This is a genomic window from Gelidibacter salicanalis (assembly GCF_016469035.1).
In the GTDB taxonomy this organism is placed as follows: domain Bacteria; phylum Bacteroidota; class Bacteroidia; order Flavobacteriales; family Flavobacteriaceae; genus Gelidibacter; species Gelidibacter salicanalis_A.
Map to the genome: position 1 here is coordinate 57,672 of NZ_JAEHJZ010000018.1, position 115,343 is coordinate 173,014.

Annotated in this window: 94 protein-coding genes and 2 pseudogenes (1 of these 96 only partly in view); 63 read left to right on the forward strand and 33 right to left on the reverse strand. The window is 36.1% G+C overall.

What is annotated here, in order from left to right:
• Positions 1-2 precede the first annotated feature (2 nt).
• From JEM65_RS08220 to JEM65_RS08245, 6 genes are all read left to right on the forward strand, one after another.
• A complete protein-coding gene (locus JEM65_RS08220; protein ID WP_199598466.1) occupies positions 3-218 on the forward strand; it encodes a YdeI/OmpD-associated family protein in 216 nt (71 codons plus the stop codon).
• A 299-nt stretch (positions 219-517) separates the two neighbouring features.
• Positions 518-1,012, forward strand: coding sequence for a DinB family protein (locus JEM65_RS08225; protein ID WP_199598467.1), 495 nt, complete (start codon positions 518-520; stop codon positions 1,010-1,012).
• A gap of 693 nt (positions 1,013-1,705) precedes the next feature.
• Positions 1,706-2,989: an alpha/beta hydrolase-fold protein gene (locus tag JEM65_RS08230; RefSeq protein ID WP_199598468.1), complete on the forward strand. Its 1,284-nt coding sequence runs from the start codon at positions 1,706-1,708 to the stop codon at positions 2,987-2,989.
• A gap of 131 nt (positions 2,990-3,120) precedes the next feature.
• Complete coding sequence (locus JEM65_RS08235) at positions 3,121-4,152, forward strand: hypothetical protein (protein ID WP_199598469.1); 1,032 nt, start codon at positions 3,121-3,123, stop codon at positions 4,150-4,152.
• Positions 4,133-4,975, forward strand: a complete 843-nt coding sequence (locus tag JEM65_RS08240; protein ID WP_199598470.1) for a MutS-related protein — start codon at positions 4,133-4,135, stop codon at positions 4,973-4,975. The genes JEM65_RS08235 and JEM65_RS08240 overlap by 20 nt, the downstream gene beginning before the upstream one ends.
• 549 nt (positions 4,976-5,524) lie before the next feature.
• Positions 5,525-5,938 (forward strand): hypothetical protein, encoded by a 414-nt coding sequence (locus JEM65_RS08245; protein WP_199598471.1) that lies wholly within the window; start codon positions 5,525-5,527, stop codon positions 5,936-5,938.
• Positions 5,939-6,061: 123 nt separating this feature from the next.
• Here the strand turns inward: JEM65_RS08245 and JEM65_RS08250 are convergent, their stop codons facing one another.
• The 6 genes from JEM65_RS08250 to JEM65_RS08275 all read right to left on the reverse strand — a co-directional run bounded on the left by JEM65_RS08250 (position 6,062) and on the right by JEM65_RS08275 (position 14,515).
• Positions 6,062-6,817: a DUF72 domain-containing protein gene (locus JEM65_RS08250; RefSeq protein WP_199598472.1), complete on the reverse strand. Its 756-nt coding sequence runs from the start codon at positions 6,815-6,817 to the stop codon at positions 6,062-6,064.
• Between the two features lie 77 nt (positions 6,818-6,894).
• Positions 6,895-9,444, reverse strand: coding sequence for an excinuclease ABC subunit UvrA (uvrA, locus tag JEM65_RS08255; protein ID WP_199598473.1), 2,550 nt, complete (start codon positions 9,442-9,444; stop codon positions 6,895-6,897).
• 428 nt (positions 9,445-9,872) lie between these two features.
• Positions 9,873-10,145, reverse strand: a complete 273-nt coding sequence (locus JEM65_RS08260; RefSeq protein ID WP_199598474.1) for a hypothetical protein — start codon at positions 10,143-10,145, stop codon at positions 9,873-9,875.
• A 740-nt stretch (positions 10,146-10,885) separates the two neighbouring features.
• Positions 10,886-11,923 carry a glycoside hydrolase family 43 protein gene (locus JEM65_RS08265; protein WP_199598475.1) on the reverse strand — a complete coding sequence of 346 codons (1,038 nt, stop codon included), beginning with the start codon at positions 11,921-11,923 and terminating at the stop codon, positions 10,886-10,888.
• A 12-nt stretch (positions 11,924-11,935) separates the two neighbouring features.
• Positions 11,936-13,372: an MFS transporter gene (locus tag JEM65_RS08270; protein WP_199598476.1), complete on the reverse strand. Its 1,437-nt coding sequence runs from the start codon at positions 13,370-13,372 to the stop codon at positions 11,936-11,938.
• Positions 13,373-13,375: 3 nt separating this feature from the next.
• Positions 13,376-14,515, reverse strand: a complete 1,140-nt coding sequence (locus JEM65_RS08275; RefSeq protein WP_199598477.1) for an endo-1,4-beta-xylanase — start codon at positions 14,513-14,515, stop codon at positions 13,376-13,378.
• A 497-nt stretch (positions 14,516-15,012) separates the two neighbouring features.
• On the opposite strand from JEM65_RS08275, the gene JEM65_RS08280 reads away from it, so the two are divergent.
• On the forward strand, positions 15,013-15,954 hold the full coding sequence (locus JEM65_RS08280) for an SMP-30/gluconolactonase/LRE family protein (protein ID WP_233530581.1): 942 nt from the start codon (positions 15,013-15,015) through the stop codon (positions 15,952-15,954).
• A 490-nt stretch (positions 15,955-16,444) separates the two neighbouring features.
• On the opposite strand, the gene JEM65_RS08285 is transcribed toward JEM65_RS08280, so the two are convergent.
• Positions 16,445-18,574 (reverse strand): thioredoxin domain-containing protein, encoded by a 2,130-nt coding sequence (locus tag JEM65_RS08285; protein WP_233530582.1) that lies wholly within the window; start codon positions 18,572-18,574, stop codon positions 16,445-16,447.
• Positions 18,575-18,963: 389 nt separating this feature from the next.
• Between JEM65_RS08285 and JEM65_RS08290 the strand changes: the two genes are divergently transcribed.
• From JEM65_RS08290 to JEM65_RS08370, 17 genes are all read left to right on the forward strand, one after another.
• Positions 18,964-20,448, forward strand: coding sequence for a xylulokinase (locus JEM65_RS08290; protein ID WP_199598478.1), 1,485 nt, complete (start codon positions 18,964-18,966; stop codon positions 20,446-20,448).
• A 5-nt stretch (positions 20,449-20,453) separates the two neighbouring features.
• Positions 20,454-21,770: a xylose isomerase gene (gene xylA / locus JEM65_RS08295; RefSeq protein WP_199598479.1), complete on the forward strand. Its 1,317-nt coding sequence runs from the start codon at positions 20,454-20,456 to the stop codon at positions 21,768-21,770.
• Positions 21,771-21,795: 25 nt separating this feature from the next.
• Positions 21,796-23,223, forward strand: a complete 1,428-nt coding sequence (gene xylE / locus JEM65_RS08300) for a D-xylose transporter XylE (protein WP_199598480.1) — start codon at positions 21,796-21,798, stop codon at positions 23,221-23,223.
• Between the two features lie 30 nt (positions 23,224-23,253).
• A complete protein-coding gene (gene fsa, locus JEM65_RS08305; protein ID WP_199598481.1) occupies positions 23,254-23,907 on the forward strand; it encodes a fructose-6-phosphate aldolase in 654 nt (217 codons plus the stop codon).
• 1 nt (position 23,908) lies between these two features.
• A complete protein-coding gene (locus JEM65_RS08310; RefSeq protein WP_199598482.1) occupies positions 23,909-24,751 on the forward strand; it encodes a transketolase in 843 nt (280 codons plus the stop codon).
• 112 nt (positions 24,752-24,863) lie between these two features.
• Positions 24,864-25,817, forward strand: a complete 954-nt coding sequence (locus JEM65_RS08315; RefSeq protein WP_199598483.1) for a transketolase family protein — start codon at positions 24,864-24,866, stop codon at positions 25,815-25,817.
• Between the two features lie 25 nt (positions 25,818-25,842).
• On the forward strand, positions 25,843-26,856 hold the full coding sequence (locus JEM65_RS08320; protein WP_199598484.1) for a LacI family DNA-binding transcriptional regulator: 1,014 nt from the start codon (positions 25,843-25,845) through the stop codon (positions 26,854-26,856).
• Between the two features lie 69 nt (positions 26,857-26,925).
• A complete protein-coding gene (locus JEM65_RS08325; protein ID WP_199598485.1) occupies positions 26,926-29,757 on the forward strand; it encodes a DUF5060 domain-containing protein in 2,832 nt (943 codons plus the stop codon).
• Between the two features lie 23 nt (positions 29,758-29,780).
• Positions 29,781-33,950, forward strand: coding sequence for a two-component regulator propeller domain-containing protein (locus JEM65_RS08330; RefSeq protein ID WP_199598486.1), 4,170 nt, complete (start codon positions 29,781-29,783; stop codon positions 33,948-33,950).
• Between the two features lie 293 nt (positions 33,951-34,243).
• Positions 34,244-36,922, forward strand: coding sequence for a glycoside hydrolase family 3 protein (locus JEM65_RS08335; RefSeq protein ID WP_199598487.1), 2,679 nt, complete (start codon positions 34,244-34,246; stop codon positions 36,920-36,922).
• Positions 36,923-36,964: 42 nt separating this feature from the next.
• Positions 36,965-40,132: a SusC/RagA family TonB-linked outer membrane protein gene (locus tag JEM65_RS08340; RefSeq protein ID WP_199598488.1), complete on the forward strand. Its 3,168-nt coding sequence runs from the start codon at positions 36,965-36,967 to the stop codon at positions 40,130-40,132.
• A gap of 40 nt (positions 40,133-40,172) precedes the next feature.
• Entirely contained in the window at positions 40,173-41,690 is a 1,518-nt protein-coding gene (locus tag JEM65_RS08345; protein ID WP_199598489.1) for a RagB/SusD family nutrient uptake outer membrane protein, read from the forward strand.
• Positions 41,691-42,048: 358 nt separating this feature from the next.
• Complete coding sequence (locus tag JEM65_RS08350) at positions 42,049-43,236, forward strand: endo-1,4-beta-xylanase (RefSeq protein WP_199598490.1); 1,188 nt, start codon at positions 42,049-42,051, stop codon at positions 43,234-43,236.
• 150 nt (positions 43,237-43,386) lie between these two features.
• Positions 43,387-44,745, forward strand: a complete 1,359-nt coding sequence (locus JEM65_RS08355) for an endo-1,4-beta-xylanase (protein ID WP_199598491.1) — start codon at positions 43,387-43,389, stop codon at positions 44,743-44,745.
• A gap of 92 nt (positions 44,746-44,837) precedes the next feature.
• Positions 44,838-45,923, forward strand: a complete 1,086-nt coding sequence (locus JEM65_RS08360; protein ID WP_199598492.1) for an endo-1,4-beta-xylanase — start codon at positions 44,838-44,840, stop codon at positions 45,921-45,923.
• Between the two features lie 95 nt (positions 45,924-46,018).
• Positions 46,019-47,299, forward strand: a complete 1,281-nt coding sequence (locus JEM65_RS08365) for a sugar phosphate isomerase/epimerase family protein (RefSeq protein WP_199598493.1) — start codon at positions 46,019-46,021, stop codon at positions 47,297-47,299.
• Positions 47,300-47,309: 10 nt separating this feature from the next.
• Positions 47,310-48,059, forward strand: a complete 750-nt coding sequence (locus tag JEM65_RS08370) for a ThuA domain-containing protein (RefSeq protein WP_199598494.1) — start codon at positions 47,310-47,312, stop codon at positions 48,057-48,059.
• A gap of 147 nt (positions 48,060-48,206) precedes the next feature.
• Here JEM65_RS08370 and JEM65_RS23550 read toward each other — a convergent pair whose 3' ends face one another.
• Both JEM65_RS23550 and JEM65_RS23555 read right to left on the reverse strand, forming a co-directional pair.
• Positions 48,207-48,572, reverse strand: coding sequence for a family 43 glycosylhydrolase (locus tag JEM65_RS23550; protein WP_439953504.1), 366 nt, complete (start codon positions 48,570-48,572; stop codon positions 48,207-48,209).
• A 27-nt stretch (positions 48,573-48,599) separates the two neighbouring features.
• Positions 48,600-49,055, reverse strand: coding sequence for a family 43 glycosylhydrolase (locus tag JEM65_RS23555; RefSeq protein ID WP_439953503.1), 456 nt, complete (start codon positions 49,053-49,055; stop codon positions 48,600-48,602).
• Positions 49,056-49,298: 243 nt separating this feature from the next.
• Here JEM65_RS23555 and JEM65_RS08380 point away from each other — a divergent pair, with 243 nt between their 5' ends.
• From JEM65_RS08380 to JEM65_RS08450, 15 genes are all read left to right on the forward strand, one after another.
• The gene (locus JEM65_RS08380) at positions 49,299-49,580 is read left to right on the forward strand and encodes a hypothetical protein (protein ID WP_199598495.1); all 282 of its coding nucleotides are present in this window, start codon (positions 49,299-49,301) and stop codon (positions 49,578-49,580) included.
• Positions 49,577-49,951, forward strand: a complete 375-nt coding sequence (locus JEM65_RS08385) for a hypothetical protein (RefSeq protein ID WP_199598496.1) — start codon at positions 49,577-49,579, stop codon at positions 49,949-49,951. Before JEM65_RS08380 ends, JEM65_RS08385 begins: the two co-directional genes overlap by 4 nt.
• Positions 49,945-50,856, forward strand: a complete 912-nt coding sequence (locus tag JEM65_RS08390) for a sugar phosphate isomerase/epimerase family protein (protein WP_199598497.1) — start codon at positions 49,945-49,947, stop codon at positions 50,854-50,856. Before JEM65_RS08385 ends, JEM65_RS08390 begins: the two co-directional genes overlap by 7 nt.
• Before the next feature lie 375 nt (positions 50,857-51,231).
• The gene (locus tag JEM65_RS08395) at positions 51,232-54,384 is read left to right on the forward strand and encodes a SusC/RagA family TonB-linked outer membrane protein (protein ID WP_199598498.1); all 3,153 of its coding nucleotides are present in this window, start codon (positions 51,232-51,234) and stop codon (positions 54,382-54,384) included.
• 11 nt (positions 54,385-54,395) lie between these two features.
• Positions 54,396-56,228, forward strand: coding sequence for a RagB/SusD family nutrient uptake outer membrane protein (locus JEM65_RS08400; protein WP_199598499.1), 1,833 nt, complete (start codon positions 54,396-54,398; stop codon positions 56,226-56,228).
• Between the two features lie 40 nt (positions 56,229-56,268).
• The gene (locus JEM65_RS08405; protein WP_199598500.1) at positions 56,269-59,133 is read left to right on the forward strand and encodes a SusC/RagA family TonB-linked outer membrane protein; all 2,865 of its coding nucleotides are present in this window, start codon (positions 56,269-56,271) and stop codon (positions 59,131-59,133) included.
• A 21-nt stretch (positions 59,134-59,154) separates the two neighbouring features.
• On the forward strand, positions 59,155-60,879 hold the full coding sequence (locus JEM65_RS08410) for a RagB/SusD family nutrient uptake outer membrane protein (protein WP_199598501.1): 1,725 nt from the start codon (positions 59,155-59,157) through the stop codon (positions 60,877-60,879).
• Between the two features lie 99 nt (positions 60,880-60,978).
• Complete coding sequence (locus tag JEM65_RS08415) at positions 60,979-62,007, forward strand: DUF5627 domain-containing protein (protein WP_199598502.1); 1,029 nt, start codon at positions 60,979-60,981, stop codon at positions 62,005-62,007.
• A 3-nt stretch (positions 62,008-62,010) separates the two neighbouring features.
• A complete protein-coding gene (locus JEM65_RS08420) occupies positions 62,011-63,594 on the forward strand; it encodes a carbohydrate binding domain-containing protein (protein ID WP_199598503.1) in 1,584 nt (527 codons plus the stop codon).
• 349 nt (positions 63,595-63,943) lie between these two features.
• The gene (locus tag JEM65_RS08425; RefSeq protein ID WP_199598504.1) at positions 63,944-65,413 is read left to right on the forward strand and encodes a hypothetical protein; all 1,470 of its coding nucleotides are present in this window, start codon (positions 63,944-63,946) and stop codon (positions 65,411-65,413) included.
• Positions 65,385-66,443 (forward strand): sugar phosphate isomerase/epimerase family protein, encoded by a 1,059-nt coding sequence (locus JEM65_RS08430; protein ID WP_199598505.1) that lies wholly within the window; start codon positions 65,385-65,387, stop codon positions 66,441-66,443. The genes JEM65_RS08425 and JEM65_RS08430 overlap by 29 nt, the downstream gene beginning before the upstream one ends.
• Before the next feature lie 10 nt (positions 66,444-66,453).
• A complete protein-coding gene (locus JEM65_RS08435; RefSeq protein WP_199598506.1) occupies positions 66,454-66,615 on the forward strand; it encodes a hypothetical protein in 162 nt (53 codons plus the stop codon).
• 469 nt (positions 66,616-67,084) lie between these two features.
• Entirely contained in the window at positions 67,085-68,338 is a 1,254-nt protein-coding gene (locus tag JEM65_RS08440; RefSeq protein WP_199598507.1) for a DUF481 domain-containing protein, read from the forward strand.
• Between the two features lie 74 nt (positions 68,339-68,412).
• Positions 68,413-69,165 carry a ThuA domain-containing protein gene (locus JEM65_RS08445; protein ID WP_199598508.1) on the forward strand — a complete coding sequence of 251 codons (753 nt, stop codon included), beginning with the start codon at positions 68,413-68,415 and terminating at the stop codon, positions 69,163-69,165.
• Positions 69,166-69,180: 15 nt separating this feature from the next.
• A complete protein-coding gene (locus JEM65_RS08450) occupies positions 69,181-70,122 on the forward strand; it encodes an SMP-30/gluconolactonase/LRE family protein (protein WP_199598509.1) in 942 nt (313 codons plus the stop codon).
• A 70-nt stretch (positions 70,123-70,192) separates the two neighbouring features.
• Here the strand turns inward: JEM65_RS08450 and JEM65_RS08455 are convergent, their stop codons facing one another.
• The 3 genes from JEM65_RS08455 to JEM65_RS08465 form a co-directional block, all read right to left on the reverse strand.
• A complete protein-coding gene (locus JEM65_RS08455; RefSeq protein ID WP_233530583.1) occupies positions 70,193-71,050 on the reverse strand; it encodes a glycoside hydrolase family 43 protein in 858 nt (285 codons plus the stop codon).
• Between the two features lie 329 nt (positions 71,051-71,379).
• Positions 71,380-72,816 carry an MFS transporter gene (locus JEM65_RS08460; protein WP_199598510.1) on the reverse strand — a complete coding sequence of 479 codons (1,437 nt, stop codon included), beginning with the start codon at positions 72,814-72,816 and terminating at the stop codon, positions 71,380-71,382.
• Positions 72,817-72,820: 4 nt separating this feature from the next.
• Complete coding sequence (locus JEM65_RS08465) at positions 72,821-73,960, reverse strand: endo-1,4-beta-xylanase (protein WP_233530584.1); 1,140 nt, start codon at positions 73,958-73,960, stop codon at positions 72,821-72,823.
• A 507-nt stretch (positions 73,961-74,467) separates the two neighbouring features.
• Here JEM65_RS08465 and ribB point away from each other — a divergent pair.
• The 11 genes from ribB to JEM65_RS08515 all read left to right on the forward strand — a co-directional run bounded on the left by ribB (position 74,468) and on the right by JEM65_RS08515 (position 85,616).
• Positions 74,468-75,130, forward strand: coding sequence for a 3,4-dihydroxy-2-butanone-4-phosphate synthase (gene ribB, locus JEM65_RS08470; protein ID WP_199598511.1), 663 nt, complete (start codon positions 74,468-74,470; stop codon positions 75,128-75,130).
• A complete protein-coding gene (locus JEM65_RS08475; RefSeq protein WP_199598512.1) occupies positions 75,131-75,706 on the forward strand; it encodes a Crp/Fnr family transcriptional regulator in 576 nt (191 codons plus the stop codon).
• 129 nt (positions 75,707-75,835) lie between these two features.
• The gene (locus JEM65_RS08480; protein ID WP_199598513.1) at positions 75,836-77,254 is read left to right on the forward strand and encodes an alkaline phosphatase; all 1,419 of its coding nucleotides are present in this window, start codon (positions 75,836-75,838) and stop codon (positions 77,252-77,254) included.
• A 46-nt stretch (positions 77,255-77,300) separates the two neighbouring features.
• Positions 77,301-78,125 carry an endo-1,4-beta-xylanase gene (locus tag JEM65_RS08485; protein ID WP_199598515.1) on the forward strand — a complete coding sequence of 275 codons (825 nt, stop codon included), beginning with the start codon at positions 77,301-77,303 and terminating at the stop codon, positions 78,123-78,125.
• Between the two features lie 95 nt (positions 78,126-78,220).
• Positions 78,221-79,315, forward strand: a complete 1,095-nt coding sequence (locus JEM65_RS08490; RefSeq protein WP_199598517.1) for an endo-1,4-beta-xylanase — start codon at positions 78,221-78,223, stop codon at positions 79,313-79,315.
• Positions 79,316-79,380: 65 nt separating this feature from the next.
• Positions 79,381-81,027: a glycoside hydrolase family 43 protein gene (locus JEM65_RS08495; RefSeq protein ID WP_199598519.1), complete on the forward strand. Its 1,647-nt coding sequence runs from the start codon at positions 79,381-79,383 to the stop codon at positions 81,025-81,027.
• Positions 81,014-82,297 carry a sugar phosphate isomerase/epimerase family protein gene (locus JEM65_RS08500; RefSeq protein WP_199598521.1) on the forward strand — a complete coding sequence of 428 codons (1,284 nt, stop codon included), beginning with the start codon at positions 81,014-81,016 and terminating at the stop codon, positions 82,295-82,297. The genes JEM65_RS08495 and JEM65_RS08500 overlap by 14 nt, the downstream gene beginning before the upstream one ends.
• 191 nt (positions 82,298-82,488) lie before the next feature.
• Positions 82,489-82,620, forward strand: coding sequence for a hypothetical protein (locus JEM65_RS22855; RefSeq protein ID WP_262895239.1), 132 nt, complete (start codon positions 82,489-82,491; stop codon positions 82,618-82,620).
• Positions 82,621-83,021: 401 nt separating this feature from the next.
• Positions 83,022-84,287, forward strand: coding sequence for a DUF481 domain-containing protein (locus tag JEM65_RS08505; RefSeq protein WP_199598523.1), 1,266 nt, complete (start codon positions 83,022-83,024; stop codon positions 84,285-84,287).
• A 4-nt stretch (positions 84,288-84,291) separates the two neighbouring features.
• Positions 84,292-84,513 (forward strand): hypothetical protein, encoded by a 222-nt coding sequence (locus tag JEM65_RS08510; RefSeq protein ID WP_199598525.1) that lies wholly within the window; start codon positions 84,292-84,294, stop codon positions 84,511-84,513.
• 140 nt (positions 84,514-84,653) lie between these two features.
• On the forward strand, positions 84,654-85,616 hold the full coding sequence (locus JEM65_RS08515; RefSeq protein ID WP_199598527.1) for a glycosyl hydrolase: 963 nt from the start codon (positions 84,654-84,656) through the stop codon (positions 85,614-85,616).
• A gap of 270 nt (positions 85,617-85,886) precedes the next feature.
• Here JEM65_RS08515 and JEM65_RS08520 read toward each other — a convergent pair whose 3' ends face one another.
• From JEM65_RS08520 to JEM65_RS08540, 4 genes and pseudogenes are all read right to left on the reverse strand, one after another.
• Positions 85,887-86,858 carry a Kelch repeat-containing protein gene (locus JEM65_RS08520; RefSeq protein WP_199598529.1) on the reverse strand — a complete coding sequence of 324 codons (972 nt, stop codon included), beginning with the start codon at positions 86,856-86,858 and terminating at the stop codon, positions 85,887-85,889.
• Positions 86,859-86,867: 9 nt separating this feature from the next.
• Positions 86,868-88,001, reverse strand: coding sequence for a Gfo/Idh/MocA family protein (locus tag JEM65_RS08525; protein WP_199598531.1), 1,134 nt, complete (start codon positions 87,999-88,001; stop codon positions 86,868-86,870).
• Between the two features lie 200 nt (positions 88,002-88,201).
• A pseudogene (locus JEM65_RS22375) lies at positions 88,202-88,777 on the reverse strand (aldose epimerase family protein).
• Positions 88,778-88,946: 169 nt separating this feature from the next.
• Complete coding sequence (locus JEM65_RS08540) at positions 88,947-90,506, reverse strand: Fic family protein (protein WP_199598535.1); 1,560 nt, start codon at positions 90,504-90,506, stop codon at positions 88,947-88,949.
• Between the two features lie 360 nt (positions 90,507-90,866).
• Between JEM65_RS08540 and JEM65_RS08545 the strand changes: the two genes are divergently transcribed.
• From JEM65_RS08545 to JEM65_RS08600, 12 genes are all read left to right on the forward strand, one after another.
• Positions 90,867-91,040: a hypothetical protein gene (locus tag JEM65_RS08545; RefSeq protein WP_199598537.1), complete on the forward strand. Its 174-nt coding sequence runs from the start codon at positions 90,867-90,869 to the stop codon at positions 91,038-91,040.
• On the forward strand, positions 91,037-91,687 hold the full coding sequence (locus JEM65_RS08550; RefSeq protein WP_199598539.1) for a M48 family metallopeptidase: 651 nt from the start codon (positions 91,037-91,039) through the stop codon (positions 91,685-91,687). The genes JEM65_RS08545 and JEM65_RS08550 overlap by 4 nt, the downstream gene beginning before the upstream one ends.
• 6 nt (positions 91,688-91,693) lie before the next feature.
• Positions 91,694-92,128 (forward strand): hypothetical protein, encoded by a 435-nt coding sequence (locus tag JEM65_RS08555; protein ID WP_199598541.1) that lies wholly within the window; start codon positions 91,694-91,696, stop codon positions 92,126-92,128.
• Between the two features lie 230 nt (positions 92,129-92,358).
• A complete protein-coding gene (locus JEM65_RS08560) occupies positions 92,359-93,471 on the forward strand; it encodes a Fic family protein (RefSeq protein ID WP_199598543.1) in 1,113 nt (370 codons plus the stop codon).
• Between the two features lie 856 nt (positions 93,472-94,327).
• Complete coding sequence (locus JEM65_RS08565; RefSeq protein ID WP_199598545.1) at positions 94,328-94,729, forward strand: BfmA/BtgA family mobilization protein; 402 nt, start codon at positions 94,328-94,330, stop codon at positions 94,727-94,729.
• Positions 94,730-94,740: 11 nt separating this feature from the next.
• On the forward strand, positions 94,741-95,772 hold the full coding sequence (gene mobB / locus JEM65_RS08570) for a MobB family relaxase (protein WP_199598547.1): 1,032 nt from the start codon (positions 94,741-94,743) through the stop codon (positions 95,770-95,772).
• A gap of 10 nt (positions 95,773-95,782) precedes the next feature.
• Entirely contained in the window at positions 95,783-97,363 is a 1,581-nt protein-coding gene (locus JEM65_RS08575) for a type IV secretory system conjugative DNA transfer family protein (protein WP_199598549.1), read from the forward strand.
• A gap of 153 nt (positions 97,364-97,516) precedes the next feature.
• Positions 97,517-98,272 (forward strand): DEAD/DEAH box helicase family protein, encoded by a 756-nt coding sequence (locus JEM65_RS08580; protein WP_199598551.1) that lies wholly within the window; start codon positions 97,517-97,519, stop codon positions 98,270-98,272.
• Positions 98,273-98,873: 601 nt separating this feature from the next.
• A complete protein-coding gene (gene rhuM, locus JEM65_RS08585) occupies positions 98,874-99,857 on the forward strand; it encodes a virulence protein RhuM/Fic/DOC family protein (protein WP_199598553.1) in 984 nt (327 codons plus the stop codon).
• 508 nt (positions 99,858-100,365) lie between these two features.
• On the forward strand, positions 100,366-100,776 hold the full coding sequence (locus JEM65_RS08590) for a hypothetical protein (RefSeq protein WP_233530585.1): 411 nt from the start codon (positions 100,366-100,368) through the stop codon (positions 100,774-100,776).
• 158 nt (positions 100,777-100,934) lie between these two features.
• Positions 100,935-101,459 carry a hypothetical protein gene (locus JEM65_RS08595; RefSeq protein WP_199598555.1) on the forward strand — a complete coding sequence of 175 codons (525 nt, stop codon included), beginning with the start codon at positions 100,935-100,937 and terminating at the stop codon, positions 101,457-101,459.
• Positions 101,460-101,717: 258 nt separating this feature from the next.
• Positions 101,718-102,269: a hypothetical protein gene (locus JEM65_RS08600; protein WP_199598557.1), complete on the forward strand. Its 552-nt coding sequence runs from the start codon at positions 101,718-101,720 to the stop codon at positions 102,267-102,269.
• Between the two features lie 222 nt (positions 102,270-102,491).
• Here the strand turns inward: JEM65_RS08600 and JEM65_RS08605 are convergent, their stop codons facing one another.
• From JEM65_RS08605 to JEM65_RS08645, 9 genes are read right to left on the reverse strand one after another with little or no spacing between them, the layout of a single operon-like run.
• A complete protein-coding gene (locus JEM65_RS08605; protein ID WP_199598558.1) occupies positions 102,492-102,857 on the reverse strand; it encodes a hypothetical protein in 366 nt (121 codons plus the stop codon).
• A 7-nt stretch (positions 102,858-102,864) separates the two neighbouring features.
• Positions 102,865-103,719: a DUF4138 domain-containing protein gene (locus tag JEM65_RS08610; protein WP_199598559.1), complete on the reverse strand. Its 855-nt coding sequence runs from the start codon at positions 103,717-103,719 to the stop codon at positions 102,865-102,867.
• Between the two features lie 29 nt (positions 103,720-103,748).
• The gene (gene traM, locus JEM65_RS08615; RefSeq protein WP_199598560.1) at positions 103,749-104,678 is read right to left on the reverse strand and encodes a conjugative transposon protein TraM; all 930 of its coding nucleotides are present in this window, start codon (positions 104,676-104,678) and stop codon (positions 103,749-103,751) included.
• Positions 104,659-105,282, reverse strand: coding sequence for a conjugal transfer protein TraK (locus JEM65_RS08620; RefSeq protein WP_199598561.1), 624 nt, complete (start codon positions 105,280-105,282; stop codon positions 104,659-104,661). Before JEM65_RS08620 ends, traM begins: the two co-directional genes overlap by 20 nt.
• Positions 105,283-105,292: 10 nt before the next feature.
• On the reverse strand, positions 105,293-106,135 hold the full coding sequence (locus JEM65_RS08625) for a hypothetical protein (RefSeq protein ID WP_199598562.1): 843 nt from the start codon (positions 106,133-106,135) through the stop codon (positions 105,293-105,295).
• A gap of 2 nt (positions 106,136-106,137) precedes the next feature.
• The gene (locus JEM65_RS08630) at positions 106,138-106,770 is read right to left on the reverse strand and encodes a conjugal transfer protein (protein ID WP_199598563.1); all 633 of its coding nucleotides are present in this window, start codon (positions 106,768-106,770) and stop codon (positions 106,138-106,140) included.
• Positions 106,771-106,774: 4 nt separating this feature from the next.
• Entirely contained in the window at positions 106,775-109,177 is a 2,403-nt protein-coding gene (locus tag JEM65_RS08635; protein ID WP_199598565.1) for a TraG family conjugative transposon ATPase, read from the reverse strand.
• Positions 109,164-109,448: a hypothetical protein gene (locus JEM65_RS08640; RefSeq protein WP_199598567.1), complete on the reverse strand. Its 285-nt coding sequence runs from the start codon at positions 109,446-109,448 to the stop codon at positions 109,164-109,166. Before JEM65_RS08640 ends, JEM65_RS08635 begins: the two co-directional genes overlap by 14 nt.
• A 31-nt stretch (positions 109,449-109,479) precedes the next feature.
• Positions 109,480-109,767, reverse strand: coding sequence for a hypothetical protein (locus JEM65_RS08645; RefSeq protein WP_199598569.1), 288 nt, complete (start codon positions 109,765-109,767; stop codon positions 109,480-109,482).
• A 189-nt stretch (positions 109,768-109,956) separates the two neighbouring features.
• Between JEM65_RS08645 and JEM65_RS08650 the strand changes: the two genes are divergently transcribed.
• Positions 109,957-110,586: an N-acetylmuramoyl-L-alanine amidase family protein gene (locus tag JEM65_RS08650; RefSeq protein ID WP_199598571.1), complete on the forward strand. Its 630-nt coding sequence runs from the start codon at positions 109,957-109,959 to the stop codon at positions 110,584-110,586.
• 107 nt (positions 110,587-110,693) lie between these two features.
• Here JEM65_RS08650 and JEM65_RS08655 read toward each other — a convergent pair.
• The 8 genes and pseudogenes from JEM65_RS08655 to JEM65_RS08690 all read right to left on the reverse strand — a co-directional run.
• A pseudogene (locus JEM65_RS08655) lies at positions 110,694-110,900 on the reverse strand (ATPase); the annotation flags it as partial.
• Positions 110,901-111,007: 107 nt separating this feature from the next.
• Positions 111,008-111,436 (reverse strand): hypothetical protein, encoded by a 429-nt coding sequence (locus JEM65_RS08660; protein ID WP_199598573.1) that lies wholly within the window; start codon positions 111,434-111,436, stop codon positions 111,008-111,010.
• Between the two features lie 58 nt (positions 111,437-111,494).
• Complete coding sequence (locus tag JEM65_RS08665; protein WP_199598575.1) at positions 111,495-112,748, reverse strand: sensor histidine kinase; 1,254 nt, start codon at positions 112,746-112,748, stop codon at positions 111,495-111,497.
• Positions 112,745-113,425, reverse strand: coding sequence for a response regulator transcription factor (locus tag JEM65_RS08670; RefSeq protein WP_199598577.1), 681 nt, complete (start codon positions 113,423-113,425; stop codon positions 112,745-112,747). Before JEM65_RS08670 ends, JEM65_RS08665 begins: the two co-directional genes overlap by 4 nt.
• 31 nt (positions 113,426-113,456) lie before the next feature.
• Positions 113,457-113,780: a hypothetical protein gene (locus tag JEM65_RS08675; protein ID WP_199598579.1), complete on the reverse strand. Its 324-nt coding sequence runs from the start codon at positions 113,778-113,780 to the stop codon at positions 113,457-113,459.
• 248 nt (positions 113,781-114,028) lie between these two features.
• Entirely contained in the window at positions 114,029-114,085 is a 57-nt protein-coding gene (locus JEM65_RS23075; RefSeq protein ID WP_199598621.1) for a zf-TFIIB domain-containing protein, read from the reverse strand.
• A 107-nt stretch (positions 114,086-114,192) separates the two neighbouring features.
• Positions 114,193-114,504 (reverse strand): hypothetical protein, encoded by a 312-nt coding sequence (locus JEM65_RS08685; RefSeq protein ID WP_199598580.1) that lies wholly within the window; start codon positions 114,502-114,504, stop codon positions 114,193-114,195.
• Between the two features lie 151 nt (positions 114,505-114,655).
• A protein-coding gene (locus JEM65_RS08690; protein ID WP_199598581.1) for an undecaprenyl-diphosphate phosphatase crosses the window boundary here: on the reverse strand, positions 114,656-115,343 show its 3' portion. It continues 86 nt past the right edge of the window; 688 of the gene's 774 nt are visible here — the last part of the coding sequence; its start codon lies beyond the right edge, outside the window — the gene reads right to left on this strand; the stop codon is at positions 114,656-114,658.

Below are 115,343 nucleotides of genomic sequence, written 5' to 3' on the forward strand. Positions count from 1 at the left end.
CGATGAAAACGACTTCAGAATTTGAAATGCCCGTTGAATTTAAGGAGGCATTAGAAGATAATGCAGATTTAAATAATGCATTTCAATCTTTAACTCCAGGAAGACAGAGGGGTTATTTATTATATTTTACTGACGCCAAACTATCCAAAACTCGTCAATCCCGCATTAAAAGATTCTCGACAAAAATTCTTACAGGAAAAGGGTTGCATGACAAATAAGACTTTTGGTTAACGATAGCGGAGAGTAATGATTTTATTGGCATTTATATTCATTTATAAAACTTTAAAACAATGAACAACATCAAATTTAGTGGCGGAATCAATATCGCCTTTAAAATCCGAAATCCAAAAGATGACACAGGCGGGTGAAAGACTAGAGACTCAGAGTGTGTTTGCACATACTCATGAATGGAGTACAAAAAAAATGATCCTTCATTGCCATGATTCTATTCCACTGGAAAAAAATAATACATTGAAATATTTCCTTAAATTAGTATTATAAACTTAAAACAAAGACCATGGATACATTAAAGCAATTAAGGGACGAACTTACCTATGAATACACGGTTACTAAAAAATTCTTTGAGAATTATCCCGAAGGGAAAAACAACTATGCCCCACATGATAAAAGTATGAAAATGATCGAATTGGTTACGCATATCGGCTCAATCTTTGGGTGGCCAGTGGTCATGTTGGAAACTTCTGAACTCGATATTTCTGAAGCAGATCACACTGAAAAGGTAGAAAACAAGGCGCAGTTAAAAGCACTATTGGATAAGGAGTACAACGCTTCAATAGCAGCCCTTAAAGCGGCTTCAGAATCTGATCTCGAGCCTAGTTGGAAACTCACTATGAATGGCGAAAAACTGATGGAGTGGACAACCTATGGTGCCATTCGCCATGCACTTGACCAAATTACCCATCATCGGGCGCAACTAGGTGTCTACTATCGCTTGTTGGACCTTCCCATACCCGCAAGTTATGGTCCTTCCGCTGACGATCAGAGCTTTTAAACTAAGGCAAATTATTACTTAGAAATAGAATTGCTGAGGTAATTCTTATAAAAGGGGGGCAACAGAATGGTATCCCCATTTTGGTAGATCACATATGAAGTTTTGGTAATAAATTAACTGATGGTCATAAATATTCTTTATGCCAATGCTTTCCCGCGCGCTCTGATGTGTCTTTTTCGATGATATGGCACTATGCCTTAGTGGAGTTCAAATGAGAAAGACACCATCGGTTATATGACAACATATTGACCAAATTTCGAAGAAGTCCTTCAGCTATTGTGTTGCACTAAATTCTTCCCGATATTCTCACGGTAAAATCCTATCATTTGCCGTTTTTTGTTATTTTCATTTCTAAGATTGGTTTGAAAAGTCCTTATAGGATCAGTGTATTTGGAGAAGTTGAAGGTTAAATGTCACTATGGCGTTGATCATTAATTTGGCGTACCTGTATTATAATCATAGGAGTAAAATCGTAAAAACTAAAGACATTTAACTGGTATATTTCTAATGTGTTCTATATTTTGTTTCAAGAAATTATTGATTCAATATATCCGTACTGACTATCTCGAGTAAAATGTTGGTGGAAAACACCAACAATGGCTAAATACCCACACGGATTCGTGCTTTAATATGCATGTGCTCTTACCAATAAATGTTACATTTATCGTGAAATACCTCAGTCTAATTACAGTTATGAAAAATTACATAGGTTTTGTCTTTATTATTTTGAGTTTTATGAGTTGTAAGCAAAGCGAAAACTCTGTGAAGCTTGAACAACCAAAAAACGACATAGTTATCGGGCAATTAGACAGTATGTATTCTACTATACTGGGCGAATCTCGTGAATTTTGGATCCACATACCAAAAAGTGCTAAAGACAACTCATCATATAAAACTCAATATCCTGTTTTATATCTATTAGATGGTCCCTCACATTTTAGTTCAGTAACTGGAATGATTGAACAGTTGAGTCCTGCAAACGGCAATATGAGTATTCCAGAAATGATTGTTGTGGGCATAGCCAATACAAACAGGTCTTTAGATTTTACACCATCACAAGTGGATATTGATTTTATATCCGGAGATAGTCTTCCATTTGCATCTGGTGGGGGAAACAAGTTTTTGGACTTCTTGGAAATGGAACTGATTCCACACGTTGAGAAAACATATCCGGCATCTCATTATAGAACCTTTGTTGGTCACTCTTTCGGTGGTTTGAGCGTCATCAATGCCCTTGCTGACAGACAACATCTTTTCAATAAATGCATAGCAATTGATCCAAGTTTATGGTGGGACAATCGCGCTTTTCTCATTGGCGCTGATTCCATATTGTCAATTCATAAATTTAAAGGTAAGGCACTTTATTTAGGCGTTGCAAATACGCTGGAAGCAGGAATGACCATTGATAAAGTTCAAAGTGATGGTGTACCCGACACCAATTTTACAGTTCATATCAAATCCATTTTACAATTTGCCGATTCTCTGGAGGTCAAAAAGGATAACGAACTATTATTTGAATGGAAACATTATGATAATGACGACCATGGCAGCGTGCCTCTTATTGCTGAATATGATGCGCTTCGATTTCTTTTTTCTTGGTATAAATTAGAGGGGGTCAATGATTTCTTTTCTGAAAATTCTACTTTAACAGCTGAAGACCTATTGAAGATAATTGACACTCACTATGCCAAGATTTCAGACAAATTTGGCTATACGGTAATTCCAACCGAGAATTTTATTAACTCAATAGGTAATGGATTTATGTATAATGAGATGCCTGACAAAGCCTACGCCTTATTAATTTTAAACATTAAAAACTATCCAAAAAGCGCGAATGTCTATGAAACCTTGGGAGATTATTACCTATTTCAATCTGATACCTTGAACGCCATAAAACAATTTAAAAAGGGATACATAATTGAGAATAAGGAACAATTAAAAATAAAGTTAGAGGCATTGGCACCTGAGCAGTTGTGAATTGATCCAAAAACAACCAAGGAGGTTAATTGTTGCTCATACAGCCTAAAAAGCAACAGGGTTGTAAGCCACACTGAAGATGTACTATCACAGTATTTGAATTATTAAAGAAGATCTTAAGCATAAAAAATATGAAAATTTATAGAGATAAGATTAAAAGCTATGATGCCAAATTACTTGACATAAGTAAGGTTTTAAATCGTCTGTCATTTCTTAGGTTATTTATTTTTGTCACTACGATTATCCTTTTGATATTCTTATTTAGTGTCAAATTATTTACGCTCTTTTTTATCGTTTTTCCTATTTCAATCCTGATTTTTATTATCGTTCTTAAGCATCATACTAAAATTGCTTACTTAAGAAAACATACGTCATTTCTGAAAAGAATAAATGAATTCGAAATTCTCCGGGAACAATGCAATCTGGAAGAATTTGATACCGGAAAGAAATTTAGTGATCCAAATCATCCGTATACATCAGATTTAGATATTTTTGGAGAACATTCAATTTTTCAATTAGTTAATAGAACAACTACAGAGTCTGGTGAGATCCTCTTATCAGAATGGCTGTCTGAAGCGGCACCTATTCATGGCATAAAGGACAGACAGGAAGCCATAAAAGAATTATCTCAAAAATTAGAGTGGCGGCAGGATTTTCAGGCCTCTGGCATGCACTTTCAAAATAAGAAAAGTGATTATTATAAATTGTTAAGTTGGGTAGAAGGACCTCTTGTTTTACTGAAAAATCGACGCATATATATAGCCGTTGCCCTACTACTTCCTGTTCTGTTTATATTTAGTGCTTACTTTTTTTATGTTAACTTGGGCTCAATAAAGGCGTTCATTTTCTTATCTTTTATGATCTTAGTTGTGTTGATCAACTATATGATTTTAAGAAAGTTAAATAGCATAGCCGAGAATATCTCTGAAACCTCAACTAAGAATCTTACAACGTTAAGAGGCTATCAGGCACTTATCAATAACATTGAAAGTGAAAGTTTCAAATCAGAAAGATTAAACGCTTTACAATCCATAGTCACAAAGGACAAATTTTCAGTAAGCAAGGAAATTAAAGGGCTTTGCCGTTTACTGGAGTTTTCTGAGCTAAAGACCTATAAAAAAAATACCACTGGGTGGAAATCACATGTATCAGTTATTAAATAGTTTCTTACTATTGGATATTTACTTGATTATTGCAACAGAAAAATGGAAATCAAAACATAAGGCGTTCTTAAAACCCTGGTCTGAAGTGGTTAGTGAATTTGAGGTGATCAATAGTTTTGCAGGATTTTGCTATTCAAACCCTTCCTATACATTTCCGGAAATTACAGAACGTGATAACTATGTACATTTTGAGGCCTTAGGACATCCCTTAATCAATTCCGAAAAACGTGTATGTAATGATTTCTTCTCTCAAGGACACGGTGATGTTGTGATGATAACCGGGTCTAATATGGCAGGAAAAAGCACCTATTTAAGGTCGGTAGGTGTTAACATCGTTTTAGCATTGGCTGGAGCACCTTGTTGTGCAAAAAACGGTCAGGTTTCTCACCTACAGCTCTATTCAAGTATGCGTACAGAGGATAATTTGCAAAAAGGGATTTCTTCTTTTTTTGCAGAATTAAGTAGAATTGAAAAAATGCTAAAATTGATAGAAAGTAGTCATAATGTATTCTTTCTTTTGGATGAGATGTTCAAGGGTACAAACTCAGAAGATAGACATAGGGGAGGTTTTTCATTTATCAATCAAATAAGTAAGCTCAAAACTTCAGGAATTATTGCAACGCACGATATTGAACTTGCAAAATTGGCTGAAAGAAGAAAGTTAGTTACAAATTATAGTTTTAATAGTCATATCAAAGATGATTCAATGATTTTCAGCTACAAACTCGATCCAAGAATATGTAATGATTTCAATGCCAGTGAGCTTATGAGAAAAAGTGGAATTAAAATTATATCTCATATTTCTAAAAGTGAAATCGAATAAAACCGTGGCCATATAACCTTTGTGATTATTGTCTAACTCCTTAAAGATTAATGCTTCTCATTGCGTTTTTTTGTGGCTTTCTTTTAATTTAGATCCATATAGGAAAAACCTCTGTGTATGGTTTGCTACAGTTTACGCAACCAATCGTGGCATTTTGGCTGATTTCTACTTTATTTTAATCATCGGTTTGGTAGTTACAGTCATTATAATCTTTGGAATGAACAGCCTTGAAATTGCCTGCCAGATAGTAACAATCTTAGCACCTTAATTTTTTTAGATAGGTTTTAGAAATGGTCTCCAGATTTATGATTCAAATGTATAGGGTCTCAGAATTTTTTATACTTCCGGACAAAGTAGATGTTAAATTGTTAAATTCGCGTAGTGGTAGTTTATATTCGATTTTTTAAATAGCAATCAATTTTTTCCTAAATCTCTGTGTAAATTTTAAGCTGTACTTTTTCTTTAAACTTCAATTAATATCGAAATTACTGAGATTGTAATTACCTATGGTTGCTATGGAGCTGAAATTAAATTCAAAAACCTCATTTTATGAATAGAATACTCAAGTTGACATTAATTGGTGTAATTGGGGCTATAGTGCTAATGTTGGCGTTAAAACTAGTAATGATTTTAAATGGTAACCAAGCCTATATTCTGCTTTTTAATTTTGATTATATTCCTGTAATCAATACTTTAAAACCGGTTTGGCTCTTTGGCTACATCTTTCATTTTTTAACTTGTATTATCAGCGTCATTGCGCTTTTCTATATTCTTGGTGCATTTTATAAAAGGATCATGATGTATGTGCTGGTCTACGCGATAGGCGGCGGTGCACTGTATTTTTTAACAGCGTTATCTGATCAGCCACCCGCACCCAACGATGTGATGGCGTGGATTTATTGGACCATTGCGCACGCCCTGTTTGGTTTTGTAGTGGGCTATTTGGTTAAAAAATGGATATAGATGATGAATACTTCAACGCTTCTTTTGGGGACTTATTGACCCTTTGAATTTTACTTTTCTTATCTGGCAGACTATTGAAACAGGTGGCATAGGTTCTGGTAATTTTTAATGATAGTAGTGTTGCTATCGCACCTTTTCATTTAAGTCCTGCAAATTGTTGAAAGCGTTGCCCATAGTATTGTTAAAATAGGCATAGACCATTTTCTCCTCTCCAATCCATTGTTTTATATATTGAGCATGTTCCATTAAGAATTTATCGCTGTAATTACCACGGTACCGTGGGTCTGGTCCATGAAAACGAAGATAAACGATGTTGCTTTTTATTTGATGCCATTGCAAAGAAGGTTCAGACAAGTCATGTAGCACTATGGTAGTGTTATGCTTCAGAAGCAATTTGCTTACTTGCGGATGGGACCAAGACGAATTCCTGAATTCTAAGCAAATGTTCCAAGGTTGGTTTTGTCCAATCTCTCCAATGATCTCCAATAATTTTACCAGTTGATCTAAATTATGAATAGTCAATGATGGTGGAAATTGCGCTAACAAACATCCTTTTTTAGTCCCAATATTGCCAACGACATCCATAAAATTAACGACATCTTTTACGGCAAACGCCAACCCAGGCGCATGGGTGATTGATTTTGAAATCTTGAATGTAAATCGAAAACCTTCAGGTACATCTGCCGCCCAATTGAGAACAGTAGTGGGTTTAGGCAATTTATAAAAGGTACTATTGATTTCGACACTATTAAATAGTGATGCATAATATTGCAATCGGCTTTTATTTTGAAACTCTGCCGGAAACTGAGATTTGTTGACCGGAAGGACCACGCCGCTGGTTCCGGAGTAGAATAAATTATTAACTGCTGACATAGCCATATATAGGAGTGTTTTTAGACAAAATACAAGACTTATTATAGAAGGGATTACTGATATCTCTTCAATTCCATAAAAAATTAATTGACATGTTCCATCAAACTTACATGACGCTTCAAATATAGGGCCGTTTTGCTTTGCAGATTGTTTGCAACCTTTTCCGGAGTTCCTGTCGCCACAATTTTGCCACCTTCATCCCCAGCACCCGGTCCTATGTCTATAACCCAATCACTATCTGCAATAACTTGCATGTCATGCTCTACTACAATAACCGTATTGCCTGCATTTACTAATTTTGACAGCTGAAGTTGTAGTTTTTCTACATCAGTAGGATGCAGACCTGTAGTAGGTTCATCTAAAATATAAATAGTATGTCCTTTGCTCTGACGGTGCAATTCTGTAGCGAGTTTTATACGTTGTGCCTCGCCGCCAGAAAGCTCCGTTGCAGGCTGGCCTAAGCGTAGATATCCAAGTCCAACTTCCTGCAGCACGTTTAAGGCTCGATTGATCCGCTCTTCGTCCTTAAAAAATTCCTGTGCTTCATTGACGGTCATCTTTAAAACTTCAGCAATGTTTTTTTTATGGTATTTGACTTCTAAAGTTTCTGCATTATAGCGCGTTCCTTTACACACGGGGCACGGGGCATAGACACTTGGCAAAAACAAGAGTTCCACCATCACAAAACCTTCACCTTCACAATTTGGACAACGACCTTTACCCACGTTAAATGAAAATCGGCCAGCGTTATATTGGCGTCTCTTAGCGAGCTCAGTAAAAGCAAATAACTTTCGGACCACATCAAACAAGCCGGTGTAGGTGGCAAGGTTAGAGCGAGGGGTTCTACCAATGGGTTTTTGATTGACCACCACCATTCGTTTGATATGTTCTGCACCTTCAGTAATGCTGCCACCTAAAGTAGGGATCGCCTCTTCTTGCAAGGCATCTTCAATGACCTCCTCTGTAGTGGTTTCCTTTCCTAAATTGTTTGAGAGTAATTCCACCAATACCTGACTGACCAAACTGCTTTTACCAGAACCTGAAACACCCGTAACACTAGTCAAAACTCCTAACGGGAAAGACACGTCCAAGTTTTTCAAATTATTTCTTGTAACGTCCTTTAATGTTAACCATCCCGACGGAGAGCGAGCAATGGATTTTTTATGCGGATGCTCATTAAATAAGTGAGTTCCGGTTTTGGAGCGTGCAACGTTTCTTAAACCTTCAGGAGGTCCGCTGTACAAAATTTCACCACCACCTTCACCTGCGTCTGGACCAACATCTACAATCCAATCGGCATGACGGATTACATCCAGTTCATGTTCCACCACAAAAAGTGAATTTCCGGAGGCTTTTAGTCCATTCAAGGCCTTTAGCAACGCTTCAGTATCTGCCGGATGGAGTCCAGCAGAAGGCTCGTCCAACACATACACCACTCCAAATAAATTACTCCGTACTTGTGTGGCTAGCCTTAAACGTTGATGTTCACCAGGAGATAGCGTAGGGGTGCTCCGCTCTAAGGATAAATAACCAAGTCCTAAGTCCATCAGAACATGGAGTCTGGCCACAAGATCTTCTGCAATACGTTGGGCTACGATTGCTTTTTCCTCATGATTCTTTGCTAATTTTTTAAGGCCGGGAGCGGTGCCATCACCATAGGAAGAGAACATAGCAAGCAATTTCTTTAACGGAAGTCGTGACATCTCCACAATATCATATCCTGAAAAAGAAATAGAAAGAGATTCAGGATTTAGACGTTTCCCATTACAGGTAGGGCAAGCGCTACTCAGCATGTATTGTGATACCCGCTTTTTCATCAGTGTACTTTGTGTGTTTGCAAAGGTGTGGAGCACATATTTTTTGGCTCCTGTAAATGTCCCCATATAACTAGGTTCCATCTTGTTTTTAATGGCGCGTTGCACTTCTTCACGGCTGAATCCAGGATAGACCGGCACCTTCGGCTTGTCAGTGGTAAATAAGATCCAGTCCCGATCTTTCTTGCTAATGTTTTTCCATGGAATATCCACGTCATACCCAAGCGTGGTTAAGATATCGCGAAAATTTTGTCCTTGCCAGGCTGAGGGCCAAGCGGCAATTGCTCTTTCTCTAATGGTAAGGCTATCGTCAGGAACCATGCTTTTTTCAGTCACTTCGTACACCTTTCCTAGTCCGTGACATTGCGGACATGCACCTTCAGGAGTATTTGCTGAAAATGATTCGGCGTATAAAATGGATTGTCCCGGCGGATAATCGCCCGCTCTGGAATAAAGCATCCGCAACAAATTGGATAGGGTGGTTACAGACCCCACTGAAGAGCGGGTAGTGGAGGAGCCGCGTTGCTGCTGTAGAGCAACTGCGGGAGGTAAGCCCTCAATTTGATCAACCTCAGGGATTGGCATTTGATGAAAAAGACGTCTTGCATAAGGCGATACGGACTCAAGGTAGCGTCGTTGCGCTTCGGCATATAAGGTGCCAAAGGCTAAAGACGATTTACCAGAGCCCGAAACACCGGTAAATACGACCAGCGCATCCCGTGGAATTTCAATACTTATATTTTTAAGATTATGTTGACGGGCGCCACGTAGTGTAACAAAACCTTTTTTTTGTGAAGCATGGTCATTGGGTTGATTCATAATAATAACTACTTTTTTTATATGGAGGATAACTTAATAAATACTTTTTTTAAAACTATATAATTGAGATACGGTGAAGCGCTTCAGCACCATAGAGAAATTTTATCTTACGTCTTGAATTCAGTTGAATGATGTCACACAGACAGGGTCAACGATTCATCAATGCTAACAGCCTATTGGCGATTAAAAAATGACAAATGTAAACAAACACTGAGAAGAGCAAAGATGGGTTTATTAAGTTTAAATAGCGCATTTGAAGTAGGTCCACTCAAAGTAAATTAGGAATAGGAGAAGAGCAAAAGAACTCTATTACCTAAAATATTCCAGTGCCCTACTATAATAAAAGGCAGATTTAAACATTTTGGGGATGTCAGGAAGTAAACATAACTTCCTGACTCAAATTTTTATCTTGGCTATGGGTTTGAAACTTACAACTTTTGATCGTCAGCATTAGGTGTCACAATGTAATCATTCTGAATGTTGCTCTCTGGAATTGCCTTCATAAAACTATGGATCGCGTTGTCTGCATTCGCTCCGTAACTTGCCAATAATGTTCCCTTACTTCCGTCCATGGTTTGAATGACGTACAATAGAGACATATCTGACGGATTACTCATGCCCTCAAAACGATGTTCCTTTAAAATGGTAACCTCATGAAGGCGAATAGAGATGCTTTGAGACGACATTCTCCAATTGATCATCAACTATGCGATATTGATCCGTAAAACCCACAGCTTCATAGCGGTTAATATAGTCTAATTCGTTTTTGGTAGAATCATTGTTCATAAGGCTCTGGATTTTGATTAAAATTCGCTTCTAAAAAGAAGAAAGTTAAAGGTCTGAACTAAAAGCAACGCATCCTATCACAAACCAATAAATTATTAATCGAATACATTAAACTATGAAAATTGCTGTATAAACTACAGGATCACTACTACTGATTTTAATATCCTGAGGTATAAGTAACGTGTGGGAGATTTTGTTTAGAGTCACAAACCTGCTCAATGGCAAGGTTGAGTCAATCCTCCCCATATTTCTGGCAAAAAGGGACGAAAAAGTAAGAAAGGCTACATATAGCAGTTTTTTAGATTGATATTAAACGATATTATTTGGTGCCTTTTGTAGGACTTTTCGCGGAGAAAGAGGAACTATCCAAATTCCCATTTTTACAGCATTTAGAGGGCTTAAAACGACCCTCAAAATTTAGTGACCCCGAATTAGCCCCTTTTTAACAAAAGTTTGGGAATTTTATTTAATTTATGCCTCTTTGGCGTCAAAACATACTGAAATGGGTCATTTTTCAAGGCTAGTTAATTTTTATGATTACCTCAATTTGCAACAATTTTAAATTCTATTTTTAAATAGTAACATATAACTAATATTTTGGTCGTTTAAAACCTTGGTAGTTCCATAGAAAATAAAATAAAATCGAAGTAACCAACTAATCGGTATATGGTTTTAGAGGAACAATAGTTCCATCAACATTATAAGTTATTTCAGCTAATTTCACAGATCTTAAATGGGTAACTCCATTTGATAAACTTGAGTCATGGTAAAATAAATACCATTTATTTTCGACTTCACAAATGGAATGGTGGCTCGTCCAACCAACCACAGGTTCTAATAGTATCCCTTGGAAGGTAAATGGACCATAAGGATTATCGCCTATTGCATAACAAATAAGATGTGTATCACCGGTAGAATATGAGAAATAATAGTTACCGTTGTATTTGTGCATCCACGAGGCTTCAAAAAAGCGTCTGCCAATATCTCCGGCTAATAGTAAATTACCCGCCGCGTCTAAAATTTCCAATTGTTTTGGAGATTCAGAAAATTCTAATAAATCATCCGTTAGTTTTGCGACAAGTGGTAATAACGCAGGCTCATTATCTTTAGGAATGAAGGCCGTAGGATTTTTAGGCTCATCTGGATTAAAACTTTCAGATCTCCAACGTTGTAATTGGCCGCCCCATAGACCTCCAAAGTACATATAATAGTTGCCATCATCATCTTTAAAAACAGCAGGGTCTATGGAGAAACTGCCTTTAATTGCTTCGGGTTGTGCTGTAAATGGACCTGTTGGTGAAGCACTTATGGCGACACCAATTCTAAAGATTCCATCATAAGCTTTCGCCGGAAAAAACAAATAGTATTTGCCATCTTTTTCATGAGCATCTGGAGCCCATAGCTGTTTTTCAGCCCAAGGAATGTCTTTCACATGTAGCGCTACACCGTTATCTACAGCTTCACTATTTATGGAATCCATAGAAATAACATGGTAATCTTCCATTGCAAAATGACTTCCTAAATCATCGAATGCTTCTCCTGCGTCGATATCATGGGATGGGTAAATATATATTTTTCCATTAAAAACATGCGCCGATGGATCTGCAGTATATATGTGAGAAATTAGGGGTTTAGAAATTGCTTTTTTATTTAATTCTGTAAAGTCAATATGTTTAACAGTATCTTCTGGCATTGTATTAAAATTTTAATTGATTCTTCTTTCTTTTAAATCCTTTTCAATTTGTACTTCCATGTTTTTATTTATTTCATAGAAAAACAAAAGTCCCGTACCTACTAAAAAAGGAATTGCAGCGTAAATGCTAACAAGCATTTTTGTACCTAAAATGGCGTCATCCGATTGTATTGGAAGATCAGCGTTATATCCATAACTGCCTAAAATCCCGGTGACAAGGGCACTTCCAATACTTAATCCGCCTTTTAATCCAACCATCATTGCTGAAAATATAATAGCTGTGGCGCGGCGGTTTGTTTTCCATTCAGAATAATCCGCTACGTCTGCAATCATTGCCCATAAAAGAGGAATGGTAATTCCGTAGAAAAAGCCGTGAAATATTTGTGATAGAAACATCAAACCAACGGCAGTTGATGGAATGATATAAAAGGCTAAAATAAATAATGTTGAAACAAATAAGAAGATTCCAAAAATGTTACGTTTTCCATATCTATCAGCTAAACCTTTGGAAAACATAATCCCTACAATCATAAAGCTAATGCCACCGGCATTAAATAATCCAAAGCCGGCAGAAACAGGATTTCCACTAAAAAAATTGAATCCAATTCCTGATAAAAATGCCAAAATGGGTTCTAAAAATTGAGTCAACGCAGTTTCATCAACATAGTTTTCAAAATAATACACATACGAGCCTCCTTTGATTGCTAAGGTTATAAACACCAATGCGGTTAAAACAAGCATGAGTATCCAAGGTCTATTTTTTACTAAATCTCCTATGTCTTCTTTAAGAGTTGATTTTTGTTCAGGTTTAGGAACAATACGTTCTTTTGTAGTGAAAAATGTAATTAGCAACATAACAGATCCAATAATTGCCAACCAAGTCATTACTATTTCAATTCCCACAGCTTTGTCTCCACCACCAGCAGTTTCAATTATTGGCAACATAAATACTTGAACAAAAAATTGAGCTACCATTACAGCCACAAAACGATACGATGAAATGCTGTTACGTTCACCCATATTACCCGTAATAACACCACTTAAAGCCGAATAGGGCAAATTATTGGCGGCGTATAGCATCAATAATAGGGTATAGGTAATTACAGCATAAATAACTTTTCCTTTGTAACTAAAATCCGGAGTGCTAAAGGCTAGTAAAGCCACAATTCCCAATGGTACTGCCGTCCATAAAATCCAAGGACGAAATTTACCCCATCTGGTATTGGTTCTATCGGCAATTGCACCCATAATTGGATTAAAAGCAAAAGCTGCAACAAGACCCACCGATAGTATGATTATGGAAGCATCGTTGGGTTTAAGACCATAAATATCTGTATAGAAATAGGCTAAATAAGTCATTAATGTTTGGAAAACAAGGTTTGCTGCCAAGTCTCCAAGACTATATCCTATTTTTTCTTTTACTGATAACTTTTGCATATTAGTCGTCATAATCTATTTATTTTTTAAGGCTAATACACTGTGATAGGCTTTTTTAGGTTCATAGTTTCTATCAAACAATAAAGGGTGATTAGTTCTGCCTTTTATGGGCCAATTATTTAACCAAGAATGATCGTCATTCACACCCCAAAATGTCACTCTATCTATCTTATCTTTATGTTTGAGGAAAAGTTTAAAAATATCTTCATAACGTTTGGCTAACTGAGTTTGCGCTGAATCTGTAAGTTTTATAGGATATGGATTCATTTTGGGGTCGCTCTCAAACTGCTCATAACTTTGCTCAACAGCTGCACCGTCCAAATCCCAAGGGTTTGGAAGCGCGGTAATGTCTAATTCAGTAAAACTGACTTTAACTCCAAGATCGGAGTATGCAATAATACTATTCTCAATGTCTTCAATAGAAGGACCAAGCAAACTCCAATGGGCTTGCATGCCAACCCCATCTATTTTTATGCCTTCCTCTTGAAGTGATTTTACAAGTTTAACAACTCCAGCTCTTTTTTCAGGTTTCCATAAATTATAATCATTATATATGAGCTTAGCGTCGGGATCAGTTTCAGCAGCTATTTTAAAAGCATATGCAATATATTTTTCACCCATTAATTTTAAAAATAGAGATTCCCTCAACGTCCCATCTTCGTTCAAAGCTTCATTTACAACATCCCACGTATCAATTCTGCCTTTATATCTTCCTGCAACTTTAGTTATATGAGTCTTAATGGTATTGGCCAATGTTGCACTATCTTTAATAGTATGTACCCAGGGTGCCAGTTGACTATGCCATAATAGGGTATGACCAACAATGTGCATATTATTTTTTTCTCCTAATGCAACATATTTATCAGCTGTTTCAAAATAATAAGAATCTTTTTCCGGATGAATTTGCTCCCATTTCATATCGTTTTCTGGTGAAATGGAATTAAACTCCTTTTTAAGAAGTGCGTTTGATAAAGAATCCGTTTGATTTATTTGAGACCTACTGATGGCAGCTCCGATTAAGAAATCGTTTTTAAATGATTCTTTAAGAGAAATCAGTGACGTAGTGGTGTCTTTTTTTTCTGTATTGTTTTTACAATTAAAAAAAAGAGGAAAAGCTAACAAAAGTAAAAATAGTGTCGATGGTTTATGAGTCATAATTATGGAATTATTTTAGTAGGTATTTAATGATGTTCATTATAATATTAATTTGACTAAAACTACTTTTAAGCAGGGTAGTGCACTAAAACAAAATCGACAAATCTTAAAACAATTGTTGCATTTCATGATATTTGGGGGCATGCTCGAATATTTATATTATAATGAGAAGAATTTTTATTGATTCTACAACCCTTTTGAATGGAAACGGGAGCCCTATTTTCTCATCTAGATTGGGGAGATTCTTAAATGACTTTTATCTTATATAGACTGACAAAATAAAAAATTTCATAAAAAATGATTAATTTAAATGCCTGTAAGTATCTGTATTTTTTTATTCAATATTGCAGCATTAGGTATCCATATCCTATAAATTTAAAAGCACTTTCATGATTTTATAGGAACAGAACTTCTCTTGATATAAAAACCATCAAGCCGAGGTGGCAGTTTATTGAAAATTTACTAGGTTATAAGAAGTAATGAAAATCCATTATTCAATGAGAGCTAAAGTTAAAAACCAGAAATCACCCTTCTATTTAAGGTTAATTTGCATGATTTTGTTAGGTGTAACACAAACATCCTGCAAAACTCTATCAAATGATAATAAAGCTATTATTGCTGCTGGGGCTAAACTTACTCTGGTTGCTGATGGCTTCAAATTTACTGAAGGTCCTGCTGCAGATAAACTGGGTAATGTCTATTTTACAGACCAACCAAATGACCGCATTATAAAATGGAATGCTATTGATAACACCGTTTCTGATTATATGAAACCGTCAGGACGCTCAAATGGGCTCTATTTTGATCAGCAAGGAAATCTACTGGCCGCTGCTGATCAAGAGAATGAAGTATGGCGCATAGACTCGGAGAAAAAAGTAACTGTACTCATTAATGGTTTTGATGGTAAAAAATTGAATGGACCAAATGATCTTTGGGTGGATTCCAAAGGGGGTATATATTTTACTGACCCTTATTACCAGCGCCCTTGGTGGACACATAAAGCGGCTGAGCAAAAATCAAAAAGGGTTTATTATTTAGCTAAAAATTCTGATACACCAAAAATTGTAGCCGATGATAACTTTATTCAACCTAATGGGATTATCGGTACACCCGATGGCAAAACATTATATGTTTCTGATCTTGGGGATAAAAAAACCTATAGCTATACCATTGAAGTTAATGGTACTCTTTCTCATAAAAAACTATTTGTAGATTTGGGTTCTGATGGGATGACTATAGACCATTTAGGTAATATTTACCTAACAGGAGATGGAGTTACAGTTTTTAATTCTAACGGTCAACACATAGAACACATTATTGTGCCTCAAAATTGGACAGCCAATGTCACTTTTGGAGGACTGAATCGAAAAACACTTTTTATTACTGCAATGGATTCTGTTTATACTTTGGAGATGACGGTAAATGGGGTAATTAATTAAATATAAAATATAGCTTACCATTTGTATACACTATTTTATGGCTTAACTGTCTATATCCTTATCATATAGGATTCCAGTGTTATTTCTTCCCTATTTTCAATGGGAATTTTTAGCAACTTTAACAGCGCTTAAAAAATCACTTTTAAAAATATGCTCGAATCAATATACTAGCTATCATCTTCAACCTGTCTCACCAAAAAAGTGCTGTATTATGTAGCCTAAAGAATTTAAAAGCATCCACAGTTTGTAAATAATTTTTCAGTGAGTATTCAAGAATGCAATAACCTATTTATTAGTACCTCTAGCGCTAACTTTTTTCAGTTGAATATTAAATCCATTTGAGAGGTTTTCTAATAATAACTTTAAAGGCTAAGGCATCTGTTCTGAAATTTTATAGTATGGATGAGCAAAGAGGCTTTTAAGATGTTTCGTCTGTGACTAATGAACATTAAATTGAAATTCATTTATAATCAGTTTATTTACAAAAAAACTATTTAAATTTCATTTGCTTAAATGCTTTTTCAACCTGTGTTGTGGGTAAATTACAGGTGGAATTGACGCATATATAAAAATAAGTTTCATCATCCACATAGCGATTTTCTAACAAGGACAAATCGCTTTCATTCGTAGAACCCGCTATTAGAATATTTGGTAAATAATTAGAATTAAGTTCTTTCAATTTCTGTTGAGCTTCCTTTCCAGAAATGGCAACTTCATAATAAGGATTGGAATAATTAAGATAAAGCGAAAGCCAGTTCGAATAACCAGAAGGCGATGCCATCATATCTGAATGTACATTATTTAGCATTTGCTTCGCTAATTTTGAGTAGGTTTCATCAGAATAATAATGACTTAATTTGAATAGGTTTTCAGCCATAATTGAATTGGAAGAAGGAATAACGCCGTCAATGACCTCCATTTTTCGAGTAATTAAATTGGTCTCCAGATTTGAAGTAAAGAAAAACATTTTACTCTTTTCGTCCAAGAAATGATTGATTGTATAAGCTGTAAGCTCATTGGCAGTTTGAAGCCATTGGTCGTCCAAAGTGACCTCATAAAGTGAAATAAACCCTTCAATGACCATCGCATAATCTTCAGAAAAACCTTCAATAGTAGCTTTACCATCTTTATGACTATGGAATAAACCGCCATCGTTCTTGAATTGATTCGTTTTGATAAATTGGGCATTTTTTAAAGCGATGTCTAGATACTCTTGAGTTCCAAAAACACGGTAAGCATCTACATATCCCTTGAGCATAAGCGCATTCCATGAGGTGAGTATTTTATCATCTATTCTTGGCTTTTTTCGTGCGTCTCTAATTTTGAAAAGTTTGCTATTCCATTTTGAAATGAGAGTCCTCAACTCTGCTTTCTTGAGGTTATGCTGGTTTACAAATTCTTCATCAGTTTTTGTTTTTATTAAAATATATCCGCCATCTTCCCATTTGCCTATGGAATTGATATTGTAATAGTTCTTAAATATCTCAAAATCAGATTGAAGAATTGATTTGAGTTCCTTTTCCGTCCAACTGTAATAGGTGCCTTCCTTCAAATTGCCATTCCTATCTTCGCTGTCCGCATCTAAGGAGGCATAAAAACCCCCAGAGGCATCTGTAAGTTCCCTTTTTACAAAATCCAAAGTCTGTTCTACAATAGTTTTATAATGTTCATCTTTTGAAATAAGATAGGCATCAGAGTACAGACTGACCAATTGAGCATTGTCGTAAAGCATCTTTTCAAAATGAGGAATATGCCATTTTTCATCGACTGAATATCTTGAAAATCCACCTCCAATTTGATCATAGAGTCCACCATCGGTCATTTTTGTTAAGCTGTTCATAACAAACCCTTGCAATTCAGTATCATCATTCTGTACACTATGTCTCAAAAGAAGATTCAAATTATTTGGCATTGGAAATTTTGGTGCTGATGCCTGTCCGCCATATTCAAAGTCCAAATTTAATTTCCACGATGCAATAACTGGGTCAAGTTTTTTGGTTGTAAATTGGACTTCTTGGGTATTGAGAGCGACCAATTCAGAAGTTTTGATCCCATGAGTCAATTTTTCTGCATAGTCGATAACTTTTTGAGGGTCATTTCTATACATATTTGAAATGTCGGTCAGGGCTTTTATCCATTGCTCTTTTGTAAAATAAGTGCCGCCAAAAATGGGTCTTCCGTCTGGTAACGTAATACAATTTAACGGCCAGCCTCCGCTGCCAGTCATCAATTGTACGGCGTTCATATAAATTTGGTCAACGTCAGGACGCTCCTCACGGTCGACTTTGATGGATATAAAATTAGCGTTCATCAATTTTGCGACGGAATCATTTTCAAAACTTTCCTCTTCCATCACGTGGCACCAATGACAAGCAGAATAGCCAACAGAAATAATAATAAGTTTTTCGCTCTTTTTCGCAAGTTCCAATGTTTCAGAATTCCATGCCTTCCAATCCACAGGATTATAGGCATGCTGAAGTAGATACGGACTGGTCTCGTAAATCAAATCATTAACAAATCCTTTATTATTATTATTATTATTATCATTTTTGGAACTGTCCTTATTAACGCAGCCGAAAGTTAAAAAAATCGCGCAGAGACAAATGTGTAGTGGTTTCAAACTTAAAATTTTAATCCAATATACTATTTAAAAGAGCAATCGATTTAATGATTTTAAAAGATTTTCATGTATTGCATCACCTGTAATAGTAATTGACACAATTTTGTCTGACAACAGCATTGCATTTTAATTTTCAGGAATATTAAGTTATGAAAATTTAATATTCTTAAAGAATGCAATTTTTTTAAAAAAGCGACATCCTTTTTTCTACTTTTCTTTTACAATTTCTATAAATGTCTATCCAATAAGAGATAGCGCACCATTTGTTTTATTAGATGCATCATTTGTGGTAGTGGTGTTAGGATAGAAAAATTAAGTTTAGCTCATAAATTTTATGGTTTCATTCAACTATATAAATCATTAAATCATCAATTTAAAAACACACAAATTTGTACCAAATAGGATTTGATATTGGAAGTTCGTCCGTAAAAGTAGCATTGGTCGAAACTGCCACAGGAAAAAAAATTAACACACTTCACGAACCAGAAGGCGAAATGCAAATTTTAGCGCTTCATAATGACTGGGCAGAGCAAGACCCTGACTTATGGTGGGAATATATTTGCAACGCAACCAAGCGCATCATTAAGGACTCTAATATTAATGCCAGCAAGATTTCAGGCATTGGGATTTCATACCAAATGCATGGTTTGGTCATTGTTGATAAGGACGGAAAAGCCTTAAGACATTCTATTATATGGTGTGATAGTCGTGCTGTTGAGATTGGTAATCGCGCTTTTAAGGATTTAGGAGAAACCTTTTGTTCAGAAAACTTGCTCAATTCTCCAGGAAATTTTACTGCTTCTAAATTAAAATGGGTAAAGGATAATGAACCTGAACTTTACGAGCAAATTTATAAATACATGCTTCCTGGCGATTATATTGCCTATAAATTGACGAATGTCATTAACACAACAAAAAACGGACTGTCGGAAGGTATTCTATGGAATTATAAAACCAATAGCCTTGCCACTGACCTATTGGATTATTATGGCATCGATAAGGATTTGACTCCTGATATTGTAGAAAATTTCACAAATCAAGGGGAAGTATCGGATCAGGCCTCAAAGCAAACAGGATTACCAAAAGGAATTCCAGTTACCTATCGCTCTGGTGACCAGCCTAACAATGCCATGTCGCTCAATATTTTCAAACCTGGAGAAGTAGCCGCAACCGGCGGAACTTCTGGTGTCATTTATGCGGTAACGGACCATTTGAAACCAAAAGAGGTGTCACGTGTCAATCATTTTGCACATGTCAATTATACTTCTGAAAAGCCTATTGTTGGTCGTTTGTTAAATATTAACGGGGCAGGGATCCAATACCGATGGTTACGAAACCACAGCATTGAGAATTCCTACGAAAACATGAACCGAAAAGCATCCAAGGTAGCCATCGGGTCAGACGGTGTCGTTGTTATTCCATTCGGGAATGGCGCGGAACGCATGTTAAACAATAAAAATGTTGGTACCCACTTCTGCAATTTAAATCTTAATCAACATCACAACGGGCATCTGTATCGCGCGGCATTAGAAGGAATCGCTTTCTCTTTTGTTTATGGCATAGATATCTTAAAGAATGATTCTACGGTCATCAACGTGATCAGGGCAGGAAATGACAATTTGTTCAGGTCTGAAATCTTTGCAAATACTGTGGCCTCCTTAATTGGTCACGAAATAGAAATCTACAATACAACAGGAGCTGTAGGTGCAGCAAGAGCATCCGCTTTAACGGATGGCAATTTTGAACAGTTTGGAGAGAACATCACAAAAAATGACCATGTGATGACCTATATGCCGCTTAAAAACATAGAGTCCTATCAAAAGGCTTATCAACACTGGAAAAACGAATTGGAAATTATACTTAACAATAAATAATTATTATGGCAGTTACAGAATTTTTTAAAGGAATCAACAAAATTAAATATGAGGGGCATCTATCAGATAACCCATTAGCATTCAAATATTACGATGCAGATAAGGTCGTGGCGGGCAAAACAATGCGCGAGCATTTCAGATTTTCAATTGCCTACTGGCATACCTTCTGTGGTCAAGGTTCCGATCCGTTCGGTCCTGGGACACAAAATTTTGAATGGGACAAATCATCAGACCCAATTCAAGCAGCAAAAGACAAAGCTGATGCCGCTTTCGAATTCATTTCAAAAATGGGCTTTGAGTATTTCTGCTTCCATGATTTTGATTTGATTCAAGAAGGGAGCACGTTTGCAGAATCGGAAAAAAGATTGTCAACTATTGTCGATTATATTAAGGAGAAAAAAGCTGACTCAAACATTAAATTACTTTGGGGAACGGCCAATTGCTTTTCAAACCCGCGTTACATGAACGGTGCGGCAACCAATCCTGATTTTGATGTGCTTGCAAGAGCTGGTGGACAAGTAAAATTGGCACTTGATGCCACTATGGCTTTGGATGGCGAAAACTATGTTTTTTGGGGGGGACGTGAAGGTTATATGTCTTTGTTAAATACTGATATGGGTCGCGAATTGGATCACATGGCACAATTCCTAACGATGGCGAAAGATTACGCAAGAAGCCAAGGGTTTAAAGGCACATTCTTCATTGAGCCTAAACCTATGGAACCATCCAAACATCAATATGATTTTGATACGGCAACCGCCATCGGTTTCTTAAAGGAATATGGTTTGGATAAAGATTTCAAAATCAATATAGAGGTTAATCATGCCACACTTGCACAACATACCATGCAACATGAACTTGCCGTTGCTGCAAAAGCTGGAATGTTAGGAAGCATCGATGCCAATAGAGGCGATTACCAAAATGGCTGGGATACGGATCAATTTCCAAACAACATCCAGGAAACAACGGAAGCCATGCTTGTGTTTTTAGAAGCAGGCGGACTCCAAGGCGGTGGTGTTAATTTTGATGCAAAGATTAGACGTAACTCTACAGATCTTGATGATGTCTTCCACGCACATATTGGGGGAGCAGATACCTTTGCGAGAGCATTGCTTGTTGCAGACAAGATTTTAAAGTCCTCGCCTTATAAAAAATTAAGGGAAGAGCGTTATAGCTCATTCGATTCAGGAAAAGGAAAAGATTTTGAAAACGGAAAATTAAGCATGAAGGATTTGTATAAAATCGCACAGGAAAATGGCGAATTGGCCTTGAAAAGCGGAAAGCAGGAACTTTTTGAAAATATCATTAACCAACATATCTAATTTAAACTGCTAACCGACTTCATATATGTCAACAACGACCACAAATACAGGGTATCTTATTAAATTAACCCTCGTAGCGACCTTGGGAGGTCTGCTTTTTGGGTACGATACAGGCGTCATTTCAGGAACCGTAGGTTCTTTGGATAGCTTTTTTGTTATCCCAAAAGGCTTGAGCGAGACCGCGGCAAATGCATTTAAAGGATTTTTGGTATCTAGTGCTTTGATTGGTTGTATTATTGGTGGTGCTTTTGGTGGTATTATTAGTAAAAAATTGGGACGTAGAAACGGACTCATTTTGGCCGGTGTATTATTCTTGATTTCCGCTTTAGGCTCTGCAATGCCCGAGATGTTTATAAAACCAATAGGTGAAGCAGACCACACATTTTCAACCATTTTCATTGTCTATCGAATTTTAGGCGGTATTGGCGTTGGATTGGCTTCCATGCTCTCTCCTTTATATATAGCTGAAGTTTCGCCGGCCAAGAGTAGGGGACGATTGGTGTCCTTTAATCAATTGGCAATCGTAGCTGGTTTTATGGTGGTTTATTTTGTGAATTATTTTATATCCAGAACAGGTGGCTCGGACGAATGGTTAAATGCCGTGGGTTGGAGATGGATGTTTGCTTCTGAAGTGATTCCGGCTGGATTGTTCCTCGCTCTTTTATTTTTTGTTCCGGATACACCGCGTTCTTTAATGTTGCGCAATCAACCGGAAAAAGCTTTGGATGTTTTGACTAAGGTTAATGGAGAAAATGAGGCAAAAATTATTTTGGCACAGATTAAAACCACCATGGTGCAGCATTCCGGAAAATTATTCTCTTTTGGTTGGTTGGTCATATTTATAGGCATTGTACTATCCATTTTTCAGCAATTTGTGGGCATCAATGTTGTTTTATATTATGCACCTGAGATTTTCAAAAAAATAGATCCTAATACAGATGGTGCGCTTCTATTGACCATTGTGGTTGGGATAGTAAATTTCCTATTTACCATCATTGCTGTAAAATTGGTTGATAAGAAGGGAAGAAAACCACTGATGGTTATTGGTGCCTTGGGCATGTCCATTGCGATGTTCGCTTTGGGTTTTGTGTTCTTTACGGGTGCCACAGGCTACCTAGCTTTGGCGTGTATGATTCTTTATGTCGCAAGTTTCGCCATGAGTTGGGGACCTGTCACTTGGGTGTTACTGTCTGAAATATTCCCTAATAAAATTCGTGGTCGTGCCATGGCAATTGCCGTAGCAGCACAATGGGTTGCAAATTATTTAGTATCGCTGACGTTTCCAATGATGGATGATAATACTTTTTTAACAGAACAATTCAATCATGGTTTTGCCTATTGGATTTACGGCTTGATGAGTTTATTGGCAATGTTTTTTGTCCTGAAATATGTGCCGGAAACGAAAGAGAAAAGTTTGGAAGAAATGGAAGAGCTTTGGACAAAAACAGATTAATTTAATAATCATAATTTTAAAAATAACAACATGAAATTTTTTATAGATACAGCCAACCTAGATGAAATTAAGGAAGCGCAAGCTTTGGGCGTATTGGATGGTGTAACAACTAATCCATCCCTTATGGCGAAAGAAGGCATCAAAGGAAAAGACAACATTCTCAAACATTACAAGGCAATTTGCGATATCGTCGATGGGGATGTAAGTGCCGAGGTCATCGCAACTGATTTTGATAACATGGTCAGAGAAGGCGAGGAATTGGCAGCCCTAAATCCACAGATTGTCGTCAAATTACCGATGATTGCGGATGGTATAAAAGCTTGTAAATACTTTTCGGATAAAGGCATTAAAACCAATGTTACCCTTGTATTTTCAGCTGGCCAAGCATTGTTGGCAGCAAAGGCAGGTGCCACCTATATGTCGCCGTTTTTGGGACGTTTGGATGATGTCTCTACAGATGGTTTACAGTTGATAGCAGATATCAGACTTATTTACGATAACTACGGCTTTGAAACACAAATACTTTCTGCCTCCGTACGCCATACAATGCATGTGGTCAACTGTGCAAAAATAGGTTCAGATGTCATGACTGGTCCGCTGTCCTCCATAACTGGATTGTTAAAACATCCCTTAACGGATAGTGGCCTCGCCAAATTTTTGGAAGATTACAAAAAAGGAAATTAATATGAGCACTACAAAACTGAATGACATGGTCTCGCAGACCAGACGCGATATTTTAAGAATGGTGCATAAGGTCAATTCCGGACATCCGGGAGGGTCTTTGGGTTGTGCCGAATTTTTCGTGGTGCTTTATAATGACGTGATGTCCTTAAAAGAAGGTTTCGATATGGACGGGATAGATGAAGATCTTTTCTTTTTATCCAATGGTCATATTTCGCCGGTTTTTTATAGTGTTTTGGCACGAAGAGGTTATTTTCCTGTGGAAGAATTAAACACTTTTAGACTCATCGATTCCAGATTGCAAGGCCATCCCACCACTCATGAAGGTTTGCCAGGAGTGCGCATCGCTTCAGGATCTTTGGGGCAAGGCATGTCCGTTGCTTTAGGTGCTGCACAAGCAAAAAAACTGAATGGCGATAATTATTTGGTCTATACCTTACATGGTGATGGCGAATTACAGGAAGGTCAGAATTGGGAAGCAATCATGTATGCGGCCGCCAAAAAAGTGGATAACCTGATAACTACCATTGATCTCAACGGACAGCAAATTGATGGAGCAACAAATGATGTCTTGCCAATGGGGAGCATCAAAGCGAAATTTGAAGCTTTTGGTTGGGACGTATTAGAGATTGAAAAAGGCAATGATGTGGAAGCCATCCAAAAAGGAATGAAAGATGCAAAATTGAAAACAGGCAAAGGTAAACCCGTTTGTATATTGCTCCATACTGTTATGGGCCATGGTGTTGATTTTATGATGCATACCCATGCATGGCATGGCAAAGCCCCCAATGATGAGCAATTACAGAAAGGCTTGGCGCAGAATGCGGATACTTTGGGAGACTATTAATCAAAATTACCTAGTCGGCAGTTTTTTGTCGGCAGTTTCCTAAGATTGCATTTTAAGTCATAGAGCACATCGAAATTTTAAATTTTAAAATACCCACTGTTGTGGTTACAAAATGAAAAGATATACATACACAGATAAAAAAGATACGAGAAGTGGTTTTGGTGATGGGTTAACGGAATTGGGACGGACAAATCCCAATGTAGTTGCTTTATGTGCCGATTTGATAGGATCCTTAAAAATGCAGGATTTTATCAATGAGAATCCAGAACGTTTTTTTCAAATTGGTATTGCGGAAGCCAATATGATGGGCATCGCTGCAGGATTGACTATAGGCGGAAAAATTCCATTTACAGGCACTTTTGCAAATTTCTCGACAGGTCGGGTTTACGATCAAATTCGTCAATCCATTGCCTATTCAGATAAAAATGTAAAGATTTGTGCGTCCCACGCAGGAGTGACCTTAGGCGAAGATGGCGCCACACATCAAATTCTAGAGGATATCGGTCTGATGAAAATGCTTCCCGGAATGACCGTCATCAATACGTGTGATTACAACCAAACGAAAGCGGCAACCATTGCCATTGCAAAGCATCACGGTCCAGTTTATTTACGATTCGGTCGTCCAGTAGTCCCTATTTTTATGCCAGAAGACGAGTTTGAAATCGGTAAGGCCATCAAACTCACAGAAGGGAAGGATGTTACGATTGTTGCTACAGGGCATCTGGTTTGGGAAGCCCTACAAGCCTCCGAAGTCCTTTTGGACGCACACGGCATTGAAGCGGAAGTCATTAATATCCATACCATAAAGCCACTGGATGAAGAAGCCATTTTAGAATCTGTAAAAAAAACAGGCTGTGTCGTAACTGCGGAGGAACACAATATTTTTGGTGGTCTGGGAGAAAGTGTTTCCAGATTGCTTACAACAAGGCTTCCAAAACCACAGGAGTTCGTTGGCACTCAAGACACCTTCGGAGAAAGTGGAACACCAGAACAATTGATGGTCAAATATGGTTTGAATAGTAAATCAATCGTCAGTGCAGTTAGGAAGGTCATAAAGCGTAAATAGAAAATACAGTTAATGAATGGTTGCCATGAAAACGAAATTGACACAAAAAGATATCGCAAATCAATTCAATGTCTCCATTTCCACAGTATCCAAATCATTAAATAATAGCATCGAAATAAGCCTGACAACGCGACGGGATATTCAGACTTACGCCAAAAAGAATAATTACATTCCAAATCTCAGCGCCTTACGGTTACGGACCAACAAAAGCAAAACCATCGGGATTGTAGTTCCCAACATCTTGAATAGTTTTTTTTCCAAAGTCTTTGCTGGCGTAGAGGAAGTGACGACCAAACGTGGCTATATCTTAATTTCATCCATTTCCAACGATTCTTATCATAAGGAGGTTGAAATCATAGACCGTTTGCGAAAGGGTGTTTTAGACGGAATTATTCTATCCATTGCAGAGGAAACTGAGGCAAAACAGGATTTCACTCATCTTCAGGAAGCCATTTCGGAAGAGATGCCAATCGTTCTTTTCGATCGCGTGTCACATACGCTTAATTGTGATAAAGTGATTGCGGACGATTTTGAGGCTGCTTTTAATGCCACGCAGAAATTGATAGATTCGGGTTGCAGTACCATTGCGGTTATATCATTAATTGACGATACAAGTGTCGGTAAATTAAGGGTGGATGGCTATAAGGCAGCAATGACTGCTAATGATTTAGAAGAAATATTTGTATTCAAAATTAAGAAAGAAGAAGATTTTAATTCGGTGATGGTCAATGAACTCAACCAGCGCAAATTTGACGCCTTTCTTTGTTTGGAAGAAAGTGCAACCGTTCAAATCCTGCAAGTCATAAAATCTTTCGGATATCAAGTTCCTGCGGATGTATCCATTACCAGTTTTACCAATGGAAAATTACAACGTTATTTGACGCCGTCCATCACTACCATCAGTCAGCACGGAAAGCGTGTGGGCAAAAAAGCCGCAAAAATGCTCATTGACCGATTGGAAAACAAATCCACAGACTATGATTTTCAAACAAAAGTTGTAAAAACAACTTTGATAGCGCGCGAATCCACAAAACAATAGTAACCAACTTAAAATTTGAAAATGCAAATACATAACAAGATTATATGCCGATGTTGTCATATCCTAATTATGGGAATATCAAGCGTTGTTTTCTCCCAACCAAAAGCCGTTAAAATTGAAGGAGAATTGAAACAATGGCACAAATTAACCTTGCATTTTGAAAGTGAGGAAATGAGTGAAAATGATGCCTATAACCCATTTTTAAATTACCGGTTAAATGTAACTTTTACCAATGGCAATCAAATAGTCGTAGTACCCGGATTTTATGCGACAGATGGCAATGCTGCTGAAACAAGTGCCGAAAATGGTAACATCTGGAAGGTTCACTTTATGCCAAATCATACAGGAACGTGGTCTTACAACGTCTCGTTTCGAAAAGGAGATGCCATTGCAGTAAGTGACGATGCTAACGCAGGACAGCCAACAGGTTTTGATGGTGCATCGGGAATTTTCAAAATTGAAGATTCTTCTGAACGAACAGATGGACGACTTATATATAATGGTTCGCGCTATCTGATACATGAAGAAAGTAAAAAACCATTCCTAAAAGGCGGAACGGACAGTCCGGAGAATCTTTTGGGGTATTTTGAGTTTGATCAAACGCCACCTAGCCACAAATATGAACCCCATGCCCAAGATTGGAAGTCAGGCGACCCAACTTGGCAAAATGGAAAAGGAAAAAATATCATTGGAGGCATGAATTATCTGGCTTCAAAAGGAATGAACTCGGTTTATTTTTTGACCATGAATGTTCAGGGCGATGGTAATGACGTATGGCCTTGGATTAATGAAAATGAACGCTACCGATTTGATGTTAGCAAGTTGGCGCAATGGGAAGTCGTTTTTGACCACTTGGATAATTTGGGTCTTATGTTGCACATCGTCACGCAAGAAACCGAAAACGAATTACTTTTGGATATAGGACAATTGGGCGTTCAGCGCAAATTATATTATCGAGAACTGATTGCCCGTTTTGCGCACCATCTCGCCATCACATGGAATTTGGGCGAAGAAAATGGTCCTGTACATTGGTCACCTAAAGGGCAGGATGATGCCGATAGAAAAGCAATGGCAAAATACTTTAAACAAACCGATCCCTATAAAAACTTTGTCGTATTACATACTCATTCCGTGCCAGAAGAACAGGATTTATTTTTGAATCCCTTGTTGGGCTATGAATTTCTTGATGGTCCCGCAATTCAAATTCATCATCCCGATTTAGTTCACGAAACCACAAAAAAATGGGTAAACGCTTCACAATTAACAGCTCATCAATGGGTCGTAAATACAGACGAAATAGGTCCAGCAGATGCAGGTGCAAAACCAGATGCAGATGACCCTGAACACGACGCGATACGCGCAGAAGTGCTGTGGGGAACTTTGATGGCAGGGGGAGCAGGCGTTGAATGGTATTTTGGATACAAATATGCGCATAACGATTTAAATTGCGAAGATTGGCGTTCCAGAAACAATATTTGGGAGCAAACCAAATATGCACTCGATTTCTTTAACGAGCATCTTCCATTTGCGACTATGCAATCAGCCGATGGGCTGACCGATAATCCAAAAGATTATGTGTTTGCAAAAAATGGCGCCGTGTACGTCATTTATCTACCGCAGGTAAAAGAAACGATGCTCAATCTATATGGAACCAAAGGCGATTTTATCGTGAAGTGGTACAATCCTAGAACTGGTGGAGACTTAATAAATGGTAGTATTAAAAAAGTAAAAGCTGGCGGCATCGTCAACATTGGCTTGCCACCAAATTCGGAAAAAGATTGGGTCGCCTTAATCCGCTCCCCTAAACCAGCGTTGACTCAAACCTCTGACAGTGCACCTCAAGTTATTACATTGGATGCCTTGACCGATTTTGAATTGGTGACTTCTGATAATAACATACAATATTACAAGGATGAAGCGAACGGCGTTTTGGCAATCGATGCGAGCCAAAACGCGATGCGTAAGGGTTATGCATCAGCACGTACGATTTTTAGAGGTGCATCAGGAATTTACAATGCTATGTTTGTCAGCATGGCAGAAAACGATGGCGAATCCGTATATCTTATCAGTAAAAATGGAACTGTCTTGGATACGGTAATTAATCCGGAAGAGAATGATAATTTTAAAACGTTTCGTCATCAACAAAAAAAATACTATTTGAAGACTGATGATATCATAACTATTTCGTCCAAGGCAGCAACCAATGGAAAAATTCCAGAAAATGGTGAAACCGCATGGTCGAGAGGACGCTGGAATGCCCTCATCTTAGTTCCAGATGGGCTTTCAATACAGGCCCAATTAAAGGATGCAAAACCTTTTGAAGAAACAGATGGTTATATTAAAATTGAAGCAGAAGCTTACCAATATGAGTCCAACAACGGTACAAAGCGAAATTGGTATGTTAGAAATATCAATGATAGTATTCCAATTCCTGAAAAAAACCCAACAAACCATAGCTCAACTGCCAATGGAAACATGTACATTGAAGCTCTACCCGATACGAGAATAACCCATGATGATGAACTGATTCTGGGAGAGAATTTCTTCCCAATTGCAGGTGTAGGAGGCGTGGTTTCGTACAAGGTCAATTTTAAATCTGCTGGTAAATATTATGTTTGGGCCAGAGCTTTTTCAAGTGGTACTGAAGATAATGGGGTGCACGTTGGTATTGATGAAGAATGGCCTGAAAGTGGTGCGCGTATGCAATGGTGTCAGGATAAAAACCAATGGGCTTGGTCATCTGCGCAACGCGTTCCAGACAATCATTGCGGTGTTCCAAATACTGTTTATTTAGAAATTAATGAAGTAGGCGAACACCTTGTCTCCTTTTCAATGCGAGAAGATGGATTTGAAATGGATAGCTTTATTTTAACGAAAGATGTTAACTTTAAGCCAGAATAATTTTTTATAAGAGATAGTTTTCGATGCGAAACAGAATTGTTTTTTTAGGTCTTTTTTTTGTTCTTGCCATCTCACTTGAGGCGCAGGAGCTGCTAAAGGATTATAGTTTTGTCAATATCAAGGCGGGTATTTCTAATGTGGGTATGTCCACAATTGTTCAAGATAGCCATGGCTTTATTTGGATAGGCACCAATGGTGACGGACTTTACAAGTACAATGGGATTGATTATATATCCTATAAAAATCAAATAAAAGACAGTACCTCCATCAGTAGCAGTCTTATTTACTGTTCATACATTGATTCGTCAAACCGGCTTTGGGTGGGCACGGAAGAAGGCTTAAATCTATATGACCATAAAAAAGACCAGTTCCAAAGATTTTACTTCAGCCCAAAAGATGTACCCAAAAACTCAAACATTTCTGTAAGTGCTTTGGCTGGTGATAAAGAGGGAAATCTCTTCATTGGAACATTTGAGCGCGGGTTTTTCAAATTGGAAAAAGGGAGCAATACGTTTGAAAAAATCCCCTTTGGCAGTAAAGACCCCAATGAATTAATAAACATCAACGGCATTGCGGTGCATCCAAATGGTAAAGTGTATGCAGGTTCAAGCTTAGGTCTGTTGGAATTTGATTCAAAATCCAAAACATTAATACCAACTTATTTCAACGTCGAAAGTGGGATGGAAACCATTAAAAATCCAATTCAATCGGTGTTTATAGGGAAAGACAAAAGTATTTGGCTGGGAACGATTTCCGATGGTCTCATCAAGGCAACAAAAGGCGACAATGAAAAAGGTGAATTCTCAAAAATTGAACGTTTTCCCTATACTGAAAAACGTGTTTTGGCCATGGTCCAACTGTCAGACCATTCTATAATGGTAGGGACCGAGAATGACGGTTTATTTCATCTTACCAAAACTGGGAATTTGATTAAAAATTACCTCTCCAATAAAACAGATAAGCACAGTATCAGCTCCAATTCTATTTGGTCCTTGTTCGTGGATCGCGATGAACGCATTTGGTTAGGCTATTACAATTCAGGTGTGGCGGTTTATGACAGGCTTTATGATAAATTTGACAATATTGAAAGCCTTGCCATTGATCACAATTCGTTGGAAGTTAGTTCTGTAACTGGTATTGCAAAAGACGGGAATGGTGATTTTTGGATCAGTATGGATGGTGGAGGGATTGATATCTATAATCCAAAGACACATAAGGTCAGACATATCAACAAAAAAAACACAAGTACTATTTCTGGATTGAATACATCCGACATTCAAACGATATTTATTGACAGTAAATCCAACGTTTGGGCTGGCAGTTGGAACAATGGTCTGTACCTATTAAAAAAGGGTTCCTCAAGTTTCATCAATTTTAATATTTCAACTACGCCCAAGGAGTTCAGATCGAATAGCATCCTAAGTTTTGATGAAGACTCGAAAGGAACTATTTGGATAGGCACGTTTTACAATGGTCTGATGTCCTACGATCCAACTTCTGGTACATTTACACATTATAACACAAAAGATTTTTTAAAGCACCACATTTATGATAAGGCGGTAAGAAAGGTGTTGGTGGATAGTGATGATCATATCTGGATCGGGACAACACAAGGACTATATAAGATTTTTAAGAATGGGATTGGAGAATTTGTTGTTGAGCCATTTCAGGATAAAATGAGGTCGCAGTACAATCGAACAAGTGCCAACCATATTCTGTCACTTTATGAAGGTATGGATAAAAGCATTTGGATAGGTACCAGAGGCTCTGGGTTGTCTAGATATAACAAGAAAGAGGATACACTCCAATGGTATAATACGACTACAGGACTACTTGAGGAAAATGTATCGGCAATAACCGAAAGTCAGGATGGAAATATTTGGATTAGTGGTAATTCTGGACTTTCCGCGTTGAATTTTAAAAAAGATACCATTATTAACTATACGGTTAACGATGGTCTTTTATCTAATGATTTCAATTTCAATGCAGTTTATAGAGATAATGAAGGCACGCTCTACTTTGGAAATTATGAAGGAATAGATTATTTCAATCCCAAAGATCTTAAAACAAATACGAGTGTTCCTGATTTATATTTAACAGGGCTCAAAATATTTAATGTTAATGTGGGGCCTAGTCAGAAGAACTCACCGCTTACCCGTGTTATTTCCGAAACGGACAGTATTGCTTTGACCTATAAGCAGAATGTTTTTACGATTGAATATACTGGTATAAACTATACACGGCCTGAAAAAAACCAATACGCCTATTATTTGGAAGGGTTGGAGAAAACATGGAACTATGTAGGCAATGCCAGAAATGCAACCTATACAAATCTCGATCATGGTGATTATGTTTTCAAACTAAAATCTGCTAATAATGATGGTGTATGGAATGAAAATGTTTTAACGCTCAAAATCACAATTTTGCCACCTTGGTGGCGGACCAATTTGGCTATTACTTCCTATATTATTCTATTTTTTCTCGGAATTTACTTGCTCAATAAAATTACAAAAAACAGATTAAGAGATAAGGAATCCCTACGGATTGAACGCATCCAACGTGTAAAAGAAGACGAATTGCACGAGAAAAAACTCCAATTTTTCACAAATATTTCTCATGAGTTTAGAACACCATTAACTTTGATGATCAATCCGCTAAAGGATATCATCAATGACGAAACACTTCAATTGCCCGAACGCGTCAAACAAAAACATAATATCATTTATAAAAACACCGATCGTTTATACCGTTTGATAAACGAATTGATGGATCTCCGAAAATTAGAACTCAATAAAGTTAGGATCAGGGCGGGAAAGCTAAATGCCGTAAGTTTTACAAAAGAAATCATGAGTTATTTTAAGGAAGAGGCTTACCATAAAAATATCGTTCTATCTTTAGATGCCGACGTTCCCGAAATCGGTTTGTGGGCCGATCAAGGTATGTTGGAAAAAATTATCTTCAATATTTTGTCCAATGCGCTTAAAGTCACACCGGAAGGAGGAACTATTACGGTGGATGTCGTCTCTAATGATGAACTTGAATCTTTGCCATTGGTCAATGCATCGACACCCGTTAAAGTGGTAAAGATCATCATTTCAGATACAGGGCCTGGATTAAAGAAAAAACAGGCCAAACGTATATTCGAGCGTTTTTATCAGGTCGAAAATCTTAATAAAACCTATTATGGTGGTACAGGCATAGGATTGGAAGTTGTTAAGAGTTTTGTTGAACTGCATAAAGGTAAAATTGAAGTTGACAGCGAACTAGGGCAAGGTACTACGTTTACGATTATTTTTCCAAAAGGGAATTCCCATTTTTCAAAGAAGGAAGTTATTTCCCATACTAATGAAATGCTCATCCAAAAGGAACAACATATTAATATTATTCCTCAGATTAGCACAATTGATGAGGAGTTGGAAGATTTGAAAAATGTAAAAGCTAATAAATTACTGATTGTTGAAGATAATGCAGAACTCAAAAATTATCTGAAGGATGAACTCAAAAAAACCTACAAGATATTATTGGCCTCCAACGGGAAGGAAGGATTGGAAATTGCAAAACAGTCCCTGCCAGACGTGATCATCACCGATGTCATTATGCCAGAAATGGACGGTTTCGATTTTTGCAAACATATCAAGACCGATATCAGGACTAGTCATATTCCACTGCTGATGTTGACGGCCAAGTCGCAAATGGACGACCGTATTGAGGGTATTAGCTATGGTGCGGATGCTTATATGGTTAAGCCATTTGATCTCCGATTATTAAAGTTGCGTCTGGCACAACTGATTACCAGTAGAAAATTGATATTTGATAAATATTTTGGTGCCATTAGTGGGGCAGAGGAAAATGCAAATGCCACCTCAATAGATAAAGAATTCATCCAAAAAATTCTGTCCTACATACACGAAAATATCAGTGATAACAGTTTGAGCGTGGAGGTCTTGGCATCCCAACTGAATTTAAGCAGAAGTCAATTATACCGTAAGATAAAAACCCTGACTGGTCAAACCGTCAATGAATTTATTAGAAAGATAAGACTTGAAAAAGCAAAACAGATTTTACAGACTGGAAACTCGACTATTAGCGAGGTGAGTTTTAAAGTTGGTTTCTCTTCACCTTCCTATTTTACAAAATGTTTTAAGTCGCATTTCGGTCAACTCCCAACAGATATTGAAATCAATGAGTCCTAATAAATTCACATTTTTTTAATAAATAATCTTCAATTATATAAAATTCGTTGCAACAAATGTATCAAATGTTGTATTTGCACCCTATTTTGAATGTTTCGCAACAAGATTCATACTGCTTGCTTTATGTGTAATACTTTTTAGAGGTTCCACTATATATATTTGGTACAACTAGGGTATGAAGGGTAATAGATCAAAGTTGGGATTGCTGGCAGAAATACTTATAGTGAGTATGATGCTTTTATTGCTGATTTTGATTTTGAGCCACTTCTAACCACTTATCAAAAAAATATTAAATGATTAAATCCATTTATTTACTAAAACGATTACCACTTAAAACTGCCTATTTAATAGCGAGCCTAATTATTTTTGGCGTTGTTGTTTCTTGTGGTTCTTCTGTAAATGATAAAGAAAAAAAGTATGAATTTGCGTTTCAAGACACTTCTTTGGATTTCGATAAACGTGCAGAGGATTTGGTCAGTCAGATGACCTTATCAGAAAAAGTATCTCAAATGCGCTACGATGCTCCTGCGATTAAACGACTTGGAATTCCTGAATATAACTGGTGGAATGAGTGTCTACACGGTGTGGCAAGAGCAGGAAAAGCTACGGTCTTTCCACAAGGTATAGGTATGGGCTCCACTTGGAATCCAGAATTGATTTTTGAAATGGGAACAGCAGTTTCTGATGAGGCTCGGGCTAAACACCATAAATTTATTAAGGAAGATCAGCGTGGCATCTATCAAGGCTTAACATTTTGGACACCAAACATCAATATTTTTAGAGATCCGCGATGGGGAAGAGGGCAGGAAACGTATGGTGAAGACCCATATTTAACAAGTAGAATTGGTGTCAACTATATTAATGGACTTCAAGGTAATGACGGTAAATATTTGAAATTGGTAGCGACTGCAAAACACTTTGCCGTACATAGTGGTCCGGAAAAATCTAGACACGAAGATAATTACCAAACATCCAATAAAGATTTATACGAAACCTATTTGCCAGCGTTTGAGGCTGCCGTTAAAGAAGCGAAGGTGCATTCTGTAATGTGTGCCTACAATAGATTTAGGGATGAAGCCTGTTGTGGAAGCAACCTTCTATTGAAAAAAATATTGCGTGACGATTGGGGATTTGAAGGCTATGTTGTATCTGATTGTTGGGCCATCAATGATTTTTGGGAGCCCAACCGTCATGGTCTAGCCGAAACACCGGCAGAAGCTGGTGCGCTTGCAGTTGAGCGTGGGACGGATTTAAATTGTGGTAGTGTTTTTGACCCTAATTTGAAAGAAGCAGTTTTAAAGGAAATGATTGATGAGTCTAAATTGGACATCGCCTTAAAAAGATTGTTTACAGCGCGATTCAAACTGGGAATGTTTGATCCGGAAGAAGATGTGTCCTTCAGCAAGATATCCTACGATGTTGTTGCGAGCAAAGAACATTATGCACTTTCTGAAAAAATAGCGAGAGAATCCATGGTCTTGTTAAAAAACGACAATAACACCTTACCATTATCAAAAAATATAAAATCGATTGCAGTCATTGGTCCAAATGCCAATTCTAAGCAGGCGCTTTTGGGCAACTATCACGGAACACCACTAAACTACGAAACACCATTAAAAGCAATCAAGGATAAATTGCCAAATGCAACTGTCAACTACGCATTGGGAAGCGATATCGCAGAAGGTTGGCCCATATTGAATGCCATTCCGACTGAATTTTTAAAAAATGGGAAGGCCAATGGCTTGAAAGGCGAATATTACAATAATCAAGATTTAAAGGGAACCCCTGTGTTGACAAGAAACGATGCCATGATCGATTTTATCTGGACACCTGAAAGACCCATTTCAGAATTGCAAAAAGATGTCTTTTCCGTTCGGTGGACTGGTCAATTGGTGCCGAAAACATCAGGAACATACAGAGTAGGGTTAAAAGCAAGTAGCAGTGGCAAATTAATCGTGGATGGTACTGAATTATTTAAATTTAGTGATGACCATGAGCCAAAAACGTTCTATTCCGATTTAACATTGGAAAAGGGAAAATCCTATAATATTCAGATTGAATACCATAATTATCACACTGATCCACAAGCACATTTTGTTTGGGCTAAGATGAACGAAGATTTATTGACGCCAGCCATTGAAGCTGCAAAAAAATCTGAAGTGGTGGTGCTTTGCTTGGGTCTATCTCCAGAGATTGAAGGCGAAGAAATGCCTGTTTTATTGGAAGGTTTTGATAAAGGTGATCGCTCGGACATTACATTACCAAAAACTCAAATTCGTCTCATGAAAGAGATTGTCGCTTTAGGGAAACCAACAATTGTCGTTTTGATGAACGGTAGTGCCTTGGCGGTCAATTGGGCCGGAGATAATGTGCCTGCCATCTTGGAGGCATGGTATCCAGGAGAATTTGGTGGAAAAGCTATTGCTGATGTACTTTTTGGTGACTATAATCCTGCAGGAAGACTTCCAGTAACCTTTTATAAATCGGTAACTGATTTACCAGATTTTAAAGATTACAACATGGAGAATAGAACTTATAAATATTTTACAGGAGATCCTCTTTTTCCATTTGGTCATGGTTTAAGCTATACCAGTTTTGCATATACTAATTTGAACATCCCAGACGAGGTTACCATAAACAACGACATTAATGTAGATGTCGAGGTTAGAAATACAGGAGTAGTTGATGGAGATGAAGTCGTTCAGCTATATGTTTCTCACAAAGGAAAGGAAAATGCCGCCACTAGAACGTTGGTAGGTTTTGAAAGGATTCATTTAAAAGCTGGTGAAGCAAAAAAAGTAATGTTTATTATAAGCCCAAAAAGCTACGCTTTAATAAGTGAGAATGGTGAATCTTTATTAGAACCAGGATCATTAGAATTAAGCGTTGGGGGAAAGCAACCAGGTTTTAAAGGGATTGCAGATACCGCCACAAGTGGAGTGATAACAAAAATAATATCACTAATAAATTAAATAAAAACAACCAAATAAATTAATAACTAAAACTATTTTAATATGAAGATCAAGTTTAAATTGGCAGTCATTGCTTTGGTAATGATTTGTACACAAAGCGTTTTCTCTCAGACAAAAACGCTGTCTGGTACTGTTTCAGATGAATCTGGAGTGCCAATTCCCGGTGTCTCCGTAATTGCTGTGGGAACAACAAATGGAACTTCTACAGATTTTGATGGGAATTTTAATATTACAATCCTTTCCAATCAAGCAAAAACTTTAATGTTTTCATATATTGGTTATGCTTCACAAGAGGTAAACGTATCTAACAAAACCAATTTTAATATAATAATGTTAGAAGACCAAACTCAGTTAGACGAAGTTGTTGTGGTAGGTTATGGTACGGTACTCAAAAAAGATGTTACTGGAGCAGTGACAACTGTGAAAGTTAACGCTGATGTAGCTATTCAATCAAACTCTGTAGAACAATTGCTACAGGGTAACGCAGCAGGGGTTCAAGTTACTCAAAATGCAGGATCATTAGGATCTGGTATTAGCGTAAAGATTAGAGGTGCTAATAGTTTAAGGGGAAACAATGAGCCACTTTATGTTATCGATGGTGTTATTATATCCTCAGCTGGAGAAGATGTAATAGCTTCTGGAGGCGTGGGTAATTCAGGTCAAGAAAATCAAAATGGTTTAACTGGAATTAATCCAAGGGATATTGAAAGTATTCAAATTTTAAAAGATGCATCAGCTACAGCTATTTATGGTTCTAGGGGAGCAAATGGAGTGGTATTAATAACAACAAAGAAAGGGAAGAATGGGAAGGTTAAAATCAATTCATTTATAACAACATCTGTAAGAACAATCACAAAAAAATATGACGTTTTAAATGGTGTTGATTATGCTAACTATCAAAATGAAATAGATGGATTAAATGGTGAAGATCCAGGATACGAAATAAATGGTTCGCAAGTATTTGGAGTTGCTTATGATGCTGCAAATAATCCAACAGTTTCAAATACCCCTGCACAAATTTTAAATTGGCAAGATGAATTATACCGACAAGGATTTAGTACGAAAGTAGGAATGTCTGCTTCTGGAGGTAGTGATAATGGTAATTATTATATATCTGCAGGGTTTGACGATCAACAAGGTATTGTTGCTAATTCGAGTCTTAAAAGTGGTGATTTAAGAATTAATTTAAATCAAGATCTTAATGAGAATTTAAAACTAGAGACAAGAGTCAGTGGGTTTTTTAATAGCACCGATTTTACAGAATCAGGAGATTTGATTGGGGGCAGTGAAAGTTTTGTTAATAATGTTATAACATTTAGACCTGTAATTACTGGAGAAATTGAAGATTTAGGGCAAGATTTAGAAGCTGCAAACCCTTATTCATGGGTAAATGATTTTTCTGATTTTTCTAAAGAAAAAAGATATATTGGATCTTTAGGACTTACTTATGAACTTCCTTTAGAAGGTTTAAGTTATCAAATACAAGCAGGAGGAGATGTAAGAACAAAAGATAGAAGACGTTTTTATGGAATAACAACTTATCAAGGTGCTAATGCAAACGGGGCACTACAAATATCAACTTTAAATGCATCATCGTATCAAATTAATAATTTTTTGAGATTCAATAGAACATTTAACAATAAGCATAGAATAAATGCAACTGCTGGTGTTACCTATGATGTAAGAAATGTAGAAAATAGTATTTATGCTGTTGAAGATTTTGTAACTACAGAGCTGACTACAGAACAGCCATTTTTAGCGTCTATAATTACACAGCCATTACAATTTTTTAGATCAGATCAACAAATTTTTTCTTTATTAGGGCGTGTAAATTACACCTTTAATGATAAATATATCCTAACAGCATCTTTCCGTAGGGATGGGGTGTCGAAATTCTCAAAGAATAACAGATATGGATTTTTTCCTTCATTTGCAGTAGCATGGAGACTTGAAGATGAAAAATTTATTAAAAGTTTAAACCTTTTTGAAGATTTAAAACTAAGAGCTGGTTGGGGCCAAATAGGAAATCATGGTATTGGGCCTTACGGAACATTGTCTAATTATGGAATAAACGGATCCTTATATGGAACTCCTGGAAATGGAACAAGTGTGCCATTATCGCTAAATAACATTGCAAACCCTAACTTAACTTGGGAAACTACCGAACAACTAAACTTTGGTTTAGATTTTGCGACTAAAAACAATAGGTTTTCTGGAAGTATTGATATGTATGATAAGACGACGAAAGATTTATTGCAAAGGAGTCCAATTCCAACTTCTTCAGGATTTGGTACTATACTTATAAATAGAGGAACCATTTCTAACAAAGGATTAGAAGTAGCATTTAATGTAGCTCCTGTTTCTACAGACGATTTTCAAATAAATATAGGTGCAAATATTGCATTTAATAAAACTAAAATTGAAACTTTAGGGATTCCTTTAAAAGATTTTTATATAGATGGTACTGCGCAACAAAAGTCTTTCTACTTTGGAGATAATATTAGTCGAGGGCTTGTATTCAAATCACCAGCAAATGTATTTGTAGAAGGTGAAGAAATGAGTCTTTTTTATGGTTATCAAACCAATGGGGTATATCAAACAGAAGATACAGATCTAACAGAAGGTGCGAAACCGGGTGATATAAGAATTGTAGATCAAAATAAAGACGGTAAAATCGATTTGTTAGATAGAACATTTATTGGAAATCCAAACCCAGATTTTGTTTATGGGTTTGATTTAAATTTCAAATTAAAAAGACTTACTGCTAATTTCCAATTTAATGGGGTTTACGGTAACGATATTGCTAATGGTAACTTGTTGCGATTAGGAAATGCAGAAGGCGATGGTGGAAATATATTAACGGCCACCTATAATAATGCTTGGAGGCCAAACAGTCAATCAAACATCTATCCAAGAATAGGATTTACTACCGAAAACCGTCCTGCAATTTCAGATCGTATTATTGAAGATGGCAGTTATTTGAGATTGAACAATGTGACTATTGGATATGATATCCCTGTTGAAAAAAGTAAGTTTTTTGAACGTCTGAATGTGTATATCGCAGGTCAAAATTTAGTAACCTGGACACATTATAGCGGATACAATCCTGAGATTACAAACTTTTTATACACTGGACTTATAAATGGTGTTGATTGGAATGGATCGCCAAATGCAAGTACTATATTATTAGGATTAAATATTAATTTCTAAGCACCATTGAATATTAAAAAAAAACAAAAAACAGAAACACATGAAAAATTTCAAATTTATTTTAATATTGATTTTTGGTTTTTTATCTAGTTCATGTAACTTAGATGAAGATCCAATATTTTTAGACGAAACATTATATGATACGCCACAAAGTGCATCTGCTGCATTAGATGGCATTTATCAAGAGCTAACCAATTACAATACGCTAGAACGCCGTATATTTGTAGTCAATGGTTTTTCAGGATTATTTGTCGCAGCTAGAGGTGGGGACAATATAAATAGTAGTCATAACTCACAGATCGTTTCATTAAAGCCTACTTATGATGGTGATTCTGAATCCATGTGGGGTGGTTTGTACGGTGCTATAGCACAAACAAATTCAGCAATTAAATCAATTACAGTTGTTGATAATCCTTCTACCAAAGATGAATTGCTTTTTAGCGATATCGCCGGTCATGCGTATTTTGTGCGTGCATGGTCATACTTTTCTTTAGTAAGACTTTTTGGAGATATTCCTTTATGGTTGGAACTTGCTGATTCTGAAAATTTAAATAAATCAAAATCAACAGCGAAAGAGGTTTATGCACAAGTTATTAGTGATGCTAAAAATGCAGCTAGTTTATTAAATGGAGCAAGTGGTAATGGTTATCCGAAACGATATGCTGCCAATATGCTATTAGCAAAAGTGTATATGACATTGGCTACCAATCCAGATTTACGTGAAGGTTCATTAACAGAAATGGACTATTGGCAAATGGCATATACTGAAGCTATGAAAGTATATGGAATATATACTTTAGTACCTAATTACAGTAGCTTGTTTACCGATTCAAATGAAAATTCCACAGAATCTATTTTTGAACTTCAAATAAGTCAAGATGCTGCAAATTCACAAATGGGAAGAAATTTTACACCACCCAATTATAAGGCATCACAAGCTTATGGATACCTTAGAGTACATGCTGATGTTTATGACCAGCATGTTAATACATATCCAGGAGACCCAAGAATTGATGCCACTTATTTAAGTGAATATGCAAATGCTAACACTGGAGATATCATTAAAGTTTATCCTGCCGATGCAACACGAGCAAATTTTAAAATAGCGAATCCATACTTTTTTAAATTTGCTGAAAAAGATAAGACTCATAGTAACCAGTTTAATAACCAGAACCACATTATATACCGTTACGGAGAATTACTCATTATGCTTGCCGAAATTTCTAATGAATTACAAAATGGTCAACAATTAGGTTATGTTACAGAATTGTTGGACAGAGTAGGCAAAGTACCTCACGCTGGGTATCTAGGATCTAAAGAAAATTTTAGAGATGCGATAATGATGGAATACCGTTTTGAATTAATAGGCGAAGGAGAAGATTCGCATAACAATAGACGTAGAGGGTTTGATTATTTTCTAAAGAACACGATAAATAAACATAATAATAACCCCGGTTTTAATGCCAATGTAGATCTTACATTAAATACGACTAAATCGGAAGTTATGGGGTTACCAATTCCGCTAAAAGAAGTTAACACAAATGAACTTATAAACTAGTTTTAATGATTAAATAGAATAAGTCATAGTTATCATTGCTATGGCTTGTTCTATTAAATGTCTATAAACGAATTGCTTGGGGGTAAATTGTGGAGTTTATAAAACATTCACGCCCAATACTACAAGTGGTCTCCTTATTCTTTTATTGATGAGTTTTACTTGCTAATAAGTTTGTTTGTTGGCGGTAATTTACCCGTAACGTTAATCGTGTACCAATATCCAGTATTTGTGGTTATAGATTATATAAGAGTATTTTAAATAGTAAATGGGAATGAAGTCACAATATCTCTATTTATAAAGTATAAGATGCATTATATAACTTCTCAATAGACTTTAATTATTAAAAAAGTATAGCAATATGAAAAAACTTACAGTTAAAAATTTTTCTAAAGTAATTTGTGCCTTACTTATATTAACAGGATGCAATGATAAAACGACTATAGAGAATACAACTTCACCAGAATCAAATAAAAATCAAGATATAGGATTAAAATTTGCTTTTAAAAATCACTTTCTAATAGGTAGTGCATTAAGTGTCAATGATGTTTTGGATAAGGATAATACTTCAAAACAAATAGTAAAAAAGGAGTTCAATACTATAACTCCAGAAAACTGTATGAAAGCTGAAATTGTAAATCCAAAGCCTGGAGTTTATGATTTTATAGCAGCAGATGCTTTTGTTGCCTTTGGTCAAGAAAACAACATGTTTATTATTGGTCACACTTTGATATGGCATAATCAAACACCTGCTTGGTTTTTTACCAATAAAAATGGTGAACCCAATTCTCCTGAAGAGCAGAAAGCACAATTGCGTAAACATATAGAAGCGGTTGCGGGAAGATATGCTGGAAAAGTGCAAGCTTGGGATGTTGTAAACGAGGTTATTGATGATGATGGCTCTTATAGATCGACCACATGGGTAAATAGTATTGGTGATGGTGATGAGATGGTTAAACTGGCCTTTAAATATGCAAGTGAATATGCGCCTGATACGGAACTATATTATAATGATTTTAATGCTTGGCGCCCTGAAAAAAGAGACGGAATTGTTCGGATGATAAAGATGCTTAAAGATGCTGGAATTAGAATAGATGGTATAGGAATTCAAGCGCATTGGGGTTTAAATTTCCCTAAGAATGAATATATTCAAGAGGCTATCGATGCTTATGCTGCATTAGGCGTTAAAGTTATGATTACAGAATTAGATGTTGATGTATTACCACTTACTAAAGAAGGTCAAATCATTGGGCGTAGTATGATGGAACCTCAGTTTCAATTAGAAGAGTTCGAAACATTTCTAGACCCCTACAAAGAAGGTTTACCAGAATCCGTAGAACAGAAACTAGCTAATCGTTATAAAGAATTATTTGGAATTTTTGTAAAGAACAGCGATAAAATAGATAGAGTCACTTTTTGGGGAATGCATGATGGTATGTCCTGGAAAAATGATTATCCAATACCAAATAGGACTAATTATCCGCTTCTGTACAATAGAGATATGAAACCAAAACTGGCGAGACAGGCCGTTTTAGAGAGTCTCAAATAACAAGTAAATCTATACTAAGAAAACTCTAAAGATGAATTAAGTTGTTTCAATTCATCTTTCTTGAGATATGGCGACTTCATTGAGAATATCTATTATTGGCGATCTTCAAAGTAAAAAAATAAGAGTATACATTATTGATTCCTAAATATTATGAAGATAAATAAATTAATACTATTATTCGTTACAACGTTGTTTTTAGGCTCTTGTTCTAACGATGAACAGGGAAGTACAATTGAGTCTGAAGTTGAAACGCCAGTTACAGTCAAAGCTTCATTTAGTTATACCATTTCAGCTACAGATCCTTATGTAGCCATATTTCAAAATACTACGGAAAGTTCATTTCAATATCAAAGTTTGTGGGATTATGGTTTAGGTGAAGGAAAGGTCAATGTTGGCAGCGGTTTAGTAGAGGTGAGATATAATGAAGTTGGCAATTATACCGTGAAATTTTATGCTGTTTATAATGGCGTTACAACAGAAGAAAGTAAAACTATAAAAGTTGATGAAAATGGAATTTGCCCTAATGGACTTTGTGGATCTACAAGTAGCACAAGTTTAAAGGATGCGGCAACAACTTTTGCCGTTGGAAATATCACCAGATCATCATGGGTAATAGGAAGCGGAAAGTACATTGAACTATTAAAGAATGAATTTAATAGTTTGACTTCCGAATATGAAATGAAGATGAACGTTATGTATCCTGCTCAAGGGTCTTATAATTTTAGTGCTGCTGATGCTATTGTTAGTTTTGCACAGGCAAACGATATGTATGTGCATGGTCATGCATTAATTTGGCACAATGCGACACCAAGTTGGGTTGAAAATTTCTCTGGAACTGACGCTGAATTTGAAGCCATGGTGAAAGCATATATTACAACTACAGTTACGAGATACAAAGGAAAAGTACGTTCTTGGGATGTTGTAAACGAGGCACTGGAAGATGGAAGCGGCAACCCTTTAAGAAAATCTGTTTTCAAACAAAAAATGGGAGATGATTATATTAAAAAATGTTTTCAATTTGCGAGAGATGCAGATCCAGATGTATTGCTTTTTTACAACGATTATAATATGGCTTCTAGCGCAACAAAAAGAGCAGCAATGTTTACATTGGTTGATGAATTAGGTGATTTAATTGATGGCGTAGGTGCTCAAATGCATATTTCATACAACGGCCCTTCAGCGTCTCAAATTAAAAATTTAGCTGATGGTGTTATTTCAAGAAATTTAAAACTACATTTTGCTGAATTAGACATTAGAGCTAATCCTAATAACGATTTAACTGTGCTGTCAAACGATAGAGCTAAAGCACAAAGCGCAAAATATAAAGAAGTAGTTCAAATATATAATTCAATTCCTTTAGAAAATAAATTTGCGCTAACCGTTTGGGGAGTTCGAGATAATGAGTCTTGGTTAATAGATTTCTGGGGAAATGCAGATTGGCCTTTACTGTTTGATTCAAATTATAATAAAAAACTATCGTATTACGGATTCCTAGGAGGATTGCAATAAATAAATTTCATAAATTTCAAAAACAGGTTTAAGATTTAAAAGAGTGTTTTTTAAATTTTAGAACTGTTTTTTCTGTAAAAAAGATAATAAACATGAAGAAAATATATTTTATAAAATCAGGGTGCATATTAGTACTTGTCTTAAGTGTTCTGGCTTGTAATAGTTCAAAAAAAAGGAATAGCACTATAGGTTTAAAAGATGCTTCAACTTTTCCAATAGGAACAGCAATAAAGATTCATACTTTAATGAATGACGCTAAGCTTCAAAAAATACAAAAACAGAATTTTAATAGCATTACGGCCACTAATGATATGAAAATGCAGTCCATAATACCGACTGAAAATAATTATAATTGGAAGACTGTCGATACCATTTTGAATTATGCCGAAACACATAATCAGCGATTATTTGGACATAATTTAATTTGGCATAGTTCTACTCCAGAATGGGTTATAGCTAAAGCAGAAAAAGATAGTCTATGGTTAGATAGCTTTATGAAAGAATACATAACACGTTATGTTGGACGTTACAAAGGTAAAGTTGCTGCTTGGGATGTTGTTAATGAGGCTTTTGAATCTAGTGGTGGTAATTATAGAGAAACGTTTTGGTACAATAAATTAGGTAAAAGTTATATAGAAAAAGCATTTAAATATGCTCATGAAGCAGACCCTGATGCCGTTTTATTTTATAACGATTTTAATATAGAACGCGATACCACGAAGTTACATGCCGTAATTAAAATGGTAAATGAATTTAAGGAGAAAGGCGTTCCAATTTCTGGAATAGGTTTTCAAATGCACATAAGAATGGATATCCCAGATGAAATTATAGCATATTCATTAAAAAAAGCTGCAGAAACCGGATTGCAAATACATTTATCTGAAGTAGATATTATTTTTAATACACATAACGATGAAAGGTTGGGTGGTATTGAAAATTATAGTTCACTAACAGATGAAATGAAACAAGCTCAGGCAGAAAAATATAAAAATCTAATTGAAATGTATAAAGAAATAGTACCTAAAGAACAGCAGTTCGGAATTACATTATGGGATTTTACAGATAGAGATACCTGGATTAGAGGGTTTTTTAATATGAGAGATTGGCCTAGTATTTACGATGATAATTTACAACCGAAGCCGGCTTACCTTGGCTTTTTGGAAGGTTTAAAAGATTGAAAAATTAAGACATGAAAAAATCCATTTGGATTGAAGACCTATAAAACGGAAATGAATAAACGAATATGTAATCACATGAATAAAAAGTTAGAAAAATGAAAATAGCTCTATGTTGGTTTATAGTATTAAAGTCTTTTGTGTGTCTTGCTCAAAACAACTATAGTATATCATCTCAAAAGGACAGACTTAGACAATATTCTGGTCAGTGGATAAGTGCTGCTTACCCAAGCAGAGATAGTGTAGCCCTATTTCCAGAAATAAAAATGAGTAGTATTACTAATTTCAATAACCATTCTCTTACAGTTAAAGTCTCACAAAAAGATGCTAATAACCAGTACCATCCTATACTTCATGAAATTATTGGTTATGATAGTGTTACCGATACTATTTTTGCAGCAGGTCATAATGCAAAAGGCGCATTTTTTACTGGGAAAGGCAAGTTTTCTTCAGAAAATAATTGGACCATGCAGGATAAAGATCTTAATGGTAATAAAACCATAAAGGTCGATTTTAACTTTCAGAATTATACGGATGTTATATTAGAAGGCTTTGATAATAACAAGCAAAGTTTATGGAAAACCAGATATATTAAAAACAATCCTAGTGATAAAAATATTGGTATTCAGCTCGTTTCTGTTCATGATGAAATGCTTAAAAACCCAGAACAAACCTTAATTCAATTAGGTAGAATGGGCTATAGTTATGTTGAAACCTTTGTATATAAAAATGGTGGTTTTTACGGTCAAAGTCCAACGCAGTTTAAGGCTATGGTTGAAAAAGCAGGTATGAAGTTTTTGGGTTCTATGACCTTTTTCGATCCTGAAAACAAAAATGATGATGCCGCAATAAATACGTGGTGGACTAAGACTATACAAGATCATAAAAAAGCGGGTGTTGAGTATCTTTCTACTTCAAATAGTAAAATAAAAAACATTAAGACTATTAAAGACCTTCAAGAGTATTGCAATTACTATAACAAAGTAGGAAAGCTATGTAAAAACAATGGTTTGAAATTTATTTTTCATAATCATGCCGATGAATTTTTAATGGTGGAAGAGGTAAGAGTTTACGATTACTTTCTTAAAAATACCAATCCGGAATATGTGTATTTTCAATCGGATATATATTGGATGCAAGTCGCTGGCGTTAATCCTGTCGATTATTTTAAAGCCTATCCTAACCGATTTATAAGTTGGCATGTTAAAGACTTTAAAGAATTAGGAGAAAGTGGTAAAATAGATTTCAAGCATATTTTTAAATATCAAGAATTATCAGGTGTTCAATATATAATATCAGAAGTTGAAGATTATAGCTTTCCACCTTTGTTTAGTGTGAGTTTAGCATGGGAATATATTTATTATGAATTATTAAGATAAACGTTTGATTATGAAACCTTTTAAAATGAAGTATCTTTTATTAACTATATGTGTCCTTATAATGATTAAAACGAATGCTCAAGATCAGTTTCGTGTTTTATTGTTTACCCAACACGATGATTGGCATTTCAATACCATCCCTTTTGCTGTTCAGGCTTTTGAAGATATGGCAGAAGAACATCAGTTTAAGTTTAATTGGACACAAAGGCCAAATGATCTTATAAAGCAATTACCAGAACATGATGTCGTAATATTTATGAATGCCAATGCCGATTCTTTGAAGACAAAGCATATGGTTGCCTTAAAAGCATTCATGAAACGCGGCGGAGGCTTTGTTGGCATACACGCAACAGCAGATTGTGAAAACAATAACTCCTGGTTTGATGGTCTTGTTGGAGCGAAATTTGTAGATCATCCAAAATTGCAAGCAGCCATGGTGAAAGTTAAGAATAATGATTTTCCAGCAACATGGCATCTACCAAATAAATGGCTTCGAAGTGATGAGTGGTATAACTTTAATAATATCGATTTAGATAATCTAAATGTGGTATTAACTGTTGATGAAGCTTCTTATGATTTTACAGCGGGTTATGATGAAATGCCTTTAAAAGGTATGGGGCAAATACATCCTATTTCATGGTATCAAAATTATGAAGGAGGAAAATCGTTTTATACTGCCTTAGGACATAAGCCTGAATCTTACAAGGACAAAAACTTTTTGAATCACATTTTTGGAGCCATATACTGGGCGTCTAAGTAAATTATTTCGTACCAATTATAAGTGCTGAAAAGGTATATTAGTTTTTATCGCTATGCGATAAATTCAGAAAGTTGGCATAAGAAAAAGGAGTCAATAACAACTGTTTGAGCTCCTTTTTTCACACTAAACTAAACTAAACAAACTAAACTATTCAATGTATGGTTTTAGAGGAACATTAGTTCCATCTTCATTATATGTTATTTCTGCTAATTTAACAGATCTTAAATGTGTAACTCCTTTAGATAAAGAGGAATCATGGTAAAACAAATACCATTTTTCGTCTACTTTATAAATAGAGTGGTGGCTTGTCCAGCCAACAACAGGCTCTAGAATTATTCCCTTATAAGTAAATGGTCCATAAGGATTATCACCAATGGCATAGCATATCAAATGTGTATCACCAGTAGAATAAGAAAAGTAATATTTACCGTTGTATTTGTGCATCCAAGAGGCTTCAAAAAAGCGTCTGTCATTATCGCCTGCTAGTAATAAATTTCCTGCTTCATCTAAAATTTCTAAGGGTTTAGGCGTCTCAGAAAATTATAATAAATCATCGGTCATTTTTGCAACAAAAGGCAATAATGCAGGGTCATTATCTTCTGGTAAAAATGCTGTTGGACTATTTGGTTGTGCTGCGTTAAATTCACCAGTTCTCCAGCGTTGTAATTGTCCTCCCCAAAGACCTCCAAAATACATGTAATAGCTACCGTCGTCATCTTTAAAAACGGCTGGATCTATAGAAAAACTTCCTCTAATGGCTTCGGGTTGTGCTATAAATGGACCTGTTGGTGAGTCACTAATTGCAACACCAATTCTAAAGATTCCATCGTAAGCTTTTGCAGGAAAAAATAAATAGTATTTGCCATCTTTTTCATTGGCATCTGGAGCCCACATTTGTTTTTCGGCCCAGGGCACATCATTCACATGCAGAGCTAAGCCATTGTCTACAGCTTCGCTATTTACGGAATCCATAGAAATAACATGGTAATCTTCCATAGCAAAATGACTACCTAAATCATCAAATGCTTCTCCGGCGTCTATATCGTGAGATGGGTAAATATATATTTTTCCATTAAAACAATGGGCAGATGGATCTGCAGTGTAAATGTTTGTTACTAATGGTTGTGAAATAGCGCGCTTATTTAGATCCTCAAAATTGATGTTTTCAGTCCAGATGAATTTTCGAATATTGGCTTACAAAACTTTTTTAACGCTGCGCATAACCATAAAAAACCAGTGATGGTAGGTGAGTCTGCACCTCGTTATGTTGGAGTTTTAGATGGTGAAACTTCTTGGAATAAATGGTTTAAACCTTATTTCGAAATGCTTTATAATAACCCTGGGATAAAAGCATTTTGCTACATCAATTGGAATTGGGAATTCTGGTCTAACAAAATAGGTTTTCAATGGCATGATTGGAAAGATGCTCGTATAGAAAAAAATCCATTTGTATTGGAGGCCTATAATACGGAAATGAAAACACAAATATTTAATCATCTTAATAAAAAGTTAGAAAAATGAAAATAGCTCTATGTTTAATTATAGTATTAAAGTCTTTTGTGTGTATTGCTCAAAACAAGTATAGTATATCATCTCAAAAGGACAGACTTAGACAATATTCTGGTCAGTGGATAAGTGCTGTTAACCCAAGCAGAGATAGTGTAGGCCTATTTCCCGAAATAAAAATGAGTAGTATGACTAATTTCAATAACCATTCTCTCACAGTTAAAGTCTCACAAAAAGATAATAGTAACCAATACCATCCTATACTTCTTGAAATTATTGGTTATGATAGTGTTACCGATACTATTTTTGCAGCAGACCATAATGCACAAGGCGCATTTTTTAGTGGAAAAGGAATCTTTACATCTGAAAAAATTGGACGATGCTAGACAGAGACCTAGATGATAATTTAACAATGAAGGTTGATTTTAACTTTCAAAATTATAAGGATGTGGTACTAGAAGGTTTTGATAATGAAAATCATAGTTTATGGAAAACCAGATATATTAAAGACAATCCTAAAAGCAAAAATATTGGTATACAGCTCGTTTCTGTTCATGACGATATGCTTAAGAATCCAGAAGAAACCTTAACTCAATTAGGTAGAATGGGCGATAGCTATATTGAAATTTTTGTATATGAAAAAGGTCGTTTTTATGGTCAAAGTCCAGAACAGTTTAGAGCTATGGTTGAAAAATCGGGCATGAAATTTTTGGCTTCTATGACTTTTTTCGGTCCTGAAGATAAAAATGATGATACTGTAATAAATACGTGGTGGACTAAGACTATACAAGATCATAAAAAAGCGGGTGTTGAGTATCTTTCTACTTCAAATAGTAAAATAAAAAACATTAAGACTATTAAAGACCTTCAAGATTATTGCAATTCTTATAACAAAGTAGGAAAGCTATGTAAAGACAATGGTTTGAAATTTGTTTTTCATAATCATACCGATGAATTTTTAATGGTTGTAGGAGTGAGAGTTTATGATTACTTTCTTCAAAACACCAATCCGGAATATGTGTATTTTCAAGCGGATATATATTGGATGCATGTCGCCGGTGTTAATCCTGTCGATTATTTTAAAGCCTATCCTAACCGATTTATAAGTTGGCATGTTAAAGACTTTAAAGAATTAGGAGAAAGCGGTAAAATAGATTTCAAGCATATTTTTAAATATCAAGAATTATCAGGTGTTCAATATATAATATCAGAAGTTGAAGATTATAGCTTTCCACCTTTGTTTAGTGTGGGACTAGCATGGGAATATATTTATTATGAATTATTAAAATAAACGTTTGATTATGAAACGCCATGTTCAAACACCTTAGAATATATTATATGTCACACGCATCGTTATTAATGTAGTATTATCCGCTTTTAAGGCATGATTGCAACATTAATTATAGTATATGCTTCATTTTTTGTTTTAATATGTTTAACCTTTTATTAACATTACAGTGCAAGTTAGCGGCGTACTAAAATGAATCTATAACAGTGCGTTTTTTTTAAAAACAAGTAATTTAATATTATGGAGTGAAAACAATGAAATTATGTATTAGTTAGATTTAAGCCATGATAAGTAGAAATCCTATGAATGAATTTGGCCGGTTAAAACAAGTATCAACCAAAACTTACAGATTTAAGTGACTATAAAAGATTTAAATGTATGAAAAAACAAATCCTTTACGAAAAACAGCCCATTTTCGGTTTTAATTTAGGCAGGAAAATGAGGCTCTTCGTATTACTCATTCTTATGTCCCATTTTACCATTTGGGCCAATAATCACCCTCAGCAGACTATTACCGTTAAGGGTACCGTAACCGAAGCGGAAACGGGTATTCCTGTTATCGGCGCCAATATTCTAGAACAGGGTACTGGAAATGGTGTAATGACCGATTTTGATGGTTATTTTATAATAAATGTACGCGCTAACGCTACGTTAGTCGTTAGCTATTTGGGCTTTTCAACTCAGGAAATTGTGGTTAACGGCAAAACGGAAATTAATGTGGTTATGGAGGGCGAAGATTCTGTCTTGGACGAAGTTGTCATTATAGGCTACGGTACACAAAAGAAAGAAAGTGTAGTAGGCTCCATCGTGCAGGTCTCTGGGGAAAAACTGTTGCAGTCTGGCGGGGTGTCTACGGTAGGACAGGCGCTTACTGGGCGTTTGCCCGGTGTTACTACTATTTCTTCTACGGGACGCCCAGGAGAAGAGTCTCCTGATATTTATATTCGTGGAAGGAGTAGCTGGAACGGTAGTGGGCAGCCACTTATTTTGGTAGATGGTATTGAGCGGAGTATGAACGATGTCAATTCCAATGATGTGGAGAGCATTTCTGTATTAAAAGATGCCTCGGCTACCGCTGTATTTGGTGTAAAAGGAGCCAATGGGGTTATCCTTATCACTACAAAACGAGGTAAAATTGGTAAGGCACAACTTTCTTTAACGGCCAGTTCGACTTTGAAAGCGCCATCGAAATTACCTTCAAAATACGATTCTTATAATGGTATAAAAGCCGCCAATGAGTCTATTGAGCGTTCTGTCCCGGCTAATGAGGGGGCTTGGAGATATTATGTACCCGAGTCAATTGCAGATAGGTATAGGAATCCAATCAATGATACTGATAAGTATGTGTATCCCAATGTAGATTGGATAGACACGACACAAAAAGATTTTGCCATGGATTATAAGATGGATCTTTCCGTTAGAGGAGGTACCGAGTCTGTAAAATACTTTGGGGCTATTAACTATAACCACGTAGGGGATATCTATGACGCAGAGGCCTTTGATAGCGGAAGGGGGTATGCTACAGATTTTTCCTATGATCGTTTTAACTTTAGGAGCAATATAGATTTTGACGTAACCGAATCTACCCGTCTTTCCGTAAACCTTTCTGGGTATTATGGGGTTCAAGGTGGTCAGAGTGTTGATAGATCATTACTTAATAACAGTATTTACGAAATGGCACCAGATTTGTTTTATCCTTTGTATCCTGATGGTACTTTTGGGCGTGCAGTAGTCGATAGATACGATATCCTTAACCCTGCGGTTTCTTTGACAGCAAGAAGCGATACCAATGAACATAGGGTACAGGTAAATACCGATTTTGTTCTACAACAAAAATTAGACTTCATTACAGAAGGTTTAAGTTTTAGAGGTTCGTTTTCCTTTGATAACAACTTTAGAGGTAATGAGGGAATTAATGACCCTAAAATCGATGCAGATGACAATGTGACTTTCAAGATTTATAATGATGATGGAACGTTTTATTATGTGACCCCTCCGGGTGAAAATCAATTTGATTATGTGGTTCAGCCATGGTCTAGAAACGGTTTGAGTATTGATGATAATAATTCTAGTCGACGTTTGTTCTACCAGCTTTCTTTTAATTATGATCGTGTTTTTGGAGATAAACATACCGTAGGTCTGTTGGCTTTAATGAACAGGGAGGAGTATGCTATAGGAAATATGTTCCCAAGATATCGGGAAGATTGGGTGGCCCGAGCTACCTATAACTATGATAGCCGTTATTTTATTGATGTGAATGGAGCCTATAACGGATCGGAGAAATACGGGCCTGGTTTTAGGTTTGATCTCTTTCCTTCCGTGGCCATGGGCTGGATGGTAAGTAATGAAGGCTTTATGAGTGGTACCGACAGTTGGTTAAACAAGCTTAAGATTCGTGGTTCCTACGGTATAGTAGGTGATGATTCTTCAGGTGGAAGATGGGGCTATGTCTCCCAGTGGGGCAGTGGAGGAAGTGCTTATTTGAATAACAGTGACAAATGGAGTAGATCTCCCTACACGTTTTATAATGAAGCTACAATCGGAAACCCGAATCTGCAATGGGAGACCTCGCAGAAAGCGAATATCGGTTTTGAATTAGCTGTACTAAAAAATATGTTCACCTTAGACGTGGATTTCTTTAAGGAGGATCGTGATAATATCGTTATTCCTGCCAATGACCGGAGTGTTCCTAGCTTTTTTGGTTTTCAACCTGCGGATGCCAACCTAGGAAAAACATCTGTAAAAGGTATGGAGATGGTTCTAAATTATAAGCAACAGCTTACGGAGAATTGGAGTGTTAATGGAGATTTTGCCTATACCTTTACCAAGGATGAGATAATTTATAAGGAGGATCCTGCGCTTAGACCGTCGTATCAAAAAGCGGCTGGATATGCTATAGGTCAACCACGTGAAATAATAAGGGGAGATTTAATGATGAATTGGGATGATGTATATGGTTCCTATCCTCAGGAAAGTAACCAAGCTGCACGTAGACCTGGTTTCTATGATGAACAGGACTGGAACTTTGATGGGTTTGTAAGTGGAGAGTATGATCAAGCACCTTTTGGGTATACGGAACGGCCTCAGAATACTTTTAACTTATCCTTGGGGACTGACTACAAGAAATTTAGTTTTAGTGTTCAATTTTATGGGGTTAGCAATGCGTCCAGATCATATCAAGACAGGACATTTGTTGCAGAATCTCACTTGTACTTTGATTTTCTTTCCGACTATTGGAGCAAGGACAACCCTGATGGAGAACATGTTCTTAGTGGATTTAATAACACACAACACAGTACAGATTCTTATAGATATTGGTATGATGCCTCTTTTATAAAATTACAAAACATGGAATTTGCATACAGTTTTGGTTCCAAAGAAGGTAGCAGTTACAGGGTGTACCTAAACGGAAACAATTTGGCCTTCTGGTCGAAGCTTCCGGATGATAGATTGAGCAATGAAAATGGTAATTTTAGAGGAAGTTATCCTTCGTTTAGGAGAATTAATCTAGGGCTAAATATTAACTTTTAAGAGCGATTATTATGAAAAAAATATTTAAAATAATATGCTGCGTATTTTTGATAGGAACAATTTCTGTTTCCTGTGAAGATTACTTAGATAAGACAATTGAAACCGACCTAAGCATCAATGAAGTTTTCCAAGATTTTAATAATTCTCAAGGTTGGGTAGAGGAAATGTACGCTATGATGGTTGATTATGCCGGAGCTTTCTGGCAGTATTACGGCTATTATGGCGAAGAATCTGTGAATAATCGTACTTGGATGTTCGATTTTAGTGTAGATCAAGGTGATTACGGGAACTGGGCAACTCAAAGAGGTATGTTTCTGCTTGTGCAAGGTGGTGATAATTCTTCACCAAAGAATACTAATGCAGACTATCCTTTTGATAGAAGCTCTATTTGGGTAAGTAGCTGGCAAGGTATACGAAAAGCGAACATAGCCATTGAAAATGCAGAGACCTTAATGGTAAATGCTACGCAACAAGAAAGGGATGCCATTATGGGACAGTCCTATTTTTTTAGAGCGTTTTTTCATCATGAAATCATGAAATTCTGGGGTTCTATACCATATATAGACAGGGTTTTAGAGAACGATTGGCAGATACCAAGACCAGCAGAATGGTCTGAAACTGCATTGAAAATAGATGCGGATTTTGATAAAGCCATTGCGTTGCTTCCTGCAGATTGGGACGATGCAAGTTGGGCTCCTGGAGCGAAGACTAGAGGGCAGAATATGTTCCGTATTACCAAAGGTGCGGCCATGGCCATGAAGGGAAAGAATCTTTTATTTGCAGCTAGTCCATTAATGCAGGGCAGTGATAATACCTATGGATATAATAAGGAATTGAGTACAAAAGCCGCCGAAGCGTTGGCCAAGGTAATACAAATGCCTAGATATCAATTGGTGCCTTGGGATAATTATGGTTCTGTGTTCTATTCTGAGAATGGACAGTATCCTTATTCTTCCGAGTTTATTTTAAGTCAACCTGGAAACGTAGGTTGGTATCCTCGCTATTTGCCGTCTATATGGCAATTAACTGATGTTGCGATTAGTTCAGGTGATACTGGTGCAGCCCCTACCCACAACTATATCCATAATTATTTTGGAATGAAGGATGGTTTGGCATGTGATGATAGTCCTTTGTTCGATCCCCAAGATCCTTGGAAAAACAGGGATCCCCGTTTTAACAAATGGATTGTGGTAGATGGTGATCAGTTGATTGACAATATAGGAGCCGCTACAGGCGCTAATCAAGTACACCGATATGCCCAACTCTATAATGGTGGAGCACACCGTAATCCTAATCAAAATAAAGGTTCCCTAACAGGATATGGTATGAAAAAATGGTCTCCAAGAAATTTCAATAAGTTCGATAATGTAGAAGCATTTGGGTGGAGAGCTCATGTAAGGCTTACCGATGTATACCTCATGTATGCTGAGGCTGCTGTAATGGCTTATGGCTTAAATGGAAAAGCACCTGGGTTCAATTTGTCGGCAGTAGACGCCATCAACGCTATACGTGAACGTGCCGTTCCAGACGGTAGTTTAAATGTTAAACCACAGAATTTAACCAGTGTAAACAAGTTTATGGATGAGATCCGTAGAGAACGGGCCGTAGAAATGAGTTACGAAAACCACCGCTGGATGGATGTAAGACGCTGGAAATTGGGTACAGATATGAAATACCGATTGAAAACAGGTATCCGTTTTGACCGAAATTCCGCTGGAAAACCGATCAACTTCCAAGAAGAGATAATACGTACTAAAGTTTTTGATGAAAAACATTATTGGTTACCGTTTCCTCAGAATGATACGGAATTGTACGAAGGATTCCCACAAAACCCGGGATGGTAAAATCAAATCTGTTTTTACTATTTGTTAATATAAATAATCTATGACACACTTTAATAAATATAAAAAATCATTGTTGTTCAGTTGCTTCTCTGTAATGTTCTCCATTACATTAGCCGCTCAGGACAATGATCGAACCACAACCACCGATTCCATCGCAATAAGTACCAATAATTTGGTATCCAAGATTAGGGAAGAGGTAAGCCTAGGATTTCGGAACCGGGAGAATATAGACGTGGTCGGTGCGGTATCTACCATCGAGCCTGGCGATTTTCTTAAGTATGACAACACCCAATGGGTTCGTGATGCCTTGTCTGGCAGAATGACCGGGCTTAAGGGAAGCGACAACATTCGTGGTCTTGGTACTGCCTTGATCGTAGTAGATGGGATTCCGGGTAGGAGCATCGATTTACTCAATATGGAAGAAATCCAAGAAATTACCATTCTAAAAGATGCCAATGCAGTAGCGCTATATGGTGCCATGGGGAAGAATGGGGTTATCGTTGTAACCACTAAACGTGGTACGGAAAAGAAAGAGTTTAATGTAAGTGTTAGTTCGGGAATCAAGTTCCCTACAAGCATGCCAAATTATTTGGGTTCCGCCGAATATATGACACTTTTTAACGAAGCCAGAACCAATGATGGGCAGCTTCCGAGTTTTTCCGATGAGGTAATCGCCAATCATGCTAGTGGTATCAATCCTTACAGGTATCCTAGTGTAGATTTATACAGTAGTGATTACATGAAGGATTTTGCGTCTTTTTCTAATGTGGTGGCCGATTTTTCGGGAGCAGTAAATGATACCAGATATTATATCAATGTTGGTTTTAAGAGCGATCAAACCATACAGAATGTTACCGAGAACGATAAAGGTTCTAACCGGTTTAATGTTCGTGGAAATATCGATTTCCGAGTAAATGACTGGATCAAGAGTAGCTTTGATATGATTGCTATTATTGAACAGAATAAAACCTCTTTGACCAATCTTTACGATGCAGGTAACAATTTTAAGCCTAACCTATATGCTCCTTTATTACCTATAAGTGCTATAGATATCACTAATAATCCCGAATTAGAAGGAATATTGCAGGCCGCCAAAAAATTTGACGGATTCCTTATTGGTGGAAATCAGAATTTTAAAGACAATGTCCCTTTGGGTGTCGCATATGCTGGTGGGAGTAGAACCAACGTAGCAAGAATAAGTCAGGTAAACAATGCCATCGATTTTGACTTGAGTGCTATTACGGAAGGCTTATCGGCGAAAACGTATTTGAGTTTTGATTTTTATAATGTATATAATACCAGTAATATAAACCAGTTTGCCGCCTATGAGCCAACCTGGAACGATGAGGGTAAGATTGTAGGATTGGTAAACGTAAGGGAAAATGACCGTACAGGACTTACAGAAAATATTAGTTCGAATGTGTTTACCATTCGTTACGGTTTCTACGGGATGATTAACTATGAGAAGCAGTTAGGCGAAAATCACGCTATCAACGCTTCTTTAATAGGGCTTGCAAATAGCACTCAGGTTATAGACGAAGAACAATCCTCTAAGAATAGCCATTTAGGAATGAGCATTAACTATACGTACAAGAACAAATTGATGTTCGATTTTAATTCGTCCTACGTGAATTCCATAAAATTAGCCGAAGGCAATCGAGGTAAGTTTGCTCCCACATTGGGCTTTGCCTATGTGCTTACTGAGGAACCGTCTTTAAAGGATTCTTCTTGGTTAAATTATTTAAAACTACGATCTTCTATGGGCGTTGTTTATTCTGATTTTGGTATTGATGGATATTTTTTATATGATGCCATTTATCAACAAAGTGATCCTAATGGATACTATAATTGGGGAGATACCTCTTCTGGTTCTGGATTCAATAATCAATACACCACAATAGCCAGAGGACAGACCGATAATCTGAGAATGGAGAAAAGAATGGACTACAACCTTGGTTTCGAAGCCTTGATTGCTAAAAAACTATGGTTAGAGGCCAATGTTTTTAGATCCGATTTGACAGACCAAGTAAGTCAAGCATCCAATGCGTACCCAGAATACTATGGAGAGTTTAGTCCCTATGCTAATTTCAACGCTGATAAATATTCCGGTTTTGAATTTGGTGCCAACTATTTGGATCGTTTTGGTGAGTTTGGGATGAACATCGGTGCCAGGGTACTATACACCAATTCTACTAGAAGGAAGGTAGATGAAATAATTTATGCAGACGAGTACCAGTTTAGAAAGGGTAAAACTGTGAATGCTATTTTCGGCTTGGAGTCTATGGGATTCTTTGGTGAGGATGATTTTAACACGGATGGTTCCCTTAAGGCAGGTATACCTACGCAGTTCGGGGCATTACAGCCAGGAGACCTTCGTTATAGTGATATAAATAAGGATGGAATGGTAAACGATCAAGATCAAGTTTCTATCGGTCGATGGGATTCACCTTGGGCCTTTAGTTCTGATATTACCTTGGATTATGGTCCCTTTACGTTCTTTGCGCTCTTAACCGCCGAAGTTGGTGGTAATGGTGTAACCGATGGCAACTATTATCGCCCTCAAGGAGATCAAAAATACTCTGAAGTGGTTCGTGGGCGTTGGACTCCTGAAACAGCTAATACTGCAACTTTTCCAAGACTGTCTTCTTTGCCAAATACGAACAATTTTGCTAGGAACTCCACCTTTTGGTTGTATGACAATAGTAACTTTAGGTTGCAACGCGTACAATTGACATATGATCTACCAAGAAATTGGATAGACAAGATGAACATGGAGGATGTTAGTGTTTACGCCTCCGGATCAAACCTAGCGGAGATTTCAAAAAATAAGGACATTCGCGAACTGCAATTGAATAATAGCCCAATGTACCGTTACTATTCCTTGGGACTTAGAATGAAGTTTTAACTGAAAAAATAGATTTTGGACATGAATAAAATTTTTAAATATACAACGATAGCTTTCGTTCTTTTATCCGTAGGTGCTTGTACTATGTTAGAGCCCTTGGATGAAAATCTACAAGGGGAGAACCGATTGAATAATGACCCCATATTTGCCGAAGGGTTGCTGCTAAAAGGCTATGAAGGATTACCCAATCAGTATTCTTTTAGTGATGTAGCTACGGATAATGCGGTTAATAATAAGGTTAACGGTTATAGATTGATGGCTACTGGTGAATGGAGTGCGCAAAATGCATTTTCCAGCAGATGGGGTCAATACAAGCAAATCCTATACGTTAACAATTTCCTAGACGTTATTGATAATGTATCTTGGAAAACGGATGATGTGACCAATCAACTTTTTAAGGAAAGAATGCGAGGTGAAGCCATTGCGTTGAGAGCTATACAACATTTTTGGATTTTACAAGAACATGGCGGAAAGAGCACTTCAGGGGAATTATTGGGAATACCTTATATTTCGGAGTTCTTGCCTTATGATGCTGATTTTAATATACCAAGATTAGGCTTTCAAGAAACGGTGGCTCGTATCAATACAGATTTAGACGAGGCATTAACGTATTTGCCAATGGATTGGGATGGAGATCTCGCGAAACGCCCCTCAAGGTATGACAGTATTGATCCTGAAAGGTATCAGTTTGTTTTTGGTAATACCCAAGATGGTCGTGTTAGCGGAAGGATTATCAAAGCTATTCAGGCAAAAATGAATATGTTGGCAGCCAGCCCGGCGTTCTTGAACGGATCGGGAGATAACTACCAAAAAGCCGCCAATATCTTGGGGGATCTATTGAACGATAACGGAGGAGTACCTGGATTGGATCCTGACGGGTTGACCAATTTTTACGATTTCCCTAACGGTACCCGTGCATTTCCAGAAGTACTGTGGAGAGAAAATGTATATAGCTCCGCATGGGTAGAGGAAGCTAATTTTCCGCCTTCTTTAAATGGTGATGGAGCCGTAAATCCTACCCAGAACTTAGTAGACGCGTTTCCAATGTTGGACGGTAAACCGTTCTCTACTTCCCACCCGGATTACGATGCGGCCAACCCGTACACCAATAGAGATCCTCGTTTGGCTTTGTACGTATTGTACAATGGCAACGATCTTAATGGTAGAGTTATCAATACCGGTGTCGGTGGCGGTAGTGACGAGGTGGACAAGGTGCAAGAGAAATCTACACGTTCTGGTTTCTACATGAAGAAATTGGTAGCTCCTGATTTAGTAATCAGCAACGATGGGAGTACAACTACAACAGAAAAAATGAATATTTATTTACGATATACCGATCTGTATCTATTGATGGCTGAAGCTGCCAATGAATTGGGAGGTCCCGATAATATGGTAGATGGTATGAGTGCTCGTTCTATAATCGGAGCTATCCGATCCAGAGCCGGAGTAGGTCTAGGTAATGGAGATGCTTATTTGTCCAGTATCACTTCCAAAGCGGATATGCGAGAATTGATTAGAAACGAACGCAGATTGGAACTTTGTTTTGAAGGGTATCGTTTGTACGACCTAAGACGATGGGGTATTTTGAATACTATACCTAACGTTAAAGGAGCGAAATATAATGGGACCAATTATACAATATTAAATGTGGAACCTAGAATTTATGGTGATAACGCCAACTATGGCCCAATACCACAGAACGAGATAGTAAAATTTAACAAATTAGTACAGAACCAAGGGTGGTAACCTATTGTATAACCAGAAAATAAATAAGGTTTGGTTTAGGTTCCCGGTAGGTGCCGGGAACCTAAATCCAAAATATGTTTAATAATTAATTCTTCATTAATGAATATAAAAAATATAGTTTTATTAGTAGGTGTGCTAGTAACCTTATCATGTAGCAACACCGAACCAGAGTTTGATGATTACGAGTTTCAAGGAGCTTATTTTCCTTATCAAAATCCAGCCCGTACTCTTATACTAGGAGATTATGACTTGGCCTTTAACGATAACGACAATGATTACAGGTTTGAAATAACAGCCTTAATGACTGGGGTTTATAGTAACGATAAAGAGCGAAAAATCTATTTTGAAGTAGACAATAGTCTTTTGAACAACGTAGCTAATGTAAAGGCACTTCCTGCTGAATATTATACGTTTGAAACAGTAAGTCCTGTGTCTATTCCTTCAGGTTCTACCAAGGCAAGGATTCAGGTCCAATTACGTGATGCATTTTTTCAAGACACCTTGTCTTTTGGAAAGGTAAATACCACTAATTATGTAATTCCGTTGGTAATGACTAAGGCAGATAATTTGGATACCTTGTCCGTAGGGAGGAGTGTGGTCTCCAATCCAGATCGAGTAAACCCAGCTGATTGGGATGTGCTGCCAAAGGATTATACCTTGTTTGGAATTAAGTATATGAACAGGTTTCACGGTAACTACCTAAGAAGAGGTAAGGATATGATTACGGCTCCTACTTCTGAAGTAGGAAGGGTATATAGTGCAGATTTTGTAGAGAGAGATGAATTAACACTGTTAGAAACAGCAGGAATGGACAAGGTTAAATATCAAAATCTTATTGGCCGTGGCGAAAACTCTAGCCCAGGCAATGTTATTATGGAACTTTCCTTTAATCAGGATAACACTTGTACTATAAGTAGTTATAAGGACGATCCTTATGGGGTAACAGGTACTGGCCAATTTGTTGAAGACGGCGATTCTTTTGGAGGTAACCCAAAGGATGTAATTTATTTAAATTATACCTATACAGACGCCATTAACGCAGAGACACATACCGTAAACGATACTTTAGTAATACGGGATAGAACAGCCATTTTTGAAGAGTTTACAGTTGAACTTAAAGACCTATAGATAATGATAAAAAATATAAATGTTGTACTATTAAAGCTCGTGGCCATTGTATTGCCTTTGGTATTATTCTCCACGTCTTGTAGTAGCGATGAAGAAAGTGCCTATTCCAGATTAAGTGGAATTTCAATGAAAACGCAACCCAAAGTAAAGTATGTTTTGGGAGAAACATTGGACCTTACCAGTATGGTAATCACCTTAGGTGAAGGAGAGAATGTTGAAGATGTTCCTTATGATTCTTTTGAAGAAAAAGGGATTACCACAGAGCCTGCCAATGGAAAAGTATTAGATTTTTCTGATGAAGCCGTAACTATAAAGTTGGGTAATACAGGAAAAGGTATGATTCAAACGATAGAGGTTACTAACGATATTGTAGAGCTCATAGTTAAAACCGAACCTAAGTCAAATTATGTAAGCGGGGAGATGTTAGATTTATCGGAACTTGTAGTAACTACGGTTCAAGAGGATGGAACGACCACAGACGTGGCTTTTGCTGATTTTGGAAAAAAGTTCGGAACCACTCCAATGCATGGAGATATTCTGGCGGTAAATAATACAGGTGTTGTTATTTCCTATTTGGAATCAGAAGCAAAGGTTACTCAATCCATCGATGTAATCGCATTTGAACCGGTAAGCGCTACTTTAGTGATTGGTCCTACAAAAAACGTATACGAAGTAGGGGAAAGGTTGAACCTTGAGGGGACGGTAATTAATTATGTGCTTCCAGGTGGGCTGGAACTTGAGCTTTCTTTTGAAGATTTTGCTTCTTTCGGAGTTACGACCACGCCAGCCAATGAGGATAAATTGAAGGCTTCGGATAATGAAGTTCAAGCAATGACTGTTTCGGGAACCGTGGTAGGAATACCTATTACCGTAAACCAAATTAATGTTACCGGAATGACTCTGGAATTTGCACCAGACAAAACGCTATATGCGGATGGAGAATTGATAGATCTTAAAGGTCTAAGCGTAATCTTGGCCGTTACCGGAAAAGATGACATTATAGTTGCCTCGGAAGATTTTGATATCTATGGGGTTACTACAAACCCAGCAGAAGGAACAGCTTATGTAGATGGGACTACGGAAATCGTTGTTGGTTATCCAGGTATTGCAGATACTATTTCCATATCCTTGGGATCGGAGATCCTTTACGAATCTGATTTCTCTGGAGGTATCGATGGTTGGACCAATCAAGGTAATGATGGTGGTTCCTCTAATGTATATGCGAAAGATGGAGTTATGATTTCTGACAATGTTGTTCCAGGAGCCAACCCATGGTCCTTACAATTGTATAAGCCAAACTTTACCTTGGAGAAAGGTGTCAAATATAAACTTACTATAGAATTAATGGCTGTTCCTGGTGAAGGAGGTTTTAATTTTAGTTTTACCGTTGGTGATGGTGATGGACGTGACGGCTGGCAGCCTTACGGCTTGCAAGAGAGTTTATCACTTTCAGATTCAGAATCTACAAGAGAGTCCTATGTGTTTACTATGCCGAATAATACTACGGATAAAGCTAGGATCTTATTGGATAATGGATATCAAACCAACAGTGTTATAGTTAAGTATGTTAAGTTTGAAAAGTTATAAAATCTAATCAAAAACTGATTAGAGAGTTGAGGTGTTGGCTTCCTTAATTTTTGCCAGCATTAAACATTAAACCAATAATGTAATATTATAGTTTAGATAGATGGGTTAAGGCTAAAGGATGATGAAATCTATTAGTCTTGACCCTTTATCAATTTATGTAACATTGGAAAACAGGTAAACATTGTTTTATAAAGATTTTATAGGCAATGCTTTATTGAAAATAAGGCTATGTGAGGATACTAATAATGAGTTCTGCTCTGCTGTTTTCTGTATCAAAAATGCGGCATAGTTGTTTTTATAAAATAAAATAAAATATAGATCTTTATAAATTTAAATAAAAAAAAAAAAAATGAACAATAACAATTTCTTAAAGCATTTTCTAATAGTGTTATGCTTAACTTCTACACTATTAAGTTTTGCTCAAAAATCAAAAATTAGTATGCCTGATGGTCGTATTGCTTTTAGTTCTGATGGCAATTTACATGATTCAGACGATTGGGGAGCAACCGCTTTTTCACTAGCACTTTTGCATTATGCAGATTTAGAAAAACGCTTTGTACACTATGATTATAATAATCATTTAGGAGATTCTAGAGAAAGTTGGGAGAAAATGATGGATGAGGCTGCCAAAGGTGGTGCTAAACGTTTTGGACTCGATGTTTCTAAAGTATTTAATGACCAAACTGAAAAGGAAGCTGCAATAGCCAATTTTGTTAAAGAAGCTAAAAAAAGCAGTAAAAATAATCCACTTTGGTTTATCTGCGCTGGTCCAATGGAAATGGCTTATAGCTTAATAGAATCTACTCCAGAAAATAAACGCCAATTTATTTATGCCATATCTCATAGTACATGGAATGAAGATCATACCCATGGAGCAAATGAGAAAACCTGGGCAGATATGAAAAAGGATTTTCCGGCGGTAACTTATTATGATATTATTGACCAAAACAATGCAAATGGTGAAGATGATTTTCAATCACATATAAACAACTGGAAATGGCTAAAAAATAGCTCAAATAAAAATTGGCAATGGTTATACAATATAGATGATACCTACCAAGTAGATGAGTTAGAGACTTGGAGTTCTAATACGGAAAAACATTTTGATATTTCTGATACGGGTATGACTTATTGGTTAATTACTGGAGGCCCAAACAATGGTAACGAAAAGGCAGGGTGGAAAGAAGTGAAAGCTCTTTTTGAAAACAAACCCATCGAAATGACTAGTGCAACACCAGATGTTAAACTAACCTCTAGCGATTATATTTTTATAGAAGCAGAAAACACGACTTCCAATTTACAAGAATGGAACCTTTTAAAAAAGGGAGATGCTCATTACACTGAAAAAGCTTCTGGTTTTGCGCATATTGAATTTACAGGTAATATGGCGAATACGGGAGAACCAAATTCACCTTTAGAATACACTTTTGTAGCACCTAAAGATGGGAATTTTAGGTTATTAATGATGAGCAGTAAGCGATTGGAAGGCGTACAAGGCGATTGGTGTAATGATGGTTTTGTTAAAATGAAAGGTGATTTTACCTCAGAAACAAATTTATCTAAAGCGGAACTAGAAGATTATATTAAATATTTTCAAGAAGGGAGTACAAATACACCAGAATTAGAATGGCATTGGGGACAACGCGCAGAAAAAGGGACACATATGTTTTTTAATTTAATCTATGGACTTAAAAAAGGAGAACAATATACGTTAACCTTAGCAGGCCGATCAAAACGGTTTAGTGTTGATTATGTCGTGTTTTATGATGCTGATAAATTCAGTTTAATTGATGCCAAAGCACTTTCTAAAAATCAATAACCATAATATTGGGTACCATGTAAATAGCGTTACCGATACTGTCTTTGCTGCTGGTCATAATGCCGGAGGTATTTTTTTTACAGGGAAAGGCAAGTTTTCTTCAGAAAATCATTGGACGATGCAAGACAAAGATCTCAATGGTAATAAAACAATGAAGGTTGATTTTAACTTTCAAAATTATACGGATGTTATATTGGAAGGATTTGATAATGAAAATCATAGTTTATGGAAAACTAGATACATTAAAAATAATCCTAAAGACAAAAATATTGGTATTCAGCTCGTTTCTGTTCATGACGATATGCTTAAAAATCCAGAAGAAACCTTAACTCAATTAGGTAGAATGGGCTATAGCTATGTTGAAACCTTTGTATATAAAAACGGTGGATTTTATGGTCAAAGTCCTGAACAGTTTAGAGCTACTGTTGAAAAATCAGGAATGAAATTTTTGGGTTCTATGACTTTTTTCGATCCTGAAGACAAAAATGATGATGCCGCAATCAATGTCTGGTGGAATAAAACGATACAAGACCATAAAATAGCTGGTGTTGAATATCTATCTACTTCAAATAGCAAATTAAAAGGTATTAAGACGATCAAAGAACTTCAAGAATATTGTAATTATTATAATAAAGTTGGAAAATTGTGTAAGAAGAACGGACTTAAGTTTGTGTATCATAATCATGCCGATGAATTTTTAAAGGTAGAAGGCGTAACGGTTTATGATTATTTTCTTCAAAACACCAATCCTGACTATGTCTATTTTCAATCTGATTTATATTGGATGCAGAGGGGAGGAGTTAATCCTATCGATTATTTTAAAACCTATCCCAACCGATTCATTAGTTGGCATGTCAAAGATTATAAAGAATTAGGCGAAAGTGGTAAAATAGATTTCAAGGATATTTTTAACTATCAAAAAATAGCTGGAGTGCAATATATCTTGTCTGAAGTTGAAGATTATAGTTTTCCGTCTTTGTATAGTGTTGGTTTAGCTTGGGATAATGTTTATTATGAATTATTAAAATAAACGTTTGAGAATGAGACCTTTTACAATGAAGTACTTTTTAGTAACGCTATGTATCCTTTTTATGATTAAAGCGAATGCACAAGATCAGTTTCGTGTTTTATTGTTTGCCCAACATGATGATTGGCATTACAATACCATCCCTGCTGCTATTCAAGCTTGGAGTTGGGTTTAACCATTCGCCCAACACGTGGTGTTAATCTAAGCAGCGGGTACACGCATTCCAAAGTAACTGCTTAGAATAGTCGGTTTTACACCAATTTATTCCAGTTAGCTATTGGCCTTGATTTCACACCTGATATTTCGTTTTAGTCAAACATTCAGTTCGATGATGTAAGTGAGATTCTGGGGTCTATCTACGCGGTTTCGATGGATTATTACACTTGGCACCGATATTTATTGTGAGTATAACCACAATTGGCTAAACGATTCGGCATTGAATAGAACACTTTTTACAGTAGAGCAGGGAGCGATGATGAAAGTAATTTATACCTATCGTTTTTAGATGAATTTTGGTTTTATCGAAATCAAATAGACAAAGAGGTCGGCTGAGTCCAGTTTATTCATGAAAGGCACAGTCAAAATATCATGACTACTTCCTAAGGAGGTAGTTTTTAAAGAGAAAACTAACAAAAGAAAACAAAATGAAAAGAGAACTTACCTTGGCAATCTTAAGAAAATGGATTTATTTTCTTTCACTTCTCTATACGGTTGATGGAATTGCCCAAGAAGAATCAAAGAAATCTCTTAAACTTTACATTGATTGTGATTGTGAGCAGAACTATATCCAACAGGAGATAATCTTTGTGGACCACGTAAGAGACCAAGCTCTAGCCAATATAAAACTTTTTATTTATGATATTGCCAATGGCAGCGGTGGCCGAACCTATACATTGGACTTTAATGGATCAGGCGATTATAAAGAAATTATAAACGAAAAATCTTTTGATACCAACACAAACATGTCTCCCGACGATATTCGTAACGGTCTAGTAGAAAAAATAAAATCGGGACTGCTCAAATATGTTATGGAATCAAATCTGGTGGACAAGGTCGTTTACAAGATTTCGGACGAAGGCCTTGCGGAACGCCAGGATATTGATTTTAACGACCCTTGGGACAATTGGCTATTTGAAATTTATGGTGAAGTCGAGTTGGACAAGGAATCGAGCAAAAAGAAATTCGAATATGAGCTGGGATTAAAAAGTGATCGTGTCACCGAGAAATGGAGAATTCGGACAGATCTTCAACTGAAACAGGCCAATAACAGATTTGCCAGTGAAGACGAAACGTTTACCACCGACCGCGCTATGTACTCAGTCGAAGGAAGTGTTGTACGAAGTATCTCCGGTCACTGGTCCATAGGTATATTCACGAGCGCGCTCCATGACACTTTTAAGAACCTCGATTTCCGTTACTCTGTTTCCCCAGCTGTCGAATACAGTATATTTCCGTACAACGAGGTGCTCAGGAGGGAAATTACTTTTGCCTACAAAATCGGATATTTTCATAACGATTATATCGAACCTACCCTGTTTTTTCAATCGCAGGAGGGTATATTCAATCATTCTCTGCAGGTTGAGTTACGATTTAGACAACCTTGGGGAAACTTGGATTCAAAATTGAAGGGCTCCAGTTTTTTAAAAGATTTTTCAAAGAATAGTTTGCAACTTAATAGTAGTATATCAGTTCGAGTGTTCAAAGGACTGGCAGTAAGGTTTTCAGGAAATTTCGAAATTGTCCATGATCAGATTAACCTTTCTGGCGGCAGTGCCTCGATAGAAGATATCCTGTTGCAACAGAAGCAGATAGCAACGGACTTTGAGTTAAACTTAAGCATTGGGCTGAGCTATACTTTTGGTTCTGCGTTCAATACTATAATCAATAGCCGGTTATAGCTTTCCACCTCTATTTAGTGTTGGTCTAGCTTGGGAATATATTTATTATGAATTATTAAAATAAACGTTTGACTATGAAACTTTTTACAATGAAGTATCTTTTATTAACTATAAGTTTCCTTACAATGATTAAAACAAATGCGCAAGACCAGTTTAGTGTTTTATTGTTTACCCAACATGATACTTGGCATTACAATACCATCCCTGTTGCAGTTCAATCTTTTGAAGAAATGGCAGTAGAAAATCAGTTTAAGTTTGATTGGACACAAAGGCCTGATGATCTAATAGAAAAATTACCAGAATATGATGTAGTCATATTTATGAACGCCAATGCCAATTTTTTGACGCCAACGCATATGATTGCTTTAAAAGCATTTATGAAACGAGGAGGAGGCTTTGTGGGCATACACGGAACAGCAGATGGTGAAAACGAAAATGCTTGGTTTGATGATCTTGTTGGAGCGAAATTTGTTAATCATCCAAAATTGCAAGCAGCAATTGTAAACGTAGAGAATAGTGATTTTCCAGCAACATGGCATCTGCCAAATAAATGGCTTCGTAGTGATGAGTGGTATAATTTTGAAAATATGAATTTAGTTAAGCTAAATATTCTACTGACTGTTGATGAAGCTTCTTATGATTTTACTGCGGGTTATGATGCTATCCCCTTGAAAGGTATGGGAAAGATGCATCCTATTTCATGGTATCAAGAGTATGAAGGAGGAAGATCGTTTTATACGGCTTTGGGCCATAAACCAGAATCGTTTAAAGATAAAAACTTTTTAAACCACATTTTTGGTGCTATTTATTGGGCTAAAGGCGATTAATTCCATTAAGAATATATGAGAACTAAATCAAAAAAACAGACTTATAACTATTGTCTAAATGTAATTATCATCAGTTTGCTTCTGATAATAAATATATCTTGCCAAGCGCAGAAGAACCTAAATACAGCAATAATTGCCGATGGTGCGCAACTTACTTTAGTGGCTGATGGTTTCGAATTTACAGAAGGTCCTGCCGCGGACAAAGAAGGCAATGTCTATTTTACAGATCAACCCAATGACCGCATCCTAAAATGGAACGCTATTGATAATACGGTTTCAGATTATATGAAACCATCGGGTCGTTCCAACGGACTTTATTTTGACAACCAAGGAAATTTATTGGCCATTGCCGATGAACAGAATGAAATATGGTCTATTGATGTAGATAAAAAAGTAACCGTGCTTCTTGCTAATTTTGAAGGTAAAAAATTCAATGGTCCCAATGATCTTTGGGTGGATAACAAAGGAGGTGTTTATTTTACTGATCCCTATTACCAACGTTCTTGGTGGGAGCACAAAGAAGATCAACAAAAATATAGAAGAATTTATTATATAACACCAAATAGTACTAGTGTTAGGATTGTGGCAGATGATAATTTTATTCAACCTAATGGTATTATAGGGTCTCCAGATGGTAAAACACTTTATATCGCCGACATTGGAGCAGATAAAACGTTTGCTTATCAAATTAATGATGAAGGAACTCTTTCTAATAAAAAGTTATTTGTAAATAAAGGATCGGATGGGATGACTTTGGATAATATGGGTAACGTTTATCTAACAGGAAACGGAGTAACTGTTTTTAATTCTGAAGGGAAACAAATCGAAAAAATAGAAGTGCCTCAAGACTGGACTAGTAATGTTACCTTTGGTGGGAAAAATCAGAACATACTCTTTATAACGGCATTAAATTCTGCGTATACACTAAATATGAATGTTAGTGGTGAAAGATATTAATCATATATTCTTATTCAAAAAAAGAGTTACTATCAACGGTTATAACTCCTTTTATCAAACTAAACACTAACTAATCAATATATGGCTTTAGCGGAACAATAGGTCCGTCTTCATTATAAATTATTTCAGCTAATTTAATAGATCTTAAATGGGTGACTCCTTTCGAAAGCGAGGAGTCATGGTAAAATAAATACCATTTTTTATCTACTTCACAAATAGAATGGTGTGAAGTCCAACCAACCACAGGTTCTAATAGTATCCCTTTGTAAGTAAATGGACCATAAGGATTATCACCTATTGCATAACAAATAAAACAAATAAGATGTGTATCACCGGTAGAATAAGAGAAATAATAGCTACCGTTGTATTTGTGCATCCAGGAAGCTTCAAAAAAGCGTCTACAGTTATCTCCAGCTAATAGTAAATTACCCTCCGCGTCTAAAATTTCTAGTTGTTTTGGAGGTTCAGAAAATTCCAATAAATCATCCGTCAGTTTTGCGACAAGTGGTAATAATGCAGGCTCATTATCTTTAGGAATGAAGGCAGTAGGATTTTTAGGCTCATTTGGATTAAAACTTTCAGTTCTCCAACGTTGTAATTGGCCGCCCCAAAGACCTCCAAAGTACATATAATAGTTGCCATCATCATCTTTAAAAACAGCAGGGTCTATGGAGAAACTGCCTTTAATTGCTTCGGGTTGTGCTGTAAATGGACCTGTCGGTGAAGCACTTATGGCGACGCCAATTCTAAAGATTCCATCATAAGCTTTCGCCGGAAAAAACAAATAGTATTTGCCATCTTTTTCATGAGCATCTGGAGCCCATAGCTGTTTTTCAGCCCAAGGAATATCGTCAACATGGAGCGCTAAACCGTTATCTATAGCTTCACTATTTATGGAATCCATAGAAATAACATGGTAATCTTCCATTGCAAAATGACTTCCCAAATCATCAAAAGCTTCTCCTGCATCGATATCATGGGATGGGTAAATATATATTTTTCCATTAAAAACATGCGCCGATGGATCTGCAGTATAGATGTGAGTTATTAGGGGTTTAGAAATTGCTTTTTTGTTTAATCTATAGAATTCCCCGAGGCTCTGCCTCGGAGGTTTTAAAGGAAAGTTTGAAAACGGATGGTTTTCATTAAATGTTAAAACTTTCTTCCGTTGAATACCCCGACGGCTCTGCCTCGGGGATTATTTATTTCTGTAAAGTCAATATGTTTAACAGTATCTTCTGGCATTGTATTAAAATTTTAATTAATTCTTCTTTCATTTAAATCCTTTTCAATTTGTACTTCCATGTTTTTATTTATTTCATAGAAGAACAAAAGTCCAGTACCTACTAAAAAAGGAATTGCAGCGTAAATACTAACAAGCATTTTTGTACCCATAATTGCGCTGTCCGATTGTATTGGAAGATCCGCACTATATCCATAACTACCTAAAATACCCGTAACAAGCGCACTACCAATGCTTAATCCACCCTTTAAACCAACCATCATTGCTGAAAATATAATAGCTGTGGCGCGGCGGTTTGTTTTCCATTCAGAATAATCCGCTACGTCTGCAATCATTGCCCATAAAAGAGGAATGGTAATTCCGTAGAAAAAACCGTGAAATATTTGTGATAGAAACATCATACCAACAGCAGTTGATGGAATGATATAAAAAGCTAAAATGAATAATGTTGAAACAAATAAGAAGATTCCAAAGATGTTACGTTTTCCATATCTATCAGCTAAACCTTTGGAAAACATAATCCCTACAATCATAAAGCTAATGCCACCGGCATTAAATAATCCGAAGCCAGCAGAAACGGGATTTCCGCTAAAAAAATTGAATCCAATTCCTGATAAAAATGCCAAAATAGGTTCTAAAAATTGTGTCAACGCAGTTTCATCAACGTAGTTTTCAAAATAATACACATACGAGCCTCCTTTGATTGCTAAGGTTATAAACACCAACGCGGTTAAAACAAGCATGAGTATCCAAGGTCTATTTTTTACTAAATCTCCTATGTCTTCTTTAAGAGTTGATTTTTGTTCAGGTTTAGGAACAATACGTTCTTTTGTAGTGAAAAATGTTATTAGCAACATAGCAGATCCAATAATTGCCAACCAAGTCATTACTATTTCAATTCCCACAGCTTTGTCTCCACCACCAGCAGTTTCAATTATTGGCAACATAAATACTTGAACAAAAAATTGAGCTACCATTACAGCCACAAAACGATACGATGAAATGCTGTTACGTTCACCCATATTACCCGTAATGACACCACTTAAAGCCGAATAGGGCAAATTATTGGCGGCGTATAGCATCAATAAAAGGGTATAGGTAATTACGGCATAAATAACTTTTCCTTTGTAACTAAAATCTGGAGTGCTAAAGGCAAGTAAAGCCACAATACCCAATGGTACTGCCGTCCATAAAATCCAAGGACGAAATTTACCCCATCTGGTATTGGTTCTATCGGCAATTGCACCCATAATTGGATTAAAAGCAAAAGCTGCAACGAGACCTACCGATAGTATGATTATGGAAGCATCATTGGGTTTTAGACCGTAAATGTCTGTATAGAAATAGGCCAAATAAGTCATTAATGTTTGGAAAACAAGGTTTGCTGCCAAATCTCCAAGACTATATCCTATTTTTTCTTTTACTGATAACTTTTGCACATTAGTCGTCATGATTTTATTTATTTTTTAAGGCTAATACACTGAGATAGGCTTTTTTAGGTTCATAGTTTCTATCAAACAATAATGGGTGATTTGTTCTGCCTTTTATGGGCCAATTATTTAACCAAGATTGTCCATCATTAACTCCCCAAAATGTTACTCTATCTATTTTATCCTTATGTTTAAGGAAAAGTTTAAAAATATCTTCATAACGTTTGGCTAATTGAGTTTGCGCTGAATCTGAAAGTTTTTCTGGATATGGGTTCATTTTTGGGTCGTTCTCAAATTGTTCATAACTTTGCTCGACAGCAGCACCGTTTAAATCCCAAGGGTTAGGAAGTACGGTAACGTCTAATTCGGTAAAACTAATTTTAACACCCAGATTGGAATAAGCAATAATACTATTCTCAATATCTTCTATAGATGGACCTTCTAAGCTCCAATGGGCTTGCATGCCAACCCCATCTATTTTAATACCCTGCTCTTGCAGTTTTTTTACAAGTCTTACTACACCAGCTCTTTTTTCTGGTTTCCAAAGATTATAATCATTGTAAACTAATTTTGCATCAGGATCGGCTTTAGCAGCTAAATTAAATGCAAGCGCTATGTAATTATCGCCCATAACTTCATAAAAATGTGAAGTTCTTAAGCTGCCATCTTCATTTAAAGCTTCGTTTACCACATCCCAAGTATCTATCTTACCTTTATATCTTTTTACAATAGTATTTATATGATTCTCTATATTTTTTGCCATTGTAATGCTGTCTTTTACATCTTGCATCCATGGAGCCAACTGGCTGTGCCAAACTAGGGTGTGACCAACAATATTCATGTTGTTTTTTTGTCCAAGTGCTACATATTTATCGGCAACATCAAAATAGAATGTATCTTTTTGTGGATGAATTTGTTCCCATTTCATATCGTTTTCAGGAGTAATGGAATTAAACTCTTTTATAAGAACTGTATTTGTTAGAGAATCTGTTTGATTTATTTGGGAATTACTGATGGCAGCTCCTATTAAGAAATCGTTTTTAAATGATTCTTTAAGGGAAGTAAGTTGTGCAATGGAGTCTTCTTTTTCTGTATTGTTTTTACAATTTAAAAAAACTGTAAAAGCTATCATAATGGAAAATAGTGTCGTTAGTTTATGAGTCATAATTATGAAATTATTTTAAATTTTTTTTTATAAAATTAATTTGCTTAAAACTACTTTTAAGCAGTTTAGCGTAATAAAAGAAAATCGACAAATCTTAAAACAATTGTTGCATTTTCTGATATTTAGTGGCATTAAAGAGTATTTAAATAAAAGCATGACTAATTTCCTTTGATTTCACGATTGGTTTAAATTGAAATAACCAATTAATTTTTGGTTGTTAATAATGATGATAAACCAATAGTCGAGGCCACAAGTATTCTCCTCCATCATTTAGATGGTTTCAAAATTTACTGGTTGTTCTTGACGTAGAAGTTACTTTTTATATGATTTTTTTGGTGCTGAAAAAAGCTATGACTCATTCTCTTTAAACTCTATCGTCCAAACCTGTGACACATCATTTTCGCAAATTGGACCTAAGCGTAAATCTGATTGTTATTTTATTGACTTACATCAAAAAATTTGACTTGAGATAACATTAGTTTTGCAATTGAAATAATAAAAAAACAAATGGTACTTACAGAATTAGATAGATTAAAAATATTTGCAAACGACAGTCAAGAACGATTAGAAAAAGCATTAATAAATCTTCAAAGTGGAAAGGGAATTATCTTAATAGATGATGAAGACAGAGAAAATGAAGGAGATTTAATATTCTCTGCTCACAATATGACTAATAATCAAATGGCACTCATGATTAGAAAATGTAGTGGTATTGTTTGTCTTTGTTTGACTAATGAAAAAGCTAACTTACTTAACTTACCTTATATGGTAAAGGAAAACACAAGTAGTTTCCAAACACCTTTTACCATTTCTATTGAAGCAAAAGAAGGTGTGACTACAGGAGTTTCTGCCAAAGACAGATTGAAAACCATCCAAGTTGCCTGCAATGAAATCGCTAAAAGCAATGATTTAGCGAGGCCTGGTCATATCTTTCCTCTAAGGGCTAATAATAATGGCGTCCTTGAAAGAAAAGGTCATACTGAAGGTAGCGTAGATTTAATGAAATTAGCAGGCTTAAAACCAGAAGCCGTACTGTGTGAATTAATGAACGACGACGGGACAATGGCTAATGCAGACACGATTACACAATTTGCAAATGAGAACGATTTGATTGTCCTAAACATAAAGGATATTATTCATTACCGTAAATTTGTAAGAGACTACAAATAAATGGCAAACTATATTGAACTCACTAAATTCATAAAAAAGAATATTAATATTGAAGACAAAGATTTAAAAATCGTGTTATCTTATTTTAAAACAATAAAAAAAAGTAAAAATGACATTTTACTTTCAAATGGAAAAAACAGTCAGGTGAGTTATTTTGTAAAAAAAGGTTGTTTAAGACTATTTTACATTGATGAGGAGGGGAAAGATGTTACACGTTATATTGCATTTGAGAATCAATTTGCTACAGAACTTGTTAGTTTTATAACAAATGAACCTGCACAAGAAACTATTCAAGTCATTGAAAATAGTGAACTTTTATACATCACTCACGATGACTTCAGGCATCTCATGATAATTGTTCCCAAATGGAGAGATTTTTATAATATCTATTTAGAAAAAGCATATGTTAATAATTCGAAAAGATTACACTCATTTACCGCGCTAGATGCATCAGAGCGATACAAGCAATTGTTTAAAATTAACCCAAATATTGTGAAACGTCTACCCAATAAAACAGTCGCTTCTTATATCAATATATCTCAAGAAACTTTGAGTCGGATAAAATCTAAAATCTGATTCCGAAAAGGAATAATTTCATTGTATTGCCTGTTTAGACTATAAGGATTGCAACATATTTATCATAAAGTGTTTGTTTTGTGATACCCGAAAAATAGAACTCCCTGTACATTTACTTAAAAAAATATTATGCTAAAAACGATAAAAAATATTGTAATAATTTCAATGGCTCTTTTTTGTTTTATTGGATACAGTCAAACTGAAACAAAAGCAAAATATGTGTTTCTGTTTATAGGAGATGGTATGGGTGCAAGTCAGATTTACACTGCTGAAATGTATTTAAATGCAAAGCCTGGCGAAATTAAAGTAGAACCACTTTTAATGAATAGTTTTCCGGTACGCACAAATATGACCAACTATTCAGCAAGTTCTTATGTTACCACATCATGTGCAGCAGCAACTGCAATGTCAACAGGTTTAAAAACGAATAATGGGATAATTGGAAAATCTCCCAATCAAAAAATAGATTACGAAAACATATCTCAAAAAGCAAAGAAGGCAGGTTTTAAAGTCGGTATTTTATCTAGTGTAATGATAGATCATGCCACTCCAGCATCCTTTTATGCACATCAAAATTCTCGTGATATGTATTACGAAATTAGTATGGAGCTACCCAATTATAATATTGACTATTTTGGAGGCGGGGGTTTCCATTATCCAGAAGGAGAAAATGGAGGGCAACCCAATTCATATGAAAATGCGATAAAAAAAGGCTATACCATTGCCAACTCTCATGAGGAGATTAATAAGTTAAAACATGGAGATGAAAAAATAATTGCAATAAATCCTGATATGTACCCTTCAGGAGAATTTTACTGGGCAATCGATAAAAATGAAGAAGCACTTACTCTAGCTGATTTTACAAAAAAAGGGATTGAAGTGATGGATAATGATAAAGGTTTCTTTATGATGGTTGAAGGAGGTAAAATTGACTGGGCATGTCATGGAAACGATGGTGTAACCATGATACATGAAGTACTTGCATTAAATGAAGCTGTTAGGGTGGCTTATGAGTTTTATAAAGAGCGACCCGATGAAACATTAATAATAGTTACCGCCGACCATGAAACAGGTTCTTTGTATCCTGGAATCAATTATGCTATGAATCCTGAATTGTTAAAATATCAGAAAATTTCTGTTCAAGAATTTAAAAGAAAAATGACAGATCTTAAAAACACAAACCCAGAAGTATCATTTAATACGCTTTCAGATCTAATACAGGAAGACTTTGGATTAGGTAATAGTGAAATAGGTTTGACTTTGGACAAAGACGAATTAAGCATGCTAAAATTAGCCTATAACGCGCAGTTTAAAAAAAATAATGCAGTAGATGCTGATGCAGATTATTTAGATAAAAATGATGTGAATTCTATTGCAGAAACAGCAGCTTATATTTTGAATAAAAAGGCAGGAATAAGTTGGGGGTCTGGTGATCATTCAGGTACGCCAGTTCCTGTTAAGGTAATTGGAAAGGGCCAAGAAGAGTTCTCAGAATATTTCGACAATACCGATTTACCTAAAAAAATACAGAAACTTATGGGTATATAAATGAATCATTTTAGATGAAATTCTTTTAAAAATATCCGCAATTAATATGAATGTGATGTATCCATCTCAAGGAAATTATAATTTTAGTGCAGCAGATGCTATTGTTGATTTTGCACAAGCAAATGGTATGAATGTTCACGGACATGCATTAATATGGCACAATGCAACACCTTCTTGGGTTGAAAATTTTGCAGGAACAAATGCTGAATTTGAAGCAATGGTTAAAGATTATATTACAACCACTTTAACAAGATACAAAGGGAAAGTTCGCTCTTGGGATGTAGTGAATGAAGCTTTTGAAGATGGATCAGGTCATCCACTTAGAAATTCTGTTTTTAGACAAAAAATGGGAGACGATTATATTAAAAAATGTTTCCAATTTGCGAGAGATGCAGATCCAGACGTATTACTTTTTTACAACGATTACAATATGGCTTCAAGTTCAACGAAAAGAGCCGCAATGTTTAAATTGGTTGATGATTTAGGTGATTTAATTGATGGAGTAGGTGGTCAAATGCATATTTCATACAACGGTCCTTCAGCTTCTCAAATTCAAAGTTTTGCAGATGGTGTGGTTTCTAGAAATTTAAAACTACATTTTGCTGAATTAGACATTAGAGCAAATCCTGATAACGATTTAACTTCTCTGTCAAATGAAAGAGCTGAAGCACAAAGAGCAAAATACACAGAAGTGGTATCTATTTATAATTCAATTCCTTTGGAAAATAAATTTGCCATAACGGTTTGGGGTGTACGTGATAATGAATCTTGGTTGATTGATTTCTGGGGAAATCCTGATTGGCCTTTATTATACGATGCTAATTATGCTAAGAAAGCATCTTATTACGGCTATCTAGAAGGACTTCAATAACAACAAAATTTAATCTATTTAAACGGGTTTGCAAATTTGAAAATAACACTATTTTTTTTGGATTTGCAAATCCGTTTTTTTATATATAAAATATTATGAGAAATAAATTCAAGACACATTTTTATTTATTCGTTTGTGTAATAGCAATTTGTAGTTGTAAAAATAAAGAAAACATTAAGGTAGCGGAAGGTCTAAAAGACTATACAACCTTTCCCATAGGAACGGCTATTAATATTAAAATCTTAATGAATGATGCTGAACTTCAAAAAACACAAAAACAGAATTTTAATAGCATTACGGCCACTAATGATATGAAAATGCAGTCCATAATACCGACTGAAAATAATTATAATTGGAAGACTGTCGATACCATTTTGAATTATGCCGAAACACATAATCAGCGATTATTTGGACATAATTTAATTTGGCATAGTTCTACTCCAGAATGGGTTATAGCTAAAGCAGAAAAAGATAGTCTATGGTTAGATAGCTTTATGAAAGAATACATAACACGTTATGTTGGACGTTACAAAGGTAAAGTTGCTGCTTGGGATGTTGTTAATGAGGCTTTTGAATCAAAAGGTGGCGCATATCGGGAAACGATTTGGTACAACAAATTGGGCAAACGCTATATAGCTGATGCCTTTAGGTATGCACATGAAGCCGACCCTGATGCAGTCTTATTTTACAATGACTTTAATATTGAACGCGATACCTTAAAACTTAATGCCATGCTCAAAATTGTCGAAGAATTTAAGGCTGAAGGTGTTCCGATTTCTGGAATAGGATTTCAGATGCACATTCGTATGGATATCCCAGATGAAACCATTGCATATGCACTCAAAAAAGCGGCGGCCACAGGTTTACAAATCCATTTGTCTGAAGTTGATATTATTTTCAATAAGCACGATGACACGAAGGAAGGAGGCGTTGAAACCTATTCGACCATAACTGATGAAATGAAAAAAGCCCAAGGAGAAAAATATAAAAAACTGGTTTTGATGTACCGTGAAATCGTACCAAAAAAGCAACAATACGGTATCACATTTTGGGATTTTACAGACCGGGATACATGGATAAGAGGATTTTTTAATATTCAAGATTGGCCCTCACTATATGATGATAATCTTCAACCCAAGCCAGCTTATTTTGGATTCAAGGAAGGGCTTGAAGCAGAACTTAAAAACTAATGAGAATAAGTCGGTTCATAGCGTCAATGCTGATAATTTCAGTTATTTTCAGTTGTAAGAAAAAATTGAACAAAGAAGATTCAAAGCAACATGCAACTGTGGAGGCCACAATAAATAACCCCATTCTGAAAGGTTTTTATCCTGACCCCAGTATCATAAAAGTTAAAAGCGATTATTATTTGGTCAATTCCTCTTTCGCTTATTTTCCGGGCTTGCCTTTATTTCACAGTACTGATTTGGTCAACTGGAAACAAATTGGACACGCCATGGACAGACCTGAACAACTCAATCTTGACGGATTGGGGGTTTCCAGAGGCTTGTTTGCACCTGGCATCAGTTATCACAACGACAGGTTTTATATTGTCTGTACTTTAATCGATAATGGAAACAACTTTATCATACATGCAAAAAATCCTGCTGGACCATGGAGCGACCCTGTGTTTATTCCGCAATTGGATGGCGGAATTGACCCCTCATTATTTTTTGATGATGACGGGAAGTGTTATTTAATTTATAACAGTGTACCACCAGATAATAAAGGTGATTACGACGGACATCGAACCTTGAGATTGTACCAATTTGACATAAATAATAATAAAGTAATTGGCGAGGAACATATTGTGGTCAATAAAGGTGCAAAGCTTGAAGATAATCCCATCTGGATTGAAGGGCCACATATCCTAAAAAGAAACGGTTACTACTATTTAATTGCTGCGGAAGGTGGCACTAATTACGACCATTCGGAAGTCGTTTTTAGAAGCAAATCGGTATTAGGACCTTATGAAAGTTACACCAACAACCCGATTTTGACACAGCGCCATTTAGATCCGAAACGTCCAAACCCAATTACGACGACGGGTCATGCCGATTTTGTAAAAGATGATTTGGGCAATTGGTGGTCCGTGTTTTTAGGTTGCAGACCTTATCCCGAAAATCAATACAATACAGGTCGTGAAACTTTTATGGCACCAGTAAGCTGGGAAAATGATTGGCCAAAAATCGATTTGGGCGGCGATATCGTGAAATCCAAATATACTATAGAAATCAAAAATCCACTTGATACCACTATTGATTCCAATTATCTAAGAAATTATTTTTATGACGATTTCAAATCTGAAAAGTTAAATTACAAATATGCCTTTTTGAGAACGCCACGTAATTCTTGGTATAACATTGATACGACAAATGCAGGTCATCTAATTATAGATACAAGACCAGAATCAGCCTCAGAACTTGTAAATCCGAGTTTTATTGGGCACCGTCAGGAACATTTGAAAGGTGAGGTGGTTACAAAGCTTGAATTTTCAACAGATAAGCCCAATGAAAAAGCTGGTCTTTTAATTTTTCAAAATGAAAACCATTTTTATTTTCTTGCCAAATCATTCCAAAATGGAAATCCAGTTGTTCAGCTATTAAAATCTGATGCATCGGGGTTGATTGAATTGGCTTCAGTTCCCATCAAAAATCCTGAAAATGCAACCTATTTAAAAGTGGAAGCAGATTTTGGGAACTACAATTTTTATTATTCCGATGATGGGAAAACATACAGTTCAGTTGCAAAGAATATCGAAGCCAAATTTTTAAGCACTGAAGTCGCTGGCGGTTTTGTTGGTGCTTTTTATGCGATGTACACCACTTCTTTAGGACAAAGATCTACGAATAAAGCCAGTTTTGATTGGTTTCAAAATACAAATTTAGATGAAGAAAATTAAGTTTTTATTGGTCTTGATGATATCATCTGTCTTTGTAATGTCTGGTCAGGAATCGGAGCTTAACCAACAAGCTCTTTTAAGACATTATATTGGCACTTGGTATAGTACAGATACCATTACGGATACGGAAGTAGGCGCGAACCCATCTATAAAAATGACCGTTGAGCCGAGCATAAACGCTGAAAATGCCTTGCATGTAAAAGTTTTTGAAAAAGCTGGCAACACCTGGCAAACAATATTAGTTGAACTTATTAGCTATGATAAGACCAGCAATCAAATTGTGGCGTTGGGCACGAATATAAATCATGGAAGCTTCGTTGGTTCTGGCCGTTTTTTAAATGATTCTCTCTGGGTGATGAAAGACAAGGACTTCAATGGCAAGCCTACTTTAGACGTCAAGTTTGAGTTTAAAAGCTTGACTGAAGTCCTGTTGACAGGAACAGATTACAAGACAAATAAAACTTGGAAGGTGAAGTATATCAAACAAAATCCAAAAGATAAACAGATCGGGATTCAGTTGGTTTCTGTTCGAAAAAAAATGCTCGATAACCCAGAGAAAACCTTGAATGAATTAAGTAGGATGGGCTTTAGTTTTATTGAATCGTTTGTATATGATATCGGGAAGTTCTATGATTACACACCAATTGAGTTTAAAAATTTGGTAGAATCCCAAGGTCTTAAATTTAAGGGTTCTATGGTTTTTAAAGATATGCTCGGTAAAGATGATAAAGAAATTATGACTTGGTGGAACCAATGTGTGAAATCTCATAAAGAAGCTGGTGTGACTTTTATAACCACTTCAAATAATGAAATTGATAAGGTAAAAACACTTCAAGATTTAGAAAGGCTCTGCAAGCTCTATAATAGGATAGGAAAGTTATGTCAGGAGAATGGAATAAAATTTGGAATTCACAATCATACCAAAGAATTCAAAACGGTCGAGACTACCGTCATGTATGATTATTTGCTCAATAACACGAATCCTGAATATGTATTTTTTGAAAGTGATTTATACTGGATGAAAGTAGCTGGAATTAACCCGGTAGACTATTTTATTACCTATCCCAACCGCTTCTTAAGTTGGCACTTGAAAGATGACACCGAATTGGGTGCAAGCGGAACCATGGATTTTCAAAAAATATATTCCCATTCCGAGAAAGCTGGATTGCTTTATCCAATAGCGGAAGTAGAACAGTACAATTTTGACCCTTTGTTCAGCGTGGAAATGGCCTACCAATATTTGTATTATTTAATCCTTGGAGAAAAATAATTATAAAGCTTATGCAAAAGACAGCACAGTTAAAAATAATCAGTAGTTTTTTCCATTTAATATTTACGTTGATTGGACAAGTATAAAATTCGACACTGTGGAATGCAAGAGCATTCTACAATGCTCAATACGAGCCAGAAACGGGAATTTACCACGGCGCAGGTCAAGATTTTAATAGTTGTAAGGATTACATGAATGCCGTGGGTAAAGCACATACACCAGTTATTTATATGACCTATATCAATATCAATCAGGATATTGAGGGGATTACAAAATGGGGCGAAAAATTGCTGAAGGATTTGGAAAGTCTTCCAGAAGAATAGATATCACAGATAGGATTGACCTATACTGGAGGAAAAGATACAGGAGCAGGACTCGATTTTACACCCGATATTTTGTTTTCGTCAAACATTCAGTTTGATGATGTAAGTGAGATTCTAAGGTCCAATACCCGTTTTCGATGGATATTTACACCATGTACTGATACTTATTGTGTGTATAACCACAATTGGCCAAACGATCCGGCAGTGAATAGAAGACTTTTTACAATAGAAAAGGGAGCGGCGATCAAGGTAATTTATAAATAATGATTTTAGATAAATTTTGTTTTTACCGAAATCAAATAGACAAAGGGGTCAGTTGAGTTCAGTGTATTCATAAAAGGCACAGCCAAAACATCATGTCCACTCGCGAAGAAGGTGGTTTTCAAAAAGGAAACTAACAAATGGAAAAAAATATAGTAAGAGAACATACTTTGGCAATCATAAGAAAATGGATCTTTTTTCTTGCACTCCTCTGTTCGGTTGTTGGTGTTTCTCAAGAAGAATCAAAGGCAGCTCTTAAACTTTTTGTTGATTGTAATTGTGATCAAAGCTACATCCAACAGGATATAAATTTTGTGGACCATGTACGGGACCAAGCTCTGGCCAATATAAAACTTTTTATTTATGATATTGCCAACGGCAGCGGTGGCCGAACCTATACATTGGACTTTAAGGGATCGGGCGATTATGAAGGGATCATAAACGAAAGGATTTTTGACACCAATACCAACTTGTCGCCCGATGATGTTCGTAAAGGCCTAGTAGAAAAGGTAAGATCGGGACTGCTCAAATATGTTATGGAATCAAACCTGGCGGACAAGGTCGTTTACAAGATTTCGGACGAAGGCCTTGCGGAACGTCAGGATATCGATTTTGACGACCCTTGGAACAATTGGCTATTTGAAATTTATGGCGAAGCCCGGTTGGACAAGGAATCGAGCAAAAAGGAATTTGAGTATGAGCTGGGATTAAAAAGTGATCGGGTCAGCGAGAAATGGAGAATTCGGTCAGATTTTCAAATGAACCAGTCAAATAGTAGATTTTTCCGTGAAGACGAAACGTTTACCAGCGACCGCGTTCTGTATTCAGGCGAGGGAAGTGTTGTACGCAGCCTTTCCGATCACTGGTCCACGGGTATATTCACGGGCGCACTCCATGATACTTTTAAGAACCTCGATTTCCGTTACTTTGTTTCCACAGCTGTCGAGTACAATATATTTCCGTACAACGAGGTGCTTAGGAGGGAAATTACTTTTGCCTACAAGATTGGATATTTTCATAACGATTATATCGAACCTACCCTGTTTTTTCAATCGCAGGAAGGTATGTTCAATCATTCTTTGGAGGTTCAGTTAAGATTTAGACAACCGTGGGGAAACTTGGACTCAAGGTTGAGGGGTTCCAGTTTTTTAAACGATTTTTCAAAAAATAGCTTGCAACTTTATAGTAGTATTTCCGTTCGAGTTTTCAAGGGTCTGGCAGTACGTTTTTCAGGAAATTTCGAAATTGTCCATGACCAGATTAACCTTTCTGGCGGCAGTGCCTCTATAGAAGATGTCCTGTTGCGACAGAAGCAGATTGCAACGGACTTTGAGTTAAACTTAAGCATTGGATTGAGCTACACTTTTGGTTCTGCATTCAATACTATAATCAATACCCGGTTATAACTTTATGGACTTACTGAAAGGTAGGGCAAGAACAGGAAGGCTTCTGAAATATGGAGAAAATGGTAGTCTTACCAATTTTATAGTAATGAAGTTGGTTTACGAATATATGATGAATAGAAATAAGAATCTAATATTAAAATATTACCTCGTGGAACAAATTGTCGCTAATGGTGCGTTTAAAGAAACTGGTAGTAGTATCCGTTTGGACTTTGATTTTAAATTTTAATGCTATTGAAATAGCAGTTTGTACTTATTTTAATTTAGTTAAAATATATGATAAAAACTTATAAAGTGAATGGCGTAAAATTTATTCAAAAAACAAATAAATTAATTTGTATGAGATTCGTAATGTTACTTTTTTTTCTAATGGTTTTAAAAGTTCATGCTCAAGATACTAAGATTCTCCATGAGTTTTACAATGCCAAATACGAGCCAGAAACGGGAATTTACCATGGCGCAGGGCAAGATATTGATGGTTTTAAGGATTATATGAATGCTGTGGGTAAAGAACTTACGCCAGTTATTTATATGACCTATGTCAATATCAACCAGGATATTGAGGGGATTACCAAATGGGGCGAAAAATTGAGGAAGGATTTAGAAAGCCTACCAGAAGGATTGATTCCCCAAATAGGATTGGCCTTTACTGGAGGAAAAGATAAAGGAGCAGGACGAGATAAGGATGTCGCCGAAGGTAAACTGGACAATCAATTAAAAGAATTTTACAAGCAACTTTTAAAATTGGACCGACCAACATATACACGAATCGGCTATGAATTTGAAGGCGATTGGAATGGTTATACGCCCAAATATTATCGTGCAGTATTTAAGAAAATTTTTAATGATTTTAAAATTCAAAATATAAAGTCAGCCACGGTTTGGTGTTCGGGCGGTGGCTCGGCAAATTTTATGAATCATGAAGAGCTCATGGAATTTTACCCTGGCGACAGTTATGTAGATTGGTGGGGCATCGATATATTCAGTCCGGATGAATTCAGTAATCCCGCGTTAAAAGCCTTTTTTGAGCTGGCAGAAGACCATAAAAAGCCTGTTATGATTGGCGAAGCCACACCGAGATACGTGGGAGTATCAGAAGGGAAAAAGTCTTGGGACAATTGGTTCAAACCCTATTTCGAGATGCTAAATGATAATCCGGGCATTAAGGCATTTTGCTATATAAACTGGGATTGGGCATACTGGTCTGATAAAATCGGATTTCAATGGCACGACTGGAAAGATGCCAGAATCGAGACAAATGCTATTGTCTTGGACGCCTACAAAATAGCAATTTCCAAAGAAAACATAATCCACTTAAAAGATATGAAATAATTACTGCTATTTCAGGGAGTCAAGAATTTTTGAAGTCAAATCAAAATTTTAAGTGCTGAACACTACGGAAGCGGTTTGCAAACCAGCGTTCAAATGCCGTTTAGTATAATGTACTAAGTGGCGATTTTAAATAGTTCGTATATGTTTTCGATTGTCTGAGTAATGGACTTATCAGTTAGCGGAAATATACCTGTTGCCCCGATTCTTTCACAGTATCCCATGTTTTTAGTTGTAGATAATATATGTGTGTTCAGATGAATTATTCATATTTTATTTAAAAACCTCAATAGAATTTAATTCAGGACTACCGCCTTGGTTACCGCATCCAGCCGCCATATAAATCTGATTATTATGTACTACAGCGTTCGTCCCATGGCGCCCTACTTGTAACGATGGCATTTGTGACCATGTTTCAGAAACACTGTCAAAAACGTAAGCTTGTGTGTTGGCGGCTTTGTTTTCTGTTTCTCCACCAATAAAGACGATCTTATCGTTTAAGACGACACAGCCACCACCTGCTGACGGGGCAGGAAGCTCTGCTTCGTAAGTGCTCCATTTTTCAGTTGAAAACTCAAAATAATCTACAGTCGGATTAACTTTTCCAAAGAAGGCTTCAAAGTTGTCAGCCTCATGATAGCTAGTATTTCGACCACCAAGAACCACTAATTTATTATCAACCACCGCAGCACTGCTGTGATCTCTTATAGTAGGCGCATCTGGTAAAATGGTCCACGTATTTTGTTTTGGGTCGTAAACATCAAACATAAACGTGGTGCCTTTTGTATGTCCTTCGGTAATACCATTGGCTATATAAATCTTATCCTTATAGACCGTTACACCTGCTGCACCACGTCTTCTCTGTGATGGTATTTCCAAAACAGCTTCCCAACTATTGGCCTCAGGATTAACTTTGAAAACATGGGTCAAAGGTGTTTCATTAGGATAATTGCCAGTAAAACCTCCAACGATATAAATGGAACCAATGACAGAAAGTGGTGTAATGTGATGGACTTCAAAGGGTGTGTTCTCCAGCGCAATCCAGTTTTGTGTGACCACATTAAATACATCAATGGGCTTAATGCCACGACCGCCAATAAGATAGAGTTGGTCTTGATGGGACACAAATCCACATTCGTGTCTTGCTGTACAGGCAGTTTCGGTTGAAATAGTGGTCCAATTTTGTTGCGCGTTGATAAAATTAAAATATAACGAAAGGATTAAGAAAGTATACGTTTTTTTCATAGTTGAATATTAAAGTAATGGTCTCAAATCTAAATAGTTTGGAACATCATTAAGCTGGATTAATTTACCATTCTGCGCTGCCGACTCTTGGATTTTTTCAATTAAATAAAGGTCTCGTAATCCCATTTCCCCAGAAACGATTGTGTTTGTGTCATTCAGAACATTCAGTGCAAAAGCGTCTATTTGCAATGCTTGTTGATTTACGTTTTGTACTTGCATTGGGCCATCTGGTGTGCTGCCACTCAATCCGTCATAGTTAAAAGATGGATTCAATTCCAAAGTGCCTTTTTCGGTTTTAGCGGTCAGATAAGAGGCAAATGGCGTTTCGTAGCTTGTCTTGCAGTTCGCTTTTCCTGAAGGAAAGGTCATTTCCCATTCCATAGTGCCTTCTACATCCTTGAATAATGCACTGTTTTTTGTTGAAGCCTTAGCTCGCAATTCTGTCGGAAGTTCACCAAAAGTATAAATGCAGCCTTGCAAACAATAAATACCTAAATCCATCAACGGTCCGCCACCAGCAAACTTCTTTTTGGTCCGCCAACTATTTGGGTCATTCAATGTAAACGAAAAGTCGGTGTTAATGTCCATACGGTTGCCATATACTTTATTCTGTCCTAAACGCATCATTTGGTCATTGAAAGGGTCAAAATGCAATCGGTAACCGATGGATAATTTTTTGTTGGCCGCTTTACAGGCTGCATTCATTTTTTTACAATCGGCAACAGAGGTCGCCATCGGTTTTTCACAAATGACATGTTTGCCTGCTTTCGCTGCTCTAATGGTAAATTCCGCATGCATGCTATTCGGTAATACCACATAAATAATGTCAATTTCAGGATTATCTTTTATGCTGTCGAAGTTATCATAGTTATAGACATTCTCTTTTTTGATGTTGTATTTAGACATCCAAACGGCTTCTTTCGCTTCAGTTCCGGTGACGATACCCGCGAGATAGCAATGCTTTGTTTCCAAAATTGCGGGCGCCAATTGATGCGTTGCATAATTTCCCAAACCTACCAAGGCAATGCCCAATTTTTCTTTGCTATCAAATGGTTTGCAACTCAATAAAAATGGCATTTGGGAGGCGAGTAGCGTGCCGCCAGAAATGTGTAGCAGTTGTTTTATAAAAGGTCGACGATTCATAACTTGTTTCTTTCCTTAAAATTAAGAAAACGAAAGTATTCCTATTAAAACTTTTTAATCATTTAATGGTAGTAATGATGCAGTAGAGCAAATCTGAAATAGAAAATGTACGTGAATCAATTTAATTGCTAAACTTATAAATGCATAATGAGTGGTAAACTTCACCGCGATTTAGAACAGTGGAAGGGAATTCTGGCTGGTTAAGGACTATCAGGAAAATGTTGACTTTCCAAACAAAATGCAGCATTTTTTGAATAAGATGACCCATTTTTTCTTGTTTCCATTTCGTTGAGAAAGTTTCCACTAAAAAATTGCATTCCAGGTTCGGTGGTCAAAACTTCCATTATGATTCCGGATTTTGGAGCTTTCACTGTTGCGGCCAATTTAAGTCCGTCGCCATTCAAAATATAATTATGGTCATAGCCAACGCCAATTTTCAGTTGTTCATTTTGCTTTTCGATGTCTTTTCCAATGGGTTTAAAACTTCTAAAATCAAATGGCGTTCCTTAAACCGATGTTGTATTGATGGGAATTTGGTCTTCACTGACTTCAGAAAAATAGTCCGCATTGATTTGAAGTGCGTGATGTTTTAACGTGTCAATACCTGCGCCCTCCAAATTAAAATAAGAATGGGGGGTGAGATTAATAGGAGTGCTTTTATCGATTTTTGCGGAATATTCAATTTTCAGTTCGTTGTCGTCGGTAAGCGAATAAAGCACTTCAACATTTAGATTTCCTGGATAGCCTTCCTCGCCATCTTTGGAAAGATAGCGCACCTTTAATTTAAAATCTGAAAAGAGGAACTAACTAAAATTCCATTTTTTGAGGGTTTATAGGGCTTAAAACGACCCTCAAAATTTAGTGACACCAAATTAGCCCCTTTTTATGAAAACTTTAAAATTACAAGAAGGGATTATAGTCAATTTAACTTAAATGGAATCATATTTAATTTATCGAGTCTATTTTAGCTATAGGTGTTCCCTTTAAGCCTGCCTTAACCAAATAGGTAATATATTCTGCAAATGGTTTTATATCTTGGCCAAAGCTAGCACTCTTAAAAGCATTCATATATTGATCCCGTTCCTCAACAGGGATAACAGTCCAAGGGTAGCCTCCTGAGGCAAGCATTACGTTCATTAAAAACCTTCCCATACGTCCATTACCGTCCATATATGGATGTGTATATACAAAAATAAAATGGCCTAATACAGCTCTAACGCTAGCGTGTTCTTCATTTTCTATTAATTCAAATAACAAGGGCATTACGTCACGCACACCTTCTTTGTTTATTGGTGTATGCTTAGATTGGCTTATATATACCTGTCCATTTCTGTATCCAGCCAAATCTGAAGCTTTCAGTAAACCAACAGCGATACTCGGAGAAAATAATTCTCGATACCAATCGCCATGATCTTTATCAACTACTTTTCCTGAATTTTCTCCCTCTAAAATTCTAACGACACTTTCTTTTACAGTCTTAAAAGCCTGCCAATAACCTCTTGCTGCCATAGCGTCCTTTTGCTTACGGTCTTGTTCATTTTCTTTAGCATCCCATGCACCAGTCCTTACACGTTCAATGAGTGCAAGTGTTACTGTATACCTTTCAATAGATAAAGAATGATAGGCATCTGTTATGTAAATTTCTTCTATATTTTTAATGTAGGCTGTTTTATCTTCTGGTATTCCCGGAGCTTTTGGAAATACATCTACGATATCCTTTCTCATATTATGCCACATCAGTTTAATACGATTCACATAAGGTGAACGTTCCCGTAAATCGAACTTAATAGGTGTGGGTTCTTCAAAAGGGTCTGACTCCCTAACATCGTAGCCGGCTGATTTCATGGTTTTTAAAATATCATCCGCGATTTTGTCTTGTCCTAAATTTCTAAAGGCTCCGACCAACCTGCCTGCAATAGTTGAATGACCGCCATCAAGTAAAATACTTAGCAGTTCAGAAGCATCTTTAACCATCATTAGAGCGGTTCGGGATTCTATAGACTGTTTTGTGAATACGGATGGTGTGGAATAAACTATAGATGATGCTAGATTAACCACCCTGATGCCATTTAGCACTTCTATCTCTGCCACATTTGGCAATGTAGATTTCATAACAAAAAGAGATGTTCCAAATAGTAATGAAGTGGGTAAGTTGTTGCCTTTAGAGGAACGTATGATTAATTGCGTTGGAACAGAATTATTTCCTGCATGAAGCATTAGGGATTGTTCAGCAGACACACAATAATCATCCCCATATCTATCTTCTAAATATCTCGCACAAAATTCCCAAAAGGAAGAAAACCAAGAAGTACTATCCCCTTTTTGCTCATCATGCGGTGCAGCGATGTACCATCCTTTAATAACCTCACGAATAAATCCATTCTTAACCAATCGCTCTCTATGTACTCTGGTCAAATCAGACGCTTTTATGGCAACCAATTCTTGATCTTGAATTATTTTTAATTTTTCTAATGATTTGGCTAATTTCTCTCCTGGTGTTGCCATTTTATTAATTTGGGATAATACTATTAATTAACGATGTGTTATTGTTATTTTTTAAAGATGTACTTATGTTATTAATTAATGACGTGTTATTATTATTGATTGATGCAAATATATCAAATAAACATTGATGTACACATGAATAAACTGTTAAAAAATGACATTTTATATTTGATGAATAGAGTAAAAATCTTAAAAGATCAATTAAAGTAAGATGTCTTGGAATTGATTGCTTGATACAATGGCAATCTTATTTAAAGTCAATTGTAAATTTCAAAAATATTTTTAGTAAACTTTCAAGAAAACAACTAATATTCACTATTCTTCTCGAAAATTTACTAAAGTGTCATTTAGCTACTACAATTGAAAATAGTAGATTGGCAGACGAAAGTGGATGTTCCAAAGAAAATGATATTTAAAATCGGAGATTATTTGATTGATGAGGTCAGAGATAAATATGCATTGGATTTATCTTTTAAAGAAATAGATAGTATTGCAGAACAAATAGTTGACATCGCCAAAATTAGATATAAATGATGAAAGATTTTATCGATTTTGGATCACAGCGAATAGACTATACGATACGTTTTTCAAACAGAAAAACATTGGGTATAACGGTAAATCCAGAAATGGAAGTTGTAATCAATTCGCCTGAAAACACAACTAATGAAGTCATTAAAAAAAAGGTCAAGAAAAAAGCGCCTTGGATTTTAAAGCAGCAAAGCTATTTTTTGTCCTTTCATCCCAGAACTACAAAAAGAAAATATGTAAGTGGAGAGACTCATTTATATTTGGGCAGACAGTATCGTTTAAAGTTAACACCATCCGATAAAAACGAAGTAAAATATAAAGGTCGTTTTATTGAGGTTTACACGTCAAGCAAGGAAAAAGCGGAAACTTTGGTATTAGAATGGTATAGATTACGAGCAAAATCTAATCTAACCTTTGAAACATTGGACAAGATTTCAGATGCGCTAGGTGTGGTCATTTCAAATCCTTCAATAAATGGAAAACCAACAGTTAAATCTAAAACTGTAGGAAGAGACATGCAAATTGTTTATAAATGTCAACAAAAAGTGATTGAATCCGATTTAAATTCGGCATCTGTTACAAAGAAAAACGCATTTTTGGCTACAACTATAGAAAGTATGAACGCATATCAATATACTGCTGGTCAAATTTAAAATATTATGACTTACAACCAACTGGGTTTTGCATTCACAGGGTTACGTACCGTTTCTTTTGCCTCGATTGATGTGGCCTATAAAAAAACAGGAACTGTCAACTTGATTTCTAAAGTTGGTTTCGGCGTGGATATTGATGAACACGTTATATCTTGTAACGTTAAGTTCTCTTTTGAGAAAAAAGTAAATCAGCCTTTTCTGATTTTGGAAGTCCAAGCTATTTTTGATATCGAGAAGAACGATTTTATAAACAAGGTAAAACAGGGTGATGGTTCTTATTTAGTTTCAAAAGGATTAGCTATTCATTTTGCAGTTTTAACTGTCGGTTCAGCGAGAGGAATTCTTCATGCTAAAACAGAAGGTACCGTTTATAATGAGTATTTACTTCCAACCATTGACGTTAAACAAATGGTAGAAGAAGATGTTGTCTTCAGGTTGTAGATAGTATCTACTAAAGATATAAACCCCTACCTCCAGCACATACTCATTCCCTCAATCGGCAAAAATCTGCATTGTATAAAAAGGTTTGTTATAGCATCTTAAACCCAGTCATTTCCACAATATATTTGATTTGTTTTAAGATGAATATTTAAACTTGAGCCGATATATTAACCTAATCAACTCAAAAATTTAGTATATTTGAGCCGAATAAATATTTTAATCGGCTCATCATGATTTATAATTGGCAGCAACCGGAATGGCCTAACTTTACTTATTCTTTCGAGAAAGTAGAGGATCTGTTGTTTGACTATATGTGTCGTGTAGGTCAGTTAGAGGGTTATTTAGAGGGCTTGGATCGAGAGGAACAAGTGGAAGCTGTCATACAAACTATGGTTGCCGAAGCCATGAAGTCATCAGAAATCGAGGGAGAATATCTAGAGCGAGAAGATGTCAAATCTTCTGTAAGAAATAATCTTGGACTCAATATGCCGAAGGATTTGGTTTCAGATCAAAGAGCAACAGGAATGGCGGCTTTACTCACGGATGTTCGGGAAACCTTTTCGGATCCACTGACACAAAAAAAACTTTTTGCTTGGCATTCATCATTAATGATGGGAGCAAAAGATGTTGTTGTAGGAACCTGGCGCACCCACAACGAACCGATGCAGGTTATCTCTGGAGCTCTAGGTAAACAAAAAGAACATTTTGAAGCGCCACCTTCCGATGCTGTTCCGAATGAAATGAAACAATTTCTACAATGGTTTAATGATAGTAGTCCATCAGGCAAGCATCCCATCAAAAAACCTATTATACGATCAGCAATTGCACATTTGTATTTTGAGAGTATACATCCTTTTGAAGATGGGAATGGGAGGTTGGGAAGATGTATTTCTGAAAAGGCACTTTCTCAATATGCAAACAGACCCATACTAATAAGTCTGTCGAGAGGTATTGAAGCTGATAAACGCGCCTATTATCACCAACTTGAAAAAGCACAAAAATCAAATGATATAACGGAGTGGCTAGCTTATTTTGTTAAAACCGTTCTTATTGCGCAAGAACAAACAACACAAGAAGTAGCTTTTACCTTAAAAAAAGCTCGTTTTTTTGACCGCTTTAATGAGCAATTAAATGATAGACAATTGCGTGCAGTTCAAAGAATGTTAGAAGAAGGCCCAAAAGGTTTTGAAGGAGGAATGAACGCCCGTAAATATATAGGCATCACAAAAACCTCAAAGGCTACTGCCACTCGGGATCTTCAAGATTTGGTTAGCAAAGGTATATTCATTCCAATTGGTGGTGGCAGGAGTACACGTTATGAGCTAGCTTTAGAAGTAGAATAATGTCATTACATTAAAATCCGTTCCACCCCATTCCTCTACATTTCGCCAGAAAAGGCCTGTCCTGAGCGAAGTCGAAGGGCTTCATTCCGAGAAAAGAGGTTCACTAAACCATCTTGAACCCAGTCGCAGAAAAAGCGACAGCGTCCGCTTCAGAAACAAATCACTTCATCCTTTTAATCCACAAAGTTTTAAAATTCAGAACGAGACGGACTGCATAATCGGTCGCGCACTCCCTTTTATAAGTCCTTACTCATCCTGAATTTTAGTAGTGGTTACTGAAAAGGTAACGCGACGGCTCTATGGGAAGTAAATGGAATTAAATGAATCGCACGTTCATTGTCCTTATACAGTTGTTCTAAAGTGGTACAACCATTAAAATCCCACTTAATCAAGTTCATTTGAAAAGGAAAACACCTCTGGATATAATAAGTATATGGATATATGTCATTTTGGCAACCAATTGACAGCATTTTAACCCAAATTATATGGCTTAACTATTGGTTTATTTAAATGACGGTCAAAAATTTAAAGACAAATAATTCTGGTGTTTTTTTGAGGATAGTTTAAGAACTTAAATTTAATTCTGTTAAAAAATGGATTGTTACCAATCATCCAGATTTGGTTTTTTAGCTTTTGATAAAAAGTATGGAAGCACCGAAATGAAATGAAGGAATGGAATAGCAAGAGGGTAACGGGCAGAGCCACGTTACATATTCCTTTTCGTGTATAAATCATTGATTTTCAATCATTTGAAAGTTAATTGATTTTTTAGATTTCTTCAATTTGCGTCAAATGCCCCCAAACAGCCTGTAAACAGGGATGGATTTACGTCAAACACACAAAAAAGCGAAAGAAAATGGATTCATTCATCACTATCAGGTTCAAAAGGAAAACTGCCAAACGTTTTCAGGAATTTTCAAGAACTCATTTCAAATCGCATACCGATGCCATGGCAACTATGCTCGCTTTTTTCTTTTACAATGAGATCTCTCCAAAGGAAAATTTTGGTCCGACAGGGAGGACTATTGCAGTTAGTTTAAATACCGTTGAGACTAATTTGCTGAAACGGTTGAATGCGATTATTGCCATTCAGCGGGATATTGAAAAGACCCAAACCAAACCGGCCCTGGCCATGTTGGAATCGCTTTTTCAAACCGAAGAACCCAAAGACAAAACTTTGATTTTAGAGAAGAAATTTATCGAAGAAAAGAAGACGGTACGATTTGAGGAGAAACGAAACACGACCAACGAACTTTAATTTTTTGAGCTATGTATATAACCATTACATCCCAAAAAATGGGCGGGAACTATTCTAAAAGTGCAACGGATTTCGTGGGCTATTTGGAGAAAGAGAATCAAGGTTTGGAACAGGAAGACATGGAATGTTTTTTCAATCAGTTTGGCGATGAAATTTCAGCAGAAGAAGTGATTAAGGAAATCGATGGCAATACTGCAAAATTGGAAAATATGGAGCCTAGATTCTATTCAATAACAGTCAGTCCCTCCAAATATGAATTGGGAAAATTACAGGACAACAGTGAAGATTTAAAAAAGTACAGCCGTGAGCTGATGAAGGATTATGTAACGTCGTTTAATCGGGAAATCAACGGAAATCCGGTTACCATTGATGACATAAAATACTATGCTAAAATTGAGCATCAACGCACATTTAAGGGATCAGACCTGCAGGTGCGGGAAAACCAACCTTTTGCCACGAAAATATTACAGCTTAAAACCGACATCCGCAAAATTGGAAACGGTACGATGGAAGGAAATATTAAATATAAAGAGAAAGAAATAACAAAATTGGAACGGGAAGCGCCACACCAACAGGAAGGTAAACGGATCGTTCAGGGAATGGAAAAGGAGGGAAGCCAAAGTCATATCCATATCATCGTGAGCCGAAAGGATGCGTCCAACAAATTCAGCTTGTCTCCTGGAAGCAAGTATAAAGCGTCCAATGTAGAACTGAATGGGAAGGAGGTCAAGCGTGGTTTTGATCGGGACAGTTTTTTTGAGAAGGCAGAAAAAACCTTCGATAAGACTTTTGGATACCATCGAAACTTTGCGGAAACCTATCAAGCGAGGAAGGATTTTATTAAGAATCCAAAGATCTATTTTGCAGCACTGATGAAATTGCCTACCAATGAAAAAGCATTAGCCTTCAAATTGATGGGCAAAACAGGCCTGCCGATGATGCCTAGCATTCCCGTTACGCAAGGACAATTGGCAATGAAACTGTTTAAAGGTCTGCGACGTGGTGTGGAAGTCGCCATCAAATCAAGTTCCATCGGCATCTAAATTTAGAATTATGTATCTGGACAATCTTTTATCGACACTTTTAATAATTGGTGTGACCAGTAGCATTTTCTATGGCATATATAGGATAAGCAGGTATGCCTTTGTGATCAATTTTCTGATGCTTGGTATTTTTGTTTTTTTTCTAAGTGAAGACATCCAACTCGTATTATTAGCACTCTATATAGTTTGTCCGCTAATTTTGGTTAACGTAGGCATGTATGTGTTCCTGCATAAAAATGAAGCGCCAATCAATGGAAACCTCAAATATCAGGTCAACTTTGCCACCGATAAAGGAAATTTCAAAATCGACAACATCAAACGAGGGGCATCAATTATTGGTTCTGCGGGAAGCGGCAAAACTGAGAGTGTTGTTTATGGTTTTCTAAAACACTTCCGGAAAGAAGGCTTTTGTGGAATCATCCACGATTATAAAGATTTTGAATTGACCGAAATGGCCTACCCACTTTTTAAAAATGGCAACATCCCATTTAAGATCATTTCCTTCGACAAAATCATCCATAGGGTAAATCCTATTGCGCCACGTTATCTGGAGAACGAGGAGAGCGTCAATGAGGTGTCGCGGGTATTGATCGAAAACCTATTGGAACAAAGGGAGTCTGGAACATGGGGAACAACCAAATTCTTCAATGATGCTGCGGAAGGTCTGATAGGAGGATTGATTTGGAAACTAAAAACGGACTATCCCGAATTCTGCACGCTGCCTCATTTGATTGCCGTATATCAATACTTAAATACCGAAAGCCTTATCAAGTTTTTGGAAACCAATACCACATCAAGGGCAATGGCAGATGCCTTTGTCAGTGGGAAGGATTCTGAACGGCAGACCGCAGGTGTAAAGAGCACCTTGGCCAATGCACTGAAACGAATTAGTACACAGCGTATTTTTATGGCATTGTCAGCAGATGAAGTGCCTTTGAATATCAATGATGATGACAATCCCGCCATCATTTCCATTGTGAACAATCCGAAATTTGAAACCTCTTATTCGCCTGTTATCGCTACGATCATCCACACCATAACCAAGCAAATGAGCGTTCGCAATAGTAAACCTTCATTTCTTTTGATGGAAGAAGCGCCTACCATTCGCTTATTGAATATGCACCGGATTCCTGCTACATTGCGGAGTTATAATGTATCCACCATCTACGTGATGCAGGACAAGATCCAAAACGATATGATGTATGGGGATAAGGCGAGCAAGGCTATTTTGAGCAACCTTTCTTACCAGTTTTTTGGAAAGGTCAACGATCCTGATACTGCGAAGTATTACGAACGCTTTTTTGAAATTATTAAAGATCCAACCAAAAGTGTGAGTCGAGGTTATAATCTGGACTTTGATACGCGAGTTACTACAGGAGAAAAGGAAATTCCGAAAATAAGGGCAGATGTATTCTTTAGATTGAAACAAGGCGAATTTATCACTTATGCAGATGGTAAAGATAAAAAGGTTCAGTTTAAATTGGCTAATATCCAAAGAGAGTTGCCAGCAGATGCTAAAGAGTTTTCTAATGCAGATTTAGAAGCTAATTTTGAACGGATTTATCGAGAAGCAAAATCAATATTTGGATAGAATTTAAATTTTTGATATATACTATTAGAAAATTTGTGCTAATTGGACTGAATTCGTTTTATTGTAATTCTAATTTTGAGCATTGTTAGAGGTAATCAACAAGACCTTAACATAATATTATGTACTTTGGTAACTTTAACTTTTAACCAACCAATGTCATCAACCATTAATCAAAATCCTGAGCAAATAGCGCGCGACAGAATCGATACAATGTTGCGAGAAGCAGGATGGACAGTTCAGTCCAAAAATAAAGTTGATTTATCTGTTAGTAGAGGAGTTACTGTGCGCGAATACCTTATAGATGTTGGACCTGCCGATTATGTGCTTTTTGTAAACCGTAAACCAGTCGGAATAATAGGAGCAAAGCGCGAAGATGAAGGACACCGCCTTACGGGTGTCGAGGATCCATCTTCTAACTATGCCAATGCCAAATTAAAATACCTAAATAACGATCCTTTGCCTTTCGTTTATGAAAGCACAGGTACCATAACAAGATTTATAGATTACCGAGATCCTAAACCTCGAGTACGCAACGTGCTTTGGTTCCATAAACCAGAAACAATTGCCGATTGGCTAAAGAAAGGAAAAAGCCTTCGTAAAAGATTATTGTCACTTCCTGATGTCGACGAAACAGGACTCCGTCCTGCTCAAATTGTAGCTGTTAACAATCTAGAGCATTCTTTTAAAAAGAACCGCCCCAAAGCTTTAATACAAATGGCCACGGGTGCCGGCAAAACATTAACGGCAGCAACCTTTGTATACCGGTTGTTAAAACATGCAGATGCCAAACGTATCCTGTTTTTAGTAGATACCAAAAACCTTGGAGAACAGGCAGAACAGGAATTTATGACCTTTCAGCCCAATGACGATAACCGGAAATTAACCGAATTATACAATGTGCAATTGTAGACAAAAAGATGGATTTAATAAAAAGTATGTGGGTTATTGGATTATTTCTAAATCCGGAGGAGTTCATTATCTGAACGAGAATCAAAAAGGAGCGGTGAAAGCAGGATTAAATCTAAGTGACCTAAAAACTTTTCCTGTACCGATCTGCTCAATTAAAGAACAACACCAAATCGTCCAAGAATCGAATCCCGTCTATCCGTTTGCGATAACGTAGAAACGGGCATCAAAGAAAGCTTAATAAAAGCCCAAGCACTGCGTCAAAGTATTCTTAAAAAAGTATTAGAGGGCCAGTTGTTAAATGATGATGAAATTGCGAAATGTAAGGCAGATAAAGATTACGAACATGCCAGTGGTTTGATGGAGAGGATAAAATCAGAAAGGAAATGATGCATTTGGAATGGAGAATTAGGAATAAAAAAAATGATAGAATCGAGTTGTCGCATTTTTTGCAACAACTTAAAAAGCTAAATTAGCAACTATCGCAAAATAGGCGACAGTTCAAAAAAAGTGGTAGGTCAAGATTTCCGACACACCACTTAAAAACATAAAAATAAATAAAAGTGTTAGGTGCAAATTTTGCACCTAACACTAAAGACAACAAATGAAAGAGCAAAACCAAATAGAGATATATCAAGATAAGGAAACTGGTATTACTGTAGATGTAAAACTAGATGGAGAAACTGTTTGGTTGGATCAATATCAACTTGAAGCTCTTTTTGATACGGATAGAACTTCCATTGGTCGTCATTTAAGAAATATTTATAAATCTAATGAATTAGATAAAGAAACAACTAGTGCAAAAATTGCACAAGTTCAACAAGAAGGAGATAGAGACGTAAAAAGAAATATTAATGTTTATAACCTTGACGCAATTCTATCAGTAGGATATAGAGTTAATTCTAAAAAAGGAACTGCTTTTAGAATATGGGCAAATTGTGTTTTAAAAGACTATTTAGTTAAAGGCCATGCCATTAATGAAAAACGTTTAGCTCAAAAAGAACAAGAAGTAAAACTATTAAAAGATGGCATTCAAATTTTATCCCGAACCGTTGGGAGGGCCATTGAAGGTAAGTTAGCAGATGATGAATGGCTAGCTGTCTTCGCCAAAGGTTTAAGTTTATTGGATGATTATGACCACGAACAATTAGATGCCCAAGGTTTAACCACAAGAGAAGCAGAATACCCAAGTTTGGAAGACTATCACAAATTGATCAATCAAATGCTAACAGAGTTTGATTCAGATGTTTTTGGTAAAGAAAAAGATAAAAGCTTTGAAAGTTCCGTTGCCCAAATTGCAAAAGGATTCGGAGCGGATGATTTTTATCCCACATTGGAAGACAAAGCAGCCATGCTTCTATATTTGGTAGTAAAAAACCATTCGTTTGTAGATGGAAATAAACGCATTGCAGCAGCTTGTTTTTTAAAATTTTTACAGCAAAACAATATGCTTTTTAATAAGCAACAGCAACCCATAATCAGTAACGATACACTAGCCAGTTTGACACTTTTTATTGCTTCTAGCAAACCAGAAGAAATGGAGACCGTAAAGCGATTGGTAATTAGTGTGTTAAATAGAAATACATAAAATTACCGACTCGACAATAATATCAAAAATATGGAACTATTGACCAATTAAATAGACGCGAAAGTAACTTAACACACTCGGAGAACAATTAAAGAATGAAAGATTAGTAATTGGCGAATCCGAATTTCAAAAACCTTATGACGCATTAAAACTTACTTATGCTAAAAAGAAATCTATGAACTTAATGCTAAAAGTTATGTGTTCTATAAGCAAAGACTTTTTTCAAAAGGTTTGTTAATTGATAATGGAATGAATACAATTGGAGGCGCTCCTTTTCGACAGGCTCAGTCAACTTTCAGCGTTTAAGGGTACACGCTTGAACCAGAATCCTAACATAAAAAACAAATTTAAAAGAATGAAAAAAATCACATTGACCCTAATCTTCTGCGGACTAACCTTAATCGGAAAATCCCAAACTGTAAGTGTCGAAAAATCAATTTTCGGAATACAAACTGGTTTTTTATGAATTTGGGTACAAAATGAATCAAAATTAACCAATCTCATTGCGTTGAGAAGCGAAATTGGTCTCGATACAGGGGTTTCCATAAGCGATGGCAATAATATAACGGGATTTCTGCTCACGCCTGTCTTAACACTCGAACCTAGATGGTATTACAATTTGAACAAGCGAGCAAGTAAATCAAGACGGACAGATGGAAACAGCGGAAATTTCATCTCAATAAAGACCACATATCATCCTGATTGGTTTGTCATTTCTAATGAAAGTAACCTTAATTTTATTACTGATATTTCTATTATACCAACTTGGGGAATTAGGAGGAATATCGGTGATCATTTTAATTACGAAGCAGGATTCGGCGTTGGTTATTTGCATTACTTTAAAAAAGACAACGTAATTTTTATAAGTGAACCTGATGTTGCAGTGAATTTACATTTGCGCATTGGATATCGGTTTTAAAATGTAAAGGACATAACAAGTTCGATTATATTGAGGTTAGGTCAGTCGCACTCCTGATTACTCGATTGGAAAGTTATGATCGTGCAAATTTGAAGTTGCTACTCATCACACGCAACCAAATCACTGATTTTGTATCTATTATAAAAAACGACAGCCTAATGCAAAGCAAAATCTACATTATTACATTACTTTTAATCAGCAGCTTCATATTTTCCTGCTCATCAGATGACGATTTGAATTATCAAAGTGACTTTGAAAAGAGTCAAAACGTTTGGTTGGATTTTAAAGAATCATCGGATAATTCTTATAAATATACCGTTGGTTCAGGATCTTGGGCTGGTTCGTATAAGGAAACTACCATAAGCGTGTCTAATGGTGTGATTATTGAACGATATTTTAAATATACCATTACTGACGGACTATCAGAAGATATTCCAAAAGAGGAATTAGAATGGACTGAAAACGAAAATGAAATTGGTATTCACCAAAATGGAGCAGAACCTATTACACTAGACGAGGTTTATGAAAAAGCCCAACAAGATTGGCTAATTAAAAGAAATAATACCCAAACATATTTTGAAACTGAAAACAACGGAATAATCTCAACTTGTGGATATCGAGATAAAAATTGTGTGGATGACTGTTTTATTGGAATAAATATTAAAAGCATCGAAACCTTATAAATCTGCATAACATCTTAGTCTAAAAGATGTCCATCAGTACAAACTTGATAAATGAAAAAGACTCTGATTTTTGAAGAAATTTTAAAATAAAAAGGAATTCAATAAAATCTAGGTAGAAAAACCTCGGGTTGATAAGAATCATGTCAGCGAGAATTTCACAAACAAAATTTTGATTTCTAACACCAAATTAATTGAATACAACAGACCACAAATTGGATTTATTATAATTTAAGAAACGATATCTAAAAACTATGACCAATGAAAACAATTATTACGTTATTCTTGTCAATCGTAATTTTATCATCTTGTTCTAATGATAATTCGAATTTAGATACCCAAGAGTTTATTCCTGGAGAAGTTTCAGTTGGAATAAAGAGTGGAACAGATATTAATGAGGTATTTGACTTCATAAACCAATTTGAACTCGAAGTTGATAATGTTAACTCATTATCTTTTACGTCTAACTTACCACCTGATAGCCTACAGTATGTCTTAGACAATTTAAACGAAAAAGATTATACAAATGATGGCGTAAACTGGTTCGTAACTGGTTATTTACATGCTCAAACTAACGAAATATGGATATTCCCAAGACTTTTTGATATGAATAATATCGATTATCAACAAGACTGGCTAATATCAATGGACCAATTAGAACTGAACCACAAACACAATGTAGAATTGAATAGTGGTATCATTCGGTTCAAAGTTATGGAAGGTCAAGAGTCTGAATGGAAAAAGCAGTTCGAAAGCTTTGATATAGTCGATTGGGCCGAATTGAATTACGTTGCGGATATTGAATTAAATTAGGATTAAAAAATTGTGTGCTTAACCATTTATAGATTATTGCTTGGACTGAGCATGCTTGGGATCCCGATAGCTACTGGGAGTGGGTTTTTCAAAACCAAATTTTTTTAGAGAGGTTCGGTGCTAATAGAGCGCGCTTTAAATCAAACTTTTGATATTCAAGTGGACCAAGTCTAAATACAAAATTATTGCTGAACCAATCCAAATAATGATCAACGAAAAAAATTAAAAAGACACTTTTTCCCTAGGATCTCTAACCGTTACTTTCCATTCTGCGTCCAGCCTTACCAGTTTAAATACTCCAGGCGTTTTATCGTAAGCCGTCGAATACTTTATCCATGCTACGTTGCTTGCGGTGTTTTCATCAATGAGTTTAAAATCAGTTTCTGAGCTTTTTGGTTTGACAAACATTTTCTGGAAGTTTGAATAGGTCACAAAACCTTTAGTTGTTGTATGTTTTGTGAGTGTGGCTTCATCGCCTTGATAAAAGCTTTCTGCGACTATTTCTGCAATTGCAGATGGCGATGAGTCATTCGTTCCCGAACAGGAAATAAACAGCAATATAAGCGAGCAAAAGAATATTCTTTTCATAACAGTATCAGTTTGGATTATTAATATATCTATGTGATATTTTCAATTCAATATTACGTTCGCCATCTTTTTCGTTCAGTTCCAAAATTGCCCTACGGTCATTGGACAATGAAAACTTGGGCATCACATAAACGAATCGAACCGTTTCATTTTCTACAATTTTAGTAGGCAAATTATACTTAAAAAGAGGTTCTTGATATAGCCGCTGTAACGATTTCTTTTTTCCTTTTTGTCTTGTTTCAACGGATAGATTCAAGAAATTCAAATCATAATCCAAAGTAGAATTATTCTCAACCTGAATAACAAAGTAGAGGGCTGACTTATCAAAAACAATATTTTCAACACTTAAAACGATGCCTTCGTTTTGTTTCTTAATCCGACCGATGCGCTGTTTTCTATCCAGAAGATACCTACAGAATTTTTCATAATAATACGTACCGTAATCAACACTTTTCTCAGTGGTTTCAACAGGGATCGAATCCTTTACTTTTGGCTTTTCATTCCCAATACTACTAGAGATTGGAATGAAATAATTGAGCTTTGAAAGTTTTTCTTTATACCCTATAATATACGAAAAAACGGAGCCATCTTTATTGACTATCAGAAGATTGCTTTCTTTCCCCGGTTTTGCCTGGAGCAATCCAAAATACTGTTCTTTTTCACGATTGTAAGTAAAGACAAAATTCTCTGCCCCAGTTATTCCCTGTCGAATAGGTTCAGGAAAAAATAGCGCAACGTTTTTGGTGTCATTGGCATAAATAGTGTCCAGAACTTGGGATGCTTGCATTGAATCTTGTGCTGAGCAAAGTTGTGATACAAACGTGCAAATTAGAAGAGCAGAAATAATCATATAGTTTTTCATAAGAGTCGGATTTAGAAGATCAAATAGGCCTATGGCCTTGGTTTAAGAATCAATTTGTAATTATTAAGTACAGTTACTTTAACGCTTCGATTGTTGCGTTTAAGCACCTTAGTAATTCCATTGACTTGCGGAACTGATGGGATGTTGATATCGCCAATGATATCATCCAAAACTTCATTGGTGGCTTCAGCGCGGAAATTGTTTTCGACATAAATTCCTTCACTGCCATCTTGTAGATCGAAAGCTTTGAGCTTTATGGGATGATGATCGATATTCTCAATATTAATCAAAGCGCGATTAGGCTGAAAGGTGATGAATCCGAAGACGACCGTATTCTTTGGCATCAGTCTATTGTTGATTTTTGCCGCTGTTGTGAGACGCATTCTTAATCTGGCATTTGCCTTTACAATTTGATCCCCATCTACAACTACATAAATGCTCTCATCGGTATGGCCGAGTGTGGCACTATCATTTGGCTTTGGCGAAGCGGCGAAAAAAAGTTGATGTTCCAATCCGAGCTCTTTGGCTTGAATTTTTTGTTCCGTCTTGATTTCGACGGAATCAATCTGTTTTGCATCCATTCGAGTCACTTTTACTTGTTTAAAGTTTTGATAGCGTTTCTCGGAGTATTGGATTTTACCGGAGTTGTAAATACTATCTACAATGCGTTCTTTTTCTCGTTGTGGCAAATCGGGATCGTAAAAGCCCAAAGAATCAATCAGTTTTTCATTATAGATACTGGGTGCATTGGTCTCGCGAACCTCTTTAAGGTCATTAATGGCATCCAATTTTGAATCATACTGTTTTTGGTTTTCTTTCAAATCTGGGATTAAGGTTTGCTTAAGGTTCTCATTTTCACTTTTGTCATCTCCCATGATCAGGAGTGAATAGGAAATAAGGAAAATGAAAATCACTGCCAATACTGCAGCAAAGACTATTTTATTTTTTTCTATTTTCATTTTGAATTTTTTTTAGAGTGTTTTCGAAGTAATCGGTAATCAATAATCCGTGTGGATTGTTGGGGAAGTTTCGGTCAACCATGATCAGGTTTCCTTTGGAAATCAATTCATAAGTGTCGGTTATGACGCCTCTGTTGATTTCAAAAATGGTAGTGGTCGTGAAACTATATTTTCCATTCTCTTCATTTAGATTGGAATCCATACGGAGCACTTTTTGAACCAATGAGTATTGTAATAATCGATTATAGACGCCATCCGCTTTTTTCTGACGATAGAGGTTGTCTACGGAACTATTCCCTAGCCAAAGCGCTTTTTTTAAATTTCGTTCATAATTGCTCGCATCAATATTATAAAAGTAATTGTGGAACTGTTCTAAATGTGCCAATGCTTCAACAGCGAAATTTTCCTTCTGAGAAACGAGTTTCAGTGGAATGACACTGCCATCTGTGTTGATGGCGAACGCACTATTAACGGCATTTTTATTGGTCGTAAAAGCCATCCAAAGCGAGAAGGAGCTTGATAAAAATGCACAAACGATAACGGCTAAAACGATGAGCCGGTTTAACTTTAGGATGCCATATATATTTCTGTACGGAGTTTTCATTTAAATTGGTTTAACTATTGAACAATCTGAGTGTGAATGACGTGGCACGGCTGTATAATTTGAATTTCAGAATTACTATAAAAAAAACTGAGCCCAGCTGTACCACAGGAGCAAAAAAGCCTTGACCTACATCCGTTCCAAAAAGACTTGGCCAAAAATTTGTATTGATTTCAGTATAGATGGCGTTAATGAATATGTTGACCAAAAAGAATGCTGGTACCAGCATATAAACCGCCGCGTATAATTTGAAAAAAGAATAGGCAAGTGATCTGAATTTTTCAAATACGGCCAAGCTAATGACCAATGGAAAAAATGCTTGCATAATTCCCAGTAGAAAATAGCGTTCGGCTAAAAACAGCGGATAAATAAATAAATCCAAAATCCAAAGAAAGAGACTGATTATAAAAGCCAATATCTTAAAACCATATAGCGGCGTTATCAATGCTTCATAAAGTAATGTCATCGCATTTTTTGCGACATCAAAAAGATGTATGTCTTCTTCTATTGGAAGGTCCTGTAATTGCAAGGGAAGTAAAGCAGGAGCGGTGGCACGATATTGGCCTTCAATTGCGACCAGGATACCATCAAAGAACCCTAATACTTGAGTTGAGAATATGACCAATAGAACTATTGCAAAATTCTTTGCGAGTTCTCCTGGAGTCAATCCCCAAGTATAGCCGTCCTTATCGGCAACACCTTCATTATATTTTTTGAGAATATTGACCAGGAAAAATAGTACAGCGAGTGTCTTCATGCCTGCAATAGTGTATTGTGAGAAACTACTGTTCTGTATCGTTTGGAAAACCGTATCGATGTATTCCAATCCTATTCCTAAAATGAAAGTTGCGGTCATCTCTAATATTCTGTTTCACGGTTATTAATTTTGTCCTGCATTTTCCGAAATGAAATGATATCCTTATAGCGTTTTGTTTTGGTTTTAATATTGGAAACCATTTCCGTAGATTCCAGTTCTTTTTCTTTTAGAATTGCTGTACGTTCCGCATCGGTCATTTTTAGATAATCGCTCGATAGAATTTCGTCTATAAAATCGAGTGTATTTAAAGAGTTTTCAACAATCGAAGTGAAGGATTGTGACACCCTTGATACTTCATCAGGTTTTATGAAAGGACTGTCTAAAATGTCCCTCAAATCATTTTGCATCACCTTGAGAAGGCGTTGGTTATTCCTTCCAATTTCTCGAACTGCGTTTAATTGCTTGACCACATCATTGACCTTTTCAATATTTTCTTTTTGGGTTTTTAGAAACTGTACGGTTTTGATAATGTTTGCGGTCTGTTTGCCGGATTCTATCAATTGTTTTACCAAGCTGATAAAATTGGTGTTGTCATACGTGGGCATTCCCTGGCACACAGCGCGTGCAGGCAATAAAAAGGTTATAATGAGTATAATTAACAGCGTTGCTGTTTTTGTTTTACCCACAACCTTTCTATTGTTAAAGTGTTCCTGAATTTTCATTGCGTTTTTCATAGTATTAGGATTTAGAAGTGAATTCCTTTATAGCCAATTCCATATTATTGGTCTTTTTATAAATGGCCATTATGGCCTCGTTTTCCTGTCCATCGGTTAGATAGGCGGCATACACTTCCTTGGGAACTTCAAGCCTAAAAATGTTGCTTTCCTTGCCGATTTTGATAAACATCTCGGTATACTTCCGTGGACCGGAAAGATTGTTTTTGATGGATTTCAATTGGTTTAAATCGTGGCTGGAAAGATTGAGCCGTTTAACCAGTTCAGTATATCCTTTTTCATTGTTCAGACTGTAAATGACCTGTGTGTTTTCAAGGATGCTTGCAGATACTGAGTTATTTGGAAGCTGATTAATGGATTGCAGAATAATCCCGATAGCACCATTTTGTTTACGTATGGCCTGGTAATAGAATTCCACACTTTCCAGAACATTTTCGAACTTCAGTTGTTTGGCAAATTCATCAAATAGGATGATGCCTTTTTCAGCACGATTTTTCCAGATGGTGCGTTGGATTGCTGATTTAATTAGTTTCAACATTACGGACAGGATTTCCTTGTTATCCTTGACTTCATCTAGTTCAAAAATGATCAAACGTTTATCCTCGATTTTATAGGTCTGGTCTTCGCTAACTTCAAACAGAAAACTATAGAGACCATCGCCGACATATTCAGACATAACGTGCAAGAAGCTCTTGACGTTAAAATAATCGGGATGGATTTTAAGGGTGTCCAGAAGATCTTCCTGATTCCTTTCCATAAAATTGTAGAAACCTTCCAAGGAATGGTTTTTTGAAGTGCTGTCATAATAATGACGCAGGATCTTTTTGACGGAAACCGATTGTGCCTTGGTCACTTTAAGGTCTGAAGCAAACAATTCAAAAAGAAATACTGATAAATCTTCAAGAAGTTCAGGAGCTAAGTCAGATATATTGCTGATGTAAAATGGATTAATACCCAGATTCTTTCCACTCTCATAACGCAGTACGGTATACTGTTCAGGATACAATTTTGCGAATTTCGTATATGAGCCCCCCAAGTCGATAATGACCAGACGAACGCCACTTTCAAAATATTGACGCAGGATATTATTCGCCAGAAAGGATTTGCCCTCGCCTGTCGGAGCGAATATGGCAAAGTTCCGGGCTTTGATGCGTTTCTTACGGTCATCCCAAACATCCTTTAAGACAGGGATGTTGTGTGCTCTATCGTTGAAAATAATTCCTGTAGGGTCCGATTTGTAATTGGTATTATTGATGAACAGGCAGAGTGCATGTTTCAAATCCGTCACATACATATCGGTATTGCTGAAATTTGAAGAAAAGCAGCAATAACTGTTCTGTATATAGTTCTTTCGTTCTTCGCCTCTTGGATAGTAGGGGATGATATCCAATTCTTTGAATTCAGTCTTAATTTTAGAACCTATCCGAGCTAAATTTTCTGGATTTTTATCCCAATAAATGATATTGAGATGACCACGGATAATGCGCGAATTATCATCGGCATTAATCTGGTCAAGGATGTGTTGGATTTTGCCGAGAACAACTTTGTTCTGTGAGCCAAAATTTGAACTTTTATTCAGTTCCTCCACCTTCTTATCGAGTAGCTTTCGCCACTTATGTTTGTCGTCCAAATAGATGATCTGGTTAACAATATGGTTTTCATTAAGCGTAAGCCCTAAACCATCAATAAAACCTTGATGAAATACGAAGTCGTCAGAAGTGAATTTCTCATTGGTCTTGCTACTCTGTACACTTTCGCCAAAGCACAGTTCGCTATTGATGGCAAGGGCATCAAAATGGTTTTCGCCAATAGTGACGCTTTTTTTTTCAAGTAAAATATCGGTGTCGAATCCTTCGTTGAATCCGTTGAAATATGAATTTGTCATTTCTTGTATTTGTTCTGATGCTAGCGCAACGAGCTCGATTTTTCGACTGTTATTGATAAAGGAAACAGAATCACTGACAGCACCGATAAAACTTTTTACGTTATCATCCATTTTTTGAACTATGTCCTTGGCAATCTTTCGGAGTGGATTGACGTATTTTGGATTGTTTAATGCTTTGTTCTTGGTAAGTATGAAGAACAGGAAACAACGGTGTTCCATATATTCACGACCCTTAAAATGCTCGTGCGTTGATTTTTCCAAAAAGGTCGAATTTGGTAAGGGTTCGGAAGTATAAGATTTTTTGATGTAAATGTCCTGTTTGTGAACGACCGTTCCAACTGACAACGATTTTAACGCCTGAAACCAGGCACCGTGCACATCTTCAAAATCCTTTTCAGATAATGAGTAAATTTCAGGTAGAGTTGCTTCATAACACAAAACCACATTGCCATTATTGGCAAAGATGATATTGTCCTGGATATCCGCAATCGGACGATATGCTGTAAGGTTAATCTTGTCCATAATTGAAGCCTGAATTTCGTTTGTTACTGATGATACTTGGAAAAGCCTTGGCCATTTGAAATAGTTGTGGGTGGTCCGTAATCCGAATCAAGGTGATGTAGAGCGCTGCATTAAATATCAATATCCCTATAATCATCCCGAAGCTGAATGAGAAGATGATGACCAATAGCGAAGCAAGTATGGCCACCATCATTAACGCAAACAGGGAAATGGGCAGTCCAAAAATGACCGCTCGTTTTCTGATATTTTTATAGATCTCAAATGTTTTCATACCGCTTGGTAATTAAATCTCTCTTAGAGAGTTAGACTACGATTCCTATGAGATAAGTGAAAATACCGACGACAGCTCCTGCAATGAGGACAAAGACTAGAACACGGGTAATCCCTTTTTTTAGATCTGCATTCTCTCCAAAAAAATGTCCTGCGTTAAAAAGGAAACCAATAAGGAATATGACCCCTAAAATGATGGGAAAAATTGTTCGAATGGTGTTGGAGACATCATCAACTGAATCTTCAATACCACCAATTTGTGCAAAAAGCGAAGTGGATAGCAGAGAAAGAAATGTTGCCAAATAGAGTGATTTTTTCATAACGGAAAAATTTAGATTTTTGATTCGTTTTCGTTAGTTTAAATTTACATATATTTGATTATAAAACATTGAAAATCAGTTAATTATAAATAAAATATTGTTTGAATTAATTTGAATTCGGTTGCTGTTAATTGATGTCAAATTCTATGGAATTTTGTAGTAGTGTTGTTGATAACCTGAAAATTGAAAATGAGAAAAGCGCTCAAAAACGTCTGTTTTATGATTTTGCTCTTAAAAATGTGTATCATTTTTGGGCAGGAAACGACAACCAAAAAACGAATTGTAATTGATGTTGGACACGGTGGAAAAGATTCTGGTGCTATCGGAATAAATGGCATCCAAGAAAAGGATGTTGTATTGGAGATTGCGAATGAGATCCTGAAGCTCAACGAACAATCTGAAAAACCGTTGGATATTTATTTGACGAGATATAGCGATACGCTTATTTCGTTATCGGACAGAACCAAGTTGGCGAAACTATTAAAAGCGGATGTGTTTATTTCTTTGCATTGTAACCATTCCAATAATCCTGAGGCAAGGGGTATAGAGGTTTATACTTCAAGAGATCAAGGGAAATATTATATGGAATCCATATTTGTCGCGTATCAAATTGAAAAGATGTTATGCAAAACGGTAGGTTATGAAAGTCGTGGTGTGAAGTTTGCAAATTTTCAGGTTTTGCGAGAAATCAATAATTATTCTGCATCAATGCTTTTGGAACTTGGATTTTTGAGTAATGTCGATGAAGCCAGCTATATTTCAGATACCGATAATATCCAACATATCGCATTGGCCATGCTGCTATCCATACAAAATTAGTAGTATTATGAAAGATATTTTTTTAGAATTAACGAAGAGTTTGAAAACCATTGTTCAGCAATTTATATCTGAAGTAATTTTATTATATAAGTCTTTCAGAAGTTGATTTATTTCCTCTTATCCCCAGCTTTTGTATCAATAGCAATCAAATTAAACAGTTCCTGCATCCTGCTTCGCACCCGATGTCCATAAAATAATTCTAACTCATCTGCACTTAAGTTGGATGTAGCATGTGTTTTGACTTTAGTATTGGTCTCCAAAAAAAGTTCGTAACGGGACAAGAGCACTTCAGCCATCACATTGAGATCCTTTCCACAGCCCACAGGCCTGGAAAATGGAATGACCTATTATCCACCATGTTATGGAAGGATGGAGATATTGAAACAAAATTATTTCCTATTTTTATAAAATACGAATCAGCCTATTTTATAATGCTATCTTTAATAATAAAATTGAAAAGTTGTGTTGTTAAGGAATGACTAATTATATGAGCTTTGGTGTAAAATTCATTTATTATCTGCTCACATTCACTTGAATTAGGTATGAGCAGATCATATTGTTCAGTCTGCAAGATCTTTTTCAATTCCAATCTTAACGCTCCCTCCTTAAAAACCCTCTTTTTCTTAAAATCATCCATTCTTTGCCATCTATTATGAAATGATTGATAATAACCATAGTGCCGAGATAAATAAAGATGAGGTATATTGTTTTCTTGCTCTGAACTGTTTTCAGGTAAAACGGTAAAGAAAGTTACTTCTGAATTCGTTTGTCGTGCAAAATCGACGGTATATGAATAACGCTCATAATCAATATGCTGAATATCGAAAGGATAAAATATTTTTGAAGTCATTAAGTAGCGATTATTAACATTAATATTCCCAAAACATAAAACCAAATTCTTAAGGGAATTATAATTCAGAAAAAAATAAGACAAATCGGTGAATTCCCTCGTGATGTTTATATTCAAGGGTAAACCCATAAAGTTCACAAATTTTACGGTTTATAGCTAAACCAAGACCCATAGATTCCGACGAATACTTATTCTTATGAAAGCGCTTAAAAAGTTTCTCCGGTTCTTCACTTAAAACATCTCCAGAATTTTCAATTACAAATTTTTCATTATCCAAACAAAGAAAAATAAAACCCTCTTCTTTGTTATGCTGGATGGCATTCTTTATAAGGTTTGTAAATAGAATATTAGCCAGAATAGGGTCTAAAATCAAAATTTTATCAATGAGGGTTGTTTTAAGGTCATTTTTTTTAAATGCTATCATCTCCTCAAAGTTGTTCAATACATCTTCAACTATTTCCTTAATATTCAAATTCTGATTTTGATTGAATTCTTGGTTTTCAATTTTAGAAATTAAGGCAAGGGATCTACCTATTTTTGATAATTTAGTGGTTTCTCTATAAGTTGCCTGCACCATTTCTATCTCTCTTTCATCGAGATTTTTACTTTCTAACAACAATTCCATTTTATTTCGCATCACCGCTAATGGTGTTTGCATTTCGTGCGAAACATTTTCATTAAATTCCTTAAGATTTTGAAAATCCAATTCAATTTGGGTTATTAGAGAACTTACTACATTGTTGAGTTCTTTAAACTCGTTCACATCAGAAGTTTCAAAACACACCTTGTTTTTCTTCGTAATATCGTAACTGCGCAGTTTTGTTAAATTCTTAAAGAAAGGATTCCATAAATGTTTTGAGATTTTTTGATTTAAAAAAAACAGACCTGTTAACATTAATAATAAAATTAGCGCTGTTGTAACAAACAGACCTCTAATTAGATCATCGCTATCTAAGAGAATGTTTCTAAGCGTTATTTTATACCTTTCCTTGCCAATAGGGGTGTGAAATTCATAGTTCCTATAGGGGATTAAATCTTTTTCATACATTTCGTAGATTAAGGTATCCTTGAAAACATTGGTGTACGGTAAATTATCCTTAATCGATATTATGTCTACAATATAATTAGAGGATGGAAGTTTTCCTTGTTCTTGAAATGAATAGTTTATGCGTTCGCTTTCATGTTTCAATTTTTCATCTATATCATCATAAACCATAAATTGAATGGAATAGTAAAAAATAATAATCGTCAACAAAGAAAAGAGAGAAAGAAAAATGAAATAGTATTTGCTGGTTTTTTCTAATAACTTCATTCTTGATCACTAAATTTATAGCCTACTCTATAGATAGATTTGATATAGTCTTGTCCACCGAAATCTGAGATTTTTTTTCGCAAATTAGCTAGATGTGTATATATAAAATTAAATGAATCTGAATTTTCTATATGGTCGCCCCAAATATGTTCTGCAATGGCTTCCTTTGTCAGTAAGCGATTTTTATTAGCGATGAAGAAATTGATAATATCATATTCTTTTTGTGTTAGAGTTAAAGCTTGTTCATTTACTAAAACCAAGCGTTTTTCAGGTATTATTTTTATTTCATTGAAAATAATATCGTTGCTACCATTATAAATCTTTCGCCTGTACAGTGCTTTTATCCTGGCATTGAGTTCTGGCAGATAGAAAGGCTTTGTCAAATAATCATCTGCGCCCAATTCCAACCCATTTATTTTATCATCTAAAGCATTCTTTGCCGAAATGACAATGATGCCCACATCAATATTCTCTTGCTTAACTTCTCTTATAATATCCAACCCGCTACCATCTGGTAATGTAATATCAATTACTAATAAATCATATTGAAAATCATTTATTTTTGACAATGCTGATTGATAATCTTTAGCAATCTCGCATACATTGCCTTCACGCTCAAGATACTCTTTAATGTCTTTTAATAATTCTATATTGTCCTCAATAACCAATATTTTCATCAATAAGCATTTTAAATTATAAAAACCACCATTAATTTGTTTGTTTTGATATTTTCTCTGAGGATTGATAGATTTTATTGAATTTCAACTCTAACTTTTCATATAGTTCGTGACCATCTTTAAAAGAGCCACCCTCCTTTAAATAGAAATATAAATTGTCAAAATTAACAATTAGTTCGTTCATTTGTCCTACGGGAACATTTAACTCGTTTTTATATGTCAGCCAATTATTGCTAATCAAACTGTTGGTGTTTTGATTTACATAGCTTAACGCTAGCGAGTGATTTAGATAATTTTCAAGTAAAATTCGTTTTTTCAAACAATCAAACGCAAGAGAAAATGATTTAAGTTCCATAAGTCCTATATACCTTAATTTGTTTTGTGATATCTATTTCTTTTATTATTTGGAATATATTTATACGATCCTTATATAGGTGAATTCTAAATCAAAAAAAGATTTTAAAAATCAAATAAATCACCTAAAAAAGAATCCCGCTTCTTTTTTCTATAATCAGGATGTTTTTGATCAAACTTGGTATATTCTTGTTGTGAATCTTTACTTTGTCGATAGGTTTGAGTATTTTCAGAAGAACGCTCGATAATTTAGTCAAGTTCTCCACGATCTAACCATATACCTCGGCAATCTGGGCAATAGTCAATTTCTACACTTTACGGTCAGTCATTTCTAAGTTCCTAGTACAATTTGGACATTTCATTTTTGAATGTTTTTTATATTATTAGTTCCTCATCTTAATCAGATACCGTAATTAATTGAGAATATTTTGCAATGATTTCATAGTTTTATTCGACATAGAGTCAACCTTGTTTGCAATGGAATCTACCTTGGAACGATTCTTTTCAAATAGAGAATCTAGCTCCTTTATTTTACCTGTTTTTAATTCAACCAAAGAGTCAATATTTTTAAATTTATCTGTTTTTGCAGTTACAATTGAATCAAGTTGCTCTGCTTTGTTACTTAAGCTATCAAGGTTTTCATTAACTTTATTATTCATTTCACTACACGACATTAATAAAAATATCATTATAGACGATAAACTGTATTTTAAAATGTTTTTCATGATTTCCTATTTTATATTTCCTTTTATTAATCCTATTACAATCATTTTATGTTTGAAATTTGGTACTAATGTATAATGTAATTCTTTAGCAAAATATAAGAAGGGTAAGCGTTTTGTTTTTTATTGGAATATAATCCTCAATTTAAAAAAATTACAGTTCACTAATAAAAATCAAAAAAACTACTCCAATCGCGATTCTATAATATCCAAAATGTTTGAATCCGTAATTCTCTACTATTTTTAGAAATATTTTTACCGCAAACCAAGCACTAATAAAAGCAACCAACAAACCAATACCCAATAATTTTAGTTCATAAGCGGAAAAAGAAATTGGTGTTTTAAGCAAATCATAGCCCGTAGCAGCAAACATAGTCGGTATTGCCAATAAGAATGAAAATTCAGTTGCTTGTTTTTTGTTAAAGCCATTGAATACGCCGCCTACGATGCTTGCAGCCGCTCTCGAAGTTCCCGGTATCATTGATAAGCACTGCATAAGCCCTATGTAAAAAGCATTTTTATTTGATATTTGCTCTAAGCTCTTTATTTTACTTTGGGTGTTTACCACCCTTCTGTCAATTAGTATTAAAACTACACCTCCTATAATTAGTGATATAGAAACCACGATAGGATCGAAAAGTACATCCTTAATAAAATCGTATGCCAAAAAACCGATGATGGCAGTGGGAATAAACGCAATAAATAATTTGATGTAAATATCAACACTTTGAAAAAATCGTTTTATATACATTAAAGCTATAGCAAGAACAGCCCCTAACTGAATAACAATTTCGAAAGTTTTTACAAATTCATCATCGTGAATTTTCATTGCCGAAGAGGCG

Bases quoted from the DNA above. Each gene is read 5' to 3' on its own strand.
- JEM65_RS08435 (WP_199598506.1), top strand. From the start codon at position 66,454: ATGAGACCTTTTACAATGAAGTACTTTTTAGTAACGCTATGTATCCTT.
- JEM65_RS08390 (WP_199598497.1), top strand. From the start codon at position 49,945: ATGCTAGACAGAGACCTAGATGATAATTTAACAATGAAGGTTGATTTT.
- JEM65_RS08245 (WP_199598471.1), top strand. From the start codon at position 5,525: ATGAATAGAATACTCAAGTTGACATTAATTGGTGTAATTGGGGCTATA.
- xylA (WP_199598479.1), top strand. From the start codon at position 20,454: ATGGCAGTTACAGAATTTTTTAAAGGAATCAACAAAATTAAATATGAG.
- JEM65_RS08630 (WP_199598563.1), bottom strand. From the start codon at position 106,770: ATGAAAAACGCAATGAAAATTCAGGAACACTTTAACAATAGAAAGGTT.
- JEM65_RS08485 (WP_199598515.1), top strand. From the start codon at position 77,301: ATGAATGTGATGTATCCATCTCAAGGAAATTATAATTTTAGTGCAGCA.
- JEM65_RS08430 (WP_199598505.1), top strand. From the start codon at position 65,385: ATGCCAAAGCACTTTCTAAAAATCAATAACCATAATATTGGGTACCAT.
- JEM65_RS08420 (WP_199598503.1), top strand. From the start codon at position 62,011: ATGATAAAAAATATAAATGTTGTACTATTAAAGCTCGTGGCCATTGTA.
- JEM65_RS08605 (WP_199598558.1), bottom strand. From the start codon at position 102,857: ATGAAAAGAATATTCTTTTGCTCGCTTATATTGCTGTTTATTTCCTGT.
- JEM65_RS08625 (WP_199598562.1), bottom strand. From the start codon at position 106,135: ATGACCGCAACTTTCATTTTAGGAATAGGATTGGAATACATCGATACG.
- JEM65_RS08275 (WP_199598477.1), bottom strand. From the start codon at position 14,515: ATGACTCATAAACCATCGACACTATTTTTACTTTTGTTAGCTTTTCCT.
- JEM65_RS08560 (WP_199598543.1), top strand. From the start codon at position 92,359: ATGATTTATAATTGGCAGCAACCGGAATGGCCTAACTTTACTTATTCT.
- JEM65_RS08665 (WP_199598575.1), bottom strand. From the start codon at position 112,748: ATGAAGTTATTAGAAAAAACCAGCAAATACTATTTCATTTTTCTTTCT.
- JEM65_RS08640 (WP_199598567.1), bottom strand. From the start codon at position 109,448: ATGAAAACATTTGAGATCTATAAAAATATCAGAAAACGAGCGGTCATT.
- JEM65_RS08265 (WP_199598475.1), bottom strand. From the start codon at position 11,923: ATGCCAGAAGATACTGTTAAACATATTGACTTTACAGAATTAAATAAA.
- JEM65_RS08440 (WP_199598507.1), top strand. From the start codon at position 67,085: ATGAAAAGAGAACTTACCTTGGCAATCTTAAGAAAATGGATTTATTTT.
- JEM65_RS08600 (WP_199598557.1), top strand. From the start codon at position 101,718: ATGAAAACAATTATTACGTTATTCTTGTCAATCGTAATTTTATCATCT.
- JEM65_RS08610 (WP_199598559.1), bottom strand. From the start codon at position 103,719: ATGAAAAACTATATGATTATTTCTGCTCTTCTAATTTGCACGTTTGTA.
- JEM65_RS08345 (WP_199598489.1), top strand. From the start codon at position 40,173: ATGAAAAATTTCAAATTTATTTTAATATTGATTTTTGGTTTTTTATCT.
- JEM65_RS08595 (WP_199598555.1), top strand. From the start codon at position 100,935: ATGCAAAGCAAAATCTACATTATTACATTACTTTTAATCAGCAGCTTC.
- JEM65_RS08335 (WP_199598487.1), top strand. From the start codon at position 34,244: ATGATTAAATCCATTTATTTACTAAAACGATTACCACTTAAAACTGCC.
- JEM65_RS08355 (WP_199598491.1), top strand. From the start codon at position 43,387: ATGAAGATAAATAAATTAATACTATTATTCGTTACAACGTTGTTTTTA.
- JEM65_RS08310 (WP_199598482.1), top strand. From the start codon at position 23,909: ATGAGCACTACAAAACTGAATGACATGGTCTCGCAGACCAGACGCGAT.
- JEM65_RS08410 (WP_199598501.1), top strand. From the start codon at position 59,155: ATGAATAAAATTTTTAAATATACAACGATAGCTTTCGTTCTTTTATCC.
- JEM65_RS08220 (WP_199598466.1), top strand. From the start codon at position 3: ATGAAAACGACTTCAGAATTTGAAATGCCCGTTGAATTTAAGGAGGCA.
- JEM65_RS08555 (WP_199598541.1), top strand. From the start codon at position 91,694: ATGACTTACAACCAACTGGGTTTTGCATTCACAGGGTTACGTACCGTT.
- JEM65_RS08330 (WP_199598486.1), top strand. From the start codon at position 29,781: ATGCGAAACAGAATTGTTTTTTTAGGTCTTTTTTTTGTTCTTGCCATC.
- JEM65_RS08620 (WP_199598561.1), bottom strand. From the start codon at position 105,282: ATGAAAACTCCGTACAGAAATATATATGGCATCCTAAAGTTAAACCGG.
- JEM65_RS08455 (WP_233530583.1), bottom strand. From the start codon at position 71,050: ATGGAAGATTACCATGTTATTTCTATGGATTCCATAAATAGTGAAGCT.
- JEM65_RS08675 (WP_199598579.1), bottom strand. From the start codon at position 113,780: ATGGAACTTAAATCATTTTCTCTTGCGTTTGATTGTTTGAAAAAACGA.
- JEM65_RS08480 (WP_199598513.1), top strand. From the start codon at position 75,836: ATGCTAAAAACGATAAAAAATATTGTAATAATTTCAATGGCTCTTTTT.
- JEM65_RS08405 (WP_199598500.1), top strand. From the start codon at position 56,269: ATGACACACTTTAATAAATATAAAAAATCATTGTTGTTCAGTTGCTTC.
- JEM65_RS08515 (WP_199598527.1), top strand. From the start codon at position 84,654: ATGGTTTTAAAAGTTCATGCTCAAGATACTAAGATTCTCCATGAGTTT.
- fsa (WP_199598481.1), top strand. From the start codon at position 23,254: ATGAAATTTTTTATAGATACAGCCAACCTAGATGAAATTAAGGAAGCG.
- JEM65_RS08445 (WP_199598508.1), top strand. From the start codon at position 68,413: ATGAAACTTTTTACAATGAAGTATCTTTTATTAACTATAAGTTTCCTT.
- JEM65_RS08395 (WP_199598498.1), top strand. From the start codon at position 51,232: ATGAAAAAACAAATCCTTTACGAAAAACAGCCCATTTTCGGTTTTAAT.
- JEM65_RS08235 (WP_199598469.1), top strand. From the start codon at position 3,121: ATGAAAATTTATAGAGATAAGATTAAAAGCTATGATGCCAAATTACTT.
- JEM65_RS08565 (WP_199598545.1), top strand. From the start codon at position 94,328: ATGGATTCATTCATCACTATCAGGTTCAAAAGGAAAACTGCCAAACGT.
- xylE (WP_199598480.1), top strand. From the start codon at position 21,796: ATGTCAACAACGACCACAAATACAGGGTATCTTATTAAATTAACCCTC.
- JEM65_RS08450 (WP_199598509.1), top strand. From the start codon at position 69,181: ATGAGAACTAAATCAAAAAAACAGACTTATAACTATTGTCTAAATGTA.
- JEM65_RS08325 (WP_199598485.1), top strand. From the start codon at position 26,926: ATGGGAATATCAAGCGTTGTTTTCTCCCAACCAAAAGCCGTTAAAATT.
- JEM65_RS08520 (WP_199598529.1), bottom strand. From the start codon at position 86,858: ATGAAAAAAACGTATACTTTCTTAATCCTTTCGTTATATTTTAATTTT.
- JEM65_RS08660 (WP_199598573.1), bottom strand. From the start codon at position 111,436: ATGACTTCAAAAATATTTTATCCTTTCGATATTCAGCATATTGATTAT.
- JEM65_RS08580 (WP_199598551.1), top strand. From the start codon at position 97,517: ATGTCATCAACCATTAATCAAAATCCTGAGCAAATAGCGCGCGACAGA.
- JEM65_RS08360 (WP_199598492.1), top strand. From the start codon at position 44,838: ATGAAGAAAATATATTTTATAAAATCAGGGTGCATATTAGTACTTGTC.
- JEM65_RS08385 (WP_199598496.1), top strand. From the start codon at position 49,577: ATGAAAATAGCTCTATGTTTAATTATAGTATTAAAGTCTTTTGTGTGT.
- JEM65_RS08230 (WP_199598468.1), top strand. From the start codon at position 1,706: ATGAAAAATTACATAGGTTTTGTCTTTATTATTTTGAGTTTTATGAGT.
- JEM65_RS08340 (WP_199598488.1), top strand. From the start codon at position 36,965: ATGAAGATCAAGTTTAAATTGGCAGTCATTGCTTTGGTAATGATTTGT.
- JEM65_RS23555 (WP_439953503.1), bottom strand. From the start codon at position 49,055: ATGGAAGATTACCATGTTATTTCTATGGATTCCGTAAATAGCGAAGCT.
- JEM65_RS08670 (WP_199598577.1), bottom strand. From the start codon at position 113,425: ATGAAAATATTGGTTATTGAGGACAATATAGAATTATTAAAAGACATT.
- JEM65_RS08510 (WP_199598525.1), top strand. From the start codon at position 84,292: ATGGACTTACTGAAAGGTAGGGCAAGAACAGGAAGGCTTCTGAAATAT.
- JEM65_RS08270 (WP_199598476.1), bottom strand. From the start codon at position 13,372: ATGACGACTAATATGCAAAAGTTATCAGTAAAAGAAAAAATAGGATAT.
- JEM65_RS08490 (WP_199598517.1), top strand. From the start codon at position 78,221: ATGAGAAATAAATTCAAGACACATTTTTATTTATTCGTTTGTGTAATA.
- JEM65_RS08280 (WP_233530581.1), top strand. From the start codon at position 15,013: ATGAGAGCTAAAGTTAAAAACCAGAAATCACCCTTCTATTTAAGGTTA.
- JEM65_RS08465 (WP_233530584.1), bottom strand. From the start codon at position 73,960: ATGACTCATAAACTAACGACACTATTTTCCATTATGATAGCTTTTACA.
- JEM65_RS08540 (WP_199598535.1), bottom strand. From the start codon at position 90,506: ATGGCAACACCAGGAGAGAAATTAGCCAAATCATTAGAAAAATTAAAA.
- JEM65_RS22855 (WP_262895239.1), top strand. From the start codon at position 82,489: ATGAATGCCGTGGGTAAAGCACATACACCAGTTATTTATATGACCTAT.
- rhuM (WP_199598553.1), top strand. From the start codon at position 98,874: ATGAAAGAGCAAAACCAAATAGAGATATATCAAGATAAGGAAACTGGT.
- JEM65_RS08650 (WP_199598571.1), top strand. From the start codon at position 109,957: ATGAGAAAAGCGCTCAAAAACGTCTGTTTTATGATTTTGCTCTTAAAA.
- JEM65_RS08260 (WP_199598474.1), bottom strand. From the start codon at position 10,145: ATGATCAATTGGAGAATGTCGTCTCAAAGCATCTCTATTCGCCTTCAT.
- ribB (WP_199598511.1), top strand. From the start codon at position 74,468: ATGGTACTTACAGAATTAGATAGATTAAAAATATTTGCAAACGACAGT.
- JEM65_RS08250 (WP_199598472.1), bottom strand. From the start codon at position 6,817: ATGGCTATGTCAGCAGTTAATAATTTATTCTACTCCGGAACCAGCGGC.
- JEM65_RS08370 (WP_199598494.1), top strand. From the start codon at position 47,310: ATGAAACCTTTTAAAATGAAGTATCTTTTATTAACTATATGTGTCCTT.
- JEM65_RS08525 (WP_199598531.1), bottom strand. From the start codon at position 88,001: ATGAATCGTCGACCTTTTATAAAACAACTGCTACACATTTCTGGCGGC.
- JEM65_RS08500 (WP_199598521.1), top strand. From the start codon at position 81,014: ATGAAGAAAATTAAGTTTTTATTGGTCTTGATGATATCATCTGTCTTT.
- JEM65_RS08550 (WP_199598539.1), top strand. From the start codon at position 91,037: ATGATGAAAGATTTTATCGATTTTGGATCACAGCGAATAGACTATACG.
- uvrA (WP_199598473.1), bottom strand. From the start codon at position 9,444: ATGAATCAACCCAATGACCATGCTTCACAAAAAAAAGGTTTTGTTACA.
- JEM65_RS08415 (WP_199598502.1), top strand. From the start codon at position 60,979: ATGAATATAAAAAATATAGTTTTATTAGTAGGTGTGCTAGTAACCTTA.
- JEM65_RS08240 (WP_199598470.1), top strand. From the start codon at position 4,133: ATGTATCAGTTATTAAATAGTTTCTTACTATTGGATATTTACTTGATT.
- JEM65_RS08505 (WP_199598523.1), top strand. From the start codon at position 83,022: ATGGAAAAAAATATAGTAAGAGAACATACTTTGGCAATCATAAGAAAA.
- JEM65_RS08645 (WP_199598569.1), bottom strand. From the start codon at position 109,767: ATGAAAAAATCACTCTATTTGGCAACATTTCTTTCTCTGCTATCCACT.
- JEM65_RS08380 (WP_199598495.1), top strand. From the start codon at position 49,299: ATGGTAGGTGAGTCTGCACCTCGTTATGTTGGAGTTTTAGATGGTGAA.
- traM (WP_199598560.1), bottom strand. From the start codon at position 104,678: ATGAAAATAGAAAAAAATAAAATAGTCTTTGCTGCAGTATTGGCAGTG.
- JEM65_RS08425 (WP_199598504.1), top strand. From the start codon at position 63,944: ATGAACAATAACAATTTCTTAAAGCATTTTCTAATAGTGTTATGCTTA.
- JEM65_RS08365 (WP_199598493.1), top strand. From the start codon at position 46,019: ATGAAAATAGCTCTATGTTGGTTTATAGTATTAAAGTCTTTTGTGTGT.
- JEM65_RS08320 (WP_199598484.1), top strand. From the start codon at position 25,843: ATGAAAACGAAATTGACACAAAAAGATATCGCAAATCAATTCAATGTC.
- JEM65_RS08635 (WP_199598565.1), bottom strand. From the start codon at position 109,177: ATGGACAAGATTAACCTTACAGCATATCGTCCGATTGCGGATATCCAG.
- JEM65_RS08575 (WP_199598549.1), top strand. From the start codon at position 95,783: ATGTATCTGGACAATCTTTTATCGACACTTTTAATAATTGGTGTGACC.
- JEM65_RS08350 (WP_199598490.1), top strand. From the start codon at position 42,049: ATGAAAAAACTTACAGTTAAAAATTTTTCTAAAGTAATTTGTGCCTTA.
- JEM65_RS08225 (WP_199598467.1), top strand. From the start codon at position 518: ATGGATACATTAAAGCAATTAAGGGACGAACTTACCTATGAATACACG.
- JEM65_RS08400 (WP_199598499.1), top strand. From the start codon at position 54,396: ATGAAAAAAATATTTAAAATAATATGCTGCGTATTTTTGATAGGAACA.
- mobB (WP_199598547.1), top strand. From the start codon at position 94,741: ATGTATATAACCATTACATCCCAAAAAATGGGCGGGAACTATTCTAAA.
- JEM65_RS08460 (WP_199598510.1), bottom strand. From the start codon at position 72,816: ATGACGACTAATGTGCAAAAGTTATCAGTAAAAGAAAAAATAGGATAT.
- JEM65_RS08475 (WP_199598512.1), top strand. From the start codon at position 75,131: ATGGCAAACTATATTGAACTCACTAAATTCATAAAAAAGAATATTAAT.
- JEM65_RS08685 (WP_199598580.1), bottom strand. From the start codon at position 114,504: ATGAAAAACATTTTAAAATACAGTTTATCGTCTATAATGATATTTTTA.
- JEM65_RS08315 (WP_199598483.1), top strand. From the start codon at position 24,864: ATGAAAAGATATACATACACAGATAAAAAAGATACGAGAAGTGGTTTT.